The organism is Paenibacillus sp. FSL R5-0486 (assembly GCF_037975155.1).
In the GTDB taxonomy this organism is placed as follows: Bacteria; Bacillota; Bacilli; order Paenibacillales; family Paenibacillaceae; genus Paenibacillus; species Paenibacillus amylolyticus.
On record NZ_CP150237.1, the window covers coordinates 2,652,884 to 2,768,226 of the forward strand.

Genomic DNA, 115,343 nt, shown 5'->3' on the forward strand with positions numbered 1-115,343 from the left:
CAAAGGGCAAGTGCCTCCATTAATGTTCCAGGCGGCATTACCTTCTTCAGGGGCAGATGAGGGCAAGCGTTCATCGGCACTGCGCCGTACGATTGCTGAGATTCGCCAAGGCTGGACAGGGGAAGAAGCGCCGCAGATTGCTCCACTTCCGGAAGAAATCAAACTGAAGGATCTGCTCATTCGGACAGGATCATATGGTCAGGCTTGGGATACATCGTCTGTAACTGTCCCTGTGGGATTGCTTACGGATGATCTGGAACCATTCGAGCTTAATCTGCGTGAAGGTCCGCATTTCATGGTAACGAGTCCGATGGAAGGCGGCAAAACGACATTTTTATTGACATGGATGTTATCACTGGCTTATCATGCTTCTCCGGAAGATGTGCAAATATACACAGTAGATATGCGTTATGGCTCAGGTGGGCTGGGGGAAATCAGCAGTTTGCCCCATGTCCGTGGACATGTATCGCGAGAAGAACAGCTTGCACCTGTCATTCAACAGTTGTACGATGAAGTTCTGAAAAGAGGCGAGATTTCCGGTGGACCGGAACTTGTGCTCGTCATCGACGATGCGGACACCTTGTCCAAGCAGTTAAACGATTTTAATGTGAAAGATCAATTGGGAGCGATTGTTCGTCAAGGAAGGGATCGCGGTGTACACGTGATTCTATCCGGAGTTCCGGCAGACTTCCCAACCTTTGGTTCTGACTGGGTAACGGATGTGAAGGCTTCTCAGAGTGGAATGCTGTTCGGGACTTTAGACCCTAACGATCTCTCGTTCTTCCGTATACCTTATTCCGAATCTGGAGGTAGTTCAGGTGGGCTGAAGGTACTGCCTCCGGGTCAAGGTTATTATGTAAAACGTAAATATTCCAGGGTTAAAGGTGCAGTTCCATGTGATGACAGCTGGAAAATGACCGATTGGATTTCTGAAATTCGTGACCGATGGCATGTTGTAGTTTGAGGGGAGGTGGCTCATAATGTTGACGGTTCATGATTCTAAGCAAAAGGTAGTCACGTTGCAAACAAAGGAACTTTTTTTCCTGGCTGGTATTCTCGGTTCAGACCGACTGCTTGGTGTGGAAGATCCGTTTCGCGGCTATATGGCGGAGGATATCGCGATGGAGTGGGAGCGTGTCAAAACCTCCCTGCTTGACAAAGGATATCTGATTCGGGATCAGGATACCGATGAGCTGATCATGACACCGACCGTTTTCTCCAGGGTAGCCATTGCCGGATTGTCCGACAGAGCTTGTTGGATTCGCTACACGATCAACGGCAAGTCGTATGAGAGTTATATCCATTGCACGGATGAGCGGGTCGTTGAAGTTTCCCGTGTTGACGACGTACCGGACTCGTTCCGGCTCAGCGATCTGGGAAGTGTTCGTGAAGCCATTGATGTTCTGATAGAGCGGATGAAATGGAGCGGCCATTCTCCTGCGGAGAAACCGGCCCTAATGTGCTCCAAGAAAAAATTTTATGATGTCATGAATGAGCTCGAAAACAGCGGAGTACAGACCGTAGCAGCGGAACTCGAACAGGAGACAAGTGATCCTGAGGGCTCACTTGCACTGGCACGCTGTCTGGTGGGTAAGGAGTCAGACGGGGAGCTTAGGTTGCTTGTATGGAATGAAGACGGGTGGAAGTCGCAGTCGGCAGCATTTGCTGCAAGTGCGGTATCCAACTGGTTGTTCCGGATGAGCACTGCGGCTTCAGATGATTGGCTTGTTGCAGCACTAACGACTAGAGAACAGTTTCACGAGATGCTGCTGGACTGGCTTAAACAGCCTGCAGGGGAAGAGGAAAGGTGATGGTAAATGCGCATTCGTGTGGAACCGGATGTGCTTCGGGCACTGAGCAAGCAGATTCAGTATGCAGCGGAGCAAATACAGCAAAAGATGACAGTGTTGGATCAGGCGATTCATTCGCTGGAGTGGGAGGTTGAATCCCGCGCAGCGGTGATGAATGAATGGAATCACAGTAAACGACTGGGCGAGGATGCGCTGCGTCGATTAATGGACTTAAGCGTACAGCTGGGACGCAAAGCGTTGTTATTCCAGCAGGCAGACATGGAGTATCGTTCCGTGCTGAGTCATGTGAACACAGCCTATGGTAATGCGGTCAATATGCTGAATGTTCTTCAGAACAATCGTACAGGAGAAATCATGCCTGCACATTCTGCAACTGTAGCTGTAGTATCCGATCCCCTTTCCGCAATGGCGGCCGTATATCGTGTACAGGATGCCGCTCCGCCTGATGGCTCCCCGGCTACACTGGTGCAGGCTATGCAGCCTGAGCCTGTAGCATGGAGATTCACAGATCCTTCCTTTCGGGGAAGAAGAGGGACCGAGCCTGTTGTTTCCTGAACAGGGTGAATAAAAGTAACAGCAGAAAGTGAATATTTTTTTGTAAATAGGCTGTTAGGAGAAGTTTCAAGTGCTGAAAATGGGGTAAATAGGATTAGGTCCTTCGGCTTTTGTCCGATCGATCCTGGTATAGTACAATTTGAACAAGTCAAAATTTAATTGCACAAACCAAGGAGGAATTTACAAATGGCAGGACGTATTTTAGTTACCCCAGAGCAGCTTGATCAGGTTTCCAACCAATTTAAACAAAGCGGTGAGCAAAGTCAGCAAATCGTATCTACATTGACTCAATCCATCACAAGCATGGAAGGACAATGGGAAGGTATGACAAAGCAACGCTTCTTCCAAGAGTTCCAAGAAGCTAGCAAACAAATGCAATCATTCGTTCAAACGCTGAACAGCATCAGCGCTGAACTTACAGCTATTGCTAACAAATTCCGTACAGCTGACCAGGCTCGTTAATCTGCTTTACATAGATCAGGCCGATGTGAAGTCTGAATTCGTCCTGAATTATAGGTGGATAGCAAGCTGAAGATGTACAACTACAGCAAAAACCGGGCGTTTTCACAACACCCGGTTTTTGTTGCAACTATGACACTAGGACAGAGAGAGGGATAAGCATGTCTTTTCAACCAAATCCCGGGGATGAAGTGGTGATTAACGATATTGCCTATACGATTGGGCAACATCCGGCTGCGCCGGGTCTGGCTTATGCCCAAGCCGGAAGGCAGGGGATTGTTTATCAGTTGTTACCCCGAAATGGTTCCATTCATGGGGCTAAAGCACTAAAAGTATTTTTTCCTAAATTCCGTATTCCGGCTATGGTATATCAGTCTGAACATATGGAGTCTTATAGTGAACTGCCAGGTTTGCAGGTATGCAAGCGTGATGTGCTCACTCCGGAAAGAAACGGAGCGCTCATTGGAAAACATCCCGATCTGTTATATGCGGTGTTGATGCCATGGGTGCAAGGTCAGACCTGGTTCGATGTGATCAGTGATCAGAGACAGTTGACGGCTGAGGTGAGCCTGAAGCTGGCTAGAGCGCTTGCTGGAACAGGTTCGGCTATGGAACAACGTGGACTGGCTCATTGCGATATGTCCGCTCCCAATGTAATGATTCCGTTTTTTTCCGAAGTGGAGAACCTGGGGAAGATGTCTGCGGTAGAACTTGTGGATGTCGAGCAGATGTACGGTTCCAAGATGGATCGTCCGGATGCCCTGCTTGCCGGGTCACCCGGTTATGCAGCCCATCGAACAGTGCACAGCGGGCTGTGGAGTTCATATGCTGACCGATTTGCCGGAGCGGTTATCATTGCTGAAATGTTAAGCTGGTCCGACCCTGTGATTGTAGAGAAAGCGTGGGGCGAAAGTTATTTTGATCAGCATGAAATGCAAACGGTGAGTGAACGGTATTATGCGATGCGGGAGTCCCTTGAGAAGCGCTGGGGTTCCAAACTGTCCGATCTGTTTATTCGAGCTTGGGAAAGTCACGATCTGAGCAGTTGTCCGACGTTTGGTGAGTGGTATGTTGCATTGGCTGCGGTAGACGTGGATCAGGCCAATGCAGCGGCTGCTGTGACAGCGGAAGAAGAAGCCGCCAATTCGTCCGAAGCTGATGTGAATCTGAAAAAGAGCTCAGAACCAGTAAGTGAACCGGTGAATACGCAAGACGGGAACCGTACTCAAACGCCGCACTCTCCCGATCAGGAAGCGGTTGTGAACCGTCTGTTCCTGCAAGCAAGAGCCCTGGAGGATGAAGATAAACCGGCTGCAGCACTGGAAGTGTACCGCTCGCTTTATCATTTTATTCCTCATAACAGCGCGATGCAGATGGAAGTCGAGGCTGCAATTAAGGAACTGGATGCAAAGCTTAATCCAAAAGAAGACACAGACAAACCTGTACCTGTGCCATTCTACAGATCCAAAAAGTTCATGATTTCCTCCGCTGTACTTATTGTATTGCTGGCAGGTGGCGTGCCAACGGTCAAAATACTCGCCGATCAGGCAGAGGTGAAACAGAAAGAACAGCAGGAAGCCACACGACTGGCAGATATCAAAGCTGCGGAAGAGGCTGAAGCAGCAAAGGCAGCTGCTCTCAAACAGCAGGAAGAACAAGAGAAACAAAAGGCCGCAGATGCTGCAAAACTGGACGCGGAGGAAAAGAAAAAACTTGCTGAAGCCAAGCAGAAGGCAGCTGAAGCAAAGAAAAAAGAAGAAGAACGTAAGGCGTTACAGGCCAAGTACGACAAACAGGCGAAATATGAGGCCTTTCTGGTGAAGCAGGAACTGCAGAAGAAAGAAGCGGCTAAGAGAGCGGAGCAGGAAAAATACGATAAACAGGCGAAATATGAAGCTTATCTGGTCTGGAAAAAAGAGAATGATGCCAAGCTTGCAAAACAGGAAGCGGAGCGTAAAGCGGCAGCTGAAGTTAAACGTCAACAGGAGATTGCTCAGAAAGCAGCTCTGAAGAAAAAACGTGCCCAGAATGTGGTCACGCTGATTGCTCATTACAATAAAACGTATAACGCGCAAAAAGGCAGAAAAATTGAAAATGCGGAATCGTATGCCCGTGATTTCAAAAATCTTTACAATACCGATGCTTCCTATTTCAAAGGTGTTGGCAAAGTAGCCGCTCGAATGAGTGCCATTAACAAATTTCTGAGCAACAACAGTTACAAGTTGCCCAACTTATAAATTAATGTGAATGATGGAGGTGACTCACCCTAGATGAACTACACGATTCAAGCATCACAGCGTACACCTGCACTTATTATATATTTAATTGATATTAGCGCCTCCATGAACATGGTTCTGGAAAATCGTCGACGGATTGACGTCGTCTATGATGCCTTATCTCTCGCGATTCGCCAAATGGTGTTTCGGTCTACCAAGGGAAATCGTCTGACACCTCGCTATCGTATAGCCATATTGGCTTACAGCGATGATGTATATGACTTGTTGAACGGAATCAAAGGAATTGATGAGATCGCTGCCGTTGGTTCTTTGCCTGACCTGACTCCGAGACGGTTTTCAGATTCTGCGAAGGCTTTCCTGCAGGCGGAAAAGATTCTACAGGCCGAAATTCCGAATATGCAGGACTGTCCTGCGCCACTTGTATGCCACATGACCGATGGGGTAGCCACAGGTGAAGATCCCGAACCTATTGCAAAAAGAATTATGGGTATGAGTGTACCTGACGGCAATGTGCTGGTGGAGAATATTTTTATATCGGATCATTTGCTTGAAGGACCAATTGCTGAACCTAGAAGATGGAAGGGAATCTCTTCGGAAACGAATCTACAGGATGAGCATGGAGAGAAGCTGCGGAATATGTCATCCATCCTGCCCGAAAGTTATCGGGAAATGCTTGTTGAAGCTGATTATTTGCTTGCACCCGGTGCACTCATGATGCTGCCAGGTACATGTGCAGAATTGGTATCAATCGGGTTCCAGATGTCCGCTGCTACGCCTGTGAGATAGGAGGGGAATCATGAGAGCGATGCGTTTGGCAACATTGTCTGCTGGAGATAAGGGGGGCCATGCCGAGCAACGGCATGGCAACTTTCGCTATGTGAGTGTACAGACCGGGGAACAGCCGCTAACTCGCTATCAAGGCACATTCAAGTGCAGATATGGTTATGGCAGAGCGGCTGAGACGGTACATCAGGGAGATACCGGACAGGACTTTGCTGCGGTACGTATGAAAGGGAATATCTGCAATTTTGTTTTGTGTGATGGCGTAGGCATGAGTTACCTGGGCGATTTTGCAGCGCGTTTTCTAGGGAATGCTTTGCTGGATTGGTTGGAAACGACGCAACACACAACGGTAGAGGGTGTTGAGCGTCTTCTCCATGATCTTACCCTTCCCGCATCGGAGCAATTGGAGAAATTACAGCCACTGGAAAGTTCCCCTTTGTTGCTGCGTGAAGTATTGATGGAAAAGCGAAGTCGGGGCAGTCAGGCCATGTATGTCTGTGGGCGGATTGAGCTCACGGGAGGCGGCCGCAAAAGTCGGGTGTGGCTTGCGTGGCAAGGAGATTCCCGTATTCGCCTGTGGCGTAATGGTCAGGAACAGTCTGAATTATTTCAGACTCACTGCAAGACAAATGAGCGTTGGTCTACCCTTGAAGGACCTGTTGGTGGTAAGCCGCACATCTGCGAGATGAAAGGGTCCGCAGGAGATTCACTGCGTCTTCAGTTATATACGGATGGACTGAACGACCTGGATGCCATTCAAGCCTATGTCCCGGATGAACACATTCAGGTATTGCTGGATGCGACACATACCGGCGGTCTTGAAGATGATGCCGCTTTCATTGAGCTGGAATGGTGAGTGCGGGATATCAAGTTGTGGATCGATCCTGATGAAGCTGTGACAGCGGCGAAGATCAACTGTGAAAAAACTTGTTGGTGTTGATTTAAAAGACACTCTTTTTGGGTAATCTTGTGAAGAATTGGCTTTCACGATGAGTATGAACGTACATTCTTACATAATTGCTAAAATGAAGGAGTGGGATGGATAATGACACAACATAACGGCAAGTCACGGTTCCAAGGCAAGGTTGCGATTATTACCGGAGCAGGATCCGGGATTGGGAAAGCCACTGCGGTCAAGCTGGCTAAAGAGGGTGCACATGTTGCATTGTTTGATCTGGTGAATGATCGGATCTCGGAAACGGAAGCAGAGATTAATGCGCTGCACCCCGGTGCGGCAAGAGCATTTGATGTAGACATTTCCGACCCGGCACGTGTGGAAAAGGCTGTACTGGAAACCGTTGAGTTATTCGGCGGTTTGGATATTGTTTTTGCCAATGCGGGCATTAACGGTGTATCGGCACCGATTGAGGAAATTCAGGTTGAAGATTGGCAACAGATTATTACAACCAACCTGAATGGTACGTTTTTCACGATTAAATATGCATTGCCTCACGTGAAAAAACGGGGTGGCGGCAGTATTATCATCACGAGTTCGATTAATGGCAATCAACGCTTCTCAAGCTTTGGCATGTCGGCATACAGCACGTCCAAGGCAGGACAGGTTGCTTTTGCCAAGATGGCTGCGCTTGAGCTGGCGAAGTTCAAGATACGTGTGAACGTGATCTGTCCAGGAGCGATTGCAACAAATATCGATCAAAGTACGGTCAAAACGGATGATCTACAGCAGATCATCATTCCGATGGAGTTCCCGGAAGGACAGCAGCCGCTGGCGGACGGGCCGGGTCAGCCGGAACATGTTGCCGATCTGGTAAGTTTCCTCGCATCGTCCGAATCCAGACATATTACCGGAGCAGAGATCGTTATTGATGGTGCCGAATCATTGCTCAGCTAAGTGAGTATCCTGGATAAATTTCATTTTTGCTAAGGCGTGTCTTAGGGTGTGTCTGCGATAGTCGTTCCTCTGGAACGGCTTTTTTTGTTATAATGCTAACATTCGAATAGAGATACTGAAGAGCAGTAGGGTACATTCATTAGGAGCGATTATATGCATATAGAGTTACCGATACAAGAGGTTATTCCTGAGTTAAGACAATTATTTCGGGATCAAGATACAGGTGTGTTAATTGCAGAGCCAGGAGCGGGAAAAACGACTGTTGTTCCGCTGGCTTTGCTGGAGGAGCCGTGGGTTGCTGGACGGAAAATCATTATGCTGGAACCCCGAAGGCTGGCTGCGCGTTCGGCTGCATCGAGACTGGCGGCTACGCTTGGAGAAAAAGCGGGTCAGACCGTAGGATATCGTGTACGCATGGATACCAGGGTGAGTCAGGCGACGCGTATTGAAGTTGTGACGGAAGGGGTATTGACCCGGATGTTGCAGCAGGACCAGGGTCTTGAGGATACGGCGATGATTATATTTGATGAATTCCATGAGCGGCATCTACACGGGGACTTGGGCTTGGCCCTGGCATTAGAATCGCGAGCGATGTTACGTCCAGATCTAAAATTGCTGGTGATGTCGGCTACCCTAGATCCTGTTCCCGTCTGTGCATTGCTTGGCGAAGGTACAAGATCAATTCACTGTCCCGGACGCACGTTTCCGGTGGAAACTCGATATGTACCGAGACCGGCAGCTATGCAGTTGGAACAATTCACGGCTCAGACGGTGACCAGGGCATTAGCTGAACAGGAGGGAGACGTGCTTGTTTTCCTTCCTGGCGCAAGAGAGATACACCGTACAGAGCGAGAGTTATTAAACGGTTCTCTTCCTGCGCACGTGAAAGTTCATTCCCTGTATGGCAGTATGCCGATGGAACAACAGGATGAGGCCATACGGCCGGCGGCTGAGGGGTCGCGCAAAGTTGTGCTGTCCACTTCCATTGCGGAATCCAGTCTCACACTCGCTGGAGTTAAGATTGTGGTGGATGCAGGGCTGAGTCGTGCATCGGCATTTTCGCCGCGCACGGGAATGAGTCGGCTTGTCACTCTGCCGGTGTCCAAGGCGTCAGCCGATCAACGGCAGGGTCGTGCAGGGCGAATTGCCCCGGGGGTGTGTTACCGGCTATGGAGCGAAGAGGTTCATGGGGGACTGCCTGAGGCAGCTCGCCCGGAGATCACCTCCGCGGATCTTGCGCCGCTGGCGCTGGAGCTTGCCGTCTGGGGTGTCCAGTCCCCAGCAGAGCTACAATGGCTGGACACCCCGCCTGACGCCGCCTACGGCCAGGCACAGGCGCTGCTGCGCCAGCTGGGCGGCCTGGACGACGCAGGCCGCATCACGCCCTTCGGGCGGCGGATGAACACGCTTGGCGTGCATCCGCGACTGGCCAGCATGCTGCTCCGCGCAGCGGAGCTTGGGCTGGCCAGCTACGCCAGCATGCTGGCGGCACTGCTGCAGGAGCCTGCCGGCCTCCGCAGCAGTGGCAGTGCAGGCGCGGGCACGGACCTCCGCCCGCGCGTAGAAGCGCTGCTGACCGCTGACAGCAGCGGCATGCCGCAAGCGGCAGCGGCTGTCGCAGACGGCGCGGCCGTGCGGCGCATGCTCCAGGAGAGCCGCCAGCTACGCTCGGCGCTCGGCCCGGCGGCCGATCCGGTGCGGCCGGATGAGGACAGCTGCGGATTGCTGCTGTCCTTCGCCTATCCGGACCGGATCGGGCAACGCCGGGAGGACGGCCGCTATCTGCTGAGCAGCGGCCGCGGCGTACGGCTCGCAGCGACAGAATCGCTGAGCCGTTCAGCGTATCTGGTCGCAGCTGAGGCAGACGACCAGGGCGCAGATGCGCGCATCCTGCTGGCTGCGCCGTTGCAGGAGCAGACATTGGTGCAGGCAGGTCAGCACTTGCTGCACGATGAAGTGCAAGTCGCCTGGGATTCCAATACCCGCAGCGTGCGCGCACATAAGAGACTTCGGATTGGAGCCCTTGTGATTAAAGAGAGCAGTATTGCACAGCCGCCTGAAGATCAGGTGCTGGAAGCACTGTTAACCGGAATACGAATGGAAGGGCTGGATTGCCTGCCTTGGACAAAAACATCCAGACAACTTGCGGACAGGCTGCGGTTCCTGCATCTCCATCTACCTGAGTGGCCCGACCTGATCGAAGATGATCTGACCGAAGAGTTGGCAGAACATCTTACCCCTTATCTGACAGGCATGCGATCGGCAGCCGACCTGAAGAGATTGTCGATGCAGGATGTATTACTGGGTGGATTGAGCTGGACGCAACGACAACAACTGGACGATGAAGCGCCGACGCATATACAGGTGCCCAGTGGCTCACGTATTCCTGTGGACTACAGTCGTCCAGAGGACCCGGCGCTGGCAGTAAGATTACAGGAGATGTTTGGACAACAGGAGACACCGCGTATAGCGGGTGGGCGAGTCCCGTTGACCATCCACTTGTTATCACCGGCTCAGCGACCTGTACAGGTCACACGAGACTTGGCGAATTTCTGGCGAGAGACGTACTTTGACGTCAAAAAAGATCTGAAAGGTCGTTATCCGAAGCATTACTGGCCGGATAATCCACTTGAAGCGGTCGCCACAAATCGGGCCAAACCACGGGGCAAATAGATGAATTACTTCATTTTTAAAGACATCAACGATTTGGCTCCCAAAGGGCGCTCTTCATCAGGCTCAGACTCTGCTGAACAACCTTCAGTTTTGTAGCTGATCGAATCATTCTCTACCTTAAAGCATCATCCTCTAACCAGGACGTGTCTCAAAACTCGCTGACGTGCATCTTTTACTACCTTTTCGCCCCATGTTACGTTACTTTGCCTTTTCGCTCCATGCTGCGTTACCTTCCCTTGAAGTGCCCCGGCACGCCTGCTGAAAACTTTCGGCATGGAACGAGAATTCAGCAAAATCTGCTTTTTTAGAGGTTGAAGGTACACCCCAGAGCGTATCTTCAAACCTGCCGAAGCTGAAGCGTAACTGCACGTGCCTGGGGAGCTGAACATGGAGCGGAGCGCTAACGAACTTGTGACGTCTTATTCAGCGATTTGAAGCGCCCACAGTAACCTAAGGAATCTAAAACACGCTATATTTGAATAACCAGCCATTTACAACGGGTTTGTCAGGTGATTTTGGTAAATAACGTGTCTCATGTTCCTTACAAAATATAAGGAGGGCCCGAAGGATAAATAAGACGTCCTCGGTTCCTTAGAAAATCGTCTGGGACAATCCGCCAGGATCAGCCAGTCTGGACTTCAAGATGTTATGGACCCTAACATCCTTCAACGTAGAACATGCCTGATAACGTATCACATACCTTAGTTTGAAGGCACACCCTGATGAGGATTAATAAGGAATGAACTTCAGCAATTTTTTACTATCAACACATAGTATATTGACTTGCAAACGTTTAAAAGAAACTTAGGCGGGTAATAACATAGCGAACCACTCAATAATATGAGGAGGGATTCACTATGCAGAAGAAAATCGTAGGTGTGTTTAATACAGAACGTGAAGCATCGCAGGCTATCGAGGGTTTGAAAGCACAAGGATTCACTTCAGATGAAATCTCCGTTGTTACACAAGATCGGGATGAACTGAAGGCAATTCGGGAAGAGACAGGTACCAAAGCCCCTGAGGGCGTGGCTGCTGGTGCAGCAACAGGTGGTGTCCTTGGTGGCGTAGCCGGTCTGCTCGCAGGTATCGGTGCACTAGCCATACCCGGCATAGGACCGATTCTGGCCGCAGGCCCTATCGCAGCAGCATTTACCGGTGCAGCTGTGGGTGCAGGAGCTGGCGGATTGGTGGGTGGACTTGTGGGTCTTGGTATTCCGGAAGAGGACGCTAAACAGTATGAGGAGTATGTACAGAATGGTAAAATCCTGTTGCTCGTAGATTCTACGGATCGGGACTCCGATGTGTACGATGTGTTCAGTGGCAACAGCCAGCTTAACCGAGACAGAGCCGAAGCAGCTCATCGCGGAGATGTGCCAGCCGAACGTCCGGATCTGGATATGGAAGAACGCAGATTGGAAGCCCAAAACAAGGCAGCGCGATTCGGTAACAATACATTCCTGTAATCTTGCCGCGAATATAATCGTTATGAAATAAAACCCAATGACTTTTTATCTGCAAAATGGAATGACATATATGATCCACCAGATGGTCATTAGCCGGTTTCCTTAAGGGAAGCCGGCTTTTGTCCCTGTGTTGCATATGGGTGGTTGTCAATAATGTCGGATGGTGTTTTTACCCAGTCAAGCAGGGAATAACAATACATATAACAGTACAGCCAAAGCGAGTCCAATCACCAGTAGCATCATGGTAAGAAACTGGATTAATCCGGTCGATGCCTGAAACGTCTGTTCATTGATTTGGGTACGCTTCCGATGATAGGCTGCTGCCGAATACATAATGATGGATATGCCGCCAATCAGAGAAGTGATACCCGTAATAATCGCCGCAATATGTGCAAGCCGATCATACGCCGACGAGTTGAAACCAAATCCGGCAGCAAGAAATCCGATGCCCGCCATGGCAATACCGGTGCGTACCCAGGCCAGAAAAGTTCGCTCGTTAGCCAGATGTTGCTGGACATACTTGGAATCGGTAGTGGTTACGTCTTTGTCTGTTAAAGAAATGTGAATCAACTCCGTTCATTAAATATACGGCTTCATTGTACTTTGTTTTTATCGCAAAACCAAGAAAGGATGGCTGAATGTATGCCTCGCAAAGAACGAATTATAGAAATAGAGAGCTTAAGGGGAATTGCCTTTGGAGCGGTGGTTCTCCAGCATTCCATCGCACATTACTCATTAGTCCCGGAAACGAGACTGGAGGATGGCGTGTTACTGGCCATACTGCTGATGCTCTCCAAATTTGCAGTTCCTTTATTCATATTCATAACAGGTATGGTGCTTTTTTATAACACGGGAGACAAGCTGCATTACGGCAAGTTTATGAGAAAAAGAGTAAACGACGTGATCGTGCCTTACCTGATCTGGTCACTCATTTATTTTACACTTGCACCGCGGGGCTGGACCGGATTTGGATGGAATGACATCCCAGACCTAGGCCTGAAGTTGCTTACGGGCAAAACGACTTCACACTTTTGGTATATCATTATGTTGATTCAGTTTTATCTGTTATTTCCGCTCTTTTTGCGAGCCATTCGTTATGTATATAACCGATATGAGGCCAAGGGGCGCTTGATCGCATTATTGATTTCTGGTGTGGTGTATCTTGTACTTGCGGATCAATTAAGAAACATCGCCAAGTTCATGGAACAGGTGAATATTCCGGTGCTGACAGATGCTTTTACAACGTATGCAGACCGTAATTTCCTCTATTTCTTTATTTATTTTGTACTTGGTGCAGCAGCGGGGTTATCTGTCCAGCACTGGAATGAATGGATTCATCGATTGCGCTGGATATACTGGACAGTGTTTATTGTTCTGGGTCTGCGGTTTACTTATTTATTAATGCTGGAGTTTCAAAAGCCGGAGGGAATCAAAATTACGTTCTACACAGTCAGCTTGATCCGCCCTGATATGGCACTCTTTCTGATCGCTTCCATTATGGTCATGTACCAGCTGGCCGGAAAACTTCACAACCTCAGGGCTACACGATTGCTGGGATGGATTGGTGGTGTATCGTATGGCGGTTATCTGATGCATATGTTGATGCTGCGGTATAGCTACATTCCGGATGAGTTGTTTTACGTTGCTATGGGATGGAACCCTGTCGTCCGAATGATCATCACCTGGTTGTTGGCTCTTACATTATCCTGTGTAGTGACATGGCTTATCTCGCGTGTAAGCTGGGGCAAATGGATTGTGGGAACCGTACCGAAGTCTGTCCGCGATAAATGAATCCATCAACATATGAAAAATTCATAATAGATCACCACAGCCGCATAGAAGTGTACGGGAGTACGAGAGTATATGAACACAAGATACAGGAGCACAGGTATTACAGCTTTTACAGCTTTTGCACAGACTTTCTTGTCATTAAAATTCGATCTCACGACACCCTGAGCCCTGAAATAAACAACTTTTGAATCAATTTCATAACTCACTAAAAATGGATTTCTGTAACTGGATATAGACAAATTGAACCGTTTCGATCGATATCCAGCCTTGATTGAAGCAGCTAAAGGTATTATGAAATTGATTCGTTTGAATAAAAATTAAAATTTCATTACCTGAAAAATTCACAACAGGAAACCTTTTTCCGTGCTTACCTAGGTTAACGCGTATCCTCACGATTTCTTGCTCACCTTTTTTAAAGATAGATAAAAGGGAGGCAAAGCGGAGAAAGATGGCAGAACCCGAACATAAGTTTTATAATACTAGATATATAGGTTCTGACAGGAGGGGAATGAACGTGGCTTTTATGATTGCACAGCGGGCATTTATCAAGCTGTATCTGATTACGATGGTTGAACAGCACAGGGGGTATGGTTACGAGATGCTGGAGGCGATGAAGCAGGAATTCAAAGACTACGGTTATGTACCACCCCAGAGCGAGGTATATCGGGCATTACATGAATTGGTACAACAGGGTGTATTTTATCGCACGAAGAAGCTGAAGGGTAACGATCCAAAGGTCGATTTTCAGGAAATCGTTTTATATCATTTCACGGATGATGGTGCGGAAAAAGCTGAGTTATACAAGAAACAGGTCAAAACGGATCTGGATCGTTGTCTCGGCATGTTACACAAAGCAGAAGAGGACAATTACGGTACGAAAGGAAGATGAGCATGAACAGACAGTTACAGTGGGGTGTACTCGGTACGTCAACCATTGCCAAAAATGCAGTCATTCCAGCGATCCAGCAGTCCGAACGTGGTGAGGTGTTGGCAATTGCCAGCCGTAGCAAGGAAAAAGCGGGAACCCTTGCCGAAGAACTCGGTATTGCCAGATCGTATGGCAGTTATGAAGAGCTCATCGCTGATCCGGACATTGAAGCCGTCTATATTCCTTTGCCTAACCATATGCACAAAGAATGGACCATCAAAGCGGCACAGGCTGGCAAACACGTGTTGTGTGAGAAACCGGCTGCCCTGAATGCTGATGAATCGGCAGAAATGATTGAGGTATGTCATCAGCAAGGCGTTCTTTTTGCAGAAGCAATTATGTATCGATATCATCCCAAGCACAGACGTGTGCAAGAGATTATAGCTAGTGGAGAGATTGGCATCGTCAGAGCCATCCATGGTAACTTTACCTGTAATACCGCTGATGATAAGGAGAATGTAAGGTTCAAAAGAGAGATGGGCGGCGGATCATTATTTGATCTTGGCGTGTATCCCATCTCCGCGGCCCGGATGTATCTGGGACAGGAACCGGAAGCGGTGACAGTTCACGCTCTATTCTCGGACGAGCATGATGGCGTGGATATGATGGCGTCGGGACTGGTAGAATTTCCGAATTCGGTAGCTTTAACTTTTGACTGTGGTATGTGGGCTTCAGGTCGAGCGGAGATGGAGATTCTCGGGACGGAAGGGCGGATTGAACTGCCAAAAGTGTTTGGCTGGGAGAACAGTGATATTCCACCTCAGATTATTGTACACACGGATTCGGTCAGCCGTGAGGAACGTGTATCCGTGTCGAATTCCTATGTGCTTCAGGTGGAGACGTTTGCAACGGCTGTGCTTGAAGGAGAGGCCTTACCTTTCAGTCCGGAAAATACCATTCAAAACATGCGCGTTATTGATGCGTGCCTGGAATCGGCTCGAACTCGTCAACGTGTGCAATTGATCGGTTAGATTAGGTCAGGTCATATTAAACATACTAGAAAAGTAGACTCCATCTTCAGGGATGAGAGTCTTTTTTTCTGTCTTAAAATGTTACCATTATAATATTTTACAATTTAAACGTCTTTATTTGATATTTCTACCAAATTGATGTGATATAAATAGTCATGAGATGACTTGTTTACTATAATCTAGCAGAACATACAACTAGACCATTACAGCTTACAGAACGCATATCGTGACCACGTTCATCTACTTTGAAGGATTGGGAGGCCGGATTGATGAAAAAGTTGATATCCACCGCATTACTGGCATTGTTGTTAACGTTTGTTTTCCTCACAGGTTCACAGTTCACTCCAGTCGGACAGCAGAAGGCATCTGCTGCAACATGTACCATCATCAATACGTTTACGGGTGTAGCAAATTATTTGAGTGCAAACGGAACGTTGCCATGTAACTTTATTACCAAATCACAGGCAACAGGACTTGGCTGGGTAGCGTCAAAAGGAAACTTGGCTGTAGTTGCTCCTGGCAAAAGCATCGGTGGGGATACATTTGGCAATCGGGAGGGGCTTCTGCCTTCGGCCAGCGGACGTACATGGCGCGAAGCGGATATTAACTATACTTCCGGCTTCCGTAATTCGGATCGAATTGTGTACTCCAATGATGGACTCATCTACAAAACGACAGATCACTATGCATCCTTTACACGTTTGAAATAGAGGAAGGAGCAGCCATGAATACCGTGATTCTGGATGGAGAAGACTTTGCTAGTAGCGTTGAACTTCATCAACAATTAAGGGTTAAGCTTAAACTGCCGGATTTTTATGGCGGTAATCTCGACGCTCTGTGGGATTGCCTGACGGGTACAATTGAACTTCCACTAGAGTTAAAATGGACCAACTACCAAATCAGCGAAGAACGACTGGGGAATGAAGCAGGCCGGGTACGTGATTTGATGTTGGAGGTACAGGCTGAACAGGCTGGATTTCAATTGCTTGTTGAGAAGTAGGTAGCAAATAAAGACAGTTCAAATACAATACGTCCAGCCGAGCAGACCACATGTGGTCTGTTTTTTTGTGTTATAGGAGGTTGTTCAAAAAGTCTTTGTGTTGATTACGAATCATCTGAAAGAAGAGCGAGATTTTACTTTTCTTCCTTGTCGTTAAAATTATTTTCACGGAGGTATTGATTTCTGCATGACTTACGTTAAAATAAAATTAACATGAAAAATATTTTAACGTTGAGGAGTGAAAAGGGATGAGCGATAACACAGCAGTTGGCAAGCAAGGTATGGGTGAGTTAATACGAATCAGACCGTACATGCAATTTATGCTTAGTAAAGTTGTATCCAGATTTGGTGATTCGATTGATTCGATTGCCTACAGTTGGATGGTTTACATTCTAACCGGTTCGAAAGTGTTGATGGGTACGTTGCTGGCGGTGAATTTTTTGCCCAATATCCTTCTGGGTCTGTTCGCCGGGGCTTTGGTTGATCGCATGTCTCCCAAAAAAGTGATTGTGATTACGAATACGGGTCGCGGGTTGTTGGTGGGTATTACAGCTTTGCTGTTTGGTTTGGGCCAACTTGAAGTCTGGCATCTGTTTGTCATCACGATTCTGAATTCTTTGCTGGAATGTTTCACTACGCCTGCGGAAGTGTCCAGTGTCCCCAGATTGCTTCCCACATCGATGCTGCTTTCGGGTAATGCCATGTCCTTTTCCGCAACCAGAGTGGCCGAACTCGCAGGACTTGCAGTGGCGGGTGCCCTTATTGCTACAATAGGGATTGCCTGGACGATCTTGATTGATGCGGGGTTGTTTGCGCTAAGTGCTTTAATGATGAGCCGAGTAGGCTACCCTGAAGTCTCAACATCTGCTAACAATGAAGATAAAACATGCCTTACTTTTAATTCTCTTTCATCCGACAAAAGTAGTATATTCTCCGAAATGGCGGAAGCTTTTCATTTTCTTCGTAAACATGCCTTACTTTTAATTGTCTCCATCCTGTTTGCTTTCGTTAATTTCTGCCTGATGCCGTTTAATGTTCTTCGTACACCCTATGTCATTGAAACGCTGCATGCTGGCGCTGGGGGATTAAGTCTGCTTAGTGGGCTGATGGTGGGAGGTATGTTGCTCAGTGGAGTATGGTTGACACAAAGGGGAGCGAATTATCGTAAAAGTGTGCTGGTCATCAGCGGTATTGTCATGTTGGGTCTCAGCTATGCGATGACGGCACTACCCGCTTACATGACTTCCTTCCAACTGCCGGTTGCAGCGGCCTTTTGTCTACTGATGGGTATGGGGATTCCGCTGGCTACAACACCGCTGGCCACCTATCTTATGGAAGTTACCCCTTCGGAGATGCTGGGTAGAGTGTATGCCCTTCAGAGTATGCTTGTCGTGAGTGTTGCACCCCTTGGGAGTCTGGCTTCGGGAGCACTTGCGGATTGGATGACCATGCCTGTTCTGTTTATTGTCTTCGGTATTATGCTTGCCATGTCAGCAGGTATGTTGTTATTTAGCAAAAGTTTTCGAAGTGCTCTGTGAAGATATTCAGAAGTGATCATTAGCCAATTTTCTGTATCAAGTCATTTCTCGCTCGTTTTGACCGAAGTCCTGACGCAACGTTATAATAGAGATATCGATGGACAACAGGTACCCCGGAAATGAGGATACAGGGATGGCGCACAAGGTTCTTTCAACAATTGAAGAAATTAAAATCTACTCCGATCCGTATCGGATACAGATCATGAATATGTTTAACAAGCAGGGCAGACCATCCACTGTCAAAGAGATCGCCGACCAGATGGGTGAGGTGCCAGCCAAAGTTCACTATCATGTGAAAAAGCTGGAGAAAATTGGTCTGCTGACCATCGTTTCTACACGTGAGATTAATGGGATTATCGCAAAATACTACGAACCATTCACCGGAGAGATCCATCTCCGTCACGAAGATGAAGACAAGGAAAACTCTCCATTGAAACAGGTGTTTCGGTCCGAGACGCTCAAATTATTAAATGAGATGTTCGAACAAAGTCGTCAGCGATTCATGCATCAGGCGGAAAACGAAGATCGGATGTTTCTCTCGGACATCACGCTGTATGCAACCCGTGAGGAAGTAGAGCAGCTGTATAAAAACATCATAAAACTCTGTGAACCCTATACTACAAAAGAGAATCGACAAGGGGAACATGAGGTCTTTCAGTTATTCTCTGCTCTCTCTAAACCTATAGTGAAAATACCTGCTTCTAAGACAGATGCAAAAGAGAAAAAGAAAGCTACGTCCAGTAAGGGTAAAGCAACTCCGAAAACGTCTCGATCTGTGTCTAAGCGGCAGGAATCTGCATCATCTGGTAGTGAGTCGGAAGAATAAATGGGTTTAGCGTTATCGCAGGAAGCAAGTAACGGCAAATGTGAGAGACTGCTATGGAGAAAACTAGAAAAAGCCGCCCAATGGCGGCTTTTTAATGCGTGATAAGGAAGGCTAATGGTGGAGCGGTCTATGGAATCAATCAATTTTGACGCTTAACGTTTCGGTTCATAACAAAGTTACATGTTCTCATCGTAGCCCTTCACATCACGTTTAGCTGCGGTTGCGGGGGAGTTGGATGTACCATATTCTTCGACCGCTTCCCAGGCATCTGCGTTGTCGAACTTGCCGGCCCGCTGCTGTCTTCCTTCTCCAGCACCACTCGGAGGCATGGTCATTACCTCTTCTTCAACGGGCCGATCGTTGCTGATCTCCCGATTAGGCGTGTCGTCAATACAGTAAGCCGTATAGGGGATAGCTTCAAGTCGTTCGAAGGGAATATCTTCGCCGCACGTTACACAGGTTCCATATGTACCTTGCTCCATACGTTCCAATGCGTCGTTCACTTGATTGAATTCGTCTGTTAATGTATCGTCAATCGCCAGATCACGGCTGCGTTCAAATGTTTCCGTACCGGCATCTGCCGGATGATTATCGTAGGAGGACAGCTCACCGGTTGAATCTTTCAGCGACTCGACTGGAGCACCGTCTTCCATGCTGGATTCAAAATGACGTTGCAAGTTTTCACGTTGCTCCAAAAGGGCGTTTTTCAGTATTTGATGTTGATCTTTAGTTAATGTACTCATAAGGACATGCTCCTTTCCCGTTGTGGGGTGTAGTGAGTCTTTACCCGAATTGGATGAAAAGCAATCATTTTCGTGAGGAATAGGGCTGTATCGTTTTATATCTGACGGATTATGTGTTATAAAAAATAGAGAGAGAAAATGCCGTATGTTATTCACAGGAAATGAAACACGGCTTGGCTTATAATGGAGGTTGTCAATATGGATGAACATATGAAACGAAGATTGGATAAACAAAGACAATTGTTCAAACAATTGGGTGTGCAGCTAGATGCGTTATCGATTCATGAAAAACAATTTAATTATAAACTTCGTGGTTATGATCCGGATGAGGTAGATGCTTATCTTGATCTGGTCATCAAAGATTACGAACGTTTCTATGCCAATATTGCAGATCTGATGGACAAATGGCAAGAACAGCAGTTAACGATCCGCGATCTCAAGTCGTCCGCGAAACCGGTGGAAGATCCAACCAAGATTGATCGCAAACAACTGGATGATATTGTGAAACAACTGGAATACAGTGTGCGACAGCTCAAGATCAGAGCACGTCCCGAAAAGGATCTGTTCTCTGAATAACGTCAGCATGTCCTGGATTATATTAAATAAAGGTGGTTAATCATGAGTACTCATTTTTCGGTCAGTGTGCATTGTTTGTTGTTATTGTCACTCAGCGCGCCTGAACGAATCACGTCTGCACATATTGCAGGTAGCGTGAATACCAACCCTGTCGTCGTTAGACGTATTCTGGGCGGGCTGAAAAAGGCAGGATTGGTGAACTCCTCTCCTGGAACAAGAGGTTTCTACTTAGCGAAGCCATCAAGTGAAATCACATTAGCCATGATCTATCAGGCTGCCAAGGACGAAGGTCCATTGTTCCCGATTCATGGCAATTGTAACCCGGATTGTGAGGTAGGCTTGCATATAGACGGCTTGCTGACTAATCTGTATCAGGTTGCCGAGGCGAAGGTGGAGCAGTTCTTTGCATCCATTACACTCGAAGATATGGAACGTTCCTGTACTCAGATGCAAGCTGTTCCATCACAGACAGAATAGATTGCAACAAGACTTAAAGTGCATGTTCAAAAAGGGTGGTTTTCAGTACCGAGAAGATGGGATGAAGTTAGAAATGGAGTAGCGGAGCGTAGGAAACTACGTGAGCAACTACAATGTTTCCTAAGGAAACAACCTTCGTAAGCATATGCTTATTTCGGCTGAATTCCATATTCGATGTTGCGATGCCGTTAGGCATCCTTCGTAATCAAAAGCGGACTTTTTGAACAACCTCTTAAAGGAAAGGTGGGTTGTTATATGAAAATTGTAGTCATCTCTGACACGCATTGTTCACGTAAATCACGGAAGTTACCGACTAGGCTCCTGGATGTATTGCCGAGTGCAGATCTCATTCTTCATGCCGGTGACTGGTCGGATTGGAGTGTATACCCATTGCTTAGTGAGTATGCACCAGTTGAAGGTGTAGCGGGTAATACGGACCCGTCCGAAATCGCTGAAAAACTGGGATATTCCCGTATTGTTGAAGTGGAAGGGCTTCGTCTGGGTCTTGTGCACGGTCATCTGGGATCAAAGGGTACGGAGCAGAATGCAATTCATACGTTTGCAGGCCAGCATCTGGATGCTGTGATCTACGGACACTCACATATCCCGGTGATGCATACCGTGGACAACACACTGGTATTTAATCCGGGGTCGCCTACGGATCGGCGTTTTCAGAAACAATACTCATTTGGCATCATGACAATAGAACAGGGGAAAATACAGGCTGAACACGTTTTCTTTGATCGGGATTAGAGAGATATGCGCTGGTTGCAAGTTGGACGAGTGCAAGAACCAGAACCAGCTACTGAAGTGGCGACTTGATAACGGACAGGGAACCTTTTCCTTAAATTTCATCTTATATATATGATTATTGTACAAGGCATCTTTGAGCAGATTTCAAATCTGTTCCAGGGATGTCTTTTTTGATTTCTGATCACATCATTCTCTTGAGAAGTTATCTCTGAATGGGGAATGTGCTCTGTTCGTTATCTGTCATTCATCTGTTGGCGTTTTCCCCTATGGTGACGTTCAGTGGAGTGATACAATGCCTTTACGACATGAAATGAATACGTTTACATAAGGAGATGGATCATGATGAAACTGTCTGTATTCACCGTGGCTACCCCTGATCTGAATGCAGAAGAATTGGCATCGGCTGCGGCAGCAGCGGGGATTGATGGAATTGAGTGGAGATTCCGTGGAATTCCTGAAGATGCAATGTCTGAAGAGCCGTCTTACTGGAGAAATAATCGATGCTCGGTAGATCCGAGCCGCTGGGAAGAACAGGTTCCTGTTTTTCGTGAAGCAGCGTTAGGGCAAGGTAGAAAATCCATCGCACTTGTACCTTATCTGAACTGTGGAGATCTTTCTGCCACCGAACAGGCGTTTCAGGCTGCGGCTGGGTTAGGAGCTTCAATGATGCGTGTAGGTGTTCCTGGATATGATCGCAAGACCAGTTATCCTGAGTTGTATCGTAAAGCCGTTGATTACCTGAGTGAAGTACAAGATCTGGCCAAACAGTACAACATCAAGGCGATTGTAGAGACACATCACCAGACGATTGCACCGACGGCATCGCTGGCCTATCGGCTTGTGCAATCGCTCGACCCGCAGCATGTTGGTGTATTGTACGATCCAGGCAATATGGTGCATGAAGGATATGAGAATCATCGGATGGGACTTGAGTTGCTGGGGCCTTATCTGGCTCATGTACATGTAAAAAATGCCGGGTGGTTTGAACCAGAAGGGAAAGATTCACAAAAGGCTAATGTGACTGAGAAGAGTAGCGGAGTGGCTCTGAATACAGCCTGGAAATGTCACTGGACGCCGCTGACTGAAGGCATGGTCGATTGGGTACAGATGGTGCGGGATCTTCGTGCCGTTGGGTATGACGGATACTACGGAATTGAGGACTTTAGTGGTGCCTTGGAATCCAAGGCGATGTTACAGCATTTTGCAGACGTTTTCGCCGAAATTGAGCGTCGTGTGGACGAGGAGGAGCAGTCATGAGTATCGTACGAGTAGCGGTTATTGGTATAGGAAACATGGGAGCAGCACATGCCAGAACGTTGGTGGCTGGAGAAGTACCCGGTGCAGAGCTGGTCGCCGTATGTGATGTAAGAAGAGAGATGGAGAGCTGGGTATCCAGTCACCTTCCGGCAACGGTCACCTATTGGCAGGATGCAGAGCAGATGATGGCTTCGGGTACGATTGATGCAGTCATTATTGCAACGCCGCATTATGATCATCCGGAACAGGCCATTCAGGCTTTCCAGCATGGCTTGCATGTCATGATCGAGAAGCCGGCCGGTGTATATACGAAACAGGTACGCAAGATGAATGAAGCGGCCGCAGCCAGCGGTAAAGTCTTTTCCATGATGTATAACCAGCGGACCAACCCACTCTACATTAAACTAAGAGACTTGATTGCGTCGGGGGAACTGGGAGAGGTACGTCGTACCAACTGGATTATTACGAACTGGTACCGATCCCAGAGTTACTATGATTCCGGCGGCTGGCGGGCAACTTGGGCAGGGGAAGGTGGCGGTGTACTGATTAACCAGGACCCGCATCAACTGGATCTGTGGCAGTGGACCATTGGTATGATGCCGGTACGAATGCGTGCTTTCTGTTCGTTTGGCAAGTATCGGAATATTGAAGTAGAAGATGATGTAACAGCTTATGTAGAGTATGAAAATGGAGCAACAGGTGTCTTTGTAACGACTACTGGTGAAGCACCAGGTACGAACCGATTTGAGGTCAACGGAGACCGAGGTAAAATCGTAATCGAAGATGGAAAACTTACGTTCTGGCGACTTCGCGAATCAGAGCCTGAATTCAATCAGCGGTTTACCGGAGGTTTTGGACAGCCAGAATGCTGGAAATGCGAAATTCCGATTACAGGTGTGGAAACGGGGCACCCGGGTCTGATTCGCAACTGGGTTGATGCGATTCGTACAGGCGCACCACTCATTGCTCCCGGTGAGGATGGTATACACGGATTGACGTTATCGAACGCTATGTTGCTGTCCACCTGGACGGATAACTGGGTGGATCTGCCGATCGATGAGGATCTGTTCTATGAGCATCTGCAGGAACGCATTGCTGGATCAACGACGAAGAAAGACAAGGCATTCAGTGGCAGTCAACCTGCTGATTTGAGTCAGACGTTTAAATGAAGACGATTTGTTATGTAAGACGAGTTCATTGTAATCAACATTTTATAAAAAGGATGGGATGACATGGCTAAAGACGGGATGTTTTATGCACCAAAAAGTGTTACAAAAGAGGTCGTATGTGGTCCGGGTGAGTTCACGATTGCTGCTGTTGCGCTGGATCACGGACACATCTACGGCATGGTTGGGGCATTGTTGGAGGCTGGAGCTACTCTCAAGTGGGTGTATGATCCGGACCCGGCGAAGGTAGAGGCATTTCGGAAGCAGTTCCCACAGGCTCAAGTCGCTGGATCTGAAGCAGAGGTGCTTGCAGATGATGAGGTGTTATTGGTGGCAAGTGCAGCGATCCCTTCAGATCGTGCGCCGCTTGGTATGAGAGTTTTGGCCGCAGGCAAGGATTATTTTACAGACAAAGCCCCGTTTACCACGCTGGAGCAATTAAAGTTTGCACGAGAAGAAGTGAAGCGAACGGGCAAGAAGTACATGGTGTATTACAGTGAACGACTGCATGTAGAAAGTGCGATCTATGCGGGGCAACTCATTGAACAAGGGGCAATCGGCAAAGTAGTGCAAGTTATGGGTACAGGCCCGCATCGCCTGAATGCTGGAGGAAGACCCGACTGGTTCTTCAAGCATGAGCAGTATGGCGGTATTCTCTGTGATATCGGGAGTCACCAGATCGAACAATTCCTGACGTTTGCATCATGTACAGACGCTGAGGTAGGGTTCAGTCGTGTGCATAACTTCAATCACCCACAGTTCCCGGAACTGGAAGACTTCGGCGAAGCTTCTCTGATCGGGGACAACGGAGCGTCCGGTTACTTCCGAGTGGATTGGTTCACACCCGATGGTCTGGGCACATGGGGCGATGGGCGTACAGTTATTCTGGGAACGGACGGTTATATTGAGCTGCGGAAGTATATCGACATCGCAAGGGAACCTCAGGGGGATCAGGTGTACCTGGTCAATCATGAAGGGGAGTACCGTTACAATGTAAAAGGCAAGGTCGGCTACCCGTTCTTCGGTCAGCTCATCCGCGATTGCCTGGACCGGACCGAGACAGCCATGACACAAGAACATGCATTCAAAGCGGCAGAACTCTGTCTGATTGCACAGCACAAAGCCATGAGCGAGCGCGTGGTGTGGAGTAGCGGAGCCAAGTAAATGTTTTAGGTGAAGGAGAGCAAAGGTTGATCACTAAAGGTTATTAGTAAAGTTGAGCAAAGAAAGAGCAGCCCAAATGTAAAACTGCATCCAACAGGTTAGTCTTTTCTAACAAATGGGGCAGTTCGCACTGGGGCTGCTTTTTTTGAGTATGTTCGTGACTTCGCATATGGATTAATTTGGGTTATATTATATGTAGTTCGGATATTGTTTGAAAAGAGAAGTGTTTACGAAGTTCGTAGATATGATGTTATAGGAAATCCATGCGAAGTTAATTCAGGAGGGACTAAAGAAGATGAACAAGAAACTATTAGAGCAGTTTGAACATTTCAATAAATTTGTAAAATCAATTGATGATGTGACTTGGCAAAAGTCGATTGCTCCTGGAAAGTGGACGGTGAAGGAAGTCGTGACCCATCTATGGAATTGGGATACATATACTTTAAATACAATGCTCCCACACATAAAAGACCAAGTGAAACTCCCAGGATTCGTCGATCATGATACCCATAACTTAAAAGCAATAGAGAAGGCTAAAGAATTTACAGACAGAGAAAGTATGATTAAAACCTTTATTGAAACTCGAACCCATTTAGTCAACCAATTCCGTGAGGTAGATCATTCAGAAATTCACTTTTTTATAGGCAATGATAAACGACCTTATACCTATGAAAGATATCTAAAAATATTCGTACACCATGATGAACATCATAAGAAACAAATCGAAAACCTATTAGCGTGATTCAGAGAAGACATGGACATCCTATAACATCATATTCACGCTGCGGACATTCGTCCTGGGTCCGGCATACGCCGGACACTCGACATGCGTCGAGTCGTGAATACAGGAACGTTATATGTAATAGGCCTAGAGCATTCAATAACAAGCAAGGGGAGATCCAATGAAGAATTGGATAGAAATAAATGAAAATGAAGAAAATGAAATATGGGATAAGATATATAATGATTTGAAATTTAAGCCCAGTGTTCATCCTAATGATTGGCCTAGCTTACAGATAAGTGCTCCATATATAAAATATGATGTTAGTGATATATATAAGGATAATAAGTACGAAGAATTATATAAGGACTTAGAAGAAAAAATGGAAAATATCTTTGTTGAATGTACTAAAGAGAATGAGTACGTTTTAGCGCTTGATTGGCAGCATCGGTGTTACTATTTTAATCCAAGAATAGAGAGCATAAGAGATGAATTTGGAGAATGGCCAGTGCCTATTTTTCCGAATGGTGATTATTATTTCTTTATACAGAAAGAATTCAGATGGGGATTTTTGGGTCATCCCTGGGAGAAATCGATAAGTATATTTGGAGAAGAACTAATTCAAAGTATTGAACAAAAGAAACCGAAATTATTAAAAAAAATTGTTGATAAAAACTTTTGATTGTGAGTGTTGCTTCGAAGCGACCTACTACATATATCATCATATCCACGCTTCGGAGCCTTAAGTCGGTGGGACGTCGTGGATACAGGAACGTTATAGGAAATCAGCAGGAATAGAATAAATCTTAAATCACAAGATCCTACCATTGAGAGGGAGTTCTGAATGACTTTAATAGCAACAGCATATGCACATGAATGTATAGTTATGGGAACTGATACCTTGCTCCAGCGGACGGAAAACTATCAGACAAATAAAATAATCGGTTATGGCTCAATACAGAAGTTGTTTTTTATTCGAAAAACCGGAACAGGGATTTCTGTGAGAGGGAGAGCTTCATGGGGAGAAAAGACAATTAAACAAATTTTACAAAATTTCACCCACACAGTGGAATCTAGCATGCGACAGTGTGATGTAGCTGACGCTCTTCAATTATATATAAAGTCAAATTTCCCACAGCTCGAAACGTCCTACCATAAAGCGGGATATCAAGATACTGAGCCATTTATATATGATCTAGATTTTGATAGTGGACTCAATCTAGTAAGGGAGAACGTGGATCGTAAAGGCTTTTTAAGATATAGTGTGCTAGCTAGAATTGATGATACGGAAGTTCGTAATCAAGTGTTACCATTGCCCGATTTTAGTAAGATGCAAGAAAACCAAGTTTTTGACTTCATGGAAACACTTTTTAAGCTAAAAATTCAAGCGGAGAACTTAAAACCAACACCATCTGTTGGATATCCAATAGATTATCTATTCCTTTCCCACGATCAAAGCAAGTTTGTGTCAAACAAGATTGCCAGTGATTTCTTATTGGATTGAATGTCGTATTATTGTGTGATTCAAAGAAGTCGATGACATCCTATAACATAATATTCAAGCTGCGGCTCCTGTCGGAGCCTTGGTCTGCTGGATGCATTTCGAGGAGGGATTTCAGCAGACAACCCCGTTGGGGTTCATGAATACAAAAACGTTATCAGAAAGTTATAAAATACAAAAGAAATAGGTGAAATTAATGAATGTGGGAAGAAATGTTGTCGTATTGAATGATAAATCTAGAAAAGATCCCTTTTCTAACGATGAGGAGCGAGCAATTATAACTAGTATTTATTATCCTACTGATGATAAAAATACTCAGATTAATGTTAGTAATTATATGGACTTATTTGATCCATCTAAAGACAAGGCAATTAACATACTAAAAGACTTGGGAGTAGACATTGAATATTTGAATACCATAGAAACACATATATATAACAATTATAATCCGAAATATTCCAATGCAAAATCTGATGTTATTTTATATTCTCCTGGATTTGGAGTTTCTAGGGATATGTATACCTATCATATTAAATATTTGGTGGATTGTGGATATATAGTAGTATCCATTGGTGCGACATACGAATCTGTTTTTTCAATCTTTCCTGATGGGCGTGTTGTTAATCAAACTGCTCAATTAACTAATATCAAAAGTACAGATTTTATATTGTGGAGGGAATTGTTAGATACAAGAGTAGAAGATATCTTGTATGTTATTAATCATCTTGATTTACTATTTTCTCAATCATTGCTCGAAGGATTTAGTTATAGAAGCATAGGAATAGTGGGTCATTCTTTGGGAGGCGCTGCTGCATTTGAGGTGGCTAAAAGAGACAATAGAATTCGAGCAGGAGTAATGTTTGATGCTAGTTTCCATCTTTTGGACTTAGAAAAAAACGAAAAAATAGATACTCCGTTTTTAATTATGAGACAAGAAAAGTGTACTTACGATGAATTACTTACTGAGTTATCTGAAGGGATAATCAATCCTTTTATTAGTGGATTTGAAAAGCTCTATAAACAATTAAATGGTTATAAAGCTGCTGTAAAAGTCCAAGGAGCTCACCACATGACATTTAGTGATGTTCCAATACATTTTAAAGATATTGAAGCAATAAATAAACATGAAATTATTAGTGATTATTCAACTGCTTTCTTAAGTGAATTTATTCAAGGAAAATCATATTCTTTACAGAATTCATTTAATCATAAACGATCGGCTGATATCGTTGAGATTAATATTAAGGGGCAAACAGTTAGTGTGTAGTTCAAGTAGTCGTCACCATCTGATAACACAGTATTCATGCAGCGGCTACGCCTTGGTCAATGGTGATGCTTCTGGCAGAGTAGTAGATTCATGTGACAACTTCCTGCGGAAGTTCGTGAATACCTGAACGTTATCGGAAATGACCTGAAAAGGAGAATAGAAAAATGAAGAACCTTGATATCAATTTGTGGAGAAGTACATTGTTGAATCATTTTAAGTATAATCTTGAGAAGTTTGCAACAACAACTGAAAATAAAGATGTGTACTGCTTGATTTTGGACTGTCATGCTACATATGGGAATGTTAATTTGAAGTGGAATACCTTAGATTCGTTTAAAAAACATGTTAATAAGCACTATAGTTCTTATACTTCAGACAAGCTACTCGGCTTTAGGGGGCTAGAATACAATGTTGGGGATTTTTCATACGAAGACACAAAACAACCAGAATTAATAAATGAATTCGAACAATTATATGAAGAAAAACTTTCGGAGTTTTTCGATGATGAAGATGAAGAATCATTGAATGAGCTGACACAAAAGTTTATTAATGCTTTAGTGGAAATAATCTTTGAACTTAGACCTACTTTTTCTAAACTAAATAAAACGGGTCACTTTATTTCATTTATTGTAGAGCATGACTCTGAATATTATGAATACATAAAAAAGACGGTAACAATAGAAGACTATTATAAAGCATTTCCTGAGGTTAAAGAGTATGAACAATATTTAAGCATAATTTCTTCAACGTCTAAAGAAGAGCAAGTCACACATTGGTCTAATTTGTTATATGAATTTATTATTGGCAATGAAACAGAAGGTACAAGATCACTTAAACAAATGTACCGCCATAAGTACGATGTTGAGGAAGAAATAATTAAATTAGGTGTGATTGCATCAAGGGAAGTTGTCACACTCTTCGAGGTGTTTTCAGGTTACACTCCATCAATTGATGGCCAAATTATTCAAAGCGATAGTCACACGCGATGGATGTTTTTAAGTATTTTAATAGATATTAATAATGCTAATGAGGAGACAATTAATCGATTAAAGCAAATTTTAATAAGAAAATATGAAGTTGATAATGAAGTGCAAGAATGTATAAATATAGCAAGAACACTTCATACTCTTGATTCTGTACGATTCCCAGAAGAAATGCATGATGAAGGAAGACTTAGCTTATTAAACTACGAAGAATACAAGAACAATTAGTAGGTATATCTAAGAAGTTAGTCACTTCCGATAACATCATATCCACTCTCCTTCTGGCGGCTCCTCGGTCCGCCAGAAGGAGAGTGGCAGGGAAGTGAATTCAGGCGGACACATCCGCACCGACTAACCGCATTGCGGCCGCTCCCGTTGGTCGCTTAAGTTGGTGGCACGTCGTGGATACAGGAACGTAATCGGAAATAACATGAATATATAAAATTAGAGCGGAGAACATCAAATGAAATTTGAAATAATTCAAGCAAACAAAGAATGTAAGGAAGTTTTGGCGAATTTGATGCAGTTTTATATTTATGACTTTTCAGAATTTATAAAATGCGATGTAGAAGAAAATGGGCTATACGGAGCGTATCCATTAGAAGATTACTGGATAGAAAAGAATCATAGATTTCCGTATTTAATTAAACAAAATGATAAGCATGTGGGTTTTGTATTGGTAAGGTTAATTGAAACGGCTGAACGTGATTACTATTCAATTGCTGAGTTTTTTATATTAAAGAAATATAGACGAGAAGGGATTGGCAAAGCTGTAGCTGCTCGTATTTTTGATTTATATAAAGGACAATGGGAAGTCTATCAGATCGAAGGAAACAAATCGGCTCAGATATTTTGGAATAAAACCATTGATGAATATACAAAAGGGCAATTTAAAGAACGGATAGAGAATGGAAGAAGAATACAGGATTTTATTAGTTGATTCAAGGGGTCATGTTACATCCGATAATATTGCATTCCCACATCGGTCGCTACGCTCCCTTGGTCACCAAGAAGAGTTTTCGTAGAAGCTGAATCAGGTGACACATCCAATCGGCTACAGGAACGTTAAGCGCAACTTCTGGAAGAGCGCATTTAAGACGGTTCAAAGTCGAGGAATTACTAAGATCGACGAAGTGATTCGAACAAGAGGTGTGATTACCGAGGAGCAAACCTATAAAGCAAACACTTTACAGGTTTTAGGCCTATTAAACGTTAACGTGGACTCGAAGATTTATCGTGGAGGGAATATATGAAATTTGGAAATAATTCTCAAGAGAATCGTGAAATAAAGATCTCAAAAGATTCAAAGACATTTTTAGAACTAAGAGAAATCGTTAACAGATTTGATCCAGTGAATCTAGTTGAAGGTGGTGCTCCTGATGACGAACATGATCGTTTAACTACGGAAATATTAATGTTGCTTTCTCAAGAGTCGATGGATGAGATTCGGGATCTTTTAATCAATTGTGAGATATGGTATGGATATGATCCCAACGATATTAAAGAAGAGTACAAAGAACGATTTAACAGCAAGATTGATAGAACGCATAAAGAGATCTTAAATTGGCATACCAAGAATAAGAACCAAGAAAATTAGATTTATGTCAGTACAGGATCAATGAAGTCAACTCAGGAAGACAGAAGCAACGCTTAACATAATATTTAAGCATCGGCTCCATTGGAGCCTTGGTCTGTGAAAAGGATTTCAGGGGGCATTTCAGCAGACAACCCTTTGGGGTTCATGAATACAGGAACGTTATGTGACATACCACAAATCATTTCTTTAAGAGGGTGAAACCATGCAACAAATCGATCTAACCAAAACCCTTGAAGAGCTTGAAAACGACTATTGGGACGAACCGAATTTTGCTTCCTCATTAGTAATACAAGTACATCAATTAAGGAAAAAACCTCTTTGCGAATTAAATAATGAAGACTTAAGACTTTTGATCGGGCAACAAATGAATCTAGATTATCTTTTGCGAATAGCCTTAGAAAAATTAATACAGAACCCATTCGGATCAGGAGATTTATATATTGGAGATTTATTTTGTTCGGTACTCAAAGTAGAGAAAGAATATTGGAACGAACATCAAGAATTAAAGAACGAATTGAATGAAGTGATTAGAACCTATGAAGAAGTGAGAAGGACATTAGACGAGCAGATAAATAAATACAGGAGCAATTTGTAAGTCGATTCCACATAACATAATATTCACGCTGCGGGCATACGCCCTTGGTCCGGCATTCGCCAGACAGCCAGCATACGCTAGGTCGTTAATACAGGAACGTTATACGACAATACTGAAGAATAGGTTGAGAGTTTAATCAAAGGAGACGGGATGATGATGAGTATTAAAGCAATATTTCTGGACTTTTATGGAACCTTGGTTCATGAGGATGACGATATCATCCCATTGATCTGTAAGGAAATACAAGAAAATAGTATGGAAGAATGCGAAGTAAGTGATATAGGTAGATACTGGTGGAAGATATTTTCGAGTATGTTTAAAAACAGCTATGGTGAGACATTTAAATCCCAGCGCGAACTCGGAATCCTATCATTATCTGAGACGATTTCTAAATATAGATCAAACTGTGATGTAAATGAGATCATCCAGAAGCAATTCGATCATTGGAGTGAGCCTAAAATATTTAGTGATACAATTCCATTTCTAGAAACTCTTCAAGGATATGAAGTCTACATATTATCGAATATTGACACAGCCGATGTAAAAGCCGCAATAGCTTATCATGGGATAAAGGTAAATGAAATAATTACAAGTGAAGACGTTAAATCATATAAACCAAGACCAGAATTATTTATTGAAGCCTTAGAAAGACACAATCTGTCTCCTAAAGAGGTGTTACATATCGGGGATTCTTTAATGAGCGATGTCGGTGGAGCAGGTATTTTAGGAATAGCGACAGTCTGGTTAAATCGGTTAAATAAGATTAAAACAGATATTGCAGAACCCAACTTTATATGTAGAGATCTAAAAGAAGTAAGAGATATTATTAGTGGAATCGAAGAAGGAAGTATCGTCGTATAACAACGCATTTCTACCGTGGGCATTCGTCCTTGATCGCTTAGAAGAATTTCAAAGAAGCGGTATCAGGCGATACATGCAACAGGCTAAGTCCATCGACCCGTTCCTTCGGTCATTTAAGCCGCTTGAACGTCAGGAATGCACCAACGTTTTCCGAAAGGCAAGCGAGAAGGGGAGTTCATCGGCAACGATGGCAAAACTCAATACGAATGAGTATGTGTCGTTAGACGTAATCGATAAATTATGTACGGCATTGGGATACCAGCCTGGAGATTTATTGGAGCATATAGCAGATCAATGATGGGATGAAAATATCTGCTGATTATTTGAAGATGAGATCCGTCGCTTAACATAATATTCAAGCAGCGACTCTTCATGGAGTCTTGGTCTGTTGGAGGGATTTCGTGGAAGCAGATTCAGCAGACACACCCAGCATTCACTTAGTCGTGAATACAGGAGCGTTATCTGAAAGAGCTTGAAACATAATTAATGAGGGTGAATTCGATGGAGTTGTACAACACAAAGAATGAACTAGATCGCATTGATTTTCATGATTGCATAGTTGAATCAATTTACTTAGAAGAGAATAAGATTACTTTCAATATAGAATCAGTTAATGTATTGGTTGGTCATATGTTAAATCCATATGATGTTGCTAAAAACACTGACCAATGCACTTTAGAATTTATCAATGTTGAGAGATATGAGTCAGGGTATTTTGAACGGGAGAAGGATACAAGGATAGATATTGAATTAATTCATAATAATGATTTTGAAATACTTAAATCTGATATCCTTGCAGAAGAGGGTATGAACCTATATAAGCTATTTGGAATGGCGTCAAACTTTAATAATGAATTTTCTGAAATAATTATAAGAGCTGAATATACAAACATTAGTGGAATAAGTACGTTTCTAATGCTTGGTTTGTCAATTGGCCAAAGACTAAATAGCTTTTTATATCGCAGATTCGAACAAAATTCCCCTTAGATAACAACGTATTCACGCGGGAAGCCCATGGCGGCCCTTAAGCCAGTAAGGGTTCGTGAATACAAGAGAGTTATATGAAATCAGCAAACATATACAACGTATTTATTTGGGTGCATATAATTTTGTCAGGAAGTGATTGAGTGAATAAAGAAATTCTACTTGAATGGGATAACCAGTATAATGCGATGAAACGCACGAAAGAAAATTACTGGAAAACCTATAGGAAGTGGCGTGACGAGAACAAAAGCGATTATCATGATACTTTTATGGGAAAGTTATATGATGAATTTATAAGTCTTGAAGAGCGTGCCATATACCTAAAATATAGTTTTAATACAACAGAAGCAGTGGTATTTTGCTCAATTAATATCTTTTACATAGAAGAGCAAATAGGCACTTATGATATAGAGTTCTTTTTGAACGGTGAGATCGCTGATGATTACCTGGATTTTGGAGACGTATTACTTAAAGATCGGATGATTAAAGTAAAGCATAATTTGAAGACTGCAAGAAGCGCTTTAAAACTGGGATTTGAAGTATCAGACATTTTGAAAATCTCAGAAATCCCACTCAATTATATAGAAATATTAAAAGAAAAATATAGTTGATATAAAGGGAATGGTATAAGAGAAATAAGTGATTCGAAGAAGCAGATGACATCCTATAACATTATATTCACACTGCGGACATTCGTCCTTGGCCCGGCATTCGCCGAACACCCGACATACGTCGGGTCGTGAATACAGGAACGTTATACGCAACCCCTTAAGAATGTTAAACCATGCAACCAATTAATAACAAATAATAAATATAGGTGAAAGAATACATTTACAACGTAGCAGTTGAAAACCAGGATGAACGGAATATTAGAAGGTGTACCATATAACAATAAATTTCCACATCGTTAGTTATGCTCCTTGGTCATCAAGAGGAATACCAGCGAAGCGGATTCATAATAAAGTGCAAACTAAAGAATATTTCTATTATGCGAAAGAGAGGATCAAATGAATTATCATTTTGGTTTTTCATGGAAGGGTCTGATAATCTTTTTATTGCCAATGATACCAAATATATTTTATTTTTTAATTCCTGCGTCAGATATATCAGGAAACAATGCAAATAGCCATTTGATTTTAGATGTTTTGGAGCACGGAAGTCAGGCGATATTTTTCTTTCTTCTGATATTTGTTGTAAGAAAACAAGCATCTGAAATGCGATGTCCGTATATAATTGGTATGGCAATAATGTTGATTTTTTATTATGGGCTATGGATATTGTATTTTACAGGCAACGCAAACTCGATTATTTTTTTGGGGATGGCCTTTCTCCCGGTAGTATATTTTATATTAGCTGAGATTTGACTTCAAAATTATCTGGCTATTATACCAACAGTACTTTTTGGTATTGTGCATGTCATTAATACATATTTGTCTATTGCGAATTAAAGGGAGGACAACAATCCTCTTAAATTTTGATTGTGCGTTCAGCATCCATTCTATATCAAGGATTAAGTCCCGAATGGTGAGGTTAGAAGTAAACCATAGCTTAAGGCAGGGGTGTCCAACGTGAGCAGGAATCTGAATGAAGCCATCGGCAAATCTCCGGTCCGAGGAACACGAGCTTCTTATAAGGCTAGCGTTCATTGGATGAAGTTACTACACAAACCAAAGTTGATACTGCTGAAGGCGTACGAGAGTAAATGAGGGGATCTTTCCTTTCCTATGCGGAAACGGATTTGATAGGAGCAAAAGATAGAACCAAAAGATAAAACACGTAAAGACATATAAGGATGTGGAATCGAAGAAGAAGGGGTAGCGTATAACAATGTATTTTTGCTTCGTCGCTGACGCTCCTCGGTCTTCAAGAGGGATTTCGGAGAAGTGGAATCAGGAGACATATAAGTGGCAAAGCCACCCGGAGCTCCGGTCCTTAAGCCGTTTGGACGTCAGAAATGCGCAACATTATAGGAAATCAGCCAGAATTCAAGAAAGTAAAACATTTATTATCGAAGGAGCTTGTATATATGATCTCTACCTACGTTCAACGCATTCAAGAAGTTTACCCAGATTTACATATTCAAGATGTTAAACAAAATGAGATCGGTCAGAATAATGACGTATTTATTATTAATCACTCTCTCGTCTTTAGGTTTCCTAAGTATAAGCAAGGATTAGAAAAATTAAAGAGAGAAACAGAGTTATTAGAAACTATTAGAAAGACTGTAACAATGCAGATTCCCTATCCAGCCTATAAATCATTTGATGAGCTGGAGGTGGGTAAGACTTTCATGGGCTATAAGCTGATTGAAGGTGCTCCTTTTTGGAAGGAAGAATTAATAACTATCAAAAGCCAAAACCTTATAGATGCAATTGCCTCACAACTTGTTACTTTTCTTATTGAACTCCATTCTATGGACATACCGAAAGCGGTAGTTTCTCAGAAACAACATGAAAGTGTATATAGAATTATAGAAGATCTGTTTATTAGAATAAAAGAGAAACTCTTTCCATTTATGCGATTAGATGCACAAGAAAAAGTAGTAGATAACTTTAATATATTTTTAAATAATACCCATAATCAGAATTTAAAGAAAACCTTTATTCATGGAGACTTCGGAGCAGGCAATATCATATGGAATCGAAAAGATAAAAGAATTGCAGGAGTTATTGACTTCGGAGGCTCAGGACTTGGGGACCCGGCATATGATTTAGCGGGATTTCTTTCCAGCTACGGAGAAGAGTTTTTTGAAACATGCACTAATCTATACCCGAACGGAAGACAAATTTCAGAAAGAGTCCATTTTTATAGAAGCACCTTTGCTTTACAGGAAGCTCTACATGGAATAGATCATAATGACTCGGAGGCTTTTGAAGATGGAATTAAAGAATTTAGATAGAACCACTAATTAATTATTCGTGTTGGTGAATAAATTAGTAAAAGTGATTGATATTTAGTGTTCCAAAGAAGAGTCGACATCATACAACATTGTAATCACACATCGCGGACTTACGGCCGCTTGGTCAGCCCGAGGCATTTCGAGGAAGTTGATTCACTCGGACAACCCTACGAGGCTAAGTGGCGTAGCCACCCGGCGACTTTGTCGCCTTAAGCCTCTCGGGTTCGTGAATACCTGAACGTTATGTGAAATCTGTTTAGAGCTTAAAACCCACAATATTAACAATAAAATAGAGGTGTTTACATGGAGATGATCTATAAAGATTATTTAATTTCTGATGATAAATCTAAGCTTGACAAGCAAGTGATTTTAGATTTTTTAGTCCAAAGCTATTGGGCTAATAGGAGACCACAAGAACGTATATTAAGATCTATAGAAAATTCACATTGTTTTGGAGTTTATCATAATGACAAGCAAATTGCTTTTGCAAGAGTAGTTACAGATAATGCTACTGTCTATTATCTCTGTGATGTATTTGTATTGAAAGAATATCAAGGTCAGGGGATTGGAAAGAAATTGGTAGAACAAATTGTAAATTCTGATGAATATGAATGGATGAGTGGAATTCTTGGGACATTAGATGCACATAGTTTATATGAACAATATGGATTTGAAAGAGACTTAGAACGATCAATGAGAAGAATACCTCAGGGAAGAAAGACAATGTGAGCAATTCAAGAAGACACAGACTTCATATAACATTATATCCACGCTTCGGGCCTAAAAGCCCTCGGTCTGCTAGAAGCGATTGGCAGGGAAGCAGAATCAGCGGACACATCCGCACCGACTAACCGCATTGCGGCCGGCACCTGGCGGAGCCTTAAGTCGGTATTACGTCGTGGATACAGGAACGTTAGGCGTAATGCTAGCATAAGTTTGTATGGAGGGACAAAATGCCTGAAAGACTTTATAAACCAATATGCAAAGACCTCATTGAGCATGAGAAAAAGTGCCATTTTTGCGCAAAGAATATGACTTCTCTCAAAGCATATAAATTGAAGCATAAGGAAACCGGTGAAATTGTATGTGCAGGTCCATCTTGTACAGAAAAAAACATTGATCAAGGAATTAAGCTTTCAGCAATTCCTGATTTGACAAAATACACACAACCACTGGGCGGAAATGGCGGCGGCGGCGGTAATTCAGAAAAGCCAATTATTAGAGCTGAGGAAGATAAAAGAAAAGCGATTGAGTATCTTGAACTAAGAGAAAAGAAATTTGAGAAGTATCATTCCGTTTCATATAGCGTTTTAAAAAACTACTATAATAAAAGCCAAAATGAAGAACTTAATGAAAGTGAAATACGGCACATATTGAACATTGAAAACAAGACTGATGGAAGATATAAACTTGCCAATCTGCAAAGATGTTACAATTACTTATTTTGGATAGATGTTGCGCTTGATAAGCTTGGAGAACACAACAATTTTTTAAAAAGCATAAAAACGTATATTATAAGAAACTTTAAGATAACCCCGAAACAAAAAGATGCAGTGAATAACTGGCTGAAAAATATTAAGGGCGTTCCACAGATAAAATAAGAGTTTTCCAGCACTACACCTAACAAAGCACTCCCAAAATGAGCTGTTGTCACGCCCCTTGCGAAAATTGGCAAGGGATCGCGCCAATCTTCTGTCGCACTCTCATCCTCTCGGGTTTGTGAACACAAGAACGTTATATGCAATCCCGGAGATCTAGTTCCAATTGAGGATGAATGTATTAGGAGGGAAGAATGATGAATCATGGTATGGCATCATGGCAAGAACTGAAAATAGATTATGAAATTAATCAAATATCTCCCAATATATCAACTAGATTAGAAGATATTGAACGTATCCCTGCGGGGCTTGGAATAAAAATACTCACTATCCTTATTGAATGGGCTTGCCAGCCACAAAATACCCACCCAATTGAAATAGCGAGGAAAAAGATTAAAAAAATTCCTTCTGATTGGCTAATAGAACATCTTCCTAATGTAGCTAAAACAGCAATTTGTCTTGACGATGAATGGGGAGTATCGTGGATTGTTAGAGCTACTTTCAGAGGCAATTCCAAAATTACTAGATTGGGGAATTGTATTGGGAATTAATTCTAAAAATGAAGGAATTAAAGAGGCAGCAAATGACTATAAAGAAAAATAACAGTTTTGTAGAGTGCAATGAAATGAGAATGTAGATGTGGATCGAAGAAGTCTGTAAAGCATATAACATCATATCCACGCATCGGACCTGAAGGTCCGATGTTCACGAGAAGTGATTGGCAGGGAAGCAGATTCAGCGAACACTTCCTCACCGACTAACTGCATCGCGGCCGTCTCTTGACGGAGCCTTAATTCGGTGGGCGTCGTGAATACAGAACGTTATATGAAATCAGCGTAAAACAATATAACAATTCATTATTTTATTTTTGAATAGGGGAGAAACCATGCTGGAGGCAGTCATTTTCGATATGGATGGAACACTATTTCAAACAAACAAAATCTTAGAATTATCGTTAGAAGAAACATTTTCTATCTTAAGGTCTCTAAATGAATGGTCGAGTGAAGCTCCAACCCAAAAATATCGTGAAATAATGGGAGTTCCTCTACCAGTAGTTTGGGAAACATTATTACCGAATCATTCAACTGAAATCAGACGAATTGTGGACGAGATCTTCCTAGAGAAGCTAATTGCAAATATTAATAATGGCAATGGCGCCCTATATCCTCATGTCAACGAAATCTTTGATTACTTGAAACATGAAGGTTATTTCATTTTTATTGCAAGTAATGGACTAAACGAATACCTCAATGCCATCGTTAACTGCTACAAATTAGATAAGTGGGTGGCAGAAACTTATAGCATCCAACAAATAGGAACTCAAAATAAGGATGACTTAGTCGGTCATATTCTTAAAAAACATCACATCAGCAATGCAACTGTAGTTGGGGACAGGATTTCTGATTTCAATGCCGCAAAAAACAATGGGTTGAAGGCTATTGGTTGTCGATTTGATTTTGCCCAAGAAGGGGAGCTTGCACAAGCGGATTTTATTATTGACGACTTACTTGAATTAAAAAATATATTTAAACATCAGGGAAAGTAGAATGCTTTTGTAATTATATCGAAGAAGACGCTGAAATCCTATAACACCATATTTAAGCTGCGGTTACCCCTTGTTCACAATGATGTTTTTGGCAGGGGAGTTGATTCATGTGACAACTTGCTGCGCAAGTTCGTGAATACAGAACGTTATACGCAACCCCTTAAGAATGTTAAACCATGCAACCAATTAATAGCAAATAATAAATATAGGTGAAAGAATACATTTACAACGTAGCAGTTGAAAACCAGGATGAACGGAATATTAGAAGGTGTACCATATAACAATAAATTTCCACATCGTTAGTTATGCTCCTTGGTCATCAAGAGGAATACTAGAGAAGCGGATTCATAATAAAGTGCAAACTAAAGAATATTTCTATTATGCGAAAGAGAGGATCAAATGAATTATTATTTTGGTTTTTCATGGAAGGGTCTAATCATCTTTTTATTGCCAATGATACCAAATATATTTTATTTTTTAATTCCTGCGTCAGATATATCAGGAAACCATGCAAATAGCTATTTGATTTTAGATGTTTTGGAGCACGGAAGTCAGGCGATATTTTTCTTTCTTCTGATATTTGTTGTAAGAAAACAAGCATCTGAAATGCGATGTCCGTATATAATTGGTATGGCAATAATGTTGATTTTTTATTATGGGCTATGGATATTGTATTTTACAGGCAACGCAAACTCGATTATTTTTTTGGGGATGGCCGTTCTCCCGGTAGTATATTTTATATTAGCTGAGATTTGGCTTCAAAATTATCTGGCTATTATACCAACAGTACTTTTTGGTATTGTGCATGTCATTAATACATATTTGTCTATTGCGAATTAAAGGGAGGACAACAATCCTCTTAAATTTTGATTGTGCGTTCAGCATGTATTCTATATCAAGGATTAAGTCTCGAATGGTGAGGTTAGAAGTAAGCCATAGCTTAAGGCAGGGGTGTCCAACGTGAGCAGGAATCTGAATGAAGTCATCGGCAAATCTCCGGTCCGAGGAACACGAGCCTCTTATAAGGCTAGCGTTCATTGGATGAAGTTACTACACAAACCAAAGTTGATACTGCTGAAGGCGTACGAGAGTAAATGAGGGGATCTTCCCTATGCGGAAACGGATTTGATAGGAGCAAAAGATAGAACCAAAAGATAAAATACACAAGACATATAAGGAAGTAGAATCGAAGAAGAAGGGGCGCGTATAACAATGCATTTTTGCTTCGTCGCTGACGTTCCTCGGTCTTCAAGAGGGATTTCGGAGAAGTGGAATCAGGCGACACATCCAACCGGCTAAGTGGCAAGGCCACCCGAACCTCCGGTCCTTAAGCCGTTTGGACGTCAGAAATGCGCAACGTTATAGGAAATCTGCTTAGAGCTTAAAACCCACAATATTAACAATAAAATGGAGGTGTTCTCATGGAGATGATCTATAAAGATTATTTAATTTCTGATGATAAATCTAAGCTTGACAAGCAAGTGATTTTAGATTTTTTAGTCCAAAGCTATTGGGCTAATAGGAGACCACAAGAACGTATATTAAGATCTATAGAAAATTCACATTGTTTTGGAGTTTATCATAATGACAAGCAAATTGCTTTTGCAAGAGTAGTTACAGATAATGCTACTGTCTATTATCTCTGTGATGTATTTGTATTGAAAGAATATCAAGGTCAGGGGATTGGAAAGAAATTGGTAGAACAAATTGTAAATTCTGATGAATATGAATGGATGAGTGGAATTCTTGGGACATTAGATGCACATAGTTTATATGAACAATATGGATTTGAAAGAGACTTAGAACGATCAATGAGAAGAATACCTCAGGGAAGAAAAACAATGTGAGCAATTAAAGAAGACACAGACTTCATATAACATTATATCCACTCTTCGGGCCTAAAAGCCCTTGGTCCGCTAGAAGCGATTGGCAGGGAAGCAGAATCAGCGGACACATCCGCACCGACTAACCGCTCGCGGCCGGCACCTGGCGGAGCCTTAAGTCGGTAGTACGTCGTGGATACAGGAACGTTATGCGTAAGATCTGGAAAATGAAAATTATATTAGAAAGAGAGATACTTAATGAATATATTTTCTATAGATATGCAGACAAGTAAATATGTCAATGTAGAACATCCTGTAATAACGATTGATGGAATTCCGTTTGATTTATATCTTCATAATTTGTATCCAGATAATTTATATTTAGGTTTAATTCCGACAATTACTGATTGGATTGGACTGAAGGAAGAAGCAGAGTTAGTACTAAGACGTTTTCTTTCAGAAGAAGAGATTGTTATTTTACCAATATTAATGTGTCCGGATGATTGCGATTTAACATGTACACTAATTGTTGCTGAAGTTTTAAAATTAAATGATCAAGTGATTTGGAGACGGATTGGAGTGGATTCTAGTAATCTAGGAATACCATATAATTATGAGTTAGTCGGGAAAGAAGTTACCTGGTTAGATTTAGTGCCCAAAATGAAATTTAGCAAGGATAAATATATTGAGAATCTTAAAACCATTTATAAACATAGTATCTCGTAGAAGTCAGGTACTACGCATAACATAATATTCACGCTTCGGGCCATTCGGCCCTCGGTCTAGCCGGAGTCAGAAGTGGATTCGATGATGCTATTCGCAGTAGCGGGTAAGTGAATTCAGCCAGACACATCCGCACCGACTAACCGCATCGCGACCGATCCCGTTGGTCGCTTAAGTCGGTGGGACGTTGTGAATACAGGGAACGCTATGTGAAATTCCCTAAGGGCTTTAAAACATAATGACACTTTTTGGAGGTTAATTGATGGGAGCATGGGGAACTGGGATTTTTGAGAACGATGATGTATTAGATTGGAAGGCAGATTTACTTGATTCTGATGACATCGAATTAATTGAAGAGACGATTAAAGAAGTATTAGAAGAAGAATATATTGACTCAAATCTAGCTTCAAATGCTCTAGGCGCAATTGAGATCCTTGCAGCATTACAAGGTAGTCCTGGGAAAGAGATATTGAATAATCAAAGTAATACAGGAGATCTATATGACTGGATCGATACACATAGAGGTAAAGGAAAAAAACTCATTTCAAAAGCTAAACGAGCAGTCAAGAAAATTAAGAAAGATTCAGAACTAAAAGAGCTATGGGAAGAATCAGAAGAATATCCGATCTGGTTAAATACAATAAATGATTTAGAAAATCGATTGTAAAGAACTTGATAGCTTTTCGAGAAAAGGGAACTTCACATAACAAAATATTCAAGCAGCGGCTCCGATGAAGTCTTGGTCTGCGGGAAGGATTTCAAAGAGGCACTTCGGTAGACAACCCCTTCGGGGTTCGTGAATACAGGAACGTTATCCGAACTTAACAAAGAACTATTAAAAACAAAATATAATTGGAGTGAAATCTTTGATTGAAACGAATATTCAAATTCGAATAGCAGAGGCAAAAGATGCAAAATATCTCGCTAAACTTAATGTTGAATTTAATGGAGTAGGAATTTCTGAAGAAGAAATCATTGCAAGCTTATCTGATTCAAATGAGATTGTTGTAATAGCCTTAATCAATGATCTACCAGTTGGATTTGCATGTGCCCAGTATTTTAAATCAATCTGTTATTCAGAACCGTATGCAGAAGTAACCGAATTGTATATTATGGGTGACGCTAGAAGGAAGGGAATTGCTACAAAGGTTTTAGACTTTGTTGAGAAAGAACTTATATTAAAAGGCGTTAGATCGGTGAAAGTGCTCACAGGTAAAAAGAATGAAACAGCGATAAAAACATATGAAAAATCAAATTATATAAAGAAAGAGGAGCAAATACTACAAAAGAAAATATAAATAAAATAGAACAATAAAGATGTATTGAACCTAAAGGTTATAAAGAATGTGAAAGTAAGTTCAAGAAGTCGTTAACATCGGATAACATAATATTCATGCTACGGCTCCGATGGAGCCTGGGTCTACGAGAAGGAATTCGGGGAAGTATTTCAGTAGACAAGTCCTTCGGGGGTCATGAATACAGGAACGTTGGGTGAAACTACTCAAAATTAATTGCATAATTATATGCAGATTAAGGAAGGGGATAGATTTAATGATTTTTAATTTTGAACTAGCGGATATTTTAGAAAAATCTGAAATTAATTATATGGTTGATCGAATGACTGCAATTAGAGAACGAGGAGGAAACCCTGAGGGGATTGAAATAAAACGATTCGGGGAGAGCACGGCGTTTTATAGCAAAACCATGCCCTGGGGTCTATTTAATAATGTAAAGGGAAGAATTTCTGAAGATGTCATTGAAGATATCTTAGACTTTTATAATGAGCGGGAGAGGAATTTTGAGATTCAAGTCATCCCCGGTAAGATAGATCAAAAAGTAATGAAAACGCTCCATAATAAAGGCTTTTATCAATCAGGATTTCATACAACGCTTTTTTGTGAACCTGGGAATCTAAATTCGTTTGATCATCATAAACTGGAAATTCGTGAACTACTTGAAGATGAGTTCGATACATATGCAGAAATTCATTGTTTAGGTACAGGATTATCTCTTGATGGGAAAGAACACGTAGCTGCAAATAACCGAGTACTGTTTTCCCGTCCTGGATGGCACTATTATTTGGGGTTGGATCAGGGCTATCCAGTTGCAGTAGCTGTAATGTATATAGAGAACAATGTTGCTTCATTAACATTTGCGACAGCACTACCTGGATATCGAAATAAAGGATTTCAAACAAATTTATTACTTAGACGAATTCATGATGCCTACAAGAATTGTAATCTCGTTGTTAGTCAGTGCTCATATGGCTCGCAAAGCCACCGGAATATGGAAAGAGTAGGTATGAGAATCGGATATACCCGGGCAACGTGGTCTAGGGATTAATTGTGAGGGGAAATTTAGGCTGGCATCGCCTAACATAATATTCAAAGCCGCGGCCCTTCGGAGTCTTGGTCTGCGAGGTGGATTTCGAAGAGGCATTTCAGCAGACAACTCCGTTGGGGTTCATGAATACAGGAACGTTATCTTACATAAACCTATTACATTTAGGAGCAAATAATGAAGATCACTTTCTCGAAATGGGTTCAATATTATCGAAAAAATAATCAAAATCTCAAATATATTCATTGGGATGACAACTATAAATTAACAAATAATGAAAGAGAAATAATCATTAAGTCAATTCAACAGTTTCAATTAGGAGAAAACTCTGAAGGTAAATATCTAATTAAACGTGCACAAGAATATGTACATCAGACACAAGATCAGGATTACTATGAAGCGCTTATAGAGTTCATTAAAGAAGAACAAAGGCACGCTAGAGATCTGGGCAGATTTATGAAGGTACAGGGAATCCCACTCCTTCGTAGACATTGGGTGGACAATGTATTTAGAAGATTACGTCGATATGCGAGTCTAGAACAATCAGTCATTGTTCTATTAACTGCTGAGATCATTGCTAAGTTGTACTATAAAGCCTTGCAAAAATCTACAAAGTCAGAAGTATTAATAGATATATGTAATCAAATTTTAAGTGATGAGGAGAAACATGTTCAGTTTCAATCCGAAACACTTCATAAATTTGCTCAAAATAGAAACGTTCTCTTTAACAGAATAGTTTATATCCTTCGTAGAATCCTTTTTGAAGGAACGCTAATTATAGTGTGGTATCAACATAAGCCAGTATTTAAAGCTGGGGGATATAAACTCAAAAGTTATTACTATGAATGCCGTCATGAGTTTAACTTAACGAAGAAGATTATAGCTAATTCACAGTAGAGGTTTACGTCAGATAACATTATATCCAAGCTTTGGGTCCTGACGCTCCCTCGGTCAGCCCGAAGGGAATTGGCAGGGAAGTGGAATCTGGCGGACACATCCGCACCGACTAACCGCATCGCGGCCGTCTTTTGACGGAGCCTTAATTCGGTGGGACGTCGTGAATACAGAACTTTATAGGTGATCAGCGTAAAAACAGTATAACAATTCATTATTTTATTTTGAATAGGAGTGAAATCATGCTGGAAGCGGTTATTTTCGATATGGATGGTACACTATTTCAAACAAACAAAATCTTAGAGTTATCGTTAGAAGAAACATTTACTATCTTGAGGTCTCTAAATGAATGGTCGAGTGAGACTCCAACTCAAAAATATCGTGAAATAATGGGTGTTCCTCTACCAGTAGTTTGGGAAACGTTATTGCCGAAACATTCAAATGAAATCAGACGAATTGTGGACGAGATCTTCCTAGAGAAGCTAATTGCAAATATTAATAATGGCAATGGCGCCTTATATCCGCATGTCAAAGAAATTTTTGATTACTTGAAACATGAAGGCTATTTCATTTTTATTGCAAGTAATGGACTAAACGAATACCTTAATGCCATCGTTAACTGCTACAAATTAGATAAGTGGGTGGCAGAAACTTATAGCATCCAACAAATAGGAACTCAAAATAAGGATGACTTAGTCGGTCATATTCTTAAAAAACATCACATCAGCAATGCAACTGTGGTTGGGGACAGGATTTCTGATTTCAATGCCGCAAAAAAAAATGGGTTGAAGGCTATTGGTTGTCGATTTGACTTTGCCCAAGAAAGGGAGCTTAAACAAGCGGATTATATTATTGATGATTTACTTGAATTGAAAAAATATATTTAACATCATGGGAAGTGGAATATTTGTGTAAGTATTTTCGAAGAAGACGCTGACATTCTACAACATCATATTCAAGTAGCGGCTCCTCACGGAGCCTTGGGCTGCAGGGATTCCGATGAGGCAATTTCGGCAGACAACCCCTTTGGGGTTCATGAATAAAGGAACGTTAGCAGAAATCAGGGGAATGCTTAATTAAATTATAAAGATTATATAAACTATTAGTTAAGGACGGTGATTTCAATGAGTAGCTTGTTACTAACCTCTTGTGGTTTTTATACTGAAGATATTAAAAATCAATTTCTGGATTTTATTGATGGAGATATTTCTCAATTAAAAGTCTCAATTATTACAACAGCATCCCCTAGAAAAGAAACTAATAGATATGCACAAAGAGCAATGCAGGAGTTTAAGGACATGGGATTTCAGCATATCAATTTTGTAGATATTGAATTTGATGACCCGCAAATTCTCTTACATAGAGATGTTATATATATCAATGGTGGAAATCCATTTACATTATTGTATTACGCTAAGAAAAGTGGTGCTGATGAAATTATCAGAACACTGGCTGCACAGAATGTAATTATCGTTGGAGTAAGTGCAGGAACGTTATTACTGGGGCCGAATATTAACATTGTGGATTTCTTTACTCCACAGATGAACACAATTGATTTAACGGATTTTAACGCATTAGGTGTAACTGACAAGCTTATTTTTCCTCACTATGATCGAGAGGACATATTTAAAGATCGTACTAATAAAACAATTGAAGAGAGAATAGTAGAATTTGAATCCAATGAGAACTGTAAGGTTACAAGGCTTAAAGATGAAGAATATATCTCAATCATAATGAACCAAGCACATTGAATCGGAGAAGCCCCTGAAATCATACTAACACCGTATTCACGCTGGGGCTACACCCCTTGGTCTGCTCGAGGAAGTAGTATCCAGCAGACAACTCCTGTGAGGCTAACTCTTCGACCCAGTAGCTCCTTTAAGTCTCTCGGGTTAGTGAATACAACAAAGGTAGATAAAATAACGAAGAAGTTTATATTGGGAGTTGATTCATTGAAGTATTCAACTGTAGTTCTTGACTTGGATGGAACATTATTAAATTCAAAAAAAGAAGTTTCTAAGAGAAACATAGATGCGGTCTTATCTTGTTATCAGAAAGGAATGAGAATAATATTTGCAACAGCTCGACCGCCCAGGGCGGTTAATTGGTTGCTTCCACAAGGATTAGTAGATATCGGGGCTTTTGTATATTACAACGGAGCTCAAGTGATATGTAAGGAAACCAAGATAGAAATTAATGAATCAATCCCTGCTCATGTAACTACAGAAATTCTTGATTACTGTTTGAAGTGTGACTCTCAAATTGAGCTGACTATGGAAGTGAAGGATGAGTGGTTTAGTTTAAGAGAGCTTGATTATATTAGCTCAATGAACACACAATCAAACCCCATAGTAAAACCCTTAAAAGAATTAAAGCAATATGATGCTACGAAGATACTTCTGACTGGCAATAATCACAATTCTGGATTGTTTGAAAAATTCGAGGGTAGAGTGAATATACTAATTACGGATAATAATAAATTAGTACAAATCATGCCTCTTCTGGCATCTAAGGAAATGGCAATTACTAAACTCTGTGAATTATATAATGTAGAATTGGATTCCGTTATTGTATTTGGTGATGATCATAATGATGTAGGCCTCTTTAAGATGGCGGGATATTCTATTGCTATGGGAAATGCGATTAGGGAATTGAAGGAAATCGCTGATGAAATAACCGTTAATAATGATGAAAACGGTGTTGCTGTAAGTCTAGAAAGATTTTGTGGGTAACTCAAGGTTACTTTATCTAACAGTACATTCATACACCGTCGCACTTGCTCCTCGGTCGCCAAGAAGGATATCGGAGAAGTTGATTAAGGTGACACATTCAATCAGCTAAGTCTATTGACCCGTTCCCTACGGTAAGGTGCTTGAACGTCAGGAATACAACAACGTTAGCCGAAAGAAGTTCTTATTTTAGGAGGAGTCTATATGATATTAGAAAAAGTTATAAATAGAATTGCAATACAAAGTGAATATAAGGATTTGGTTGATAAGTATATAGATCATATACTTAACGAATTTAAAGATAAGATTCATAGCATTTATATGTGTGGCTCGATTCCAAAAGGAACAGCTCAACCTTTTAAGTCAGATGCAGACTTTACTATTGTATGTGCAAATCCCGAAGATATTGATTACGAAAGATTGTCAATGATTAAAGACAGGCTTTTGGAAGAATATCCATTCGTCACTAAGATGGATACGATCATTTGCTCGATTGATGATGTATTAAGTAGACCGAATGATTGGGGTTTTTGGATTAAGATTATTTGTGTTTGCATACATGGGGAAGACATTGGTGAAAAAGTACCCCCGATCAACATTTCTCCAGAATTCATTTTAGACTTAAATACAGATACCAAGGAGGAAGTAGATCGTGTACATCGATCACTTTCTAATGTTAGTGATCACGCAATGAAAACTAGATATATTAAAGGTTACTCTAAGAGATTAATTCGTGCATTATACTCTTTGGTTTTAGAAGATACAGGGGTATGGGAAGATGAAATCATTAAGATGAAGAATGCCATATTAAACTATTGTGAGATTAACGCCGCTTTAGTTGAGTATCTATATGCTTGTTACTTGGATAGCGATGTATCTGTTGAAGAGTTTCTGGAAACCGCAGATGAAGTATATAGCTATTTTGAGAACGCCTTAAATAAAATGGCTGCTTCCAGAAATTCAGTTGGCTAACAACATATTGACGCTCGTAGTCACTCTGAGAAGCGATCCAGCCCCTAAGTCCGTCGGGACATCACTGGCAAGATTGAAAGGAGAAAATATGATACTTGGGTTGTATGAAGCACATTTACCAGTAAGTAACTTACATCAATCTATCGAATTTTATTCTAAATTAGGATTAGAGCTGGCCTGGAGAGATGAAGATACAGCGTTCTTCTGGATTGAAAAAGAAAAGAGTTGGGTCGGTCTATGGCAAGGCAAAGAGCATAAAACTTCTTATCATCCATCATTAAGGCATATAGCATTTCGAGTTAGTTATGAAGATCTTCGAGACAGTGTGAAATGGCTTCAATCAATTGAAATAGAGCCTGTCCCATTTGGAAAAAGAGATTCAATAGATCCATTTGTTAGGCCTAATCAGGGAAATGCTTCAGTCTACTTCAATGATCCAGATGGAAATAGTTTAGAATTAATGTGTTTTGTAAGTGTCCCTGAAAACTTAAAGAATATATCCAATAAATTATCAATTGATGAATGGGAAGATCTTCTGAAAGATAAGAACTAAGAATGTATTCGGATATCAAAAAGAAGTATCAGCATCAGATAACATAATATTCACGCTGCGGCTCCTTCGGAGTCTTGGTCTGCCAGATGAAAGCGCTTCAGAAGACGCATTCAACTACGTTGAACGTATGAATACAGAAACGTTAGGCGAAATAATTGCTAGTGGAAGGAGATTTAAATGCATATTAGAGGAGTAATTCTTGAGGGGTACTCAAATGCCGGGAAGACTTCAGTATTAAAAGCAATTAAACGATATCAATCACAAGAAGAATCCTCAGAACGGAGCGTAGTTATTCTTGGAGAACATTATTCTCAAATTTTGAATAATAATCATGGAGAATATGTAAGTCTAACCCGAGAAGGACACATTGAGTTACTTAAAGAGCGGGTTGAAATGCTAAAGAAACTTAACGAATGGGCTATTCAACTTGGTCCTGCATCTAGAGGATCTAGGGGACTATTTTATGTTCTGGAGAGGTTTCACTTAAATCATAGAGCTGCATTTGTAGATTCGGATTTGGAAGAGATAAATAAAATAGAAGAACAGCTTGAGTCTTTAAACGCCAAGTGTATTTTGCTTACAATCTCGCCCGAAGTTGTAGAAGAAAGAATTAAAAGTAGACAACCCGAAGGATGGATCTATAAAACAGAAGAAGATGTAAGAGCGTCGGTAAATGAATTATTAAAAATCCAAAATGTTTTAAGACATCAAGCTCAAATCTCAAGAGTGCCAACAATAGAAATCAATACAGATGGTAAGGATTGGGATGAGTATGTAAGGGTAATCATGGAGGGCAACGACATCGCCTAACCAGATGTTCAAGCATCGTCGCTAGTGCTCCTTGGTCGGGTAGAAGCTATAAGCAGAAGAATGTATCCAGCCAGACGTATCAGGCATTCGCCGGTCGTCGTGAACACAAAAAGTTAGATGAAATCAGTTAAAATCAATATCAATATAGGTGCGTAATGGATCGGAAGATTATTCAAACCGCAAAAGAGATAGCAATAAGAATTATTCGCGAAGCAGGTCTAATCTCTAAAGAGAAGTTTGATAACTTTGTTGAACTGAGATCTAAAGATGAATTTGGGGATGTGGTTACTGAAGTAGATCATTCCTGTGAAGACATCATCATCAAACAAATACAAGACGTATTTCCAAATCATCAGATACATAGTGAAGAGGCAGGGCTTATCGGAACTAAGCACGATTGGTTATGGTTAATTGATCTTTTAGATGGAACTAATAATTTTGCAATTGGTTTACCTGTTTTTTCGATATCAATTACCTTAATGTACAAAAGAGAGCCTGTGCTTGGAGTGGTCTATGAACCTCTAACAGAACGTTTATTTGTATCTGTTATTGGTGAAGGTACAAGCTGCAATAATCGACAAATACAAATTAAGAGTAACCCTAATATTTTCAAAGGAAATATAGGTTGGATTCAAGGTCACAGAGTACAAAACGACCCGCAAGCAGTAAAACTAAGACAACACATTGATATTAGATTTAAACGAATGTTAAGATTATGGGCTCCAACGCTTCAATGGTGTATGTTGGCCAAAGGAGATATTGATGGAATTGTTCTGTACAATTCTGAAGGTGATGACTTGTATTCAGGTATCTTAATGGTTAAGGAAGCAGGGGGGCTTGTTATAGATTTTGAAGGAAATAAGTTTAATGGAATGAAAGAAGAACCTTATCTAATTGCATGTCAACCAGACCACAAAGAAGAATTATTGCAAATTGTAAGAGAAGGATTGAGTTAACGCTAAAAGCAACTGACATCATCTAACATTATATCCACGCTCCGGAGCTTGACAGCTCCTCTGTCCACGAGAAGCAATCGGCAGGGAAGAGAACCAGCGGACACATCCGCCCTGACTAACCGCATCGTGGCCGCTCCAATTGGTCGCTTAAGTTGGTGGGAGGGTCGTGGATACAGGAACGTTATATGACAATCTAATTATATTTATGTGGGCTAAATGCATAGAAGCAGGGAGGACATATTAATGATTAGAACAGTTGCACTTTGTGTTATCCAAAGAGGAGAAGAACTACTGTTAGAAGAGTTTTTTGATGAGGATGTAGGCATAACTTATTATCGACCTATAGGGGGAACAGTTGAATATGGAGAAAGTAGTAAAATCACCGTAATTCGTGAAGTCAAAGAAGAAATTGATGCAGATATTTCAGAACCTATCTTGATTGGTATTATTGAGAATATATTCAACTACCAGGATCAAATTGGGCATGAAAATGATTTTATTTATGAGGCTGAACTTATGAATAGATCACTTTACGATTTGGAAGAAATAGATGGTATAGAAGGAAGTAAACCCTATAAAGCAGTTTGGAAACCACTAAATTATTTTAAGGGGAATTTGACAGTAAAACTGGTACCAGATGGGTTACTAGAGTTGCTTCAAGACGGAACAGATGGAAGATATATTAAACACTTAAGTAAACGATAGCTTGAGGGATTTGAAGAAGATGGGGCTTATAACAACGTATTCACTCTGCGTGCTAACACCTTAGGCCCGGCCGAAGTTATGATCAGGGAAGTGAACAGCCAGACAGCCCTGCGAGCATAAGTCTGGGAACCCGTTCGCTTCGGTCACTTAAGACTCTCGAGTCGTGAATAGAATAAATTTATTCGAAAGATGGTGAAATGATGAGTGTTATAAATACTGAATCTGTACAAAACGAAATTATGAAAGATATCGAAACAAAATATGGATGGATTGTACATGCAGTTGAATCAAACTATTTGGGTTATGGTAATTTAAAGTGGATTATGACAACTAACATTGGGCCCATCTTTGTTAAACAATATTGCAAGATAAGGTATCGACGCGGATTAGATGGGGTTAGAGACGCACTGAAGTATCAACATCTTATGCATCTTGATGGAATTCCTTGTCAGCCAGTATATAGTTACAACAGTGAGTATATTCATACCACATTTTCCGGCGAGGAATATATGATTTCTGGTGTTAGCACAGGACATTTAATAAAAGCAGGGCAATTAAACAGTCTTCAGATGTATAGTCTTGGTGAGGCTACTGGTCGTATGCATATGTGGATGAAAACACATATGCCGAAATTACCATACTTACAGTGGGAGTTGCCTTCAAAGGCAAAGATGTTTGAAAAGATACTAGCAAATCTAAATGAAATGAAAAAAATGACTAATCAAAGATACATAGAAGCTATAGAGAATCAAAGAATTATTCTTAAAGAATTAGATTTGGATATATTCAATGAGTGTGCTAAAGGATGGGCGCATTGGGATATGCATGTCGACAATTTATTATTTCACGAAGATAGGCTAGAAGATATTTTAGATTTTGATAGACTACACTACGTATATTCAGATTTCGACATTTCCCGCGCAATACTCTCAAGTGCACTTTTAGATGACGGGAAATTAAATGTCGAGTCAACTAGGGCATATATTGATGGTTATAGAATTCATACTAATCTTACGATAGAACAGTTGGTACTATCGATTAAATTAACTTGGTACAAAGAGTTTAAGTGGGTACATGAAAAGTATAGTCAAGATAAAGCAATGAGTCGGTTTATCGAGGAAATGATTTGGATAGGGAATGAGTGGGAGAATCTCGAAGAGATATTCACAACTATCTTTAAATAATGATTGTGGGTTAATTCGGACTAGTCAGCGACAGCCCTGCGAGGTTATATCCGTCGGAACCGGCGCGATACATCTTACGCTTCTCGGGTTCGTAGATACAGGAATGTTATCGGAAATATGCGTAAATACTTTATTTTTTGGGGGCATCTCAAGGATGAGTGAAAAAACAATAATTATTGAAGATTACAACAATGAATGGCCTGAAATGTTTTCTGATCTGAAATCCATCATAGAACAAAGACTCGGGGATCTAGTACTTAGAATTGAGCACGTTGGTAGTACCGCAGCACCTGGACTAGCGGCAAAACCTATTTTAGATATTGATGTAGTAATTGATTCTATGGGCTTGCTTCCAGATGTAATTCAAGGATTAGAAAGTTTAGGTTACTATCATGAAGGGAATTTGGGTGTTGAGAACAGAGAAGCTTTTGCAAGAAAAGATGCAAATGTTCCTTATAGTATAGTAAAAATACAGAAACCTGAACATCATTTATATGTTTGTAATAAAGAGAGCAAAGAGTTATTAAGACATATATCGTTCAGAGATGCATTAATTAGCAATCCCGAATTTGTAGTCGAATATGGCAATCTAAAGAAAGAACTTGCTATTAAATATGGAGAAAATCGTCAGTCTTATACGGATGGGAAGACCGAATTTGTAAATAAAGTACTTAATGAATATGGAAAGAATTTGTAGGTTGCTCAATGGAACTAAGACATCCGATAACTAATTGAATAAAACAACGTTATCGAAAATCTCACAAAGGATATGAAAACGTGAATACTAAAGATTTTAGAAAGCTAATCAGGGTGTATTTTGCTTCAAAACTACATGAGGCTGGGTTTATAGGAACCGATCATCATTTTGTTAAGACAACTGATAATCACTTTATTTATACTCTGGTGATTCAGGCAGATAAATCCGGTGGATCTTGTGTTATGGAGATGGGAGTGCATCTAGAATTCCTCCCTAATTCTATTGGTGAATTTAAGTCTTCAAATGAAATCACGACCTATGATTGTGAATTCAGAAAACGTATTAATAAAAAAGAAAATTTGTTTAAGAGATTTTTTACAGTGGAGCGTGAAAAATGGTTTCAATACGGAGAAACAGAGGAGGATACGATAGTTACTATAAATGAAATGAAACAGTTATTTTTAGATCAAGGAATGAGTTATTTTTCTCAATTCAATGATTTTCCTAGGATGATTACATCAATTTCATTGGCCGAGATAATAGCTAGATCTAAGAAGATTGAAGATTTTGGAGCTCCACTTGATTTAAGGTTGGTTTTGTTAATTGCACGAACGCATAAATTTCTAGGTAATGATAGGGATGCGAAAGAATATGCTCAATGGGGATTAAATAATATTGGGAAAGCAACAGGACTCATTAAGGACTTTGAGGCCATAGGTCGAGGGAATTTGTGAGACATCATCTAACATCATATCCGTGCGGAGCCTAACGGCTCCTCGGTCCGCCGAAGGGGAATGGCAAGGAAATGTATTTAGCGGCCACATCCCTACCGATTAACCGCATCGTGGCCGCTCCCATTGGTCGCTTAAGTCGGAGGAAGAGACGTGCATACAGTAACGTTATCTGCAATTACTGGGAATACATTCAGAACAATATAAAAGCTATTGTGAAAGGAACTTTAAAGAAGTGAACCCATTTCCCAAAGACTATGAATTAGTCGAATTATTCGAGTCAGAACCTAAAATTTTTGATGAAGAAGTGCCATGGTATTATAATAATTTGTTCTTTTCACTGAAAAGGAATGATGTTACTCTAGTATGTTTGCTTCAACCAGCTTATGGAACTTTATCGTTACATCTTAAGGTGAATAATAGCTCTATCTATGATCTTAGTTTTGAAAATGTGGTTGGAATGGAAATAGAAAAATCTAATACAAAGGAAATATTAAAGATTATACTAAATGATGAAGATACTATAAAAACCTTATTATTAGAAACCAAGCCAAATATCTACTTGATGTCTACAACGGATAAGAGCTTTAGAATGTAACTCGATGATGTCGACAACAGCAGGAAACATTTTTTTCACCCATCGGACCTATACGTTCCTTGGGTCGCCAGATGGTAAGGAACCAGGAAGCGGTGTCAGGCGATCAACCCTGCACTGGATAAGTAGCGGAGCCACTCGGCCTGCCGACCTTAAGCCGTTGAGGCGTCGTGAATGCACGAACGTTATGCGAAAGGCCAGAAGAACGTATAAACCATGAAAATCAAAGGATGAAAGAAATGAGTAAGAAGACATATCTTGTGAATATAGCTTATCTAATTGACTTAACTGACGAAGAATATAAAGAAATCGATGGGGACTTGACTCCTGTACTAGAAAATGAAATTAAAATAAGGAGAGATTTGAAATTACATTGGGAGAGCACTTCCTCTGTATATCTCGATCCAGAAGCAATGAATTGCGGAAGGTGCGCAAAATGTAATTCATGGGCAACTGATAGAGAAAAACCAAATCATATTGATGAACTCAATAATGGAGCTGTTGTTGAAGGGCAATTACTTTGTGATGAGTGTTTGCCAGAGGAGCATAGATGGGCCTTCTAAAAATGGATAATGGTTAGTAATTCGCAGAAGTCTGATCCATCTCACTCTTCGAGTCATTCGGAGCTCGGTCCGGCCAAAGTAAGATGAGGATTCGGAGAAGTATTTGGTAGCTGCAGGGAAGTGGAATCAGCCGTACACATCCGCACCGACTAAGCGCATCACGCCCAGCGACTTCGTCTCTTTAAGTCGGTGGGACGTCGTGAACACAAGAACATTAGCAAAAACCTCTGTTAAGAACTGTGTTAAAGAACAGAATCAAATATAAAAATTTTCAGACTTGCGTCATCGTAATTCAAAGACAGTTTATACAGAGGAGTGGGGATTCATGATTAAAAAATCGGAGGAATTTTTAAAGATGATGTTAAATTTCTTCCCTTCCACTAGTACTGATTATAAAAAATCAATTGAGAATCACGGTATGGTATTAGATACTGTCATAATTGAGGGAATATTCATGCCGGAGATTATTAAGTTATTAAGCGAGAATAGAAATAACAAGCTTCTAGAAAGTATTTTTGATTATTTTGAAGAAGTATCTAATTGCAAAGATGATTACTTAATTGATAGCATTTTTTCAGTTACGGTATTGGAAATATTGGGTAACGACGAAAAGATTCTTCGGGCTGCACAAGAGTATATGGGACCTAAAACCATGCAACTTCAATTAGAGGCTGATAGAGGATTAGGTAGGATTAGATAGAAGCTGATTAACGTGGTGGGACATCGTGGATATAAGAACGGGTATCCAATACTACCAATCAAAACAACAAGCATAGGAGCAATATTATGACAATTATTTTCAAAGAAATAAAAGACATTGATACACAGGCAATTCAAGAACTGTTTCATTCGGTGGACTGGAAATCAGGAGATTTCCCAGAAGATCTGAGACAAGCAATAAACAACTCGCATACGGTTATTACTGCATGGGATGGTACCAAATTAGTTGGCTTAATAAATGCATTGTCTGACGGCGTGATGACAGTATATTTTCATTACATGTTAGTACACAAAGAATATCAATCATTAGGAATTGGAAAGAGAATGATGGAACAAATGCTTAGTCGATATTCTAATATCAAAACAAAAGTGCTTATATCCTATGATAGTGCAGAAAAATTCTATGGATTATTTGGATTTAAGCCAGAAGAAGGAACTAAAGCCATGTTTATTTCAGATATGGTATAGCATTGAAGTAAAGATTCCGATCAGATGAGAATTGATTATAGATGGATTTGTTTTTGAGAAGGTCGCTATATAAAGCTTCAATTCGGATATGAAGGGATACCAGATGATAAGTTATAAACCATTTCAAAAATTATTGATTGACAGGGAGATTAAGAAGCAGGATTTATTGAAAATGACGGGGATTTCATCGGCAACGATGGCAAAACTCAATACGAATGAATATGTGGCTTTAGAAGTAATCGATAAATTATGTACGGCACTGGGATGCCAGCCTGGAGATCTATTGGAGTATTTAGAAGATCCGAAACTAAGTTAAAAAAGAAAATAACATGTTAGCCAATCAGAGAATCGATTCCGACGTATAACATTATATTCATGATATGGCTTTTAACGGAGCCATAGTCTGCGGGAAGTGTATTTTATGGAAGCGCTCCAGATTACATATTTAAAAATGAACGTCGTGAGTACGGGAACGTTTTGTGAGATTATCGCTAATGTTAAAATCAGGGAGGAATAACAGTGGTTTGAAGACAGACTTTAGTTAGATTTAGAATCAATTCTTAGATGTTTTCCAAGAGATAATCTTAATGTTGGTCTCGAGTGGTGATTACAGAAACGTTATCGTAAAGCTTAGTGAAGGTGTATTTATAAATGATCAAAATCCGATAATTGGAGGTTAATTATGAGAGCATTCACTGTAGAAGCAGTTTTTATCGATCGTGATGGAACGATCGGTGGTTCAGATGAAGTCCTTTACCCGGGGGAATTTGAATTGTTTCCATACACTAAAAAATCTCTGGAAAAATTAAAAGCACTTGGAATTAAACTGTATGGATTTACGAACCAGCCCGGTATTTCAAGAGGTGAAGCTACAAAAGAAGCATTTGTAAGAGAAATGATAGAATTTGGCTTTGATAATGTTTTTATATGTCCGCATCAACATACGGAGAGATGTGAATGCCGCAAACCGAACCCAGGAATGTTACTTGACGCTGCTAAGAAAAACAATTTAGATTTAAGTAAATGTATTGTAATTGGCGATCGATGGTCTGATATTTTAGCAGGTCATCATGCTGGATGCAAAAAGATATTAGTTTTGACTGGAGCAGGGAATGAAGCTTTAAATAAATACAGACATAAATGGTCAAACACAGAAGCGGATTTTATTGCAAGTGATTTCGAAGAAGCAGTTAATTATATTATTAGTCTGGAAGGAACGATTGAAGCGGACCTAAGATAGGAACTATCTAAGGTCTGCTTGGGTTGTGAATATGGGAACGTAATATCAGATAGATACTAACAGAAAAACTTGGAAAAGAGCCTATAAAAACTATGTTAGATGTAGAGATAAGACATTGAAGAATAGTAAATATTGGATTTTATTTGTATGATTATTAAAAAAAATAATTTTATAGGAGGAATTAGAATGAAATTTATCGTTTCTGCTAGTGTAATCGTTCTCAATGAACATAATGAGATTTTACTTATGAAAGGTCGAAGAGGTTGGGAAATGCCTCAAGGTTGTGTTGAAGAAGGAGAGACTATTAGGCAGACAGCAGTTCGAGAAGTGAAAGAGGAAACAGGGATTGACATTGAATTAATTAAATTTTGTGGATTGTATCAGAACATAACGCGTGGCGTATGCAACAATATATTTACTGGAAAACCGATTGGTGGAGCTTTAACTACCAGTGATGAAAGTGAAGAAGTGGGCTACTTTACTTTAGAAGAAGCTGGGCAAATGATAACATGGGGGAATTTCTATGAAAGAATTCATAATGCATTAGATGAGCAAAGCCATCCATTTTTGATTGAATTTTCAGAATAAGGGCATCCATTATGATAGACTCCACCTTAAAGTCGCTCCTATCTTGGTTGGTGATGTTTTAGACAAACACCATTCGACCCAAGATAAGGGCGCTTTTTATATGAATGTACCTTCGTAACTCAGGTTTAATTGCGCTAGTTTTCTAATTGTGATTAATTTAGAATAATTAAGTATGTGATACAAGATAAGGAGGGTTATACATGAATATGAATATCTTCATTATTGAGGATGACCCTCTTCTCCTAGAGGCACTTAGAGAAGGGTTAAGTCAGTGGTCATATGAAGTAAGTTACCCAAGTGATTTCTCGCATGTGATGGATTCCTTTGTAGATCATCGGCCTCACTTAGTGATTATTGATATACAGCTGCCCAAGTTTGACGGTTTTCATTGGTGTAGAGAGATACGTGCCGTGTCCAAAGTTCCGATTATCTTTCTCTCATCAAGAGATCATCCGACAGATATGGTGATGGCCATGAACTTAGGGGCGGACGATTACGTTCAGAAGCCTTTTCATATGGATGTACTTCTCGCCAAGGTTCAGGCAATTCTTCGTCGAGCGTATACATATGAAGAAGCATCCTCTGATGTAATGGAGTGGAATCAAGCGATTATTGATTTGAAAAGTTGCGAAATTCATAAGGATGGGAAAACTATTAGCCTGACAAGAAATGAGTTTTTTATTCTATCAATATTAGTAAGGTCCAATAACAAGGTCATCTCACGTCATGAACTGATGAAAAGGCTCTGGGATGATGATCAATATATTAATGACAATACGCTCACTGCCAACATCACAAGGTTACGGCAACAGCTCGCTTCTCTCCATTTAGCCGAGGGGATTGTAACTAAAAAAGGTCTGGGGTATATGGCCGTTACGCTTTAGGAGGTTTCACATTGTTCATTGCTTATCTCTTTTATAAAAAAAGTTGGATCGGCATAATGGGGTTATTGCTTCTGCTCACGAATGCTTTGATACAATTTGACGCCGGTATAGATGTGGAGCCTCATTCCCTTATCTATTTAAATACATTGTTTCTAACCATCTGTATTATTTTTTTGATATGGAGATATAAGAAGGAAACAGTCTATTATAAGTCTTTGCATACCCTTTTTAATGATTTGGGAGAAGACTGGTTTGAAAGCATCCCGGAACCCCAACGTCGTTTTCCTGACGGGGTGATGTATACCCTTTTGCAAAACATTCATGAGTATGATCTAAACAAACGTCGTGAGGACCAGTTAACTCAACGAATGGATCATGATGACCTTTCCTCATGGGTTCATGAAGTGAAAACGCCCCTTACAGCGATGAAGATCATCATGGATGGTCACCGTTCTAATGAGTTAGTACAAAGGTTAAATGCTCCTTGGTTGAGAATGCACTTATTGATCGACCGGCAGCTTTATATTTCGCGATTAGCGAACTTAGACTCAGACTTGCTCCCGGACAAGCGGAAAGTGCAAGATTTGATAAGAGAAGAAGTGCGTGAGCTATCAACATGGTGTATGGAAAAAAATATAACCATCGAGGTGACGGGGAATACCGCTGCTACCGTGTACACGGATAAAAAGTGGTGCGGATTTGTGATGAGACAGCTTTTAACAAATGCGATTAAGTACAGTCCAACAGATGGTAAGGTATCCATTCATATTGATCTCCAAGAAAATGAAAATGTCATGGTATCGATTATGGATGAAGGACCCGGCATTCAAACACATGATCTGCCACGTATATTTGATAAAGGCTTTACTGGGGAAAATGGGAGGGTTCAGCACTCGGCCACTGGAATGGGACTTTATCTTGCAAAAGAAATAAGCAAGAAATTACACATTCGACTTGAGGTTGCTACAGCTGTTGGCGAAGGTACATCGATTGGGATGATATTCTCTAGTGACAATCCATTTGAACGGATTAGACGATCACCCCTGAATAATAGGCATGAATGAAGCAGTTAGGATATGTAAACCTGACTGCTTTTTATTTTGGCAAGGTGACAAAAATATCACATTGGGTCCCATTTTATCACCTAAAGCTTACGACCAAGAGGCATAAAAGAATTACACTGTGTATAGAACAACTTGATTGGAGTGTATGGGATGAAAGATCAAATCACACCGAAGACCGTTTTACTTGCTGAGGGACTACGTAAATCATATGGTTCAAAGGGAAATGCTCAACAGGTGTTACAAGGCATCAACCTTCGCGTGACAGAAGGAGAGTTTGTTGGCATTATGGGACCTTCAGGCTCAGGCAAAACCACCCTTCTCAATACTTTAGCAACCATTGACCGTCCCACGGATGGAGAAATTTTCATACAAGAGTACGAGATTTCCAGAATGAAGGATAGACAGCTTTCAGATATTCGTCGTCAGCATTTAGGTTTTATCTTTCAGGATTATAATTTGCTTGATACGTTAACGGTCAAAGAAAATATTTTGCTGCCGGTGTCTTTAACCAACATGAGCAAAATCGAAGCAGAACATGAGTTTAATGAGATTGCAGAGATTTTAGGCATTAAGGAATTAGCGGATAAGTATCCTACTGAAATTTCAGGCGGCCAAAAACAGCGTACCTCTGCGGCAAGAGCGTTAATTCATTCGCCTTCGCTTGTTTTTGCGGATGAGCCTACCGGTGCCCTGGATTCCAAAGCAGCCTCTAATCTATTAGAAAATTTACATGAGATCAACCAGACACGACAAGTCACCATTGTTATGGTTACACATGACCCGCTGGCATCCAGTTATTGTAGCCGGGTCGTTTTTCTGAAGGATGGAAAGGTTTTTGCTGAATTGTACCGGGGAGAGAAAACGAGAGAAACGTTCTTCAAAGACATTCTGGATATGCAGGCCGTTCTTGGAGGGGGCAGCCCGAAATGAACATCTGGAAACTGGTGATGCGCAGCACGCGGAAAAACATCAAGATGTATTATCTTTATTTTTTCGCGATGATTTTCAGCATCAGCTTATATTTTATCTTTTCGACCCTGCAAAACGATCAAACCGTCATGGAAACCGTTCAAACCAGCGTAAACTTCTCAACGGCTTTTCAGATCGCAGGCATATTGCTTATTCTCATCACCATTGTGTTTACGATGTATGCGACGAATATTTTTATCAGAAGGCGTAGTCAAGAAATCGGATTGTATCAGTTAATAGGTTTGTCCAAGGCTTGGGTCGCTCGGGTACTGATCCTGGAGCACACCATACTTGGCCTGGGGGCTTTATTGATCGGAACATTTGTTGGAACCATGCTCTCACGACTCTTTCTCTTGCTGTTAATGAACCTGTTAGGGCTTAATGCCAAGTTTGGATTAACCTTCTCAGGTCAGGCATTTATTCAAACGATTGCTGTATTTACCTGCTTGCTTGCGGTTACAACCTTACAAATCATATGGATAGTATATCGCAATACATTGCTGCAATTGTTTCAGGCTAATCATCAAAATGAAAGTTTTGTCAAACGTCCAAGCATCGTGTCAGCCATTTTAGGGGCAGCCGGAATAGGTCTGATCGGGTTTGGTTATTATGTGTCAACTCTTATTGGATACAATGCAGATGCGCTGATTTTTATCATGTTAATTGTTCTCGTCAGTACCATACTTGGAACCTATTTAGTCTTCCATACAACCATAAGCTGGATATTATATGTTTATCGAAAAAGGCAAAATGGAAATCTCGGCCTGGTTAACAGTCTCTCGATCGCATCTCTAATGCACAGAATGAAAGGTCACGCCAATTCGTTAACCTTAATCACGATCTTGTCTGCGATGACCATTACAATGATTTCACTATCCTATTCCTTATATTATTCCATTGAAAAGGATGTAAGATTAGCGATGCCTTTTGATTTTGCAGTAGAAAATATGCCTGAGGAAGCCGCTGTGATCACAAGTAAGTTAGAAGAGGCACAGATTGAATTTGATTATCATCAAGTGGATGCGATTCGATTTCATGGTGCATGGGTGGATCAGAATCAGAATTCAAAACCAAGCCATCGTAACAGACCGTTTTTACTTTTCTCAGCAGAGCAGATGGCACAGGTTGGATTAGATCTGAAGCGTCCCCAAGATGGTGAAGCCATCTATCATAGTTCGCGAGCCATTATAGAAAGCATGGAGGTATTATCTCCAAAAGAGGTGCAGTACGCTTCAAACGATGAAGTTAATCTAATAACCATCTCGAAGTCTGAGCTTAATAATGTGATGAATTACATTCTTCATGGCTATCAATTACTTGTTTCTCAAGAAACCTTCGAGCGAATGAGAGACAGCATTCAGGAGGATGAATTCAAAGAATTGGTGACATTTGAGGTGTTTAACGTATTGGATACGGAGAAAACAGATATCGCTTCAGATATCTTTCGAACGAGCGTGGACAGTGACCTGTTACTCAGGGACTTTTATTCCACATACGAGGGATCACGTCAAAACTTCGGACTCCTCATTTTCATTGCCGGCTTTCTAGGCTTGGTATTTATTCTTTCAACGGGAAGTATCTTGTACTTTAAACAAATGACCGAGGCCGAACAAGAGAAACCTCATTATCGGACACTGCGCCAACTCGGATTTCAAGTAGACGATATGATGAAAGGCATCATCCGTAAACAGCTCTTTGTTTATTTAATTCCGCTTGGCATTGGGCTAACTCACGCTGCTTTTGCCTTGAAGGTAAGTTCCATACTCATCGCTACAAGTATGCTTACTCCAATCCTCATTAGTATGGCAGCATATATCGTGATCTATTTAGTGTTTACGGTCGTTACCATTCAATATTACAAAAATATCGTTATCAATGCTCTATAGAAAGGAAGAACAATGATGAAAAAAAGAATCCTTTTTTCTTGTCTCGTTGCTATCGTTATGATTGCTGGTCTCTATCTCTTCATGCGTGAGCCATTTGATCGTTTTAATCCAATGATTAAAGAGGAATATGCATATGTTAAGGTTCAAGATGAACCTGTAGATGATGACGGCAGATATAAGTATAGGGAGCAGGGGGTCACCGAAAGTGGAGAGACAAAACGAGTGGTATTCAGCACCAGTACCAGACTCGATCAAGGCACATTTTTAAAAGTACTCGCCAAAGGTACCTACACAGCAGACTATAAGTTTATCAAAGAGGATGAAATGACATCGAATTAAAGAGAGGGAGCGTCTTATCCATTCTTACGAAGGATGTATTGCAGTAGGCCGAATTTCCGGGGTGAGATGAACGGAGCCTAGGCCGCTTGGTATCTTGTGAAATGGCTAAGGATACAGATATGAGAGTAGTTTAATATAAGGAGTAGCCTGGGAACAAAGGTTGCTTCTTTTTTTTGCTTTTACACTTCGCAAATGGAACATTGTGGGTTATATTGGATATGATTTGGTACTATAGTAGAGAAATGGAGAGATGGTCAACCTTGGATGAAAAAACACGCTTTCCGATAGGACACTTTGAGCCAAGTCTTAAATTCTCTAATGAGGACCGAATCCACATCATAGGTCAAATTTCCGGAATTACGAAGACCTTAAGAGAGATTACACAACATCTCAATGATGAACAACGTTGTACTCCTTATCGTAATGGCGGTTGGACAATCACACAAATTGTGCACCATTTGGCGGACAATGACATGAACGCTTATATCAGATTTAAGAGAGCCTTGACTGAAGATGAACCGATGGCAAGCTCATATCGAGAGGATTTATGGGCATCATTACATGATTACAGGAATACGCCAATCGAAGATTCAATTTTGTTGATGGAGATACTGCACAAGCGATTCCTCACGTTGCTGCAAGGGCTACATCCCGATCAGTTTAGACGAAAACTCCGAACAGAAGTGTTAAGTACAATTTCATTGGATATTGCTCTACAAAGATTTGTATGGCACGGGCAGCATCATATTGCTCAAATTAAATCTTGTATAACATCGCAGAGGTGGTAGGGTTTTATACATCTCAAGTGTGGAGGTAACATATGGGGAATGGAAGGATTCTGGGCATAGCATATAATGTAATTCCAGTGAAAGATTTAGAAGTGTCAGCCGCCTGGTTTGTAAAACATTTTGGATTTAACATACGCCACCAACGCGAAGGATATTTGAGTTTATTTCGGGGGAATCGCCCAATTTTGGACTTGATCCAAAGCGATAATGAAACACGAGCGACATTTGAAGTACATCTGAAAAAGAGATGGGTCATTACATTTTTCGCTGATGACATTGGTTCTTTACATGACTACTTAATATCAGAGAATGTGAAAGTAGGGGCTGTTAGTGATGAGGGACAGTATGGGAAGTTTTTTGTGTTAGAAGATCTGGACGGTAACTTATTTGATGTGTGGGAACACCATGATTGTGAATTGAATTTTTAATGAGGAGCCTTGGTCTGCTACTATCACTTACCTAGGATCTGTATGTAAACGGATTCAGAACTAGATTAGGGGGATACGGATATTGATTGAAGACGAAAAAGTATACCCTGACTGTTCAGTTGAAATAAGAACGGTAGACGTTGGCGGTTTAACAAAGCCAGAGCTTATTCAGAAACTGGACCAATACTCTATTTTATTGAATAAATATGGAGAACAGTTGTTAAATGATGAGAGATTTGTAGTTTCCGGTACAAAGCAAAGCTTGCAAACGGTTGAGTTGACCGTCAGACAACTTGGATTTTCGGATGGTGCTACGACTTTTCAGCTCTTTCGAAGAGCAAATGATCTTGGGCTAGAATGTTGTCCGGTTGAGTTAGGACCTTATCTAAGAATGCAATGTTTGGATCAGCCTGAGATATGTTCTACCAATATTTCAGAGGGTAACAAAGCTCCGTCCGGCTCCATTACCATAGCATCTGCAGCCCTTACGGAGGATAATGAATTTCCAAAAGGTTTTTATCTCAGACGAATAAACGACAAGTTATGGTTACGAGGATATCTTGCCGACGATTTGCATATTTGGAGTCCTCATGATCGTTTTATCTTCTGTAGGTCTCAGCTTTCTATAGCATGAAGATCAGAAAGGTATTTTTGAAAACAAAGGAGTGAAAGACCAATGGATATCAAAAACAAAAGCGGAGATGTGCTTGGAAAAATTCAAATTGAATCCTTACGCAATGATCATGCGATTGACCGAATCGTCTTTGACTTAAAGCCTGGTGAGGGGAAGGCGATTTATACCGCAGATGTTATAGAAAATCAATTCACGCAACAGACCAATTATGCACCCATTCCATGGGAAGACGGTTTGAAACAATTGCAGAAACATTATTCTCCATGGCAGCCGAAATTTCCGATTGATTCTGATATAGATGCCATTCATGTATTTTATGGATTTGATAATTTAACTCCGCAAGAAATTGATGAAATGATTGAAGAAAGTAACAGGTCAGGCAGAAATGTAGTGATACGCGACTTGAAGCCCAATAAGAGGGTTGTGGGCATCAGCATCACCTATAAAGAATACGGTGGTTATAAACTTAATATTTTCGGGACAACAAAGAGCCGGATCGCATTGTCTGATCATGATGGTACTAAGGTTAAACAAGCAGCCGTACGTGGTGTACAAGCATTTTATATTTTCAATAACGAAACTTCCCAATTGATATGGATCGAAGAGGATGTGCATGGGAAGGCGTTGCAATACGAGATCATTGGCGGAAACATGTCAGAAGATCTTGTGATGAAGATTGCGAAGTCAATGAACGGATAAATTTTATATTATAACTGTTCTAAAAGGAGTTTCTATGAATCGGACGATAATGATTAGCGATATTCATGGCTGCATTGATCCATTTAATCAGTTATTGCATGATATCAATTACAATTCGAAATATGATCAACTAATTTTGCTCGGTGACTATGTGGATCGAGGTCCTAACAGTAAAGAAGTGGTCAAAGAGGTTATCAGATTAGTTCATGAACATCATGCGATTGCATTAAGAGGCAATCATGATCAACGGTTAGTTGATTTAATAAATGAGGGAAGTTCTGTAATTAAAGCGAAGTTTATTGAACACGGCGGTATTCAAACACTTCAGAGCTATTGTAATGTTAAAGGCGAAATTTCTGATGGAATGTTGGAGCATGCGAGAGAGTCAATAAAAATAGATTACGGTCATCATATTGATTTTTTGAGTGAATTACCTCTATACCATGAGGATGAAGCTCATATTTACGTTCATGCCGGATTAAATCCTAATTACATAGAATGGAGGAAACAATCAGATCATGATTTTATGTACATGAGAGATGAATTTATCCGACATACGTTTACAAATTTACACAGAAACATTATTTTTGGACATACAAAAACGATAGATATCCACGGGACAGCCAATATTTGGTTTGGTGAAGATAAGATAGGCATTGATGGTGGATGTGCCTATGGAATGCAACTTAATGGTTTAATTTACCAAAATGGTTCTTACGTAACTTCTGATTCAAAGTTTAATCTGAGTGAGGTGCAACGATGAGTTACAAAACTATTCTCATAGACCAATTAAACGCCTGTTATCATGACAAGAGCTGGTTTATACCGCTTCATGATATTTTGACAGACCTCAATGCGGCGGAGGCCGCTTATGTAAAGAATGAGGGGGAGCACTCCATCTGGGCGATCGTCAATCATCTTATTTTCTGGAATGAGAAGTGGCTTGAGAGATATATTGCCGAACAGGTCGACGGGCAGCATTCAGTGAATAATGAGGATACATTCGAGATAGATCCGTCTAACCTGAATGATGTGGAGTGGGGCAAGACATTACATAGACTAAAAACCGTCTTTGGTGATTGGAACAGGGCACTTGAAGATAGCGAAGAACATAAATTGACCCGTGAAATCCCTTCCTATTTCAACGCGCCATGGTGGGGAGTTGTATCAAATCTATGTATTCATAATGCCTATCATATTGGCCAGATCATGCTGCTCAAAAAATCAATGAAACACACGTAGGACACGCTGTATTACGTTTATAAAATTATACTTAAGCAAAGGAAGATGAACATCATGGAAAAAGGCAAAATTATATTTTTGAACGGTGTAACCAGCTCTGGTAAAACTTCAATTGTCGAGGCGATGCAATCATACGATGATCCGTTTTTCTATGTTGTGGCTAATGATTTATTTGAAAATACGATTGGTGATAAACATCTTCAGACGGATTACTGGAAGTATCTGAGTGAAGCGATTGTAATGATGTATCATACGGCAAAAGTATTTTCAGACCATGGAAAGCATGTTCTGATTGATGGCATTCTTGTGGAAAGACCGGAGCTCGCGCCGCATTATGAACAAGTCAAACAGATTTTTGAAGGGTATCCACTGGATATCGTTGAGTTATATTGCCCCCTCGACATCTGCCGTCAGCGGAACATCGAACGTGGGGATCGAAGAGAAGAGCAATCGGATGAGCAACATCAAATCATGGCTTCCGACATTCAGTATAGCTACTCGGTGGATACGAGTCTGCATACACCTGAGGAATGTGCCGAGATGATTATAAATACGCTGTTTAAAAGTGAATAGGGGTTCACTGTATGAATTGAAGAGAATGTAAAAAGAAGCTGGGGGTGTGGATGACATTGCTTTCTGCATACTGGAGGTACTTTTTATATGTAACTGAACATAAATTGAATGTTTTAATCGAGTGCTGGCATGAAGGTTTATATGTACAAGGGCTGCTTCATGATTTATCCAAGTTTTGTCCTCAAGAATTTATCCCTTATGCAATCAAGTTTTATGCGGGCCGTAAAGATGAAGATACAGAACTAAGATGGAAGAACGCATGGTTACATCACCAGAATCATAATAAACATCATTGGGAGTATTGGATTGTAAACAGAACTACAAAAGAAGCTTTGCCTATGCCAAAAAAATATTTTATAGAAATGGTATGTGACTGGAGATCTTTTTCAAGAAAATGGGGCCGCAGAGTCAAAGATTCCAATTTGGCAGAACGTATGATGAACTCGGAAGATGTTATTCTGCATCCAATGACGAGAGAAGCGCTTATGCAGTACTTATTAGAGAGGTGAATAATGATGATCCAAAATGATATGCGGTTTTTGGAATTGGCCATAGGAGAGCGGGCTGCCGTAAAACGAAAAATGCTGAAAGAATGGAATGTTAGACTGGGAATTATCAATACAGCATGGGATGAAAAGTTCATATGATAACAGCTGGAATTACAAAAAGTACGCTCATTAATGATTTAAGAGGCTTAGGTGTTAAGAAGGGCATGACGATAATCGTTCATTCCTCCTTCAAAGCAATAGGTAAGGTTATAGGTGGCCCGGTAAGTGTTATTTTAGCTCTGGAAGAAGCCGTTGGAACCAATGGAACCATTGTCATGCCCACTCAAACAGAACATCTTTGTGAACCTTCAGAGCATGACGCGAACCTGTCTTCAGAGGAAATTGAGTTCATCAAAGACAACATGCCTATTTATTATCCTGATTTAACACCAACCTCGTATATGGGTATCATTCCTGAGGTGTTTCGGAGGCAAGATGGTGTGTTTCGAAGCTCACATCCGCACATGTCTTTTGCTGCCTGGGGGAAAGAGGCCAAACGGATAATGGAAGATCACAACTTGCATTATGCATTAAATGAGAAATCCCCGTTAGGAAAAATCTATGATTTGAGTGGATACATTCTGTTACTTGGTGCGCCTACAAATAGTAACACCTCCTTGCACCTGGCCGAATATAAACAGCAGAATTCATTTGTTAAGCCAAAAGTCTGGGGAGTAAAAATGCTGGTGGATGGAATTGAGCAATGGACTACATACGATGATATTAACAATGAATCAGATGATTTTGAATTGATTTTTAATGAGTTTAAGATCCAGACTAACGCTGTTACCGAAGGAATGGTAGGGGAATCTGTGAGTTATCTGATACCCCAAAGAGAGATGATTGATTATGCTTTGGGATGGATGAATCGTAATCGAAGAGAACATATCGAGCAGTGAATCATTTCAAAAAAGATAGAAGGGGGAAATGTAATCATGACTAAAGAGATTGAACATTTGCTTCAAACTTTTGAAGAATGGGCGTTGTTTGTCAAGACGATGAATCATCTTGAAGAGAAGACCTGGAATTCCAGCATGGAAGAAGGGAAATGGACGATAAAATCCATCGTCAGCCACATGATGTTATGGGATAGATATTTTTACAAAGAAGCGATTGAGAAGATTGCTCTGAAGCAGACAGTTACGTTGAAACAAATGGATTTTGAAGAGTTTAATCGCAAAGCTATTGAGTACGGGAACCGCACAGAGACGTCCGAAATCGTAAATAAGGCTATCACGTACCGCCATAAAATTATGAATGACATTCGAGGGTTATCGGAGGAACAGCTTCATCAGACGTATTTGGACGCAGAGGGGAACGTATTTTATATTCCCCAATACCTTAAAGATTTTATATGGCATGACCAGCATCATATGGAACCGTTGAAGAAATATCTTGCCAACCTTGAAGCGTAAAGGATTTAGCAGGCAGGGGGTGACACGGAACACAGCATGTTGCTTGCTTTGAATATAATATGTATCCCAAACCAGGGAGGGATTGTAGTGAGTAGTCATACGATTGAATTAACTCAGGAAAATCTGATCGGTTCATTTACCAATGAGGTAACCCCCATTTTGAGCGTGAAATCTGGTGATTCCATTCGTTTTCAGACGCTAGATGCGGGCTGGGGCATGGGTGTGAGTTATGTGGAACGCATGAAACCTGTTGATCGTCAAGGTGAAAAAGATGGAGGTCATGCCTTAATCGGTCCGATCTATATCGATGAGGCGAAGCAAGGACAGACGTTGGAGATTGTTTTTAATGAGATCGTACCCGGAAGTTACGGGTTTACTTCCGCCGGCGGATATCCGAACTGGCAGAACCAGAAGTTACATCTAACAGAGGTTGAAGAACTGTCGCTGAACTGGACACTTGATCGCCGAACGATGAGTGGAAGCTGTGAAATAAAAGGAAAGTCCTTCACTGTATCTCTCTCGCCGTTTATGGGTGTAGTGGGCATGCCGCCAGAGTCAGGTGGAATTCATACGACTTGGCCGCCTCGCTATTGTGGAGGGAACATCGACTGCAAGGAACTGGTGCAGGGAAGTAAATTATATTTACCTATCCCCGTAGACGGGGGTTATCTCGCGATTGGTGATGGTCATGCACGGCAGGGAGACGGTGAAGTCAGCTGTCAGGCCATTGAATGTCCGATGAAAGTGGTGGATGTCACGCTTAATGTGATTGATGATATGATTTTGACCAATCCTCGTGCACATACGCCATCCGGCTGGATTACCTTCGGTTTTCATGAAGATCTGAATGAGGCTACGGTTGAAGCATTAGATGGGATGCTCAATCTGATGGGTGAGTTGTACGGACTAGAACGAGTGGAAGCGATTGCACTTGGAAGCGCGGTAATTGACCTGCGTATCACCCAAATTGTGAATGGCGTTAAGGGTGTACATGCTGTCCTTCCGCATGACGCTTTTAAGTGACTTAAGGACTGTTATACGTCGTATTAGTTGAAATCGGGGGTCGATAAAATGAAAGGCAGACCACAGATCGTTTTAGATATCGCAGGGGTTTTGTTAAGTAATATGTCGTTGACGTGCTGGAAAGATATGAGTGAGGAAACCAACCTATCGGCAGAATCTTTGAAAGTACATTTTGCAGGAATCAAACGAAAGCTCTGGACAGGAATGATGAGGGAAGAAGAGTTCTGGCAATCGTTGAAGGAGATGTATCCTGAATTATCAATAAGCCGAGCGAAGGACATCTTATACAATTCGATTGTTCCCTTACCAGCCGCTCAATACCTTGAGCGATGGAGTGAGTTCGCAGATATCCATCTACTCAGCAATCATTGTAAGGAATGGATTGAGCCGAATCTGAGCCGTTTATTCTCATTTACCAAAAGTGTAACCATCTCTAATCAAGTGGGTTTATGCAAACCTGAGATTGAGATATACCAACGGGTCAAAACCCTCCTGGCAGCTGGAGAAGAGGTTCTATTTATAGATGATCAAGAGAAAAATTTACATTCTGCTAAACTACTTGGTTGGAGGACTTTACTGGCTGACGAAGAAGGAGATTGGGTTAATGAAGTTGAGTCATTGCTAATTTAGAATGTAATCCAGAAACCAATAAGTTCCGGATATTACATGCTGAACTCGTCAGTCAATGAAAGGAATAATAGAACAGCATGCATAACTGGCACACCGTGCATAACCGCTAAACTCCAAATTGCTTTAGATGATGATCTAAATGCTTGTATATGCCTTTACCCCATTGCTCGGCTGTTAATTTTCCGAAGAAGGGATGGGGGTGGCGGGAGAATTTATCTGAAGCACCTTGTTGAAAGATATTAATCTGCTGCTCAAGCTTTTCTTTTTCTTCTATAAACTGTCGTTGATCATCAATAATGATTGTCGGGATCGTAGACATATTATGGGGCAAGGGCTTGTCATTATAAAACATTGGTTTTGCGAACCGTCCTATAAGTCTCCCAAGTAATCCTCTAGGTGGAAAAGCATTTCCTAAGGGGATATCATGAAATGCTGAACAGTGAGCCAGCATTTGAGAGACCTGCATCGTGCCCCATTCAGGGATGGATTTTTCACTAAGTTGAGCCATGCGCTCTGTAATTTCAGCAGCATTGATCGTATCAAATATACTTTTCACAAGAACACCTCAGTCCTCTAGGATATAAAATTTGAACTTAAACTATCATCATTCTCTTATTGAAAGGTTTATCCTCTTACTATCAAGAATAATAAGATATGGTAACTTTAGTCAATGTATTATAGGAAAACCACAATTGAAATCGGAGGATGCGAACTTGGAAAATAAGGAAACGTTTAATCTCGTAGCAGATGAATATGAACGATATAGACCCGTCTATCCGAGTGAAATGTTTGATGATATTTTTACATATCTGAATCTTAATAAAGAGGATTCCATTCTTGAGATTGGCTGCGGAACGGGGCAGGCCAAGGAAAGTGATTTCAATTGATTGTGTCTGGAACGGCCTTTCACTTCATTGATCCGAAAGTTGGTTACCACCGGGTTTGGGAATTGCTAGAGAATACAGGCGGCATTGGACTTTTCTGGACGATTCATATACCGGTCTATGACCAGCTACACAATGAAATTCGTTCCCACTACATAGCATTAGCCCCTCATCTGGATGATTCTCAATATCCTTCGCCAGATGAAGTTATCCAGGAGCGTAAAGAAATAACAGAAAAATCTGGCATGTTCACGGATATTGAGGTTAAGGAGTATAACTGGATACAGTCCTGTTCCAGCGAAGAGTATGTCACGCTGTTAAATACCAATTCCAAACATCAGCGGCTTTCTATTGATGTTCGGCGTTCACTTCTAGAGCGAATCAAACATTCCATTGATGCTACAGGTGGAACGATAGAGAAACAACATAAGGTTGCCCTTTTTCTAGGGAAGAAAAAGGTCTAAGGATATATGTTTTTATTTTTCCACAGAAGAACAGGAGGGAATATATGAGTGATCCGCGTTCAACATACATTATCCAAACGGCAGTGTTAAGTTTACAAGAGGAATTAGAGAGGTTAAAGATGCAGGCGTTAATGGGGTGGTCCAAAGAATTTCGAAATCTAGAGTGGTATGGTTTGAAAAATGGAATGCGTGTATTGGAGGTCGGAAGCGGACCGGGTTACATCACAGAGCAATTATTGAACAGTCTGCCGGAGAGCGAGTTTACCTCGCTTGAGATTGATCGTTCACTGCAAGCACAAGCCAAAGAACGGCTGAAAGATATTCCTTCCACGCGATTACAATTTGTAGAGTCTTCCATCTACCAGATGGATCTGCCTGATGATTCTTTTGATTTTGTCGTGGCAAGACTGATCTTTCTTCACTTGAACAATCCAAACGAAGCTGCACAAGAGATATATCGTGTACTGAAGCCTGGCGGCCGTCTTGCCATTATTGATGTGGATGACGGCGTTTTTGGAGCAGTGAATCCTGATGTACCTGCTTTGCATACGGTATTAATGAAAATTTCGGACTATGTAGCACAACACGGTGGTAATCGCTTAATTGGCAGAAGTCTGCCGCGTCTCCTTTCTGAGAGCGGATACATCGATGTTGACATTGATTCTGTCCTTCAACATAGTGATCTGTTAGGCATCGAAGGCTTTAAGCACCAGTTTAATCTTAATCGTTTTGTACATTTTGCTGAAAAAGGTGTGATCAGTTCGGAGGAATTTGCTCAGCTGCAACAAGCTTCTGAAGCGATAAATCATTCGCCGGAAGCCTATGCCATGATGAATTTCATTACAGCTTGCGGTACGAAGCCATTGACATAGCTGGGTTGAAACTAATTAGGGACGGAGGGTGGGGATGAATATCGTTCATTCTTTTCAGGAATTAGTAGTTCGAGGGGATCATCAGGGTATGATTGAGTTACTGAAAAACTATGAACAATCCAGACCATTATCTGTTAATGAACAGGGCTGGGTCTACTGGAACGTTTCAGATGGTTATGCCTTGTTAAGGGAGCCGGAACCGCTTTATGCCAATCACCGGGAATTCTTCAAATGGGGAAAAGAAAATCTCACCCCGGAGCAGTTACACTGGATCGTTTCGGATTCGACACAAGCGTTGTCGTTATCTCTAGGGAACTACTTTGATCATTGGATGGATTGGTACCAATATGCTTGCGATTATGCCCCGAAGTTGGATACCAACCGAGGTGTTCGATTCGAGAGCCATCGGGCTTTGGGTGGTTCGCTTTGGGTTTTGGAGAGATACAGTGAAATGGACAGTGTGCTTGAAAATATGAACCAGCTTATACAAGAAGATGAGACATGGTCCAATATTCTTTTTGCCCGAATTACATACAACAAACAGCGTCTGGCCTATCTGCATCATGTTGGGGAGGTTAGAGAAGTAAATCTGCTTCTGGATGAAACGCTGAATTTGATAAACAAGATCGACTGGTCAGCATTAGATCAAATAAAAAATCAGGAAGTTGTAGGTAGCTGGAGACAATTGAATTCATCCAGTAACTCACAGAGAGATGTTCACATCGCGATGAACAATCTGGCATGTATTTTGACAGATATTGAAAAGGTAGAGGAAAGTGTGGGGTTATTCAGACGGCTACAGGATAATGGATATGCTTTGAATGGGTATGCTTTTTCTAAATATGTCTGTTCGGTCTGGAAGTCAGAGGGGGTTGAAGCTGTTAGGGAAGTGTTAGGTGCCAATAAATCTTTTGAAATCGCTGAACTGATTAAACATAGCCCTATGCTTTCAGAGATCGAAGATTAGGTTTGAGGTTGTCTAAAAGAGGACTGAACTTCAAGGACTAAGAAAGAAGGAATGCATGAAGTGAACCATGACATCTTGTTAAACAGATTTCCGAATGTGAACATTGTTAAACTAACAGGTGGTTATACCAATACGACCCTTTTACTTGAGGGAACTGATCCGCAGATGATTGCTAAAATCTATCATGTAGAAAATACAGATGCAAGGACAGAAATAAGCGCGCTAAGGTTGTTAAATCATTCTGGCGTGACTCCGCGAGTGCATGATTGCTTTGAAAAAGAAAACTGGCTGTTTGTTATGATGGATTATGTTCCAGGAATAAACGCACAGAGGCTGCTGGATCAAGATGGACGTGACCAAGGCAGGAAAATTTATGAGCAACTTGGTATATATCTCGCCAGAGACGTGCACACAATCAAACGAGGTGACTGCGAAGCAGAGCTGCCAGTCATAACGAAGTCCGCTAATGATGTGGAGGAACTTGAGTTTGTACCCTCCGGAATCAAAAGCATGGTAAAAGAAGTGTTGGACATTTCCGATCATGGGGAGCAAACTCTGATTCACGGAGATTACGGACCACATAATGTCATGTTATCCAACGATTCAATGTTCATTTTGGACTGGGAGTGGGCAGGATGGGGCAATCCGTTGTTTGATATCGCATGGGTGGTCTGGTTTGTGCATCTTCATTACCCTCACATGGCAAAGGATCTGTCAGAAGTCTTCTTAAATGCATATACAGAACGTACAAATATTGATGTAACAAATGATCTAATTCGGGCATATTCCACATCCAAAGTAATACAGATCATGAACCGAATCAAGAATGCTCATCCAGATGTACATAGGGAATGGCTCCGCAGATTAGAATGGACACTGCAAGCGAGCTTTAACAAGGCTTAATCGTGAAATTTCGTTGAAACGCTGAAATATACGTGAGAGGAGTGATGTGATATGAGAAACAATACAAATCTGAGTAGAAGAAATGAAGTTGCCAGAGGTGTTTTTGTCTAGCGCAGAGGACCCAAGGAAGTCTTCAGTGGGATTCCTCTGTGTAATTTTCACTAGGAGGAGTTTCAATTTATGATTCAATTAAAAAGTGTGTCGGTGGATAATTGGTATGCATGTACTCAACTTAATGTAACGGAAGAACAGAAAAAAAGTTTTCCCGCGCCAGTTGTATATTGGATTGCTGAATCCAAAGTAGTGGAAGACTTTCAACCCATGGCCATCTATTTTGATTCGGATCTGGTTGGTTTTGCTGTGTACTCAGATAAGCCCGATCATGAGGATAACTACTGGCTTCTTGCTCTAATGATAGATACAAAATATCAGGGCAGAGGTTATGGAAGAGAAGCGCTTAGGAAGTTGATTGATCTAATGAAAGAATCGCTGAATTGCAAACGCATCATGATTGGACACAGGCCGGAAAATGGTATCGCCGGAAATCTGTATGAATCATTTGGTTTTCACAGCGTAAGTGAAGGGCTGATTGATGGCGAAGTCGTTCGGCTTCTAAGATGCAAGTAGTGCCAAAACACACGCGATTTGGATTGTAAAGGAGGTAGCTTGTCTTTGAAGCATATACACATTATTTTCTCATTACTCTTTATCATGCTGGGAATTGTGATTATTACAATCTCGAAAATGATTGAAGAGGTGATTCCTAAGCTAGGGTATGCAGCATTCCAGTCAGCAGCAGCTGGCAGCTATACTCCGAGTGATTATCAAGTGAATTTTGTACTGAATTATTGGATAGGCGCGATATGCATTTTGGGTGGAGTTATCTGTTTAATTAGTACAATGAATGTTGTCAGAAACTACATTCATGAAATGAATATAAGAAACAGAGCGTTTGATGAAACTCATAATTATGACGACACAAGAGAACTGAAATAGGTTATGATATGACATAAAAAAGAAAGGGCGGATATACATGATTACATTCCAATACTTTGAACCGGAAGATTTTGATAAACTGATCGAATGGAGTGGGGATGAAGCATTTTTGCTCCAGTGGGCCGGCCCTCAGTTCCAATATCCACTTTCCAGAGAGCAACTATCGGATTATTTGCAGGGTGCCAATGATAAGAACACTTCAAATAAGTTCATTTATAAAGTGATGGATGAATCAACTCAGGAGATTGTGGGTCATATTGCTCTTGGCGGTATCGATCGATATAATCGTTCAGGGCGTATCGGTAAGGTGCTACTTGGCGAGCCGTATCAGGGTAAAGGTTATGGGAAGCAAATGATCGATGAGGCACTTCGAATTGGATTTGAAGAGGAGAAGTTGCACCGGATCAGTCTGGGCGTATTTGATTTTAATGTCTCAGCCATCCGATGTTATGAAAAAGCGGGCTTTGTACAAGAGGGACTTATTCGTGATGCGAGAAGATATGAAGATACATTCTGGAATCTAATCGAAATGAGCATATTAGAAAATGAATGGAAAAAATAGCTTATCAAAAGCGATCATCATACTTGAGAGGAGGTTCTCCCACTCGTCATGCTGAGCATACTGAAAAAGCTGACTTTTTGGTTTGTTATTTTCTCGCTAACCGTATGTTTCATTAATCTATCAGGAAATGATGATAAGAATATTCTGATTTACCTAACGAATCCTATAAATCCGTTGCTGAATGACTGGTTGACCAAGATAAATACAAATCCAGAGACGAACTCATTGTTCAGGCCGTTAATATACTTGTTCCATTTGATGTTTTGGGGCGGAGTGGGGTTCATCCTGGATCGGATCATTATGAAGCTAAACCGTAAAGGGTAGAAATAACTACGTGTACGAAAATTAAAAGGGGATGTCCGCCTGTCATCAGAATGACAGGCGGACATCCCCTTAATTGCTTTCTTTCTGATTTATTTCAATGATCCCCGTATCAATAAATTCCTTCACAGGCACACTGTCGCTAGCGAGTAACAGGGTCTCCATCATTTTGGCACCCCAGACTCCTTCATTCTGCGAAATAACGGCAGACAATTGACCGTTGAGCAACCCGTTTTCACTAGTCGGGCTATCACCGAACGCGATTAAATGCCGGTTAAGGCCTTTTGCTTTCCAGATCAGGGTAGAGGCAGAGACAGAAACAAAATCGAGCCCGATAATGGCATTGAAGTGAGGGTGAGCCTGAATCATGTTCTCCATATCGGACATGGCTTGATCTTCATTCCCTTGATGATAACGAACTTCCAAGATCTCGATGTCTGTTTCACTGCGGATGTAATCAATGAATCCATTAAGCCGCTGCTGCAAACCTTGCATCTCCTCCAAACCATTCTCGACAAGAATCATGCCTTGATTATGCAGAAGTCTTGTAGTCGTCATCGCGAACTGCTGGCCAGTGCGATAGTTATCGGCGCCCACATAAGCGATTCGATGACTGGATGGGACATCTGACTCAAATGTAATGACAGGAATACCTGCAGCTTGGGCTGCATCAATAACGGGTGTAAGTGCAGCAGCATCCACAGGAGATATAGCTATCCCGTCCACATGCTGTTTGATCATATTCTCCATGATACGTATCTGTTGTTCGGTATTGGCTTCATCAGGTGCGTTTACAATTAATGTAATATCGTGTTTCTCTGCATACTCCGTTGCATCCTTCGTGATCATCTCATAGGTTGGATACGTCATTGGATAAATAATACCGAAAGTTTTGCTCGCTGCAAATTTCTCTACAGGTGAAGTCGCAGGAAGTGTTGCAGCCATCTGCTGTGGGCGAATGTGTGCCGAACCGGATGAAATGATCATCGGGAGCAGAAGGATTAGTGTAAGTAAAAGTGCAAATCTGGCTTTATTCATACATTGGCTCTTTTCTCGTATCTGATGATCTGGCCTGCGATTCCTCGGTTCCTTGAGTGCGGTATTCTCTTGGCGTAAAACCTGTTGTTTTCTTGAATATATTAGAAAAATAGTGAGAGTCATTGTAACCAACTTTGTAAGCAATCTCAAAGGTTTTGCTGTTGGTTGTTTTCAGCAGCTCCTTGGCTTTGCCGATTCGAATCTGGGTTAGATACTCTGTTATCGTTTGACCAGTTTCCTGACTGAAAATCTTGCTTAGATGACTTGGACTGATTCTGACGTGTGCAGAAATCATCTTCAACGAGACTTGTTCGTTATTGTATTCACGGGATACATAGGCTTTCACCTGATCAATGACATCACTGTATTTTCCAGAGCACGCTGCTCTTCTCTGCCATAACAGGTTAAGCAGGGAACACAGATATTGGGTACAATCCTCCCAGCACGTAATCTTCCGAATCGTCTGTTGTAGGGAAGTAATGTTCTCATCCGAATGGTCACTCATGCGGAACAACTGATTCGCGAGCCGAAACGACTCCAGCGTAAGATCATTCAACAGATAGAAGCCATACGAGGAGGACTTCCAGTCGAAGGACTGTAATGGAGCGGCAAACTCTTGCAAAAAATGGTCACGCAGATTGGGGCTGCCGATTTTGAGAAATTCAAGAAACGAATTCCTGTCGAGAAAAAGAGTCGTTTGCTCATCCAGGTTAATGTCATGTAGAGAAGCTCTGTTCTGAAGGGTGAGTCGATTAATATATTTATCCTCCTCCGCTTCCAGATACGAGACATGAATTCCTTGCAGCCGCTCCTGTTGACTGCCAATGCCCAGAATAATATTACATTTGAACGTATGCTCAAGTTCCATACGAACCCGCCCGCGAAGCTGCTCCAGATATACGGATATGCTGTCATCGGAGTGATACTTGAGCAGAAGCACCAACTCGGTCCGGCTTCGAATATAAGGAAGAAGTTCGACGTGGGGATCACGAGTTTCCTCCAGTATGGGAAGCAGCTTCTTCATCAGGGATTCCGGGTCCCGGGAGTCATCTGTTAATCGAACGTCGATAATGACAATTGTATAATACCGGGCCGAGAGTGGAAGTGAGAGTTGTTTGGCTGATTCAATCGCATCGGTTGTACCGATGAGTCCTCCGCACAGATCGGCCAGCAGTTTTTCTTTGGTGATCGTTCGGTTTGTCATGCGTTGATGTTCTTCATCCATTTGTTTGCTGACCTTATGAAGCATTTGGATTAGCTCTGCTGCACTAATGGGCTTTAGACAGTACTCGGTCACACCAAGTCGGATAGCCTCCTGGGCATAACTGAATTCATCATGACCGCTCATGATAATGATTTTGATATCAGGTTGTTGAGTGCGAACGATGGAGGTCAGTTCCAATCCGTTCATAAATGGCATTTTGATATCCGTAATCAGAATATCCGGAGCCCATTCATGAATTAAAGGTAACGCAAGCTCGCCGTCGGGTGCATCCCCGCAATAGTGAAAACCTTCCTTTTCCCAATCGATGCAGCTCCGTATATTCTCCCGAATTCCAATTTCGTCATCCACAATCATCACCTTTTTCAACGGTTAACCTCCTTGCTTTTGGGGATACGAATCATAAATGTGCTGCCTTCCATATAGGTACTTTCCATTTCAACGCCATAAGCTGGTCCAAAATAGAGTCGAATCCGGTGATGTACATTGAGCAGACCAAATCCGCCTTCCTGCTCGTCATCTTGGGGTGAACGGGAACCGGCCGGCTTCTCCAGCTCTTCACGTAATTGTGCCAATCGATCCGCAGACATGCCAATTCCGTTGTCCTGTACGGTGAGAATGATGCTATTGTCCTCTACATATCCGTGTATGGATATCAGCCCTTGACCGCGTTTGTTCTTGATCCCATGGTAGAGCGCGTTTTCAATCAGGGGCTGCAGCGTCATCTTCAAAATGGGATAATCCTGAAGCTCACGATCAACGCTGATCTCGTAGGTGAGAATATCGTGGTACCTCATCTGTTGAATAACCAAGTAACTCCGCGCATGTTCAAGCTCGGTTTGAATGGATACCCAGTCGAATCCTTTGTTCAGACTCAAACGAAAGAACTTCGAGAGGGCCTGCACAAGTTTGATTACATTTTCTTTTTTCTCTGCTTCAGCCATCCATAGGATGGATTCCAACGTGTTATACAGGAAATGAGGGTTGATTTGAGCTTGCAACGTACGTAGTTCAGCTATTTTCACCTGTTCATTCTCTCGAATGCTCTTTTCGATTAGCATTTTGAGCTTATCCAGCATCACATTGAAACTTTTGCCCAGATCAGCAATTTCGTCTGAGCCATGTGGTGTGACTTTGGCTTCCAAGTAACCGTTTGCAGCTTTACGCATCTTGTTCATCAGAATTCGGATGGGAAGAATCAGTCGGTTATTCAGGAAAAAATATAACGATATCGCAAAGAAAGCACTTAACAAAACCGTAATGATGATCAATTGGCGAATGCTATTGGCCTCTGCAATGATTTCCTGATAAGGAGCTACCCCGATCATTTTCCATCCGGTCTGTTTTGAGGTGCTGTATACAACAAACTGGGGTTTGGATCCTGCAGACAGGATAAAGCTGTCGTGCTGTAGATGTAAAGGGACCGATCGGATCTGATCCATCATGGTTATGGATGCCGGGGTGACATCCGGCCTGAAGAGTGTATTTCCGTATTGATCACTAATATAGAAAAAACCGGAATCCTTAATGGGGGTATTCGTCAAAAAATCATCAATGAATGAATCATTCAAATCAATCACTATGAACCCGATGACCTCATGCGTAATTCGCTCTTTGACCGTGGTTATAATTGAAAGCGCATTCTGTTTAGGGTAAGCAAACCCATCCAGCCTGTTATATTCGGCATAGGCTGCAGAATGAGGGATGCGCAGAATGGCATCCGGATACTGTATCAGATACTTGAAGTACGGGTTACGCAGCGGATTTCGTTCCAGCTTGAACACGCCTTTTCGTTCACTTATGCCTTTTCCATAGAAATTCACGAATGAGATATTAAGTACCTTGTCATACTTGTAGGTTTCCCGATAAAGATTGTATGTCTGAAGGATGGCTTTGGCTTCCGGGTAGGACTCCGATTGAGAATACAAGTATTGAAGCACTTGCGGGTTCTTGCCCAGTTCGAGTAGCCGTTCCGTATCCTCAAACAAGATGTCAATGTTCCTAGCAAGCTGGTCGGCAACCAGCTGTGTCGAGGCCTTGTTATGATTGGATACGACCGTATAGGATTTGTGGTAAGAAATCAATCCAACCACGATCAGTGGTACTGAACTGAGGATGATAAACATGCTGAGTAATTTAAGCCTGAGGCTTGAAGCAATCCATTGAATGAGTTTCAACGTTTTCCACTCCATCTGAAGGGATCAAAAATGTATCATTAGTATAACATGATTTTCTAATATGTAAGAGAATCGCTAAATACTACACAATTAAACAAAGAAATTACACTTTTTAAACTTCATTCTTTGAAATTACTAAATTATTACATAAATAAAGTATGAGACTCCATATAAGCTTGGAATGAAAGCGTTCTATAATGTGGTCACACCACAAGGTGAAACGAAAAAAGGGAGGATCACAACATGCGAACCAAAAAAAAGTGGGGACTTGCCATAACATTGGCTATGGTGATGCTGGTCAGCACGGCATGTAGCAGTACCAATGGAGGAGCAGGCTCCGATAATGAAACTTCAACGAGTGGGAATGGCAGTACACCTGCCAGCGCCAAAACAATTACGCTTGGTTTTTCGCAGGTTGGTGCGGAGAGTGGCTGGCGTTCGGCGAATACCAAGTCGATTCAGGATTCAGCCAAAGAAGCGGGTTATGATTTGAAATTCTCCGATGCGCAGCAGAAGCAGGAAAATCAAATTAAAGCTTTGCGATCCTTCATACAACAGAAGGTGACGGTGATTGCTTTTTCCCCTGTTGTAGAATCCGGTTGGGATACCGTATTGAAGGAAGCGAAGGATGCAGGAATTCCCGTGATTTTGACGGACCGTGCTGTGGATTCGCCGGATAAAACCCTCTACAAAACCTTTATTGGTTCCGACTTTGTAGAAGAAGGACGCAAAGCAGGTCAGTGGCTTAGTGACCAATACAAGGACACACAAGACGAAATCAACATTGTTGAGCTGCAGGGTACAACAGGCTCCGCACCAGCGAATGACCGTCAAGAGGGCTTTATGGAATTGATTGCTTCCAATTCGAAGCTTAAAGTGATTGCTTCACAATCGGGTGACTTTACACGTGCCAAAGGCAAAGAAGTCATGCAAGCTTTCCTCAAAGCACATAAAAAAATAGATGTTCTCTATGCACATAATGACGATATGGCACTTGGGGCAATCCAGGCCATTGAAGCGGCAGGATTGAAACCAGGCGTAGATATTACCATTATCTCTGTGGATGCCGTGAAGGATGGTATGCAGGCTGCTGCTGATGGCAAAATCAACTTTATCGTTGAATGTAATCCGTTGTTAGGACCTCAATTAATGGAAGCGGTTCAATCGGTAGTGGACGGGAAAGACATCGAACCCCGAATCGTTACGGATGAGACGACCTTCACATCGGAGCAAGCCAAAGAAGCATTGCCAACACGTGAATATTAAAGCAGATTCGTATAACACCGAAAAGTCATTTTTCGACCAGGCTGTCGCTAAATGACTTTTTTCCATAACAAAGGAGAGGGTTATATGGCCGAGCAAGCACCCATTTTGCAAATGACAGGCATCACCAAACAATTTCCCGGGGTTAAAGCGCTATCCAGCGTCAGCTTTCGCTTGTTTCCGGGCGAGATTCATGCCTTGATGGGTGAGAATGGAGCGGGGAAGTCGACGCTTATTAAAGTTCTGACTGGCGTTTATTCCATTGATGAAGGAACGGTAACCATGGATAACCGGCATCTTTCGATCTCCGGTCCGCTTGAAGCGCAAAAGGCGGGAATCAGTACCGTTTATCAAGAGGTCAATCTTTGTCCGAACTTAACGGTCGCTGAGAATATTTTCATCGGGCGGGAGCCGATGCGATTTGGCAAAATCAATTGGAAGCAAATGAACAAAGATGCGGAGAACATTCTGCGAGACAGATTACATCTGTCCATAGACGTTAAGGCTCCTTTACAGACTTACTCGGTCGCGATGCAACAACTGATTGCAATTGCAAGAGCACTCAGCATCTCGGCAAAAGTGCTCATATTGGATGAACCCACATCCAGTCTGGACAAAAACGAGGTTCAGCAACTGTTTCGTATTATGCACAAATTAAAGAGTGAAGGTCTCGCAATTCTTTTTGTTACTCATTTTCTTGATCAGGTATACGAAATGTCGGATCGTCTAACGGTGCTCCGTAACGGGGAATTGGAAGGAGAGTACATAGCCGCAGAACTTCCACGCATGGAACTGGTTCTCAAGATGATCGGCAAGGAACTCGAGGTGCTTGAGGAGCTTCCGAAGGAAGCGGATGCTGCCCAGGCGGAGTCGGGAGAACTGTTAATTACCGCTAAGGCACTTGGACGCAAAGGAGCAATTGAGCCATTTGATCTGGACATTCGCAAAGGAGAAGTCGTGGGCTTGGCTGGGTTATTGGGGTCTGGTCGTACCGAGATCGCTCGCCTTTTCTTTGGTGCAGATCGTTCAGATGTAGGCAAGCTGCTCGTTGTAGATACAGGAAGTACGGTCAAGTCGCCGCGTCATGCAATTGATCAGAATATTGCTTTTTGCTCCGAGAACCGTAAAACCGAAGGCATAATCGATGATTTGACCATTCGGGAGAACATTATTCTGGCTTTACAAGCGACACGAGGCTGGTCCAAACCCATCTCACGCAAGAAACAGGATGAGATCGCCGAAAAGTACATCAACCTGTTAAATATCCATCCGAAAAACCCGGAGCATTTAATTAAAAATCTGAGCGGCGGTAATCAGCAAAAGGTGTTGCTTGCACGGTGGTTGCTGATGAACCCCGATCTGTTGATTCTCGATGAACCTACGCGTGGAATTGATATCGGTGCCAAGACTGAAATACAGAAGCTGGTGCTCTCTCTGTCGAAGCAGGGCATGGCCGTGCTGTTCATTTCGTCCGAGCTGGAAGAAGTGATTCGTGTCAGCCACCGGATTGCCGTAATCCGGGACCGCAAAAAAGTGCAAGAACTTAGCGGGGATCAGATCCATCAACAGCAAATCATGAAAGCAATGGCAGGAGGTTAAAGAGATGGCGGGCAAGATGCGTAAACATCATTTGTTTTGGCCGTTATGTATGCTTGGTTTACTTTTAATCTTTAATTTGCTGTACTCTCCGGATTTCTTCTCCCTCGTCATGCGTGAAGGGAATCTGTATGGCAGCTTGATTGATATTCTCAATTTTGGAGCGCCCTTAATTCTGGTATCGATCGGTATGACACTTGTGATTGCGACCGGAGGTATCGATTTGTCCGTGGGCTCCATTGTAGCGATCTCCGGTGCCGTGGCTTGTATGAGCATCAGCAGAGGAGTGGATCAGAATTCGCTCGGGCTTATGTTGGGCGCACTTGGATTATCTATAGGTCTCTCACTGATCTTGGGCATATGGAATGGGGCGCTGGTTTCGGTTGCCCGAATCCAACCCATTATTGCAACGCTTATTCTGATGGTAGCTGGACGTGGGATTGCGCAATTGATTACGAGTGGACAGATTATTACTGTATCCAACGCAAACTATGCCTATATCGGGGCAGGTTCGCTTGCAGCATTGCCTTTTTCCATCTTCATCGTATTAACTGTACTGCTTGTTGCCTCACTGTTGACGAGAAAAACGGCACTGGGACTGTTTATTGAATCGGTTGGAAGTAACGCAAACGCGAGCCAACTGGCAGGTATTCGTTCAAAAACGGTTATTCTCACGGTATATGTCTTCTGTGGTCTGTGTGCCGGCATTGCCGGGCTTATTCTCAGCTCGAATGTATCCAGTGCGGATGGCAATAACGCAGGTCTGTGGTATGAACTTGATGCCATTCTTGCTGTAGTCATCGGGGGTACTTCGCTCAATGGTGGTCGTTTCTATCTAATGGGTACCGTCGTTGGAGCACTCATTATCCAAACCTTAACAACGACGATCTATATGATTGGAGTCCCGCCAGAAGTTACGTTGGTTGTCAAAGCCTTTGTAGTACTGGCCGTATGTTTGATTCAATCCGATTCATTCCGCAATTCCATGGTGATCCGTTGGAAAAAACGGAAGTTTCCAGCCGAACAGGGGGTTAACCGCCATGTTTCTTAATCGTAAGTATCTCCCGGTCTTTGTCACCTTCGGTTTGCTGGCCGTGATGTTTGCCATAGGCTCTTTCCGGTATACGGGGTTCTTTTCCACACAGGTACTGCTTAATCTTCTCATTGATAACGCATTTCTGATTATCACGGCAATTGGCATGACTTTTGTGATTGTATCGGGAGGAATCGACCTGTCGGTAGGATCTGTCATTGCGCTGACGACCATCATTAGCGCAAGTCTGGTCGAGAAGCAAGGATGGTCGCCTGCGATCGTTATACCTATGGTGCTTGTCATGGGTGCGTTGTTTGGCACAGTCATGGGGGCGATCATCCACTATTTTAAAATTCAGCCTTTCATCGTGACACTGGCAGGCATGTTTTTGGCGCGGGGGCTGTGTTATGTCATCAGTCTCGACACCATTACCATTACGAATCCATTTTACACACAGGTTGCGCAGGCGAAGATTTCCCTGCCAGGGGGCAGCTTTGTCTCCATTAATGTGATTATTGCTCTGGTCATTGTACTACTCGCGATCTACCTGGCACATTACACCCGGTTTGGGCGCAACGTTTACGCCATCGGCGGAAGCGAGCAATCCGCGTTGCTCATGGGACTGCCGGTTGCACGTACCAAAATCCTGGTGTACACGTTCAGCGGTTTGTGTTCCGCGCTTGCCGGTGTTGTCTTTACCTTCTATATGTTATCCGGTTATGGATTACACGCCATGGGTCTTGAACTCGATACCATTGCCGCTGTTGTAATAGGAGGCACCTTGTTAACAGGTGGTGTAGGATATGTGGCGGGAACCTTTATTGGTGTATTGATCCAGGGGGCTATCCAAACTATAATTAGCTTCGAAGGTACGCTCAGCTCATGGTGGACCAAGATTGTGATTGGCCTGATGCTGTTTGTTTTTATTTTGTTCCAACGACTTCTTAGCGGGCGGCGAGTATCCTCGAAATCACTGCATTAAGTTGATCGAATTAAATGATATTGAACACGGATACCGAAACAATGATATAACAATATGCGCTCTGCATTGGTGAATGTTGAGCGTAACATGGAGATGGGGGATATGTGAGTGAGAAGACATGTGAACTGGTTGTGTTTGTTCATTCTACTGCTGCTTGTCGGCTGCACAACCCCTGAGTCTGAATCTGTTCCTCCTCCCATCTCGTCTAACAACTTAGAAACTCTTCCCTCCGTTGAGGAATGGATGGAATCAGCGGTAGCAAGGGATACCTCAACGAAACCGATTGTCTTGGGTTTTTCACAACTGGGCAGAGAGAGTGCCTGGCGTCTGGCAAACTCCACGTCTATTCGCAATGCTGCGGCTGAATCGGGAATCTCCCTTGTCATAAAAAATGCAGAACAGTCTCAGACGAAACAGTTCGAGGCTGTTCGGTCGTTCATCAGGCAAAAGGTGGATGTCATTGCCATTGCACCGGTCGTGGAATCGGGCTGGGATGGTATCCTACAGGAGGCCAGGGATGCAGGTATACCCGTGATTATCGTAGACCGGTCAGTTGATGTCAAAGACACTTCACTTTTTGTGACAACGATTGGATCGGACTTTTATGAGGAAGGTGTGAAGGCCGGAAAGTACATTCAGGATCGGATGCGAAATCATCCGGGTTTGATACGGATTGCCGAACTGCAAGGCACGAGTGGTTCTACACCCTCTATCCAGCGTGGCGAGGGCTTTAGAAGCATTTTCGAAACCAGAGCAGATATCATCTTCTCACAAAGTGCTCCTGCCGATTTTACGGAGGACAATGGGAAACAAGTGATGAAAGAATTCCTTCAGGTCCCGGAAGACGAACGGCCGCAGGTTCTTTTTGCCCATAATGATGAAATGGCTTTTGGCGCCATACAAGCGATAGAAGAAGTTGGGCTGAAGCCGGGAGAGGACATTATCATTGTCTCGGTGGACGGCTCCCGCAAAGCACTTGAAATTTTGGCGAGTGGGAAAATCAACGCTGTGGTGGAATGTAACCCGCTGCTTGGTCCTCAGCTTATGCAGGCTACAAAAGAAATTATTGCAGGGCGTACACTCCCGAAGCGCATGGTGCCCCCGGAGGATATTTTTACAAAGGAGAGTGCTGGACGGGAGATGTACAACAGGCGATTCTAGAATTCGTGAAAAATTAGAACATTTTGGATAAAATTCAATTTACTTTAAATAGAGGTATCGTTTATACTGAACTCACCTTGAACTAAAAGCTCTTCTCTATGAGAAAGGACGTAGCGGATTACATACTTTTGAAAGCGCTTTTTTTCGAGGGGTGAGAGTTCGATAAAGAGAGGGAGTGTAGAAGGTAGTATGCTGTGAATATATTATGAGGAGGTAATTTTATGTTCAAAGTTAAGCTGGCAAAGGCGGTAATATCTCTCGCACTTTTCGGTACCTTGTTTTCTATTCCGGGGGTGCCTGATGCTCGTGCTGCAGATGCAAGTTGCCCGAATGGTTATGTAGGTCTGACGTTTGATGATGGCCCATCTGGAAATACAACAAACATGCTTAACGCGTTGAAGCAGGCTGGCTTACGGGCAACGATGTTCAATGTTGGACAAAATGCACAAAATAATAAATCTCTGGTTTCTGCACAAGTAGCAGCTGGTATGTGGATTGGCAATCATTCCTATACACATCCAAACATGACTACATTGAACAGTTCTCAGATGTCGTCAGAGATTACTCGGACACAACAGACGATCCAGTCTATTACCGGAAGTTCACCTAAACTGTTCAGACCTCCTTACGGTGCGACAAATGCGACCTTGAAATCCGTTGTGAGCCAAAACGGTCTGAAGGAAGTACTGTGGAACGTAGATTCCCAAGACTGGAATGGTGCCAGCGCAACCCAGATTGTAGCAGCTGTGAATACGATGAAAAGTGGTGACGTCATACTAATGCATGATCAGTACCAGACGACACTTCAGGCCATTCCGCAGATTGCACAAAATCTGAAGAATCGCGGCCTTTGCTCCGGCATGATCTCATCAACTACCGGTCGGGCAGTCGCACCCGATAATAGCACTACTAATCCCCCGAGTAACGGAACAAAAGTGGAAGCTGAGAACATGATCAAAGGTGGACAATACACCGGCAATATCAGTTCTCCTTTCAATGGTGTGGTCCTTTATGCCAACAATGATTTGGTTAAATACACTCAGAATTTTGCAACGAGCACTCATAATTTCTCGCTTCGTGGAGCTTCAAACAATGCCAACATGGCTAGAGTTGATTTGAAGATTGGCGGACAGACGAAGGGAACCTTTTACTTTGGCGGAAGCGCTCCAGCGGTTTATACCCTGAATAATATCAGCCATGGGACGGGAAATCAGGTCATTGAGTTGGTTGTAACAGCCGATGATGGGACATGGGATATATATATCGATTACTTGGAAATACATTAACAAGCTTAGGTTGATTGAAAAATAATGCACTATAATGAAATCCCGTTGGGTTGACCCAATGGGATTTCATTATGTTTTTTTCCATTTTGTAACACAAAAGTGGAAGGAAAACATTTATAATGGATGAAATTGTATGTGAAGAATCTGGTTTCTATTGAAAATTTCATTGAATGGGAGTGAAATCATCAAATGATCATCATGATTAATGGAGCGTTTGGTTCGGGAAAAACTTCTGCAGCAGAAGCACTTCAGCCCTTAATTGCAAACAGCATGATCTACGATCCTGAAGAAATAGGTTATATGCTCAGAAAACTTCTTCCGGAGAATTGTAGAGAGGAAAGGGAACGTACGGATGATTTTCAAGATATCGATTTATGGAAAATTCTAACCGTAAAGACGGCTAAAGAAGTAAAGCAGAAATACAACAGACACTTAATTATCCCCATGACCATCTATAAAATGGAAAACTTTCATTACATCTATAACGGGTTGAAAGAGATCGATCAGGACATTCATCATTTTTGCCTTACGGCTACAGAAGAGACGATTTATCATCGTTTGGCTAAACGTGGAGATGAATATGGAGGCTGGCAGTATCAACAAGCACCAAAGTGTGTTGAAGCTTTCAAAGATGAAAAATTTCAAACTCGCATTATTACCGATCATCTGGAGACTAGTGAAATCATAGAACTCATATTGAGGAAGGTCCTATCCAAATAATTATCATTTTTGATTAAGGAGGATTTTAGGATGATGATTGTATATGTACTCTTAAGAAAAGAGTGGGAAGCCGCGTTGATTAATGGGATTCTAAAATAAAGTCAGAAACTATATGGGAAAATCTGTATAATGAAGGCAGAGAATATCCTCATATTTACGGTGAGTTAAATCTAGACGCGGTATTTCATACATATGATGAAGAAATAACAGAAGAGGATGGAACCTAATTGACGACTGTGACTTTTGAAGAGGTAACCGAACAACACCTCCCTGAAATTAGAGTGATTTATAACTATTATGTAATGAAAACAACGATTTCGTTTCATACGGAGGAATTAGATCTTGATCAGATTAAATCCTCTGTGATGAACAAGGATACACGGTATAAAACTTATGTAATTCTTGAAAACAATCAAATGATGGGCTATGTTCTGATAACCCAGTATAAGAGTAAACAGGCATATGATATTTGTGGTGAAGTCACCATATATCTAAAGCCCGATATTTTGGGAAAAGGCTTGGGGAAACAAGCACTACGTTTTATTGAGAAGATTGCAAAAGAACAAGGATTCCATACCTTAATTGCGACGATTTGCATGGAGAATACAAGAAGTAAATCATTATTTGAGAGAAATGGTTATGAACAATGTGCTCTGTTTAAAGAGATTGGATATAAATTCGATAGAAAACTGGATATAGGAAGTTTCCAAAAGATATTGTAAGGAGAATACGAAATGAGTAGAAACCTGTATATTATATCTGGACCCCCTGGAGTAGGGAAATCTACAACTTCCAAGCTGCTAGTTCAGACTTTAGATAAAAGTGCGTATATTTCTGGAGATGCGGTAAGTCACTTTCCGGTCAAAGGGAGAGGTAAACCCTGGCTTGATAAGGATACAAACGACTTAACTTGGAAAAATATATCTAGCCTAGTGAAAAACTTATTGGATTATAAATACGATGTAGTGCTGGACTATGTGGCCTTTCCGGAAGACATTGATGGGTTAATGACAGAATTGGCAGACTATCATGTTCGCATAATCTATGTTGTACTCATGGTTGATCGTCAAACGATTATTCGTAGAGACCGTCTAAGAGCGGAAGAATATCAAATGAAAGAAAGAAGTATAATTCTGCTGGATGAGTTTGAAAATCATCCCGATCTGAGAGTAGATAACAAGCTGTATACTAATCATTTTACAGAAGCACAATTACCTGAAATAGTAAGTGGAATTATAAATAATGAGAAGTATCGATTGAAATAACTGTACTGTTATTATGCTTCGAATTGAAAATGATAAGAGGGTGAACAGATGAACAGAGGAATACGTTTTGAAATACCAAATGCCTATGGTCGCTTTCTTGGGGAGATTTTAAAACCAATGGAAGTATCTAATTTCGATTGGTTTATTGGTGAGGAGGAGTCCTATTTCGTTGTTGATGATACGTTAGGGGATGATCTTTTTCCGGATGTGATTATGGGTATGAATGGAGAAGAATTACAGAAGATTATTGATGACAACGAGTATTATTTAATATTTGCGAATTTAAAAGCATTTCCAAAAGGCTCACAAATAACAGATGTAATCACCTATGAAGATTATGTGGAGAGTGAGTGTCAGATGGTTCTTCTTGTGATCGATAGTATCTACGTCACGGTTTATTGTAAAGATCTAGAGAAAGTCGAGGAATTATATAATCATATAAATAGACAGGGATTTGAATCTCTCGCATATTTAACAGATGAGAATGATGCTAGGACAAAACTATCGGTCTGGTGATAAAGGAGCATGGGATTAACTGCTAAGGTTTGATAGAACTTCCCATGCTTTCGTTGTTATGCATTAGCATAGCGTTGAGTTTAGTGTTAGGGGTTAAATGCTAACGAACCTGACACGTCTTATTCGGGAATTTGAAACGCCCTCCGAAATCTAAGACACGCTATACCAGAAAAAATAGCCTTTTGTAGCGTTTTTGTAAGATGATTTTGAGAAATAAGATGTCCTGTGTTCCTTAGAAAATCGCCTGGCGATTCGCCAGCATCAGCCACCCTGAATTTTAGGGATTTTCGGACGGTAAGCTGGCACCCATCATCGTTTAACTTGCCTGAGTATGAAAACAGACTCTAGTCCGTTTCCCCATGATATTTGAATGTTTATGAATACGATTACATCTTATGAATGAAAAAGGAGTTGAGAGAAAGATGGAGACAGAACGACTTATATTTCGGAAATACACCAAATATGATTTCGATTTACTTTTTGAGATGACACGTGAGCCAAATATGATGAAATTTATAAGACATGGAGGACCCTGGACGAAGGAAGAAACCATGCAAAGCCTGGAAAAGTTCATCAACTGGAATAAAGACGATAAAGGGCTGTTCCTCGCATTTAATAAAGAGGATAACAAGTTAATTGGAACCTCTGGACTGATTCCTCAAATCATTGAAGGCAATGATGAGCTTGAAGTTGGTTACTGGGTTGTAGAGCAATACTGGGGAATGGGTTATGGTTATGAACAAGCAAAAGCGTGGAAAGAATATGGCATGGATCACTTGAAGCAGAAAAGATTAATATCGTTAATTCAACATGGCAATGTGGGTTCTATGAAAGTCGCGCAAAAGAATGGTATGAAACACGAGAAGGACGTAGATATAATTGGGAAAAATGTAGCAGTATACTCGATTGAGGTGAAGTGAATATGACTCCATTTCCTGAACTAGAAACCAAAAGATTGCTGTTAAGAGAGATTAAACAGAGTGATTCCCAAGACATATTTCATATTTTTTCTTCAGATGAAGTTACAAGATTCTACGATGTAGAAAGTTTCACAACTATAAAACAAGCAGAAGTACTTATACAAAGGTGGAAAGAACGATTCGAAAATGGTCAGGTGATCCGCTGGGGAATTGCTTTGAAATCGGACAACAGAATTATTGGAACATGCGGATTTCATGGTTGGATGAAACAACATCATAAAGCTGTGTTGGGATATGAGTTAGCACCAGAGTTCTGGCGGCAGGGTTACATGACCGAGGTAACTCAGAAAATCGTTGAATATGGATTCAAGAATCTTGAATTAAACAGAATTGAAGCATTTGTCGAGCCAGAGAACGCGGGATCAAGGAAGTTACTTGAGAAAATTGGGTTCAGTGAAGAAGGCATATTGAAAGAACATTATTATTGGAAAAATCGATTTGTTGATAATGTCATCTATGCATTTTTGAAGAAAGAATATGTATGAGAATACGAATTATTGGATCTTGCGGTAGTGGGAAATCAACATTAGCCAAAGAATTGTCGGATAAATACGGTATTCCTTGCTATGAATTAGACAATCTCATCTGGGACAGAAGTGCCGAAAATCTGAGATATCCTGAACATGTTAGGGATGAATCAGTCCAGTCTATTGTCAGTTCAGAAGCTTGGATCATAGAAGGAGTACATTGCAAAGATTGGACAATAGCGTCCATCCAGGAAGCGGATTTGATTTTTGTATTAGCTCCAAATGTTCTCATTAGAGATTATCGAATTATAAAGAGGTTTGTATTGTCCAGAATGGGCTTGCAACCGTGGAATTACAAGCAGTCATTTAAGAACTTATGCAAGATGATTGTGAAATGGAACCATCAATATAATATAGAAGAAGTTATATGTACAATTAACAAAAACCATAAGACTGCAACAATCACGAAGAATAAAAAACAAGTGATACAGTTGATTGAACATCATTTGGAAGTGGTTGTAAGTGAGAGTAAAAGACCCTTAGAGGTAATCAAAGATTATCGAAAGAGGAGATACAGTGGTGAATATAAAGATACAACCAGTCACACGGGAGAATTGGGAAGAGGCGCTGAAGATCTCTTTGTATGAACACCAAGTCTCATTAGTTCCATCTGTTATTGAGGGGATCGCTTACGCCTATATAAAACCGTGGGATGAAGCATTTGATCCTTACGTACTTGAGATTGATGGGAAGGTATTTGGTTTCTTTTATCTAAGTTATACGCCAGATAGTACAGATAATTACTGGATTGGTGGTTTTCAAATCGATCAATCCTATCAAGGCAAAGGAATGGGAAAGCGCGCTATAAGAGCCATTCTAGATTACATTACAAAACAGCATCCGGAATGCAAGGTTATTTCATTAACGGTTGAACGGGATAACGAAATAGCACAGAATTTGTATAAGAGCATGTCCTTCATTAGTGAGAACAGAACCAATTCAGATGATGAAGTGATCTACAGGTTGGAAATAAAATAAGAAATTTGAATAGTGTAAAGATTACATGTGATGACTTTCTAAATGAGGGGACTTAAACAATGAATCGTATGAATCATGAAGAAGAATTACAAATCGCATTTGATGATCATGAAGAAGACTACAAAAACGTTTGTAATAACTTATATAACTATAACGTCTCTGAAACAAATGGGTTATTAAAGAAGCCTGGAAAGACAATAAATCTTTTTTTACGGGACAAGACAGGTAAGGCAGTTGGTGGGATCTTCTGTGCTACATATTGTGAAACATTATATATTGATAATTTTTGGATAGATGAGGAACACAGAAAGAAAGGATATGGGAAGTCTTTAATCATGCAAGCAGAAAGCATGGCTTCTGAATTAGGATGTAAGCTTGCACACACAAGCACATTTTCATATCAATCACCGAAATTCTATCAAAAAATGGGCTATGAAGTGTTTGGATTAATTGATGAGTATCCTAATGGAATCATTCAATATTTTATGAAAAAAAGATTATAAGACGAAAGATGAATTTTAGAGAAACAAAAGGATGGCGGAAAGTATGCGAGCCACAAGGGAGTTTTATATATCACTGAATTTAATGATCTCGAAAGAGAGATAAAACGAAATAAAGAGGAGAGCTACATGATATGCCGAGAAAACTCAATTCAATATGAATATTATCGGAATCGAAAAACGAAAGAAAAACAACATAAAGTGAATTCAATTACAAAAAGTGTGGTATCCGCATTGGTGGGAATAGCTATAGAACAGGGCTACATTGAGAATGAGGATATTCCAATTGTGAATTATTTTAACGATCTGGATGATATGCAAAAAGGGGATTACGATTAAGCATCTGTTAACGATGTCCTCGGGCCTACACTATCCGGGGAATGAAGCGATGATTCCATCTAGGAATTGGACGGAATTTGTTGTTGAGCAGCCTGTTGAATTCGAACCTGGAGTTCAAATGAAATATAGTTGCGGGAGTTCGCATATACTTAGCGCCATATTGCAGAAGGCGACTGGTATGAACACTTTGGAATTTGCAAAAAAGTACTTGTTTGCACCTCAAGGCATTAGCGATTTCCATTGGTATCAGGATACACAAGGGATTGCCATAGGTGGTTTTGGTTTGCGAATGAAGATTGAAGATATGTTGAATTTTGGGGTGATACGCTCAGAATGGAGCGTGGAATTCGAAACAACTCATCTCTGCTGACTGGATTGCTAGAAGTGTAAGTCTTTCTCTTACTTCCGAAACCTTATATAGCTACCACTGGCGCATAATGAAAAGTAACAAGGAAGAATGCGCTGAAAATAAAACGTTTTATGCTATGGGTATGGGCGGAGGAAGAGGGCAATATATCTTTGTTAACCAAAAGCGAGGATTGATTGCGGTATTCACAACGATTATATCCGATGATAGCTTGTTACCACTTCAATGGTTTAACAATTATATATTGAAAGAATAGTTGTTTATGGGAGAGATAACATGAGCCACTGGTTTGATCTAGATGAACTTGATCCAGAGTTAATCAAATTTGCAGTTATGATCGCTAAATACAATAATAAATTCATCATTATAAAAAATAGGAAAAGAGGAGGTTGGGAGATCCCAGGAGGCAACAAAGAAATAGGGGAAACCATTTTACACACGGCAAGTCGAGAACTCTACGAAGAGACAGGGGCAGTACACTTCGAATTAATACCTTATGGTGTATATGAATGGAATGGGAGCTTTGGTATGGTTTCTTATGCTGAGGTTAAATTGCTGGAGAGCTTACCGGAGTCTGAAATCGATGAAATAAAGCTTGTGGATGTATTACCTGAAGGCATGAACTTCGGAGATATGTTTTATCGTTTCTCAGACAGATGGGATGGACTTGAGAACCATAAGCTTAAGAAATACACTATCGAAATAAATCATTTGAATGAGTTACCTGAAATTAAAATAAGCTAGTTTTAGTTGGAGGAACTCTGTTTTGAAACTAAAGGAGATGAAAAGAACTAGTGAATAAGAATAAGGGACTCATCATGTCACTATTACTTTTATTGCTTTTAATTTTGTTATGGAATTCCTTTCGAACTTCAATTTTTGAAGCAGTTACTGTTCAAAAGATTAATGAAAATGAAATGACTGTAATTAATTTTAATAATCTTGAAAGAACAATAGCCGTTCCAATGGATATGTCAAAACTAATTGAAGAGAACAAGGAATACACTATTTTGTACGATAAAAGGGTCTTTGATAAATACAGACTTCGATCAATAAAGCCATAGGATCTTAGAAATAACATGGGGAAGGAGAGATGCAACAATCATGATAACGTATAGAACGTTGACCCTTGATGATGTGAATCAGCTGCAGGAAATAGATCGCTCGGAACATATTGATCTCATTTATGAAATGAGAGAGAACCGATTGGTTGAACTTGAACAAAATCATGAATGCTCAAACTGGGATGAGATGCTTTTGAAAGAGATTCAAAATCGATATGTGTACGAATTAGAACAAGGTGGCATGGCATATGGCGCGTTTGCTGGCGATCAATTAATCGGATTTGGAGTACTGGCACATCAATATAGAGGAAAAGAACGAAATCAATTACAAGTTGACTTGATGTATGTCTCACGCGGGTACAGAAGACAAGGCGTTGGAAAACGTATTCTAAACGAGTTAGGTGAAGAGGCTAAGAAACGTGGTGCACAGTATCTGTATATCTCCTCCACAGAGACGAAATCAGCGGTATCCTTTTATAGAAGTCAGGGCAGTCAGATTGCAAGTGAGATTGATCAAGAACTCTATGACAAAGAGCCGAAAGATATACACATGATAAAGGAGCTGGGCACATGACAACGGTTGGGATACTCGGAACCATTCATAATCCAGAACTCAGAGAGCGATATCATTGTTCTCTTTCCCTTTACAAGAATGTGATTACTGAGTTTAAACCAGATCTCATTTGTGGTGAAGTTCATCCGCAGAGTTGGTTGAGGTATCTAAAGGGCAAACATGATAGAGGATACTGGGGAGAACCAGCCAGTGAGTATTGGGAATTGGTCTTCCCTTTATGCGAGGAGCATAACATCCCATTTGTCCCTATTGACTGGTTTGAATTGGATGTGTGGAATGCTTTTGATCCATTCAACGGTTATTCGGACGTGGAACGCAAAGAACTTGAACAACGGGATGATCATTGGTTTGCAGAGCAAATGGAGACGTATCAGTTTGGCGAGATTCCTTTTAATTCAAAGGAGTTCGATCGTGTAACCAGACAAAAATATGAATGGTTGCATCAGGTAAACGCGAAGGCACAGAACTTTCGCTGGGTGGTCCGTAATCAGATTATGATTCAAAGAGTCAAAAATACAATTGAAGCTCATCCAGGAAAACGAATCCTCTGTATCGTTGGAGCCGATCACAATTACATCTTCCAAGAAGAGCTGATGATAGAACCCGTTGAATTGTTGTATCCGTTACGATAAAGGAACCGTTGGTAGAATTACAAATGAAACTTATTATTTAAGGAGCATTACATGCGCAAAAAAATACGTAAAACACTCAAGTACAGCATATTCAGTATTATTTTAATAGTTATAGTAGCTCTGATATTTCCCACATGGACACCCAAAATTAAAGGTGAAAACAGCATCAGCATGTTAGAACAGGTCGAAATTAACGGTACAGGACATGAAGTCATGATCAGGGGTGTTGATCGGACTAACCCTATCCTGATTTTTGTGCATGGCGGGCCGGGATGCTCGGAGATTCCATACGTAAGGAAGTATCAGAAAGAGCTTGAGCAACACTTCACGGTGGTGCATTACGATCAACGTGGGAGTGGAAAGTCCTATCACTTTTTTGAAGATTACTCGAATCTCACAACAGATGTATTAGTAGATGATTTGTTAGCGTTAAGGGATTATGTATCTAAGGAGTTAGGTCAAGAGAAGGTTATATTAATCGGTCATTCATTTGGTACATACATCGGGATGAAAGCTGCGGCTAAAGCACCTACTCAGTTTCACGCTTATATAGGGATTGGACAGATGGCTAATACACTTCAGAGCGAACTGGAAAGTTTGGAGTACACGTACGAGCAAGCGAAACAAGCCGGTAATGAAGATGATGTTAAAAAACTGGAGCTAATCCGCAGCTCGATCGAGCAAGGAAAGGAACTTACGCCTAGAATTTTGTTGCAAAAGTACGGTGGTGCAGCCAGACTCATCAACGAGAATAGAGATTATATTTCAGGATTCCTTTTAAATCCCGAATATAATGGGCTGGATATGATTCGCTTTTATTCAGGGATGTTCAGTTCACAAGACATCTTACTGAGGGAAGCATTTGATCAAAATTTACCTGATATTGTTGATCATCTGGAGATTCCTACCTATTTTGTAACGGGTAAATATGATTATATGACCACTGCAAATGCAGCACGTGATTATTTTGACGTATTGGATGCACCGATCAAAGACTTCATTGTATTCAACGAGTCGGCGCATTACCCACAGTTTGAAGAGAAAGAAAAATTCGTAAAGTGGTTAAATGAGCTATTTTAATATGCATTGAGAGGAGCAAGATCATATTGTTAAATGAATTCATTGAGCTTGAAGAAGAGAGTGATGAGAGTTACCGGTGTTACACTCTGCAAAATACTGTGCAAATATTTAAACACTGCATACAGGATGAGGATTTAAATGACGTTCGAATATATGTGTCTACTAATACACCGTTAGATTCAGTTGTTCATAATATAGAAGACTACATTAAGTGGTTTTCAACGTGTGAGACTGTCTTTCGAGAATATTATGAGAATGAACTTCATGAAAAGGTACATCAGAATTGGTTTAATGAGATTGAAGTCTATCGTGTGGATATCACATTTAACAGTGTAACCGACTACGGCGCAACAATATCTTGCGGAGATCAAATTTTGCGCGATCACATTATGATTATTGATTTTGATAGAGAACAAATCCAAGCAATCCACTTAAACGGATAGATGGATTATTTTGTAGTAAATAGTCACAAAAAACAATAAAGATATCGCTTTATTTTCCATAAATGTGTTATTATGTTGTTGTTGGACGAAGAATTCATTTGTTTGATCGATTAGAGAGAGGAGGCACGTATTCTCGAATCATTCAATCTGTATGCATAGATTAACTGCACTGCTTGTTAAAAATAATAGAATAAGCGGAGGTATGGTTATGTTCAAAAAATGGAAGAAATTTGGCATCAGCAGCTTGGCACTGGTATTAGTGGCTGCGGTAGCCTTTACGGGATGGAGCGCTAAAGCATCAGCAGCGGACGCTTCGCAAATAGTGTCTGAGATGGGTGCAGGATGGAATCTTGGCAATCAGCTGGAAGCAGCGGTGAACGGTACACCGAATGAGACAGCTTGGGGCAATCCTACGGTAACTCCAGAGTTAATCAAAAAGGTAAAAGCGGCAGGCTTCAAATCCATTCGTATTCCCGTTTCCTATTTGAGTAACATTGGAAGCGCTACCAATTATACAATCAATGCGGCATGGCTGAATCGAATTCAGCAAGTCGTGGATTATGCGTACAATGAAGGTCTGTATGTGATCATCAATATTCATGGTGATGGGTTTAATTCCGTACAGGGTGGATGGCTACTCGTGAATGGTGGCAATCAGACTGCCATTAAGGAAAAATATAAGAAGGTGTGGCAGCAGGTTGCCACCAAGTTTAGCAACTACAATGATCGTCTTATTTTTGAATCCATGAACGAAGTATTCGATGGTAACTATGGCAATCCAAACTCGGCCTATTACGCCAATCTGAACGCATACAATCAAATCTTCGTGGATACGGTTCGTCAGACTGGAGGTAACAACAATGCCAGATGGTTGCTGATTCCAGGCTGGAATACCAATATTGACTACACTGTTGGTAATTATGGCTTTGCTCTTCCAACAGATAATTACAGATCCTCAGCTATTCCTAGTTCGCAGAAGAGAATCATGATCTCAGCACACTATTACTCTCCGTGGGATTTTGCAGGTGAGGAAAACGGCAATATCACACAGTGGGGTGCAACTTCTACGAACCCTGCCAAAAAGTCTACTTGGGGCCAAGAGGATTATCTTGAATCGCAGTTTAAGTCCATGTACGACAAATTTGTGACTCAGGGCTATCCCGTAGTGATTGGTGAGTTCGGTTCCATTGATAAAACGTCCTATGATTCCAGCAACAATGTCTATCGTGCTGCTTACGCCAAAGCAGTTACAGCAAAAGCCAAGAAATACAAAATGGTTCCTGTTTATTGGGATAACGGGCATAACGGTCAACATGGATTCGCCTTGTTTAACCGTTCAAACAAAACCGTGACGCAGCAAAATATCATTAATGCCATCATGCAAGGTATGCAATAAATTACTGTCTGGCTGTATCCGTGTAAACGGCGTGTTCCTGTAAAAGGGACATGCCGTTTTTTTGTGCTACTGGAGATGAAGATGAACAACATTTACCAATGCATTTTACATAAGCCACATACAGAATTCATTAAATCCCACACTAGCTTTTATATACTTAATTTGCTTGATATAGCGAACTAAAAGGACTAGGTGGTAGACAGAATGTTAAAAAAACGTGATTTGCAGGAATGCCTTTCACTGTACAGCTTAATGATGGACCCCGCAGTTTCTCCTTACGTTCGTTATCAATGCCAATCGTATGAAGAATATCTATTCCTGACCAAACAATTGATGGTCGAAGAAGAGCAAAAGACAGTGATTTCCCGAACGATTTTGAATGAAACAGGGCAGCCTATTGGAACCATTGATCTATATCATATTGAGCATCAAAGCGGTTTTTTAGCCACTTGGATTGGTTCACCGTTTTTTGGAAATGGGTATAGCCAAAGAGCCAAATCAGCCTTTTTTGTTGAATTGTTTCTGGAACATGGGATTGAAACGGTATTTATGAAGATACGCAAGCAGAATATAAGATCCAGAAAAGCGGTACAAAAACTGCCTTATGTGAAGTTAGCCAATGATGTGTATCCAGATGTATATCAACGGATTAATTTGAATGAACAGATGTATGATCTGTATTATGTTGAACGGTCAGCCTTTTTCGAAAATAGTATGGATCTGCACCAAGTGGTAGCTACGTAACTTATTCAGAGAGCGTCAACAGCGGCGTCAGTGATGACGCCGCTATTTGATATGATGATATAGGAACGGACCGTTAATATAACATGCAGGAATATGGACTAGAGAATCGAAAGACATTAAGTAGATAACCTCATAAAAAGTGGACGGTTAATCAAGGAGGCATGAAATGAATAATATTAACAAGATTTTGGGTGTAGTCCTCATGCTTGGCAGTGTGTTTATTTCAACGATGGACAGAATTTCAATACGAGTCTCTGTCGCTATAGTAGAAGCAGGATATGCGTCAGGAGGGACGAACGTACCCCAGTTTGCTCAGATGAACGAGCATCCAACAGGTTTACTCGTATACTTCATGTTTTTTGTTGGATTCATACTATTGGTGGCGGGATTCCCGGGGAGTTATAAGAAAAATCGTAATCATGGGTATAACAAGGAAGTTTAGCTTGAGGAGGGATGAAAGTGGCCCAACAGGAGGAAGTGTTATCAGGAGGTAATGTGAATCAGGTCGTCAGAATAGGTGAGACGGTTCGCCGGCATGTGAAACCAAATCCATATGTGGTTGAACTGCTTTTACATCTCGAAAAAGTTGGTTATGATCATGCCCCTCGATTTCTGGGAATAGATGAACAGGGGAGAGAAACGCTCTCTTACCTCGAAGGCATCGTTCCAGGCAATGACTACCCTGATCTAGAAGAGTATATGTGGTCAGACGAATCTTTGATTGAAGTCGCAAAACTGTTGAGAAGTTACCATGATGCGACCATTGGATTTACAACAACATCAGTATCAACGAACAGATATCCAGGCATAACAGAAGATGAAGTTGTATGTCATAACGATTTTGCGCCGTATAATGTGGTGTACAAGGATGGCCGTCCTCAAGGCATTATTGATTTTGATATGGCGGGTCCGGGTCCGCGAATGTGGGATATCGCCTATGTCTTGTATACGTCCGTTCCACTCGCAAATTTCTCACCAGAGATGGACGGAAAGGGTGTAATGCCATACGTCAGCCAGGCACACGGAACTGTTCGAAAAGAACGGATTGCCTTATTCATGGCTACGTACGGGCTGAGTGTTCCAGCAGATTTGAAGGATTGGGTCATATCACGTATCCGTTTCATGTGTAAAACACTGACTGATCGTGCGGCTGATGGAGATGTCGCTTTTATGAAGATGGTCGAAGAGGGGCATCTGGCCCACTATGAGAAAGAAGTCATTTTTCTTGAAAACCATTGGGATGAATGGGTTTGAAAGGTAATGCTAATGGACCGCGTGATAGCCTACGGGCTGGACAGCGGTTTTTTTTGTTTTCATCTTTCAAATCCCTATAAATTCCTTTCTAATCATTTTCAACAATTGTGATAAACAATACAGCAATATAGTTCAGATTAGATCGAAATAACTGTGATACAATTCATTGTAAAGCGCTATCATTGTAAATTATTAAACTATATTGCTTTTTATATTCTGGGAAGGGAGATCTTACTGATGCTAACCATACACACCCCGACGAATATTGCTTTGCAGGAAAATGAAGTTTATGTGCGATCAGAAGCAGATAATTTTCAGGATGAATGGCCTGTTCATACGCATAATGGGTATGAGATACATTATTTTATTCAAGGAGATGCAACCTTTTTAATCGGTGACCGAATATATAAGCCGCTGCCTGGAGATATGTTTATATTCAGAGGCGGTGTGCCCCACCGAATCAATCCTTCAAGAGAAATGGTGTACAAGCGAAGTTTTGTCAATTTCACGGAATTATTGCTTTTGGACATGCTTGCTGTCAGTCAGTTGGAGAATCTGATGTCCATATTCCGTCATCCCAATGGGTTATTGGTGCATTGGCCTCCGGAGGAGCGTGAGTATATCACAGCTATATTTAAGGGAATCAAGGAGGAGATGGGGGCAGGAAATACAGGGTACAAAACAATGGTCAAATTAAGTCTTACCCAATTGCTACTGCGGATTTACCGGAAAACAACCAGTGAGCAATCCGCCAATCCTATCTTATGTTCTTCCCAGAAGCAAACAAGCGTAAGCCGGGTTCTTCATTATTTAAACCAGAACTACACGGAGAATGTTTCATTGGATGAACTGTCCAAAACACTCCATTTGAATAAATACTACATTTGTCATTCTTTCAAAGAGACGACGGGATATACCATAAGCAACTATGTTATACGGAAAAGAGTTGCAGAGGCCAAAAAATTGTTGCTGTCTACGGATGCACCGATTTTGTCCATATCTGAGACGCTAGGTTTTAACACACCTGTATATTTTAGCAGGGCCTTTAAACAATATGTGGGTGTATCACCACAGTTATTCCGTAAAAGTGAATTGCTCAACGAAGCCAAAATTCATTAGAACCTTCCAAGGAGATGTTGATATGACAAGAAGAACAACGTTTAAGCTCATCACTAGCATGGTATTGGTCATGTTACTCATCGTATTGACTGCTTGCGGAAATTCAGGTACCAATGCTAATTCAAAACAAACAACCCTGGATTTCCTGTGGTTCTCTGACGGAAAAGAAGGAGAAGTCATCAAGGAAATCATTAAAGATTATGAGCAGACCAATACCAAGGTTAAAATCAACCTGATTGAAGTTGGCTTCAAGGATATCCAAACCAAATTAAAAACAATGTTATCCGGTGGAAAGCCACCTGCCCTGAGCCGGGTCACGGATACCGGATCATTTGCTAATCAGGCGGTTGATCTGACACCTTACGTGGACAATGCGGACCAATTCGAGGATCAATTTATTGACTCACTTAAACCTTATTATGTTATTAATGACAAGCTGGTAGCGGCGCCTATGGATGTTACAGCGAATGGGCTTATTTATAACAAAACCTTATTTGATAAAGCGGGCGTCAAAGTACCGACCTCTCCTGACCAGGTATGGACGTGGGATGAATACACAGCTGCGTTAAAAGAGGTTATGGACAAAGGCGGAGCACGTTATGGCATGGTATGGGATGTCACACCGCATAGATGGTCCACTCTTTTGTATCAGAATGGCGGAAGCATCTTAACAGAGGATGGCACTGCAGCAGCGATTAACAGTGAAGCCGGAATCCGTAGCATGGAGCAGTTCAAGCAGCTTCATCAAGAAGGGATCATGCCCGAATCCGTATGGCTCGGAGGGGAAAATCCGAACAACCTGTTCCGTTCCGGGACGGTGGCTACCCACTGGGCTGGCAACTGGATGATCAGCAATTACAAGGATATCACCGATTTTGAATGGGGAGTCACCTATATGCCAAAAGGAACACAACGTTCTTCAGTACCAGGCGGGAAGTTTCTGATGGCTTTCAAAGGCAGCGGATATGAGCAGGAGGCGGCAGAATTTATTGAATACTTAACGTCCAAAGAAGTAAATTCAAAATATAACCAAGAATCATTGTTTATGAGTCCACGGAAGGACAGCTCTGTATTGAATTATGAATTCGGCAAGGAAATGTTTGAAATTTTCGCGGATGAACTGAAGAACAGTTCGCCTCTTGCAGCTAATGACTGGTCCAGACAGACCATTATATCCAAAATTTCAACGGACCTAAAAAATAATATTGTTGAGGTTTTATCCGATAAGGCAACTCCGCAGGAGGCATTGGATCGAACAGCCAAGCTGATTAACGAGGCTATTGGCAGTCAATAAACGTAAAGCCATGTGGTTAATTCGTATACGGGGGCTTAGCGATTCCTGTAAAGCCTCCCTTTCGAATAACGCATAAGGAAGGGGCAAGCAGATGAGTGAAGGACAACGATTAAACAAAAATACGCTGGCAAAACAGAACAGGAAGCTCGTTATTGCTCCTTATCTGTTTATATTACCCAACCTCCTGATCTTTGGAACCTTTATCGTATTTCCCTCTTTATTGGGCCTCTATTATTCCTTCCATGTCTATGATGGATTGAACCCGATGAAGTTTAACGGGCTGGATAATTATATCAAAATTATAGGAGATCGGGAATTTTGGTCGACCATCGGACGAACGGGGATTTATGCAGCAATTGTTGTCCCGCTAATATATGCAGCAGCGTTAGGCATTGCTTTGCTGCTTGCGCGCGAGATTAGAATGCGTGGGTTCTTCAGGGCCGTATTTTACTGGCCGACCATGATTTCTTACATTATCGTAGGATTGACCTGGAAGTGGATTTTCGGAGATTCATTTGGCATCTTGAATCATCTGTTAACCGTGGTTGGTGTGGAACCTGTCGGCTTTTTAACCTCTTCCTTTTGGGCAAATACGGCTGTAATCATCGCGACAGTGTGGTCACGTGCAGGCTTTTTTATGGTCATTTTTATCGCGGGTTTGCAGGCTATACCTACGGATTATTATGAGGCTGCCCGCTTGGATGGGGCAACGGGAATGAAGGTGTTCCGCTATATCACGCTCCCGCTTTTGAAGCCCACAAGCTTGCTTGTTGTTATGCTGACTCTGATTGACGCGTTCAAAGCATTTCCACTTATGTTTGCGCTTACAGGTGGTGGTCCGGGCAAAGATACTACCTATATTGTTCAATATATTTATGAGATTGGCTTTAACAGACAGGAGCTCGGTCTGGCCAGTGCCATGTCGGTGATACTGTTTATCCTTATTGGTGGATTCTCGGCTCTGCAATTCCGTCTATCGAAAGGAGGGGCTACGTAATGGTAATGAAGCCTATGGTCAAAATCTTCATCTACAGTCTGTTAAGTGTTGCCGCAGTGGTGTGGCTCCTGCCTGTCCTGTGGGTCGTGATTTCTTCTCTAAAAACGAATAGCGATCTGTACAGCTTCCCTCCCAAGTTATGGCCGCAGCCAATCACCTTCGAGCATTTCAAGGAGGCATTCAGTAAAGGCGATTTTGGCTTGTATTTTATGAATAGTACGATCGTAACTGTAAGCTCAACGCTGCTACTGTTATTGATTAACTCCATGGCAGGTTTTGCATTGGCGAAATATCGCTTCCGCGGAAGCGCGATCATATTAATTGCTTTTGTCTCAACACTCATGATTCCGATTGAGGTAATTATGATCCCTATATTCAAAGTGCTGAGTGCACTGGGGTTGTATAATAGCCTACTCGCGATTATTATCCCGCCAGCAGCAACCCCAACAGGTGTGTTCCTTATGCGGCAGTATTTGTTGTCCGTACCGGACGAGCTGTTGGAAGCTGCCCGGATGGATGGAGCGGGCGAATGGAAAATTTACTGGAGCATTATTCTTCCGATAGCGAAGCCGATTCTTGCGGTGCTCGCAATCTTCTCCTTCATGTGGAGATGGGATGATTTTGTATGGCCATTAATTGCGATTAGTGATCCATCGAAATATACGATTCAGCTTGCGCTCTCTAATTTTATTGGTGAATACAACGTGGATTGGGGAAGTTTGCTTGCGATGTCCGTCATCACGATGCTTCCGGTACTCATTGTTTTTATGGTTTTCCAGCGGTATTTTGTCAGCGGTATGATTACTTCAGGAATGAAAGGATGAGTTGAATGTCAGATACCACCCGGAGTGGGATGGATACCTTGAATTATAAACCTATGAAATTAGGTCACAATCAGGTCATTAATCATTGGATGATCAGCGGCATATATACAGAGCCTGTTGCCTTTGTTCCAACAACGATGGAGGGAGATATTAATGATTGGCTTATCGATGGTTTTGCCATTCATGAGAATCCATGCAGAAAGGAATTTGTAGAACATAGGAGAAGGGAGCCTCTGAACCGATTTTTTGATCAATGGAGCGAGTTTCCTAGCCCGGGAGACGACTTCGTTGGAGAAGAGAACGGAATGCCTTGGGCACTGTATTCTCCTTGGAATAATCCACGTGTGGAGCAATCAGGATTTTGGTTTGTACCGACACATCTGCGCAGTTACGCGGCGACAAGACTCATTTCTCCGACTGCTCATACCGCCTCTTTGCGGATTAAGACCTATGGCAGTCTGACGTTGTGGGTGAATGGGGAAATGGTAACGGATTTTGCGCCACTCATGCGTAACAAGGAGCAGGAAATCGTAATTAAAGCTGAACTTGTAGCTGGAATTAATGAGATCTATGCCTGCTGGGAGGATCTGGCTGAGCGGGATACCATGTATGCCTTTGCGTTGGAATATCTGGGAGACGAGGAATTGGTGATTTCCCTGCCTATTGCTCCTCATTTGGCTGAGTCTGTAAAATCCGCAGAGCAAGCCCTCGAACAGGCTTATTTTCCTTCGGATCTCTTCAGAGGTGAGCAGATTAAGCTCAAGCTGCCGCTTCCCTTGCCGGATATCGTTAGAGAGGTTGATATTCAGTATGGCAATTTTTTTGACGGTACCGAAAACAAGACGATACACATCGCCGAAAAGGAAACGGACTTGGTCCTGGCACATACGAATCAACTCGGTCATCATTACGTATATTTCACGCTGGCTATTTCAGTTTCAAATGTTGTACTAACCAAGAAGTTTGGCTGCCAATCCTATGATACGAGCTATGATGAGGCAGCTCAGCAAGCTGCGGATATTGAAGCCCGCAAATCCTTGGCTCTGCGATGTATTGCCGAGAAGGGCAGTCCCAATATTCATAAGGCCATTGCCATGCTCAAAACAGGAGGTAATCTGCAAGAAGCGGAGAACATTTTGCTTGAGGGTGTGGAAGGGATTGAGCAACGGAAGGATTGCAGTGACTTCTATCTGGTGGGACTGTTCCGTCTTTGGAGAGATGAGCGAAATAGCGGTCTGTTTAGTGAATCGTTCTGGGATCGGGTGAAAGCAAGTATTCTGGGCTATCGGTATTGGATTGATGAACCTGGCGATGATGTGATGTGGTTCTTCAGTGAGAACCATGCCTTGTTGTTCCATACCAATGAACTGTTAGCCGGACAGCTGTTTGGAGATGAAACGTTCAGCAACAGTGGTGAATCCGGTGAAGTACACCGTCAAAAAGCAGAGCAGAGGCTTGCATTATGGTTTGAGCGCTTTTTGGATGAAGGATTGGCAGAATGGAATTCGAGTGCATACATTCCAATTGATGCGGTTGGGCTATTGCATATCTATGAATTTGCCCATAATGAACAGCTCAGAGAGCAAGCCAAAAAGGCAATGGACTTGTTATTCTATTATATTACCGTTCAGATGCATCAAGGAGTCTTGTCCACAACGTTTGGGCGCAGCTATGAGAAGGAACTGCTGGGTGGTTATGCAGCGGGAACCACTTCAATGTGCTGGATCGCTTACGGCGTTGGCAATGTAAACAATTATTCAATAAGCAATGTTGCCTTGAGTTTATCGGATTACAGTCCTCCAGCAGCATATCAGGAGCATCTGTTGCTTGGAGAGAATCAGCAGTTGGTGTTCGCCAATCAGCAGGGTAAGGGAGGTTACGCCAAGCTCTATCATTGTCGGACCAGGGAATACTCCTTATCCTCAATCATTCGCTTTCGTCCAGGCAAGCCAGGTTATCAGGAGCATGTCCAGCATTTATCTCTGTCACCTGAGGCGCTGATCTGGGTGAATCATCCGGCAGAAATATACAAGCATGGGGATGGTCGACCTTGCTTCTGGGCTGGGAATGGGATATTGCCCGATGTTGTTCAGCATGAGGGGATCGCTTTGATGATGTTTGATATTCCTGCGGATCACAATTCTGACTGGACACATGCTTATTTTCCTACTCACTCCTTCACGGAATGGGTAAGGCATGAGAACTGGCACTTTGCCCGTTTGGATAAGGGTTATGCAGCTATATATGCGGCCAACGGGACGAGTATGGAGAGCAGCGGGGTGACAAGAAAACGTGAGCTTATTTCACCTGGCTTGCGTAACGCCTGGATTATAAGAGCAGGAAGCGAACAGCAATTCGGGTCATTTGACGCTTTTATCAACCAAGTTCGTTCTGCAAGCCCGCAATTCGATAATCAAGCTTTAACTCTCACTCTAACAGACCCGGTATATGGTCCAATTCAATGGGGAATGAACAAGCCTTTTCTTATTAAAGAAGAGGAAATTATACATGAAGGTTATGGAGTGAAGGGACAACTGAAGTTACTGGACATGGAGCGCTGAATCGTGTGTAAGAAACCAAGGGAGTGATAACCAACATGCTGAATCAAATGGTGCTACAGGGGAGAATAAGCAAGGTATCCCAAGCGATGGAGTCTATGAAAAACACAAGCATCAATGAACAGTTTCCCATCGGACTAATCGACATACATCTATGGGAATGGCCGCAAGGTGTCGGTCTGTATGGCTTGCTTCAACTCCATGAGGCAACGAAAGATCCTAAAGTGCTGGAATTTCTCGAATCATGGTACAATGCAAGGCTGATGGAAGGGTTACCGGAAAAAAATGTGAACACCTGCGCTCCGCTCCTTACTTTGATCTCATTATGCGAGCTGACCGGAAACAAGGAGTACGAACAGGTCTGTGAGGAGTGGAGCAGTTGGATCATGGATGGACTGCTGCGAACCGGAGATGGTGCGTTTCAACATATGATCACGGGAGATGCCAATGATGGTCAAATTCTGATTGATACCCTGTTTATGACGGTGCTATTTTTGGCCAAGGCAGGGGTATACTTCAAGAAATCCGACATGGTGGAAGAAGCCAAACGACAGTTCCTTGTGCATATCAAATATCTATATAACAAGAAAACCGGATTGTTCTATCATGGCTGGGATTTCAATGAAAATCATAACTATGGTGCTGTTCATTGGGGAAGAGGCAATGCATGGTATACGGCGGGAGTTATGGATTTCCTGAATATCATTCCGATCGAAGACGGGCTAAAGGCCTATCTGTTGGATACAGCAACCGCTCAAGTCAGAGCACTGAGCAAGCTTCAAGGTGAGGATGGCATGTGGCACACTGTGCTGGATGATCCAACCTCTTACAAAGAAACCTCGGCAACGGCAGCGATTGGATACGGCATTCTTAAGGGAATACGGTATGGATACCTGGATGAATCCTATCGCCAGAATGGTTTGAGAGCGCTTGAAGCGGTGTTGAAACAAATTGATGATCACGGAGTTGTACAGCAGGTCTCCTATGGTACACCTGTGGGGCAGGATGCTCAGTTTTATAAAGATATAGCGATCAGTCCGATGGGTTATGGACAAGCACTTACGTTGTTTATCCTGATTGAGGGCTTACGCGCTCCAACCGCCGAATAGAATAAGGCAGACTTGTACGGAGGATAGGGGATACAGTTTCCTGTATCCTCCTTTTTGTTTTAGTAAGCTCGAATCTCGATTAATTCGGCATATCTGCTGCCATTTGTGGCATCAATTATGATTCTCAGAGCCTGAGCTGATACAGGGATATCCAGGGAATGAATAACTTTTCTTTTGTGATTTTCTTGCACACTTGCGACTTGTGTCCATTCTCCAGCCGAAGTCAGTATATCTACGCGATAATCACGCACCAGTTCAGGCATCACACGGAATGTTGTGTGATGGTGATGTAGATTAACCAGATCCTCGTTTACATCATCATTAAACGTCAAGTGCAACTCAGCCAAGGTTTGTGGCTCTTCCCATGTCAGTTGTACCCATTCAGGCTTCCCAGACTGCATCGGCTGCGACATCCACTGTTGCGGCCCACCGTAAGGGCGATGATAACCGTTGATCGTGTTGTCCGATGAATAGGCCGTGGTCTCAGAGAGGGTTCGACAGCAGAATGGCTGACGCGCCAACCCCTGCATGGACCATAATACGACAGGCTGATCCGTGGCATGATCCTCCAGATTTTTGGACACGTGGTTTTCTTCTGTTTTGAAGAAGATTAGCACCCCGCTGTGTGCTTCTGTCGAATGGTAGAGTGAGACGGCTTTATTGGAGCGGATGATTATAAAAGCATTCTGCGGTTCTTCCGGTCGCCATTCGAGCGGCAGCTTCACCCACTGCGCATTTCCTGTTGTAACGTTAACAGTCGCCGTAACTTGTAACGAATGCGGGACGTAGTTCTCCTTACGCCCCGTATCCCACAGCTCTACCGTCAGTGCGGTAGAGCTGGATGCATCCAGCAGCAGCTCCAGGCCGCTGAGCACTGGATGCACAGGCAGCAGCAGGGCAACATCCGTACCCAGCGGGTACGTCTCGCCAGGCTGCTCAAGGGCGATGCCCGTCAGCGTGCTGGAGGCTGTAACCTGGGCACGCCGGGCCAGATCCAGCTCATCGTGGCTGCGCACCCCGATGATGGAAGCGTCTTGCCGCAGCAACGTCTGCTGCAGGACCGCCAGATGCCTTGCATGCAGCTCGCGCGGCGACACCCCCATGGACGTGCAGAGCGCCGCGCCCGTACCCGCGGCTTCGCCGATGACCGCGCATGTTGCCATGACGCGCGTTGTGCCGAAGGCGACATGTGATGCACTGATGTCGCGCCCGGCCATGAGCATATTCCGCACATTCGCGGAATACAGCGAGCGGAACGGCACGTGATATACGCCATCGGCATGCATATGCTTCGAGCCACTCGCTTCGGCGTACATGCCCTGCGGAGGATGCAGGTCAATGGACCAGCCGCCAAAGGCAACGGCATCCGGGAACTCCCGCTGGCTGATAATATCATTCTGGGTGAGCACATAGTCACCCGTGAAGCGACGGTACTCCCTTTTGCCAGGCAGAGAACCAATCCACTCCAGCGTCATATGATCTGCATCAAACTTGCAGGAGTTCTTGATATAGTCCCAGATCCCGTAGATCACGGACCACAGTTCATCACGGATCAGCTCATTGTCATGAACGGTGTCATGTTCACCGCCCCATTCAATCCACCAATAATGACAACCGGAATCCCCGCTGCGAATGACCCGGCGAATCGGAATGCTGGTCTGTGTAATATCCTTGGCAAAAGAAGGCGGGATATAACGGACAGGCGCACCAGCATCCTTGGTATAAAAGAGAAGTGTACTGCCCAGCGTGATCTGATCAGCCACCTCTGGTGCCCACTCTTCGCCATACTCGCTGCGGGCTTCCCGGCCGAGTGCAAACTTGGCTCCAGCCAGAAAGCCTACCAATCCATCACCCGTACAGTCCAGATAGATCTGACTTTCGAATCGGATTTTGCGCTCAGAACCCATCATCCAGCCAGTGACAGAGGTGATCTTTCGTTCATCCCCATCGCCAGTAGCCTCGACTTCATGTACATCCGTGTTCAGGAACAGGCTGATGTTGGATTCAGCTCGAACGGCTTCCAGAATGATTAAGTCCCAGAGATAGGGATTGCCCTCCGGATTACGATACTGGTTCTCTACAAACAATTCCCCCATAATACCCGTTTCCCGGGCATAACGGTTAATCCCGTGGGCGGTGGCACCGCACACCCAGACCCGAACCTCGCTGCTGGAATTGCCGCCAAGCACGGGGCGGTTCTGCACCAGCGCAACCTGCTGCCCCATGCGGGCAGCGGCTATCGCGGCGCATACACCAGCAAGTCCTCCGCCGATGACGGTGATGTCGTTTTGTACATGCTCTTGTTTCATATCTGTGACCTCCTTAACTGAAGTTAGATCCACCTTGACTCCAACTACATATCTATAATTTCATCTTAGATTTATATATTCACTTTTTAAATGCACTATACTATCATCAAACATATACTTTATTTCACAGAAAGGGTGGTCAAGTCATGGAGCTGCTTAACCACATCTACTGGAAGCAAAAAGGGGAATTTGCTCTTACGGAAGATATCTATACGACTTGGGTGGCTTTTGCCGTCGAAGAGGGAATATTCCATTATGAGATTGGGGGTCAGATCGGAGAAGCGAGTTTTGGCGATCTGGTGCTGTGCCCCCCGGCGGTTCCTTTTCGGCGGACAGTCATTACCCCGCTGACATTTCACTATTTACAGTTTAGCAGTAGCCTGGAGGAGGAGGAGTTTCTGCCACCAGCCGGAAAATCGCTGATTAATGACACGAAGCGGTTAGCCTCGACGTACGCTTATTTACGCCAGGACAGTGAGGAGAATAAGGGGGAAGTTGCCCGTTGGAAGACACATTTTATGATGGATTTGTGGCAGTTGTATCAGGTGGAACGCAGACAGAATCGCTTAAAGGAGCGGAGATTTACCGAAGACGCACGAATGGCTGAAGCGGCAGCGCTGCTGGAGGAGCGGGCGGAAGAGGAGATCAGCCTTCAGGAATTGGCACAGCGACTGGCCTTGAGTCCGGTGCAGTTGACAAGGCGTTTCCGGGAAGCTTTTCAGGAGACGCCATCAGGCTATCTCAAACGGGTCCGTCTGAAAAAAGCGCAGAACCTCTTGGCTGACAGCAGCCTGACCCTTAACCAAATTGCCGAGCGATGCGGATATGAGAACGGTTTTTATCTAAGTAGAGTGTTCTCCAAAACGTTGGGCATAACTCCATCTGAGTATCGCAGGAGACACAGGGTGTAGGCTGAAAGAAGTAAGCAGAAAGCTTTGAAGACTACTTTAAAGACAACTTTTGAAGCCAGCGGAGCACCAGGTATACACTTTCGTTACGGGTTGTCAGATTATGGAGGAGCTGGTGTGAATGAGTGCAGAAGCAACGGATACTGCATTTCTAACCGAAATTAGAGGGGGATGTACGTTTCAGTTGTAGATCATAGACAATTTATACTATAATTTACCATATGGAGTCCTTATCCGAACGTATGCCCCCCCCGTATCCGTTTGAATGAGGACTCTGATTTTATAACTAAAACCAAGGAGGTGGATATGGCCTTAGCCTTTGGAATAAGGAATTCATCCTAATATTCGATAAAGGAGAATGGAAGCGATGAGAAAAATGATATTTTTGAAAGCGCTTAAATTTGTTTTGATGATAACTTTGTTAGTTCCTTTGTATTGGGCGGCTCCATCTGTCCATGCGGCAGAAGGGGAAAATACCTTGATTCTGAGTCATGATTTTGAAGATGGCACGGTCCAGAGCTGGAGCGGACGCGGTGAAGTAGAAACGCTTCATGCAAGCGCCGTTGCAGCTCGTACCGGAGATTATGGACTGGAAGTGAGCGGGCGTGCTATGACATGGCATGGGCCAGCGTTGGATGTGACAGAACTTTTGGAGGTGGGACAGACGTATGTGTTCACTGGCTGGGTGAAGCTTCCGGCGGGAGCGTCCAGCACAAACCTTAATATGTCTTTACAGCGTACCCTGCCAGATACAACACATTATGAAAATTTAACATTCGGTACCGCATCCGCAGGCGGATGGACCAAGCTTACTGCACAGTTTAAAATGCTGGAACCAGCGAATCAGTTATCGGTTTATTTTGAAGTGCCAGACCGTGCCACAGCTTCTTTTTATATGGATGATTTCCGATTGGAGAAGCTGCCAGATCTCGGACCCATTGTGATCGAAGAAGACATCCCTTCCCTACAGGATGCTTTTGCGGGCAAGTTTCGAATTGGGACGGCCTTCACGAACAATGAACTGCTGACCGAACCGGACAAGCAACTGCTTACGAAGCATTTTGATAGTCTGACACCAGGCAATGTTTTGAAATGGGACAGTACCGAGCCGCAAGAGGGTATGTATAATTT

The 115,343-nt window shown here is 42.0% G+C and carries 132 protein-coding genes (2 of these 132 running past the window's edge); 125 read left to right on the forward strand and 7 right to left on the reverse strand.

Annotation, left to right across the window (positions count from 1 at the left end; genetic code table 11):
* The 10 genes from essC to MKY01_RS12035 form a co-directional block, all read left to right on the forward strand.
* A protein-coding gene (gene essC, locus MKY01_RS11990) for a type VII secretion protein EssC (protein WP_339286459.1) crosses the window boundary here: on the forward strand, positions 1 to 964 show its final stretch. Its footprint begins 3,041 nt before the window's first position; only the last 964 of its 4,005 coding nucleotides appear in the window; the start codon falls outside the window, past its left edge; it ends in the stop codon at positions 962 to 964.
* 16 nt (positions 965 to 980) lie between these two features.
* Positions 981 to 1,811, forward strand: coding sequence for a hypothetical protein (locus MKY01_RS11995; RefSeq protein WP_047842537.1), 831 nt, complete (start codon positions 981 to 983; stop codon positions 1,809 to 1,811).
* Positions 1,812 to 1,817: 6 nt separating this feature from the next.
* Positions 1,818 to 2,366, forward strand: coding sequence for a WXG100 family type VII secretion target (locus MKY01_RS12000; protein WP_017689072.1), 549 nt, complete (start codon positions 1,818 to 1,820; stop codon positions 2,364 to 2,366).
* A 186-nt stretch (positions 2,367 to 2,552) separates the two neighbouring features.
* The gene (locus MKY01_RS12005; RefSeq protein ID WP_017689071.1) at positions 2,553 to 2,828 is read left to right on the forward strand and encodes a WXG100 family type VII secretion target; all 276 of its coding nucleotides are present in this window, start codon (positions 2,553 to 2,555) and stop codon (positions 2,826 to 2,828) included.
* 158 nt (positions 2,829 to 2,986) lie between these two features.
* Positions 2,987 to 5,062 carry a hypothetical protein gene (locus MKY01_RS12010; RefSeq protein WP_127543698.1) on the forward strand — a complete coding sequence of 692 codons (2,076 nt, stop codon included), beginning with the start codon at positions 2,987 to 2,989 and terminating at the stop codon, positions 5,060 to 5,062.
* Positions 5,063 to 5,095: 33 nt separating this feature from the next.
* Positions 5,096 to 5,848 (forward strand): vWA domain-containing protein, encoded by a 753-nt coding sequence (locus MKY01_RS12015; protein ID WP_127543696.1) that lies wholly within the window; start codon positions 5,096 to 5,098, stop codon positions 5,846 to 5,848.
* A gap of 10 nt (positions 5,849 to 5,858) precedes the next feature.
* Entirely contained in the window at positions 5,859 to 6,701 is an 843-nt protein-coding gene (locus tag MKY01_RS12020) for a protein phosphatase 2C domain-containing protein (RefSeq protein WP_036609194.1), read from the forward strand.
* Between the two features lie 189 nt (positions 6,702 to 6,890).
* Positions 6,891 to 7,697 (forward strand): SDR family NAD(P)-dependent oxidoreductase, encoded by an 807-nt coding sequence (locus MKY01_RS12025; RefSeq protein ID WP_017689067.1) that lies wholly within the window; start codon positions 6,891 to 6,893, stop codon positions 7,695 to 7,697.
* A 153-nt stretch (positions 7,698 to 7,850) separates the two neighbouring features.
* Positions 7,851 to 10,370, forward strand: a complete 2,520-nt coding sequence (gene hrpB / locus MKY01_RS12030; protein WP_339286460.1) for an ATP-dependent helicase HrpB — start codon at positions 7,851 to 7,853, stop codon at positions 10,368 to 10,370.
* Positions 10,371 to 11,227: 857 nt separating this feature from the next.
* Entirely contained in the window at positions 11,228 to 11,833 is a 606-nt protein-coding gene (locus tag MKY01_RS12035) for a general stress protein (protein ID WP_017689064.1), read from the forward strand.
* A 177-nt stretch (positions 11,834 to 12,010) separates the two neighbouring features.
* On the opposite strand, the gene MKY01_RS12040 is transcribed toward MKY01_RS12035, so the two are convergent.
* Complete coding sequence (locus MKY01_RS12040; protein ID WP_282321816.1) at positions 12,011 to 12,403, reverse strand: DUF202 domain-containing protein; 393 nt, start codon at positions 12,401 to 12,403, stop codon at positions 12,011 to 12,013.
* A gap of 72 nt (positions 12,404 to 12,475) precedes the next feature.
* Here MKY01_RS12040 and MKY01_RS12045 point away from each other — a divergent pair, with 72 nt between their 5' ends.
* From MKY01_RS12045 to MKY01_RS12075, 7 genes are all read left to right on the forward strand, one after another.
* On the forward strand, positions 12,476 to 13,624 hold the full coding sequence (locus MKY01_RS12045; protein ID WP_282321815.1) for an acyltransferase: 1,149 nt from the start codon (positions 12,476 to 12,478) through the stop codon (positions 13,622 to 13,624).
* Between the two features lie 514 nt (positions 13,625 to 14,138).
* Positions 14,139 to 14,513, forward strand: a complete 375-nt coding sequence (locus MKY01_RS12050; RefSeq protein WP_036609188.1) for a helix-turn-helix transcriptional regulator — start codon at positions 14,139 to 14,141, stop codon at positions 14,511 to 14,513.
* A 2-nt stretch (positions 14,514 to 14,515) separates the two neighbouring features.
* Positions 14,516 to 15,523: a Gfo/Idh/MocA family oxidoreductase gene (locus MKY01_RS12055; protein ID WP_282321814.1), complete on the forward strand. Its 1,008-nt coding sequence runs from the start codon at positions 14,516 to 14,518 to the stop codon at positions 15,521 to 15,523.
* A gap of 269 nt (positions 15,524 to 15,792) precedes the next feature.
* A complete protein-coding gene (locus MKY01_RS12060) occupies positions 15,793 to 16,233 on the forward strand; it encodes a ribonuclease (protein WP_076318556.1) in 441 nt (146 codons plus the stop codon).
* Positions 16,234 to 16,247: 14 nt separating this feature from the next.
* Positions 16,248 to 16,523: a barstar family protein gene (locus MKY01_RS12065; protein ID WP_127543685.1), complete on the forward strand. Its 276-nt coding sequence runs from the start codon at positions 16,248 to 16,250 to the stop codon at positions 16,521 to 16,523.
* 248 nt (positions 16,524 to 16,771) lie between these two features.
* Positions 16,772 to 18,061 carry an MFS transporter gene (locus tag MKY01_RS12070; protein ID WP_339286461.1) on the forward strand — a complete coding sequence of 430 codons (1,290 nt, stop codon included), beginning with the start codon at positions 16,772 to 16,774 and terminating at the stop codon, positions 18,059 to 18,061.
* A 133-nt stretch (positions 18,062 to 18,194) separates the two neighbouring features.
* The gene (locus MKY01_RS12075; RefSeq protein ID WP_076326798.1) at positions 18,195 to 18,887 is read left to right on the forward strand and encodes a helix-turn-helix domain-containing protein; all 693 of its coding nucleotides are present in this window, start codon (positions 18,195 to 18,197) and stop codon (positions 18,885 to 18,887) included.
* 176 nt (positions 18,888 to 19,063) lie between these two features.
* Here the strand turns inward: MKY01_RS12075 and MKY01_RS12080 are convergent, their stop codons facing one another.
* The gene (locus MKY01_RS12080) at positions 19,064 to 19,630 is read right to left on the reverse strand and encodes a TraR/DksA C4-type zinc finger protein (RefSeq protein ID WP_036609176.1); all 567 of its coding nucleotides are present in this window, start codon (positions 19,628 to 19,630) and stop codon (positions 19,064 to 19,066) included.
* 198 nt (positions 19,631 to 19,828) lie between these two features.
* Between MKY01_RS12080 and MKY01_RS12085 the strand changes: the two genes are divergently transcribed.
* The 65 genes from MKY01_RS12085 (at position 19,829) to MKY01_RS12405 (ending at position 71,988) form a co-directional block, all read left to right on the forward strand.
* A complete protein-coding gene (locus MKY01_RS12085) occupies positions 19,829 to 20,206 on the forward strand; it encodes a DivIVA domain-containing protein (RefSeq protein WP_017689054.1) in 378 nt (125 codons plus the stop codon).
* 42 nt (positions 20,207 to 20,248) lie between these two features.
* Positions 20,249 to 20,683, forward strand: a complete 435-nt coding sequence (locus MKY01_RS12090) for an Rrf2 family transcriptional regulator (RefSeq protein WP_076208829.1) — start codon at positions 20,249 to 20,251, stop codon at positions 20,681 to 20,683.
* Between the two features lie 255 nt (positions 20,684 to 20,938).
* Complete coding sequence (locus MKY01_RS12095) at positions 20,939 to 21,436, forward strand: metallophosphoesterase (protein WP_282321812.1); 498 nt, start codon at positions 20,939 to 20,941, stop codon at positions 21,434 to 21,436.
* A gap of 342 nt (positions 21,437 to 21,778) precedes the next feature.
* Positions 21,779 to 22,693, forward strand: a complete 915-nt coding sequence (locus MKY01_RS12100; protein ID WP_282322191.1) for a sugar phosphate isomerase/epimerase family protein — start codon at positions 21,779 to 21,781, stop codon at positions 22,691 to 22,693.
* Positions 22,690 to 23,862 carry a Gfo/Idh/MocA family oxidoreductase gene (locus MKY01_RS12105; protein WP_076330735.1) on the forward strand — a complete coding sequence of 391 codons (1,173 nt, stop codon included), beginning with the start codon at positions 22,690 to 22,692 and terminating at the stop codon, positions 23,860 to 23,862. Before MKY01_RS12100 ends, MKY01_RS12105 begins: the two co-directional genes overlap by 4 nt.
* 63 nt (positions 23,863 to 23,925) lie before the next feature.
* Positions 23,926 to 25,023, forward strand: coding sequence for a Gfo/Idh/MocA family oxidoreductase (locus MKY01_RS12110; protein WP_127543675.1), 1,098 nt, complete (start codon positions 23,926 to 23,928; stop codon positions 25,021 to 25,023).
* Positions 25,024 to 25,318: 295 nt separating this feature from the next.
* On the forward strand, positions 25,319 to 25,765 hold the full coding sequence (locus tag MKY01_RS12115) for a DinB family protein (protein ID WP_051447118.1): 447 nt from the start codon (positions 25,319 to 25,321) through the stop codon (positions 25,763 to 25,765).
* Positions 25,766 to 25,925: 160 nt separating this feature from the next.
* A complete protein-coding gene (locus tag MKY01_RS12120) occupies positions 25,926 to 26,426 on the forward strand; it encodes a DUF2716 domain-containing protein (RefSeq protein ID WP_282321810.1) in 501 nt (166 codons plus the stop codon).
* Positions 26,427 to 26,588: 162 nt separating this feature from the next.
* A complete protein-coding gene (locus MKY01_RS12125; protein WP_282321809.1) occupies positions 26,589 to 27,248 on the forward strand; it encodes a hypothetical protein in 660 nt (219 codons plus the stop codon).
* Positions 27,249 to 27,441: 193 nt separating this feature from the next.
* Positions 27,442 to 28,512 carry a dienelactone hydrolase family protein gene (locus MKY01_RS12130; protein WP_282321808.1) on the forward strand — a complete coding sequence of 357 codons (1,071 nt, stop codon included), beginning with the start codon at positions 27,442 to 27,444 and terminating at the stop codon, positions 28,510 to 28,512.
* 164 nt (positions 28,513 to 28,676) lie between these two features.
* Positions 28,677 to 29,723, forward strand: a complete 1,047-nt coding sequence (locus MKY01_RS12135; protein ID WP_282321807.1) for a hypothetical protein — start codon at positions 28,677 to 28,679, stop codon at positions 29,721 to 29,723.
* Positions 29,724 to 29,958: 235 nt separating this feature from the next.
* Positions 29,959 to 30,435 (forward strand): GNAT family N-acetyltransferase, encoded by a 477-nt coding sequence (locus MKY01_RS12140; protein WP_282321806.1) that lies wholly within the window; start codon positions 29,959 to 29,961, stop codon positions 30,433 to 30,435.
* A 309-nt stretch (positions 30,436 to 30,744) separates the two neighbouring features.
* Positions 30,745 to 31,092 (forward strand): hypothetical protein, encoded by a 348-nt coding sequence (locus MKY01_RS12145; protein WP_127543665.1) that lies wholly within the window; start codon positions 30,745 to 30,747, stop codon positions 31,090 to 31,092.
* Positions 31,093 to 31,294: 202 nt separating this feature from the next.
* A complete protein-coding gene (locus tag MKY01_RS12150) occupies positions 31,295 to 31,687 on the forward strand; it encodes a contact-dependent growth inhibition system immunity protein (protein WP_282321804.1) in 393 nt (130 codons plus the stop codon).
* Positions 31,688 to 31,837: 150 nt separating this feature from the next.
* On the forward strand, positions 31,838 to 32,548 hold the full coding sequence (locus MKY01_RS12155; RefSeq protein ID WP_282321803.1) for an HAD family hydrolase: 711 nt from the start codon (positions 31,838 to 31,840) through the stop codon (positions 32,546 to 32,548).
* Positions 32,549 to 32,621: 73 nt separating this feature from the next.
* Positions 32,622 to 32,846, forward strand: coding sequence for a helix-turn-helix transcriptional regulator (locus MKY01_RS12160; RefSeq protein ID WP_282321802.1), 225 nt, complete (start codon positions 32,622 to 32,624; stop codon positions 32,844 to 32,846).
* A 203-nt stretch (positions 32,847 to 33,049) separates the two neighbouring features.
* A complete protein-coding gene (locus MKY01_RS12165; RefSeq protein ID WP_282321801.1) occupies positions 33,050 to 33,535 on the forward strand; it encodes a hypothetical protein in 486 nt (161 codons plus the stop codon).
* A gap of 140 nt (positions 33,536 to 33,675) precedes the next feature.
* Positions 33,676 to 34,143, forward strand: a complete 468-nt coding sequence (locus MKY01_RS12170) for a hypothetical protein (RefSeq protein ID WP_282321800.1) — start codon at positions 33,676 to 33,678, stop codon at positions 34,141 to 34,143.
* 1,415 nt (positions 34,144 to 35,558) lie between these two features.
* Positions 35,559 to 36,431 (forward strand): aminoglycoside phosphotransferase family protein, encoded by an 873-nt coding sequence (locus tag MKY01_RS12175; RefSeq protein WP_339286462.1) that lies wholly within the window; start codon positions 35,559 to 35,561, stop codon positions 36,429 to 36,431.
* Positions 36,432 to 36,734: 303 nt separating this feature from the next.
* Positions 36,735 to 37,160, forward strand: a complete 426-nt coding sequence (locus MKY01_RS12180; RefSeq protein ID WP_211085347.1) for a GNAT family N-acetyltransferase — start codon at positions 36,735 to 36,737, stop codon at positions 37,158 to 37,160.
* 224 nt (positions 37,161 to 37,384) lie between these two features.
* A complete protein-coding gene (locus tag MKY01_RS12185) occupies positions 37,385 to 38,032 on the forward strand; it encodes a hypothetical protein (RefSeq protein ID WP_339286463.1) in 648 nt (215 codons plus the stop codon).
* A 191-nt stretch (positions 38,033 to 38,223) separates the two neighbouring features.
* A complete protein-coding gene (locus tag MKY01_RS12190; RefSeq protein WP_339286464.1) occupies positions 38,224 to 38,580 on the forward strand; it encodes a hypothetical protein in 357 nt (118 codons plus the stop codon).
* 335 nt (positions 38,581 to 38,915) lie between these two features.
* Positions 38,916 to 39,575 (forward strand): HAD hydrolase-like protein, encoded by a 660-nt coding sequence (locus MKY01_RS12195; RefSeq protein WP_127543649.1) that lies wholly within the window; start codon positions 38,916 to 38,918, stop codon positions 39,573 to 39,575.
* A gap of 399 nt (positions 39,576 to 39,974) precedes the next feature.
* On the forward strand, positions 39,975 to 40,415 hold the full coding sequence (locus MKY01_RS12200; protein WP_339286465.1) for a hypothetical protein: 441 nt from the start codon (positions 39,975 to 39,977) through the stop codon (positions 40,413 to 40,415).
* 581 nt (positions 40,416 to 40,996) lie between these two features.
* Positions 40,997 to 41,422, forward strand: a complete 426-nt coding sequence (locus MKY01_RS12205; RefSeq protein WP_211085347.1) for a GNAT family N-acetyltransferase — start codon at positions 40,997 to 40,999, stop codon at positions 41,420 to 41,422.
* 234 nt (positions 41,423 to 41,656) lie between these two features.
* Entirely contained in the window at positions 41,657 to 42,124 is a 468-nt protein-coding gene (locus tag MKY01_RS12210; RefSeq protein WP_062833900.1) for a hypothetical protein, read from the forward strand.
* Between the two features lie 259 nt (positions 42,125 to 42,383).
* Entirely contained in the window at positions 42,384 to 42,788 is a 405-nt protein-coding gene (locus MKY01_RS12215; RefSeq protein WP_339286466.1) for a DUF4259 domain-containing protein, read from the forward strand.
* 199 nt (positions 42,789 to 42,987) lie between these two features.
* Entirely contained in the window at positions 42,988 to 43,419 is a 432-nt protein-coding gene (locus MKY01_RS12220) for a GNAT family N-acetyltransferase (protein WP_282321795.1), read from the forward strand.
* 253 nt (positions 43,420 to 43,672) lie between these two features.
* A complete protein-coding gene (locus MKY01_RS12225) occupies positions 43,673 to 44,464 on the forward strand; it encodes a GNAT family N-acetyltransferase (protein WP_282321794.1) in 792 nt (263 codons plus the stop codon).
* Positions 44,465 to 44,638: 174 nt separating this feature from the next.
* Positions 44,639 to 45,358, forward strand: a complete 720-nt coding sequence (locus MKY01_RS12230) for a ferritin-like domain-containing protein (RefSeq protein ID WP_339286467.1) — start codon at positions 44,639 to 44,641, stop codon at positions 45,356 to 45,358.
* 239 nt (positions 45,359 to 45,597) lie between these two features.
* The gene (locus tag MKY01_RS12235) at positions 45,598 to 46,242 is read left to right on the forward strand and encodes an HAD hydrolase-like protein (RefSeq protein WP_339286468.1); all 645 of its coding nucleotides are present in this window, start codon (positions 45,598 to 45,600) and stop codon (positions 46,240 to 46,242) included.
* A gap of 237 nt (positions 46,243 to 46,479) precedes the next feature.
* Positions 46,480 to 47,106, forward strand: a complete 627-nt coding sequence (locus MKY01_RS12240; protein WP_339286469.1) for a Type 1 glutamine amidotransferase-like domain-containing protein — start codon at positions 46,480 to 46,482, stop codon at positions 47,104 to 47,106.
* A 201-nt stretch (positions 47,107 to 47,307) separates the two neighbouring features.
* Positions 47,308 to 48,087 (forward strand): Cof-type HAD-IIB family hydrolase, encoded by a 780-nt coding sequence (locus tag MKY01_RS12245; protein WP_339286470.1) that lies wholly within the window; start codon positions 47,308 to 47,310, stop codon positions 48,085 to 48,087.
* Positions 48,088 to 48,288: 201 nt separating this feature from the next.
* The gene (locus tag MKY01_RS12250) at positions 48,289 to 49,056 is read left to right on the forward strand and encodes a nucleotidyltransferase domain-containing protein (protein WP_339286471.1); all 768 of its coding nucleotides are present in this window, start codon (positions 48,289 to 48,291) and stop codon (positions 49,054 to 49,056) included.
* Between the two features lie 88 nt (positions 49,057 to 49,144).
* On the forward strand, positions 49,145 to 49,609 hold the full coding sequence (locus MKY01_RS12255; protein ID WP_339286472.1) for a VOC family protein: 465 nt from the start codon (positions 49,145 to 49,147) through the stop codon (positions 49,607 to 49,609).
* A 177-nt stretch (positions 49,610 to 49,786) separates the two neighbouring features.
* Entirely contained in the window at positions 49,787 to 50,419 is a 633-nt protein-coding gene (locus tag MKY01_RS12260) for a hypothetical protein (protein ID WP_339286473.1), read from the forward strand.
* Between the two features lie 155 nt (positions 50,420 to 50,574).
* On the forward strand, positions 50,575 to 51,375 hold the full coding sequence (locus MKY01_RS12265) for an inositol monophosphatase (RefSeq protein WP_339286474.1): 801 nt from the start codon (positions 50,575 to 50,577) through the stop codon (positions 51,373 to 51,375).
* 243 nt (positions 51,376 to 51,618) lie between these two features.
* Complete coding sequence (locus MKY01_RS12270; protein ID WP_339286475.1) at positions 51,619 to 52,080, forward strand: NUDIX domain-containing protein; 462 nt, start codon at positions 51,619 to 51,621, stop codon at positions 52,078 to 52,080.
* A 197-nt stretch (positions 52,081 to 52,277) separates the two neighbouring features.
* On the forward strand, positions 52,278 to 53,264 hold the full coding sequence (locus MKY01_RS12275) for a phosphotransferase (protein ID WP_339286476.1): 987 nt from the start codon (positions 52,278 to 52,280) through the stop codon (positions 53,262 to 53,264).
* Positions 53,265 to 53,418: 154 nt separating this feature from the next.
* On the forward strand, positions 53,419 to 53,961 hold the full coding sequence (locus MKY01_RS12280; protein WP_339286477.1) for a GrpB family protein: 543 nt from the start codon (positions 53,419 to 53,421) through the stop codon (positions 53,959 to 53,961).
* Positions 53,962 to 54,041: 80 nt separating this feature from the next.
* Positions 54,042 to 54,695: a DUF4304 domain-containing protein gene (locus MKY01_RS12285; RefSeq protein ID WP_339286478.1), complete on the forward strand. Its 654-nt coding sequence runs from the start codon at positions 54,042 to 54,044 to the stop codon at positions 54,693 to 54,695.
* Between the two features lie 232 nt (positions 54,696 to 54,927).
* Complete coding sequence (locus MKY01_RS12290; RefSeq protein WP_127545997.1) at positions 54,928 to 55,290, forward strand: hypothetical protein; 363 nt, start codon at positions 54,928 to 54,930, stop codon at positions 55,288 to 55,290.
* A gap of 236 nt (positions 55,291 to 55,526) precedes the next feature.
* Positions 55,527 to 55,850, forward strand: coding sequence for a hypothetical protein (locus MKY01_RS12295; protein ID WP_127546000.1), 324 nt, complete (start codon positions 55,527 to 55,529; stop codon positions 55,848 to 55,850).
* Positions 55,851 to 56,175: 325 nt separating this feature from the next.
* Positions 56,176 to 56,550 carry a resolvase gene (locus tag MKY01_RS12300; protein WP_339286479.1) on the forward strand — a complete coding sequence of 125 codons (375 nt, stop codon included), beginning with the start codon at positions 56,176 to 56,178 and terminating at the stop codon, positions 56,548 to 56,550.
* Between the two features lie 86 nt (positions 56,551 to 56,636).
* The gene (locus MKY01_RS12305) at positions 56,637 to 57,038 is read left to right on the forward strand and encodes a GNAT family N-acetyltransferase (protein ID WP_339286480.1); all 402 of its coding nucleotides are present in this window, start codon (positions 56,637 to 56,639) and stop codon (positions 57,036 to 57,038) included.
* A gap of 103 nt (positions 57,039 to 57,141) precedes the next feature.
* Positions 57,142 to 57,354, forward strand: coding sequence for a helix-turn-helix transcriptional regulator (locus tag MKY01_RS12310; RefSeq protein WP_339286481.1), 213 nt, complete (start codon positions 57,142 to 57,144; stop codon positions 57,352 to 57,354).
* Positions 57,355 to 57,720: 366 nt separating this feature from the next.
* Entirely contained in the window at positions 57,721 to 58,278 is a 558-nt protein-coding gene (locus MKY01_RS12315; protein ID WP_339286482.1) for an HAD-IIIA family hydrolase, read from the forward strand.
* A gap of 186 nt (positions 58,279 to 58,464) precedes the next feature.
* Positions 58,465 to 58,866 (forward strand): NUDIX hydrolase, encoded by a 402-nt coding sequence (locus MKY01_RS12320; protein WP_339286483.1) that lies wholly within the window; start codon positions 58,465 to 58,467, stop codon positions 58,864 to 58,866.
* Between the two features lie 200 nt (positions 58,867 to 59,066).
* A complete protein-coding gene (locus MKY01_RS12325) occupies positions 59,067 to 59,750 on the forward strand; it encodes a response regulator transcription factor (protein ID WP_282321777.1) in 684 nt (227 codons plus the stop codon).
* An 11-nt stretch (positions 59,751 to 59,761) separates the two neighbouring features.
* On the forward strand, positions 59,762 to 60,814 hold the full coding sequence (locus MKY01_RS12330; protein ID WP_339286484.1) for a sensor histidine kinase: 1,053 nt from the start codon (positions 59,762 to 59,764) through the stop codon (positions 60,812 to 60,814).
* A 150-nt stretch (positions 60,815 to 60,964) separates the two neighbouring features.
* The gene (locus tag MKY01_RS12335) at positions 60,965 to 61,744 is read left to right on the forward strand and encodes an ABC transporter ATP-binding protein (RefSeq protein ID WP_339286485.1); all 780 of its coding nucleotides are present in this window, start codon (positions 60,965 to 60,967) and stop codon (positions 61,742 to 61,744) included.
* Entirely contained in the window at positions 61,741 to 63,669 is a 1,929-nt protein-coding gene (locus MKY01_RS12340; protein WP_339286486.1) for an ABC transporter permease, read from the forward strand. The genes MKY01_RS12335 and MKY01_RS12340 overlap by 4 nt, the downstream gene beginning before the upstream one ends.
* Positions 63,670 to 63,681: 12 nt before the next feature.
* On the forward strand, positions 63,682 to 64,008 hold the full coding sequence (locus tag MKY01_RS12345) for a YxeA family protein (protein ID WP_339286487.1): 327 nt from the start codon (positions 63,682 to 63,684) through the stop codon (positions 64,006 to 64,008).
* 260 nt (positions 64,009 to 64,268) lie between these two features.
* Positions 64,269 to 64,796: a YfiT family bacillithiol transferase gene (locus MKY01_RS12350; protein ID WP_339286488.1), complete on the forward strand. Its 528-nt coding sequence runs from the start codon at positions 64,269 to 64,271 to the stop codon at positions 64,794 to 64,796.
* Positions 64,797 to 64,828: 32 nt separating this feature from the next.
* Positions 64,829 to 65,224, forward strand: coding sequence for a VOC family protein (locus MKY01_RS12355; RefSeq protein WP_339286489.1), 396 nt, complete (start codon positions 64,829 to 64,831; stop codon positions 65,222 to 65,224).
* Positions 65,225 to 65,303: 79 nt separating this feature from the next.
* Positions 65,304 to 65,858, forward strand: coding sequence for a helicase (locus tag MKY01_RS12360; RefSeq protein ID WP_339287148.1), 555 nt, complete (start codon positions 65,304 to 65,306; stop codon positions 65,856 to 65,858).
* Between the two features lie 42 nt (positions 65,859 to 65,900).
* Entirely contained in the window at positions 65,901 to 66,557 is a 657-nt protein-coding gene (locus MKY01_RS12365; protein WP_339286490.1) for a DUF4367 domain-containing protein, read from the forward strand.
* A gap of 34 nt (positions 66,558 to 66,591) precedes the next feature.
* Positions 66,592 to 67,320, forward strand: a complete 729-nt coding sequence (locus MKY01_RS12370; protein ID WP_339286491.1) for a metallophosphoesterase family protein — start codon at positions 66,592 to 66,594, stop codon at positions 67,318 to 67,320.
* Complete coding sequence (locus MKY01_RS12375) at positions 67,317 to 67,799, forward strand: DinB family protein (RefSeq protein ID WP_127546042.1); 483 nt, start codon at positions 67,317 to 67,319, stop codon at positions 67,797 to 67,799. Before MKY01_RS12370 ends, MKY01_RS12375 begins: the two co-directional genes overlap by 4 nt.
* A 54-nt stretch (positions 67,800 to 67,853) precedes the next feature.
* Entirely contained in the window at positions 67,854 to 68,372 is a 519-nt protein-coding gene (locus MKY01_RS12380; RefSeq protein ID WP_127546045.1) for an AAA family ATPase, read from the forward strand.
* 50 nt (positions 68,373 to 68,422) lie between these two features.
* Positions 68,423 to 68,881, forward strand: coding sequence for a DUF5662 family protein (locus MKY01_RS12385; RefSeq protein WP_240767979.1), 459 nt, complete (start codon positions 68,423 to 68,425; stop codon positions 68,879 to 68,881).
* A gap of 134 nt (positions 68,882 to 69,015) precedes the next feature.
* Positions 69,016 to 69,819: an AAC(3) family N-acetyltransferase gene (locus MKY01_RS12390; protein WP_339286492.1), complete on the forward strand. Its 804-nt coding sequence runs from the start codon at positions 69,016 to 69,018 to the stop codon at positions 69,817 to 69,819.
* 36 nt (positions 69,820 to 69,855) lie between these two features.
* Complete coding sequence (locus tag MKY01_RS12395) at positions 69,856 to 70,335, forward strand: DinB family protein (RefSeq protein WP_127546051.1); 480 nt, start codon at positions 69,856 to 69,858, stop codon at positions 70,333 to 70,335.
* A gap of 87 nt (positions 70,336 to 70,422) precedes the next feature.
* Positions 70,423 to 71,358: an acetamidase/formamidase family protein gene (locus tag MKY01_RS12400; protein ID WP_339286493.1), complete on the forward strand. Its 936-nt coding sequence runs from the start codon at positions 70,423 to 70,425 to the stop codon at positions 71,356 to 71,358.
* A 48-nt stretch (positions 71,359 to 71,406) separates the two neighbouring features.
* Positions 71,407 to 71,988 carry an HAD-IA family hydrolase gene (locus tag MKY01_RS12405; protein ID WP_315371408.1) on the forward strand — a complete coding sequence of 194 codons (582 nt, stop codon included), beginning with the start codon at positions 71,407 to 71,409 and terminating at the stop codon, positions 71,986 to 71,988.
* Positions 71,989 to 72,094: 106 nt separating this feature from the next.
* On the opposite strand, the gene MKY01_RS12410 is transcribed toward MKY01_RS12405, so the two are convergent.
* The gene (locus MKY01_RS12410) at positions 72,095 to 72,544 is read right to left on the reverse strand and encodes a DUF1569 domain-containing protein (protein WP_127546060.1); all 450 of its coding nucleotides are present in this window, start codon (positions 72,542 to 72,544) and stop codon (positions 72,095 to 72,097) included.
* Positions 72,545 to 72,701: 157 nt separating this feature from the next.
* Between MKY01_RS12410 and MKY01_RS12415 the strand changes: the two genes are divergently transcribed.
* The 8 genes from MKY01_RS12415 (at position 72,702) to MKY01_RS12450 (ending at position 77,636) form a co-directional block, all read left to right on the forward strand.
* The gene (locus tag MKY01_RS12415; RefSeq protein ID WP_315371407.1) at positions 72,702 to 72,875 is read left to right on the forward strand and encodes a hypothetical protein; all 174 of its coding nucleotides are present in this window, start codon (positions 72,702 to 72,704) and stop codon (positions 72,873 to 72,875) included.
* The gene (locus MKY01_RS12420; RefSeq protein ID WP_339286494.1) at positions 72,872 to 73,336 is read left to right on the forward strand and encodes a hypothetical protein; all 465 of its coding nucleotides are present in this window, start codon (positions 72,872 to 72,874) and stop codon (positions 73,334 to 73,336) included. The genes MKY01_RS12415 and MKY01_RS12420 overlap by 4 nt, the downstream gene beginning before the upstream one ends.
* 44 nt (positions 73,337 to 73,380) lie before the next feature.
* Complete coding sequence (locus MKY01_RS12425) at positions 73,381 to 74,208, forward strand: methyltransferase domain-containing protein (protein ID WP_339286495.1); 828 nt, start codon at positions 73,381 to 73,383, stop codon at positions 74,206 to 74,208.
* Between the two features lie 34 nt (positions 74,209 to 74,242).
* Positions 74,243 to 75,175 carry a hypothetical protein gene (locus MKY01_RS12430; protein WP_339286496.1) on the forward strand — a complete coding sequence of 311 codons (933 nt, stop codon included), beginning with the start codon at positions 74,243 to 74,245 and terminating at the stop codon, positions 75,173 to 75,175.
* Between the two features lie 60 nt (positions 75,176 to 75,235).
* On the forward strand, positions 75,236 to 76,078 hold the full coding sequence (locus MKY01_RS12435) for a phosphotransferase (protein WP_339286497.1): 843 nt from the start codon (positions 75,236 to 75,238) through the stop codon (positions 76,076 to 76,078).
* 180 nt (positions 76,079 to 76,258) lie between these two features.
* Positions 76,259 to 76,705 (forward strand): GNAT family N-acetyltransferase, encoded by a 447-nt coding sequence (locus MKY01_RS12440; RefSeq protein ID WP_339286498.1) that lies wholly within the window; start codon positions 76,259 to 76,261, stop codon positions 76,703 to 76,705.
* Positions 76,706 to 76,750: 45 nt separating this feature from the next.
* Positions 76,751 to 77,074 (forward strand): hypothetical protein, encoded by a 324-nt coding sequence (locus MKY01_RS12445; RefSeq protein WP_100528755.1) that lies wholly within the window; start codon positions 76,751 to 76,753, stop codon positions 77,072 to 77,074.
* 37 nt (positions 77,075 to 77,111) lie between these two features.
* Positions 77,112 to 77,636, forward strand: coding sequence for a GNAT family protein (locus tag MKY01_RS12450; protein ID WP_127546075.1), 525 nt, complete (start codon positions 77,112 to 77,114; stop codon positions 77,634 to 77,636).
* A gap of 393 nt (positions 77,637 to 78,029) precedes the next feature.
* On the opposite strand, the gene MKY01_RS12455 is transcribed toward MKY01_RS12450, so the two are convergent.
* From MKY01_RS12455 to MKY01_RS12465, 3 genes are read right to left on the reverse strand one after another with little or no spacing between them, the layout of a single operon-like run.
* A complete protein-coding gene (locus MKY01_RS12455) occupies positions 78,030 to 78,995 on the reverse strand; it encodes a substrate-binding domain-containing protein (RefSeq protein ID WP_339286499.1) in 966 nt (321 codons plus the stop codon).
* Positions 78,988 to 80,577 carry a response regulator gene (locus MKY01_RS12460; protein ID WP_339287149.1) on the reverse strand — a complete coding sequence of 530 codons (1,590 nt, stop codon included), beginning with the start codon at positions 80,575 to 80,577 and terminating at the stop codon, positions 78,988 to 78,990. The genes MKY01_RS12455 and MKY01_RS12460 overlap by 8 nt, the downstream gene beginning before the upstream one ends.
* A gap of 5 nt (positions 80,578 to 80,582) precedes the next feature.
* Positions 80,583 to 82,394, reverse strand: coding sequence for a sensor histidine kinase (locus MKY01_RS12465; protein WP_036609096.1), 1,812 nt, complete (start codon positions 82,392 to 82,394; stop codon positions 80,583 to 80,585).
* A gap of 243 nt (positions 82,395 to 82,637) precedes the next feature.
* Here MKY01_RS12465 and MKY01_RS12470 point away from each other — a divergent pair, with 243 nt between their 5' ends.
* From MKY01_RS12470 to MKY01_RS12630, 33 genes are all read left to right on the forward strand, one after another.
* Positions 82,638 to 83,660 carry an ABC transporter substrate-binding protein gene (locus tag MKY01_RS12470; RefSeq protein WP_017689009.1) on the forward strand — a complete coding sequence of 341 codons (1,023 nt, stop codon included), beginning with the start codon at positions 82,638 to 82,640 and terminating at the stop codon, positions 83,658 to 83,660.
* Positions 83,661 to 83,744: 84 nt separating this feature from the next.
* Positions 83,745 to 85,256 (forward strand): sugar ABC transporter ATP-binding protein, encoded by a 1,512-nt coding sequence (locus tag MKY01_RS12475; RefSeq protein WP_036609094.1) that lies wholly within the window; start codon positions 83,745 to 83,747, stop codon positions 85,254 to 85,256.
* 4 nt (positions 85,257 to 85,260) lie between these two features.
* Entirely contained in the window at positions 85,261 to 86,304 is a 1,044-nt protein-coding gene (locus tag MKY01_RS12480; RefSeq protein ID WP_081745908.1) for an ABC transporter permease, read from the forward strand.
* The gene (gene yjfF, locus MKY01_RS12485) at positions 86,294 to 87,268 is read left to right on the forward strand and encodes a galactofuranose ABC transporter, permease protein YjfF (RefSeq protein ID WP_017689006.1); all 975 of its coding nucleotides are present in this window, start codon (positions 86,294 to 86,296) and stop codon (positions 87,266 to 87,268) included. Before MKY01_RS12480 ends, yjfF begins: the two co-directional genes overlap by 11 nt.
* A gap of 108 nt (positions 87,269 to 87,376) precedes the next feature.
* Entirely contained in the window at positions 87,377 to 88,429 is a 1,053-nt protein-coding gene (locus MKY01_RS12490) for an ABC transporter substrate-binding protein (RefSeq protein WP_211081382.1), read from the forward strand.
* A gap of 221 nt (positions 88,430 to 88,650) precedes the next feature.
* Positions 88,651 to 89,715 carry a polysaccharide deacetylase family protein gene (locus MKY01_RS12495; RefSeq protein ID WP_100528763.1) on the forward strand — a complete coding sequence of 355 codons (1,065 nt, stop codon included), beginning with the start codon at positions 88,651 to 88,653 and terminating at the stop codon, positions 89,713 to 89,715.
* Between the two features lie 189 nt (positions 89,716 to 89,904).
* Positions 89,905 to 90,435, forward strand: coding sequence for an AAA family ATPase (locus MKY01_RS12500; protein ID WP_339286500.1), 531 nt, complete (start codon positions 89,905 to 89,907; stop codon positions 90,433 to 90,435).
* 122 nt (positions 90,436 to 90,557) lie between these two features.
* Entirely contained in the window at positions 90,558 to 90,662 is a 105-nt protein-coding gene (locus MKY01_RS12505; protein WP_339287151.1) for a hypothetical protein, read from the forward strand.
* Positions 90,663 to 90,671: 9 nt separating this feature from the next.
* Complete coding sequence (locus MKY01_RS12510) at positions 90,672 to 91,157, forward strand: N-acetyltransferase family protein (protein ID WP_339191608.1); 486 nt, start codon at positions 90,672 to 90,674, stop codon at positions 91,155 to 91,157.
* Between the two features lie 12 nt (positions 91,158 to 91,169).
* Positions 91,170 to 91,700 (forward strand): AAA family ATPase, encoded by a 531-nt coding sequence (locus tag MKY01_RS12515; RefSeq protein ID WP_282321751.1) that lies wholly within the window; start codon positions 91,170 to 91,172, stop codon positions 91,698 to 91,700.
* A 48-nt stretch (positions 91,701 to 91,748) separates the two neighbouring features.
* On the forward strand, positions 91,749 to 92,216 hold the full coding sequence (locus MKY01_RS12520) for a DUF2691 family protein (RefSeq protein WP_339188098.1): 468 nt from the start codon (positions 91,749 to 91,751) through the stop codon (positions 92,214 to 92,216).
* A gap of 395 nt (positions 92,217 to 92,611) precedes the next feature.
* On the forward strand, positions 92,612 to 93,136 hold the full coding sequence (locus MKY01_RS12525; protein WP_339286501.1) for a GNAT family N-acetyltransferase: 525 nt from the start codon (positions 92,612 to 92,614) through the stop codon (positions 93,134 to 93,136).
* 2 nt (positions 93,137 to 93,138) lie between these two features.
* Positions 93,139 to 93,681, forward strand: coding sequence for a GNAT family protein (locus MKY01_RS12530; RefSeq protein ID WP_339286502.1), 543 nt, complete (start codon positions 93,139 to 93,141; stop codon positions 93,679 to 93,681).
* The gene (locus MKY01_RS12535; RefSeq protein ID WP_339286503.1) at positions 93,678 to 94,310 is read left to right on the forward strand and encodes a hypothetical protein; all 633 of its coding nucleotides are present in this window, start codon (positions 93,678 to 93,680) and stop codon (positions 94,308 to 94,310) included. Before MKY01_RS12530 ends, MKY01_RS12535 begins: the two co-directional genes overlap by 4 nt.
* On the forward strand, positions 94,303 to 94,701 hold the full coding sequence (locus tag MKY01_RS12540) for a GNAT family N-acetyltransferase (RefSeq protein WP_244660943.1): 399 nt from the start codon (positions 94,303 to 94,305) through the stop codon (positions 94,699 to 94,701). The genes MKY01_RS12535 and MKY01_RS12540 overlap by 8 nt, the downstream gene beginning before the upstream one ends.
* A 59-nt stretch (positions 94,702 to 94,760) precedes the next feature.
* Positions 94,761 to 95,204: a GNAT family N-acetyltransferase gene (locus MKY01_RS12545; RefSeq protein ID WP_339286504.1), complete on the forward strand. Its 444-nt coding sequence runs from the start codon at positions 94,761 to 94,763 to the stop codon at positions 95,202 to 95,204.
* 126 nt (positions 95,205 to 95,330) lie between these two features.
* A complete protein-coding gene (locus tag MKY01_RS12550; RefSeq protein ID WP_255319734.1) occupies positions 95,331 to 95,540 on the forward strand; it encodes a hypothetical protein in 210 nt (69 codons plus the stop codon).
* A 13-nt stretch (positions 95,541 to 95,553) separates the two neighbouring features.
* Complete coding sequence (locus MKY01_RS12555; RefSeq protein WP_339286505.1) at positions 95,554 to 95,910, forward strand: serine hydrolase; 357 nt, start codon at positions 95,554 to 95,556, stop codon at positions 95,908 to 95,910.
* A gap of 273 nt (positions 95,911 to 96,183) precedes the next feature.
* Positions 96,184 to 96,651 (forward strand): NUDIX domain-containing protein, encoded by a 468-nt coding sequence (locus MKY01_RS12560; protein WP_076249717.1) that lies wholly within the window; start codon positions 96,184 to 96,186, stop codon positions 96,649 to 96,651.
* 360 nt (positions 96,652 to 97,011) lie between these two features.
* On the forward strand, positions 97,012 to 97,545 hold the full coding sequence (locus tag MKY01_RS12565) for a GNAT family N-acetyltransferase (RefSeq protein WP_211081393.1): 534 nt from the start codon (positions 97,012 to 97,014) through the stop codon (positions 97,543 to 97,545).
* A complete protein-coding gene (locus MKY01_RS12570) occupies positions 97,542 to 98,177 on the forward strand; it encodes a hypothetical protein (protein WP_101313466.1) in 636 nt (211 codons plus the stop codon). Before MKY01_RS12565 ends, MKY01_RS12570 begins: the two co-directional genes overlap by 4 nt.
* A 51-nt stretch (positions 98,178 to 98,228) precedes the next feature.
* Complete coding sequence (locus tag MKY01_RS12575; protein WP_076249716.1) at positions 98,229 to 99,257, forward strand: alpha/beta hydrolase; 1,029 nt, start codon at positions 98,229 to 98,231, stop codon at positions 99,255 to 99,257.
* Between the two features lie 26 nt (positions 99,258 to 99,283).
* Positions 99,284 to 99,700 carry a hypothetical protein gene (locus MKY01_RS12580; RefSeq protein ID WP_282321746.1) on the forward strand — a complete coding sequence of 139 codons (417 nt, stop codon included), beginning with the start codon at positions 99,284 to 99,286 and terminating at the stop codon, positions 99,698 to 99,700.
* Positions 99,701 to 99,908: 208 nt separating this feature from the next.
* Positions 99,909 to 101,096 carry a glycoside hydrolase family 5 protein gene (locus MKY01_RS12585; protein ID WP_282321745.1) on the forward strand — a complete coding sequence of 396 codons (1,188 nt, stop codon included), beginning with the start codon at positions 99,909 to 99,911 and terminating at the stop codon, positions 101,094 to 101,096.
* 204 nt (positions 101,097 to 101,300) lie between these two features.
* Positions 101,301 to 101,840, forward strand: coding sequence for a GNAT family protein (locus tag MKY01_RS12590; protein WP_076249713.1), 540 nt, complete (start codon positions 101,301 to 101,303; stop codon positions 101,838 to 101,840).
* A gap of 166 nt (positions 101,841 to 102,006) precedes the next feature.
* The gene (locus MKY01_RS12595; protein ID WP_076249712.1) at positions 102,007 to 102,282 is read left to right on the forward strand and encodes a hypothetical protein; all 276 of its coding nucleotides are present in this window, start codon (positions 102,007 to 102,009) and stop codon (positions 102,280 to 102,282) included.
* 11 nt (positions 102,283 to 102,293) lie between these two features.
* Complete coding sequence (locus MKY01_RS12600) at positions 102,294 to 103,094, forward strand: phosphotransferase (RefSeq protein ID WP_076249711.1); 801 nt, start codon at positions 102,294 to 102,296, stop codon at positions 103,092 to 103,094.
* A 237-nt stretch (positions 103,095 to 103,331) separates the two neighbouring features.
* The gene (locus MKY01_RS12605; protein ID WP_036609061.1) at positions 103,332 to 104,213 is read left to right on the forward strand and encodes an AraC family transcriptional regulator; all 882 of its coding nucleotides are present in this window, start codon (positions 103,332 to 103,334) and stop codon (positions 104,211 to 104,213) included.
* 22 nt (positions 104,214 to 104,235) lie between these two features.
* On the forward strand, positions 104,236 to 105,507 hold the full coding sequence (locus MKY01_RS12610) for a sugar ABC transporter substrate-binding protein (protein WP_076318593.1): 1,272 nt from the start codon (positions 104,236 to 104,238) through the stop codon (positions 105,505 to 105,507).
* A gap of 91 nt (positions 105,508 to 105,598) precedes the next feature.
* Positions 105,599 to 106,504, forward strand: a complete 906-nt coding sequence (locus tag MKY01_RS12615; RefSeq protein ID WP_036609058.1) for a sugar ABC transporter permease — start codon at positions 105,599 to 105,601, stop codon at positions 106,502 to 106,504.
* Positions 106,504 to 107,328, forward strand: coding sequence for a carbohydrate ABC transporter permease (locus tag MKY01_RS12620; RefSeq protein ID WP_036609056.1), 825 nt, complete (start codon positions 106,504 to 106,506; stop codon positions 107,326 to 107,328). Before MKY01_RS12615 ends, MKY01_RS12620 begins: the two co-directional genes overlap by 1 nt.
* Before the next feature lie 5 nt (positions 107,329 to 107,333).
* A complete protein-coding gene (locus MKY01_RS12625) occupies positions 107,334 to 109,889 on the forward strand; it encodes a hypothetical protein (RefSeq protein WP_339286506.1) in 2,556 nt (851 codons plus the stop codon).
* 35 nt (positions 109,890 to 109,924) lie between these two features.
* The gene (locus MKY01_RS12630; RefSeq protein WP_339286507.1) at positions 109,925 to 110,995 is read left to right on the forward strand and encodes a glycoside hydrolase family 88 protein; all 1,071 of its coding nucleotides are present in this window, start codon (positions 109,925 to 109,927) and stop codon (positions 110,993 to 110,995) included.
* A 59-nt stretch (positions 110,996 to 111,054) separates the two neighbouring features.
* Here the strand turns inward: MKY01_RS12630 and MKY01_RS12635 are convergent, their stop codons facing one another.
* On the reverse strand, positions 111,055 to 113,337 hold the full coding sequence (locus MKY01_RS12635) for an FAD-dependent oxidoreductase (protein WP_339286508.1): 2,283 nt from the start codon (positions 113,335 to 113,337) through the stop codon (positions 111,055 to 111,057).
* A gap of 113 nt (positions 113,338 to 113,450) precedes the next feature.
* On the opposite strand from MKY01_RS12635, the gene MKY01_RS12640 reads away from it, so the two are divergent.
* Positions 113,451 to 114,215, forward strand: a complete 765-nt coding sequence (locus MKY01_RS12640; protein ID WP_339286509.1) for an AraC family transcriptional regulator — start codon at positions 113,451 to 113,453, stop codon at positions 114,213 to 114,215.
* A 364-nt stretch (positions 114,216 to 114,579) separates the two neighbouring features.
* A protein-coding gene (locus tag MKY01_RS12645) for an endo-1,4-beta-xylanase (RefSeq protein ID WP_339286510.1) crosses the window boundary here: on the forward strand, positions 114,580 to 115,343 show its 5' portion. Its footprint extends 1,570 nt past the window's final position; only the first 764 of its 2,334 coding nucleotides appear in the window; its start codon is at positions 114,580 to 114,582; its stop codon lies off the right edge, out of view.

Bases quoted from the DNA above. Each gene is read 5' to 3' on its own strand.
- MKY01_RS11995 (WP_047842537.1), top strand. From the start codon at position 981: ATGTTGACGGTTCATGATTCTAAGCAAAAGGTAGTCACGTTGCAAACA.
- MKY01_RS12000 (WP_017689072.1), top strand. From the start codon at position 1,818: ATGCGCATTCGTGTGGAACCGGATGTGCTTCGGGCACTGAGCAAGCAG.
- MKY01_RS12005 (WP_017689071.1), top strand. From the start codon at position 2,553: ATGGCAGGACGTATTTTAGTTACCCCAGAGCAGCTTGATCAGGTTTCC.
- MKY01_RS12010 (WP_127543698.1), top strand. From the start codon at position 2,987: ATGTCTTTTCAACCAAATCCCGGGGATGAAGTGGTGATTAACGATATT.
- MKY01_RS12015 (WP_127543696.1), top strand. From the start codon at position 5,096: ATGAACTACACGATTCAAGCATCACAGCGTACACCTGCACTTATTATA.
- MKY01_RS12020 (WP_036609194.1), top strand. From the start codon at position 5,859: ATGAGAGCGATGCGTTTGGCAACATTGTCTGCTGGAGATAAGGGGGGC.
- MKY01_RS12025 (WP_017689067.1), top strand. From the start codon at position 6,891: ATGACACAACATAACGGCAAGTCACGGTTCCAAGGCAAGGTTGCGATT.
- hrpB (WP_339286460.1), top strand. From the start codon at position 7,851: ATGCATATAGAGTTACCGATACAAGAGGTTATTCCTGAGTTAAGACAA.
- MKY01_RS12035 (WP_017689064.1), top strand. From the start codon at position 11,228: ATGCAGAAGAAAATCGTAGGTGTGTTTAATACAGAACGTGAAGCATCG.
- MKY01_RS12045 (WP_282321815.1), top strand. From the start codon at position 12,476: ATGCCTCGCAAAGAACGAATTATAGAAATAGAGAGCTTAAGGGGAATT.
- MKY01_RS12055 (WP_282321814.1), top strand. From the start codon at position 14,516: ATGAACAGACAGTTACAGTGGGGTGTACTCGGTACGTCAACCATTGCC.
- MKY01_RS12060 (WP_076318556.1), top strand. From the start codon at position 15,793: ATGAAAAAGTTGATATCCACCGCATTACTGGCATTGTTGTTAACGTTT.
- MKY01_RS12065 (WP_127543685.1), top strand. From the start codon at position 16,248: ATGAATACCGTGATTCTGGATGGAGAAGACTTTGCTAGTAGCGTTGAA.
- MKY01_RS12070 (WP_339286461.1), top strand. From the start codon at position 16,772: ATGAGCGATAACACAGCAGTTGGCAAGCAAGGTATGGGTGAGTTAATA.
- MKY01_RS12075 (WP_076326798.1), top strand. From the start codon at position 18,195: ATGGCGCACAAGGTTCTTTCAACAATTGAAGAAATTAAAATCTACTCC.
- MKY01_RS12080 (WP_036609176.1), bottom strand. From the start codon at position 19,630: ATGAGTACATTAACTAAAGATCAACATCAAATACTGAAAAACGCCCTT.
- MKY01_RS12085 (WP_017689054.1), top strand. From the start codon at position 19,829: ATGGATGAACATATGAAACGAAGATTGGATAAACAAAGACAATTGTTC.
- MKY01_RS12090 (WP_076208829.1), top strand. From the start codon at position 20,249: ATGAGTACTCATTTTTCGGTCAGTGTGCATTGTTTGTTGTTATTGTCA.
- MKY01_RS12095 (WP_282321812.1), top strand. From the start codon at position 20,939: ATGAAAATTGTAGTCATCTCTGACACGCATTGTTCACGTAAATCACGG.
- MKY01_RS12100 (WP_282322191.1), top strand. From the start codon at position 21,779: ATGAAACTGTCTGTATTCACCGTGGCTACCCCTGATCTGAATGCAGAA.
- MKY01_RS12105 (WP_076330735.1), top strand. From the start codon at position 22,690: ATGAGTATCGTACGAGTAGCGGTTATTGGTATAGGAAACATGGGAGCA.
- MKY01_RS12110 (WP_127543675.1), top strand. From the start codon at position 23,926: ATGGCTAAAGACGGGATGTTTTATGCACCAAAAAGTGTTACAAAAGAG.
- MKY01_RS12115 (WP_051447118.1), top strand. From the start codon at position 25,319: ATGAACAAGAAACTATTAGAGCAGTTTGAACATTTCAATAAATTTGTA.
- MKY01_RS12120 (WP_282321810.1), top strand. From the start codon at position 25,926: ATGAAGAATTGGATAGAAATAAATGAAAATGAAGAAAATGAAATATGG.
- MKY01_RS12125 (WP_282321809.1), top strand. From the start codon at position 26,589: ATGACTTTAATAGCAACAGCATATGCACATGAATGTATAGTTATGGGA.
- MKY01_RS12130 (WP_282321808.1), top strand. From the start codon at position 27,442: ATGAATGTGGGAAGAAATGTTGTCGTATTGAATGATAAATCTAGAAAA.
- MKY01_RS12135 (WP_282321807.1), top strand. From the start codon at position 28,677: ATGAAGAACCTTGATATCAATTTGTGGAGAAGTACATTGTTGAATCAT.
- MKY01_RS12140 (WP_282321806.1), top strand. From the start codon at position 29,959: ATGAAATTTGAAATAATTCAAGCAAACAAAGAATGTAAGGAAGTTTTG.
- MKY01_RS12145 (WP_127543665.1), top strand. From the start codon at position 30,745: ATGAAATTTGGAAATAATTCTCAAGAGAATCGTGAAATAAAGATCTCA.
- MKY01_RS12150 (WP_282321804.1), top strand. From the start codon at position 31,295: ATGCAACAAATCGATCTAACCAAAACCCTTGAAGAGCTTGAAAACGAC.
- MKY01_RS12155 (WP_282321803.1), top strand. From the start codon at position 31,838: ATGATGATGAGTATTAAAGCAATATTTCTGGACTTTTATGGAACCTTG.
- MKY01_RS12160 (WP_282321802.1), top strand. From the start codon at position 32,622: ATGCAACAGGCTAAGTCCATCGACCCGTTCCTTCGGTCATTTAAGCCG.
- MKY01_RS12165 (WP_282321801.1), top strand. From the start codon at position 33,050: ATGGAGTTGTACAACACAAAGAATGAACTAGATCGCATTGATTTTCAT.
- MKY01_RS12175 (WP_339286462.1), top strand. From the start codon at position 35,559: ATGATCTCTACCTACGTTCAACGCATTCAAGAAGTTTACCCAGATTTA.
- MKY01_RS12180 (WP_211085347.1), top strand. From the start codon at position 36,735: ATGGAGATGATCTATAAAGATTATTTAATTTCTGATGATAAATCTAAG.
- MKY01_RS12185 (WP_339286463.1), top strand. From the start codon at position 37,385: ATGCCTGAAAGACTTTATAAACCAATATGCAAAGACCTCATTGAGCAT.
- MKY01_RS12190 (WP_339286464.1), top strand. From the start codon at position 38,224: ATGATGAATCATGGTATGGCATCATGGCAAGAACTGAAAATAGATTAT.
- MKY01_RS12195 (WP_127543649.1), top strand. From the start codon at position 38,916: ATGCTGGAGGCAGTCATTTTCGATATGGATGGAACACTATTTCAAACA.
- MKY01_RS12200 (WP_339286465.1), top strand. From the start codon at position 39,975: ATGAATTATTATTTTGGTTTTTCATGGAAGGGTCTAATCATCTTTTTA.
- MKY01_RS12205 (WP_211085347.1), top strand. From the start codon at position 40,997: ATGGAGATGATCTATAAAGATTATTTAATTTCTGATGATAAATCTAAG.
- MKY01_RS12210 (WP_062833900.1), top strand. From the start codon at position 41,657: ATGAATATATTTTCTATAGATATGCAGACAAGTAAATATGTCAATGTA.
- MKY01_RS12215 (WP_339286466.1), top strand. From the start codon at position 42,384: ATGGGAGCATGGGGAACTGGGATTTTTGAGAACGATGATGTATTAGAT.
- MKY01_RS12225 (WP_282321794.1), top strand. From the start codon at position 43,673: ATGATTTTTAATTTTGAACTAGCGGATATTTTAGAAAAATCTGAAATT.
- MKY01_RS12230 (WP_339286467.1), top strand. From the start codon at position 44,639: ATGAAGATCACTTTCTCGAAATGGGTTCAATATTATCGAAAAAATAAT.
- MKY01_RS12235 (WP_339286468.1), top strand. From the start codon at position 45,598: ATGCTGGAAGCGGTTATTTTCGATATGGATGGTACACTATTTCAAACA.
- MKY01_RS12240 (WP_339286469.1), top strand. From the start codon at position 46,480: ATGAGTAGCTTGTTACTAACCTCTTGTGGTTTTTATACTGAAGATATT.
- MKY01_RS12250 (WP_339286471.1), top strand. From the start codon at position 48,289: ATGATATTAGAAAAAGTTATAAATAGAATTGCAATACAAAGTGAATAT.
- MKY01_RS12255 (WP_339286472.1), top strand. From the start codon at position 49,145: ATGATACTTGGGTTGTATGAAGCACATTTACCAGTAAGTAACTTACAT.
- MKY01_RS12260 (WP_339286473.1), top strand. From the start codon at position 49,787: ATGCATATTAGAGGAGTAATTCTTGAGGGGTACTCAAATGCCGGGAAG.
- MKY01_RS12265 (WP_339286474.1), top strand. From the start codon at position 50,575: ATGGATCGGAAGATTATTCAAACCGCAAAAGAGATAGCAATAAGAATT.
- MKY01_RS12270 (WP_339286475.1), top strand. From the start codon at position 51,619: ATGATTAGAACAGTTGCACTTTGTGTTATCCAAAGAGGAGAAGAACTA.
- MKY01_RS12275 (WP_339286476.1), top strand. From the start codon at position 52,278: ATGATGAGTGTTATAAATACTGAATCTGTACAAAACGAAATTATGAAA.
- MKY01_RS12280 (WP_339286477.1), top strand. From the start codon at position 53,419: ATGAGTGAAAAAACAATAATTATTGAAGATTACAACAATGAATGGCCT.
- MKY01_RS12295 (WP_127546000.1), top strand. From the start codon at position 55,527: ATGAGTAAGAAGACATATCTTGTGAATATAGCTTATCTAATTGACTTA.
- MKY01_RS12300 (WP_339286479.1), top strand. From the start codon at position 56,176: ATGATTAAAAAATCGGAGGAATTTTTAAAGATGATGTTAAATTTCTTC.
- MKY01_RS12305 (WP_339286480.1), top strand. From the start codon at position 56,637: ATGACAATTATTTTCAAAGAAATAAAAGACATTGATACACAGGCAATT.
- MKY01_RS12310 (WP_339286481.1), top strand. From the start codon at position 57,142: ATGATAAGTTATAAACCATTTCAAAAATTATTGATTGACAGGGAGATT.
- MKY01_RS12315 (WP_339286482.1), top strand. From the start codon at position 57,721: ATGAGAGCATTCACTGTAGAAGCAGTTTTTATCGATCGTGATGGAACG.
- MKY01_RS12320 (WP_339286483.1), top strand. From the start codon at position 58,465: ATGAAATTTATCGTTTCTGCTAGTGTAATCGTTCTCAATGAACATAAT.
- MKY01_RS12325 (WP_282321777.1), top strand. From the start codon at position 59,067: ATGAATATGAATATCTTCATTATTGAGGATGACCCTCTTCTCCTAGAG.
- MKY01_RS12335 (WP_339286485.1), top strand. From the start codon at position 60,965: ATGAAAGATCAAATCACACCGAAGACCGTTTTACTTGCTGAGGGACTA.
- MKY01_RS12340 (WP_339286486.1), top strand. From the start codon at position 61,741: ATGAACATCTGGAAACTGGTGATGCGCAGCACGCGGAAAAACATCAAG.
- MKY01_RS12345 (WP_339286487.1), top strand. From the start codon at position 63,682: ATGATGAAAAAAAGAATCCTTTTTTCTTGTCTCGTTGCTATCGTTATG.
- MKY01_RS12355 (WP_339286489.1), top strand. From the start codon at position 64,829: ATGGGGAATGGAAGGATTCTGGGCATAGCATATAATGTAATTCCAGTG.
- MKY01_RS12365 (WP_339286490.1), top strand. From the start codon at position 65,901: ATGGATATCAAAAACAAAAGCGGAGATGTGCTTGGAAAAATTCAAATT.
- MKY01_RS12370 (WP_339286491.1), top strand. From the start codon at position 66,592: ATGAATCGGACGATAATGATTAGCGATATTCATGGCTGCATTGATCCA.
- MKY01_RS12375 (WP_127546042.1), top strand. From the start codon at position 67,317: ATGAGTTACAAAACTATTCTCATAGACCAATTAAACGCCTGTTATCAT.
- MKY01_RS12380 (WP_127546045.1), top strand. From the start codon at position 67,854: ATGGAAAAAGGCAAAATTATATTTTTGAACGGTGTAACCAGCTCTGGT.
- MKY01_RS12385 (WP_240767979.1), top strand. From the start codon at position 68,423: ATGACATTGCTTTCTGCATACTGGAGGTACTTTTTATATGTAACTGAA.
- MKY01_RS12390 (WP_339286492.1), top strand. From the start codon at position 69,016: ATGATAACAGCTGGAATTACAAAAAGTACGCTCATTAATGATTTAAGA.
- MKY01_RS12395 (WP_127546051.1), top strand. From the start codon at position 69,856: ATGACTAAAGAGATTGAACATTTGCTTCAAACTTTTGAAGAATGGGCG.
- MKY01_RS12405 (WP_315371408.1), top strand. From the start codon at position 71,407: ATGAAAGGCAGACCACAGATCGTTTTAGATATCGCAGGGGTTTTGTTA.
- MKY01_RS12425 (WP_339286495.1), top strand. From the start codon at position 73,381: ATGAGTGATCCGCGTTCAACATACATTATCCAAACGGCAGTGTTAAGT.
- MKY01_RS12430 (WP_339286496.1), top strand. From the start codon at position 74,243: ATGAATATCGTTCATTCTTTTCAGGAATTAGTAGTTCGAGGGGATCAT.
- MKY01_RS12440 (WP_339286498.1), top strand. From the start codon at position 76,259: ATGATTCAATTAAAAAGTGTGTCGGTGGATAATTGGTATGCATGTACT.
- MKY01_RS12450 (WP_127546075.1), top strand. From the start codon at position 77,112: ATGATTACATTCCAATACTTTGAACCGGAAGATTTTGATAAACTGATC.
- MKY01_RS12455 (WP_339286499.1), bottom strand. From the start codon at position 78,995: ATGAATAAAGCCAGATTTGCACTTTTACTTACACTAATCCTTCTGCTC.
- MKY01_RS12470 (WP_017689009.1), top strand. From the start codon at position 82,638: ATGCGAACCAAAAAAAAGTGGGGACTTGCCATAACATTGGCTATGGTG.
- MKY01_RS12475 (WP_036609094.1), top strand. From the start codon at position 83,745: ATGGCCGAGCAAGCACCCATTTTGCAAATGACAGGCATCACCAAACAA.
- MKY01_RS12480 (WP_081745908.1), top strand. From the start codon at position 85,261: ATGGCGGGCAAGATGCGTAAACATCATTTGTTTTGGCCGTTATGTATG.
- yjfF (WP_017689006.1), top strand. From the start codon at position 86,294: ATGTTTCTTAATCGTAAGTATCTCCCGGTCTTTGTCACCTTCGGTTTG.
- MKY01_RS12495 (WP_100528763.1), top strand. From the start codon at position 88,651: ATGTTCAAAGTTAAGCTGGCAAAGGCGGTAATATCTCTCGCACTTTTC.
- MKY01_RS12500 (WP_339286500.1), top strand. From the start codon at position 89,905: ATGATCATCATGATTAATGGAGCGTTTGGTTCGGGAAAAACTTCTGCA.
- MKY01_RS12515 (WP_282321751.1), top strand. From the start codon at position 91,170: ATGAGTAGAAACCTGTATATTATATCTGGACCCCCTGGAGTAGGGAAA.
- MKY01_RS12520 (WP_339188098.1), top strand. From the start codon at position 91,749: ATGAACAGAGGAATACGTTTTGAAATACCAAATGCCTATGGTCGCTTT.
- MKY01_RS12525 (WP_339286501.1), top strand. From the start codon at position 92,612: ATGAATGAAAAAGGAGTTGAGAGAAAGATGGAGACAGAACGACTTATA.
- MKY01_RS12530 (WP_339286502.1), top strand. From the start codon at position 93,139: ATGACTCCATTTCCTGAACTAGAAACCAAAAGATTGCTGTTAAGAGAG.
- MKY01_RS12535 (WP_339286503.1), top strand. From the start codon at position 93,678: ATGAGAATACGAATTATTGGATCTTGCGGTAGTGGGAAATCAACATTA.
- MKY01_RS12545 (WP_339286504.1), top strand. From the start codon at position 94,761: ATGAATCGTATGAATCATGAAGAAGAATTACAAATCGCATTTGATGAT.
- MKY01_RS12550 (WP_255319734.1), top strand. From the start codon at position 95,331: ATGATATGCCGAGAAAACTCAATTCAATATGAATATTATCGGAATCGA.
- MKY01_RS12555 (WP_339286505.1), top strand. From the start codon at position 95,554: ATGTCCTCGGGCCTACACTATCCGGGGAATGAAGCGATGATTCCATCT.
- MKY01_RS12560 (WP_076249717.1), top strand. From the start codon at position 96,184: ATGAGCCACTGGTTTGATCTAGATGAACTTGATCCAGAGTTAATCAAA.
- MKY01_RS12565 (WP_211081393.1), top strand. From the start codon at position 97,012: ATGATAACGTATAGAACGTTGACCCTTGATGATGTGAATCAGCTGCAG.
- MKY01_RS12570 (WP_101313466.1), top strand. From the start codon at position 97,542: ATGACAACGGTTGGGATACTCGGAACCATTCATAATCCAGAACTCAGA.
- MKY01_RS12575 (WP_076249716.1), top strand. From the start codon at position 98,229: ATGCGCAAAAAAATACGTAAAACACTCAAGTACAGCATATTCAGTATT.
- MKY01_RS12585 (WP_282321745.1), top strand. From the start codon at position 99,909: ATGTTCAAAAAATGGAAGAAATTTGGCATCAGCAGCTTGGCACTGGTA.
- MKY01_RS12590 (WP_076249713.1), top strand. From the start codon at position 101,301: ATGTTAAAAAAACGTGATTTGCAGGAATGCCTTTCACTGTACAGCTTA.
- MKY01_RS12595 (WP_076249712.1), top strand. From the start codon at position 102,007: ATGAATAATATTAACAAGATTTTGGGTGTAGTCCTCATGCTTGGCAGT.
- MKY01_RS12600 (WP_076249711.1), top strand. From the start codon at position 102,294: ATGAAAGTGGCCCAACAGGAGGAAGTGTTATCAGGAGGTAATGTGAAT.
- MKY01_RS12605 (WP_036609061.1), top strand. From the start codon at position 103,332: ATGCTAACCATACACACCCCGACGAATATTGCTTTGCAGGAAAATGAA.
- MKY01_RS12610 (WP_076318593.1), top strand. From the start codon at position 104,236: ATGACAAGAAGAACAACGTTTAAGCTCATCACTAGCATGGTATTGGTC.
- MKY01_RS12615 (WP_036609058.1), top strand. From the start codon at position 105,599: ATGAGTGAAGGACAACGATTAAACAAAAATACGCTGGCAAAACAGAAC.
- MKY01_RS12620 (WP_036609056.1), top strand. From the start codon at position 106,504: ATGGTAATGAAGCCTATGGTCAAAATCTTCATCTACAGTCTGTTAAGT.
- MKY01_RS12625 (WP_339286506.1), top strand. From the start codon at position 107,334: ATGTCAGATACCACCCGGAGTGGGATGGATACCTTGAATTATAAACCT.
- MKY01_RS12630 (WP_339286507.1), top strand. From the start codon at position 109,925: ATGCTGAATCAAATGGTGCTACAGGGGAGAATAAGCAAGGTATCCCAA.
- MKY01_RS12640 (WP_339286509.1), top strand. From the start codon at position 113,451: ATGGAGCTGCTTAACCACATCTACTGGAAGCAAAAAGGGGAATTTGCT.